Raw genomic sequence first — 115343 nt, forward strand, 5'->3', positions numbered from 1 at the left:
TTGGTGATCGCCGCCGTCAGCGAGGTCTTGCCGTGATCGACGTGCCCGATCGTGCCGATGTTGCAGTGCGGCTTGGTACGGGAGAACTTTTCCTTGCCCATCGTGCATTCCTATCGCGGACACGTCGGCCGATGCCGGACGTAAAGGCGCGGACCGCTTAGAGGGTCGCGCGGCGATGATCAAGCGGCAGGTTTGCCGGGAAGGAAGATTGCCGCCCGCGGCAGCGGACCGGCGGGAGGCGAAGCCTGCCGTCGGCCGGCGTCGCGCTCCGCCTTCGAATGCCCTGCCCGCTCCCCTTGCGCCTCACGAAGGGTCCTCGCCGACCGCCTCGTAGAGCCTCTGCGCCTCGGGAGCGCCGCCGCGCCGCTCGCCGAGATCGAGCACCCGCACCAGCATGGTCCCGTGGGGGGCGGCGACGGTGAGAACGTCGCCGCAATGGATCGCCTTGGCCGGTGCGTCGGCGCGGGTGCCGTTGATGCGGACATGCCCGTCGGTCACGAGCCGGGCCGCCATCGACCGGGTCCGGGCGAAGCGCGCGAACCACAGCCACTTGTCGAGGCGCTGGCGCCCCGCGCTCATTCCGCTCTCGGGGGTGGCGCCCTCATCGCTTGCCCCCGTCGGATTCGAGCTTCGCCTTCAGCGCGGCGAGCGCGGCGAAGGGCGAGTCGGGATCGGGCTGGCGCTCGCGGCGCGGCGGGCGCTGCTCGGTGTTCGGGCGGCGGTTCTCGTCGCGGCGGTCGGGCCGGTTGCGGTTGCCCGGATGGTCGCGGCGCGGACCCCCGTCTCCGGGTCCCTCCCCGCGTCCCTCGCCCCGCGCCTCGGGGCGCGGCGGACGACCGCCCTCCGGGCGATCCCCGCGGGGACGGCGCGGGCCGTCGTTCCGCCGCTCGCCGGGACGACCATCCTGGCGGCCTTCCTGCCGACCCTCTTGCCGGCCGCCGTCCTGCCGCCCGTCCTGCCGTCCCTGGCCGCGGCCCTGCCGCGGTCCGGTGTGGCGCTGAGGCCGGTGCAGGTGCCAGACCTCGACGGTCTCGGGAGCCGCCGGCTCGGCCGGCTCGGCGCCGGCTTCCTCGGAAGCCGTCTCGGGGGCGGGCTCATCGGCGGCAACGGCCGAATCGGCGGCGTCCACGGCCTCGACCTCTCCGGTCGCCGCAGCCGCCTGCGCGGCCTCCGCCGTCTCCGTCGGCATCGGGGCGGCGGCTTCGGGAGCCGCATCTTCCGTCGCAGCCTCGGCCGGCTCTGCGGCTTCGGCGGAGACGTCGGCGACCGGCTCGGCGGTTTCCACCGCGGCGGGCTCGGCCTCCGAAGCCGTCGCTTCGGCCGGCGCATCCGCATTGCCGTCCGGCGTCGCCTCGGCGGGACCCGCGTCCTCGGCGATCGGCTCGGCCTCGGCCGATTCCGGCGCGGTCTCCTGCGCCGCTTCGTCGGTCGCGCCGTCCGAAGGCGTCGCGTCCTGAACCGTGTCCTGCGGCGTGGCCTCGGTGGGTCGGGCGGCGGGCACGGTCGGGGCGGCCGCGACCAGCGGCACGGTGATGGCCGGGCCGGAGCGGGTCTGCGCCACGTAGCCGAGCGACTTCAGGATCGAGGCGAAATCCTCGCCCGAGCAGCCGACCAGCGAGGTCATGTTGACGGTGGCCACGAAGCCGTCGCCGTCGGCGCTGCCGGCCGGGGGCTCGCCCGGCGTGGTGCCGGGGCGGTAGGCGATGGCCGGGCGGATCAGGTCGGCGAGCCGCTCCAGGATGTCGACGCGCACCGCCCGCTCGCCGCAGACGCGGAAACCCGCTGCCCGGTAGAGGCCCTTGGCGATGGCCGGATCGACCTTGATCGAGGTGCGGCCGGAGCCGGCCAGATGCGCGATCTCGTCGAGGCCCGGCTGGTCGAGGCCGCCGCTCTTGAGCGCCCAGAGTTGGGCGGCGAGGGTGCGCGGCGCCGGCTTCAGGAGGGCCGGCAGGAAGATGTGGTAGGCACCGAAGCGGACGCCGTGACGGCGGAGATTCGCCCGGCCGTCCTGATCGAGGCTGCGCATCTCGTGCGCCACCTTGGCCCGCTCCAGCACGCCGAGCGCCTCGACCACCTGGTAGCCGATGCCCCGGGCGAGACCGGTGAGGTCGGCCGCCGACTCGATCTCCATCAGCGGCCCGAGCAGGCGCACCACGTGGGCGCGCAGCCACGCGGCCAGCCGCGTCTCGACCTTCTCGCGCGAGGGGCCGGCGAGGCTGTCGTCGGCGATGAGGCGGATGCCGGGCTCGAACAGCTTGTCGCCCGGCGTCAGCTTGGCGACCGGGTCGCCGGTCCAGCGGATGATGCCGTCATGCGAGAGCACCAAAGCGGCGTCGGCGGCCGAGGCGAAGCGGTCGGCCCGCGCCTCGATCTCGCCGGCCAGCGCCTTCTCGGCCGCCGAGCGCAGGGTCTTGGCTTCGTGGCCCTCGGCTTGCGGGTCGGGCACGAATTGGAAGCCGTGAAGTCGGCCCACATGTTGACCCTCGACGGTGACGTCACCGCCGGGGGTGATTTCGGCTTCCAGCATCGTCTTCTCTCTCAGGCGCCGCATCAGGACGCTGGTGCGCCTGTCGACGAAGCGGCTCGCGAGGCGCTCGTGCAGGGCGTCGGACAGTCTGTCCTCTACCCGACGCGTCTCGCCCTGCCAATGCAGAGGATCGAGCAACCAGTCCGGCCTGTTCGCCACGAAGGTCCAGGTCCTTCCCTGCGCGATGCGCTGGGACAGGGCGTCGATGTCGCCGTCGGTGCGGTCGATCATCGCCACGTGGCGGGCGAACCAGTCGTTGGGGATGCGCCCCGCCATGCCGCGCATCAGGAAACGGTAGAGCTGGGCCACGAGGTCGGCATGGGTCTGGGGATGGACCTTGCGGTAGTCCGGCACGCCGCAGGTGTCCCAGAGGCGCCGCACCGCCGCCGGGCCCTTGGCCATGTCGCGGATGTCCTCCTCGCGCATCAGGATTTCCAGCGCCTGCTGGTCCTCGCCCATCGGCGCGCGGGTGAGCCCCTGCTCGTGCGGGTGCTCGTCGAGGCTGGCCTGCAGCTTTTCCAGGGAGGCGAAATCGAGATCGGGATTGCGCCATTGCAGCATGCGCACGGGCTCGAAATCGTGCGTCTCAAGCGCCTCGACCATCTCCGCCTCGAAGGGCGGGCAGCGCCCCGTGGAGCCGAAGGTGCCGTCGGAGGTGTGGCGCCCGGCGCGTCCCGCGATCTGGCCCATCTCGGCGGGCGTCAGCTTGCGGAAGCGGGTGCCGTCGTATTTCCAGTTGGCGGCGAAGGCCACGTGATCGACGTCGAGGTTGAGCCCCATGCCGACCGCATCGGTGGCCACCAGGTAATCGACCTCGCCGGACTGGTAGAGTTCGACCTGGGCGTTGCGGGTGCGGGGCGAGAGCGCGCCGAGCACCACCGCCGCCCCACCGCGCTGGCGCCGGATCAACTCGGCGATGGCGTAGACCTCCTCCGCCGAGAAGGCGACGATGGCCGTGCGGTGCGGCAGGCGCGAGATCTTCTTCTCGCCCGCGAAGCTGAGCTGCGACAGGCGCGGGCGCGTCGTCGTCTGGACGCCGGGGATCAGCGCCTGCACCAGCGGCATCATGGTGGCGGAGCCGATCAGCAGCGTCTCCTCGCGCCCGCGCCGGTAGAGCAGGCGGTCGGTGAAGACGTGGCCGCGATCCATGTCGGCGGCGAGCTGGATCTCGTCGATCGCCACGAAAGCCACCTCGAGGTCTCGCGGCATCGCCTCGATGGTGCAGATCCAGTAGCGCGGCCGGTCCGGCTTGATCTTCTCCTCGCCCGTGACGAGGGCGACGTTCTCGGAGCCGACCTTGGCGACGACGCGCAGATACACCTCGCGGGCGAGGAGCCGCAGGGGCAGGCCGATCATACCGGTCGGGTGCAGGAGCATCCGCTCGATGGCCAGATGCGTCTTGCCCGTGTTGGTCGGGCCGAGCACCGCCATGACCCCGCGCGCGCGGGCCTCGCGGTGAAGGGTGCGGAGCGTCATGCGGGGGCGGCGATCCCTTCGGCGCTGCGGGCCGTCGGAGGGGAAAAGGCAGCCGGGCCTGCAGGCCCTGCATCGGGGAGAGCCGCTAGCGGGACGGGGCGATCCGCGGCGGCCTTCCCCCATATGGGTTGTCGGTAAGCGCTGTGCCAGCGGGCGCGCCCACGCTCGGATAGGCGTAGATGTCGATCCGGGGCTGGGGCTGCTGCGGCACGAGATCGGTGCAGAGGGTGTCGGGCATCGCCGTCAGCGGTCCGCGCCGGGGCGGGCGGCGCTCGATCACCTGCGCGGAGGAAAACGCGTCCCCGCCGCAATCCGGGCCCGTCTTGAGGGTTCCGTCGGCCCGCGCTCCGGCGGGGACGAGGAGGGCAAGGGCAAGGGCAAGGGCAAGGCCGAGGATCCGCGGATGAAGTCTCGAACGCGAAGAGGTTGAGAACGGGGACAAGGCCAACCTCCGGGTCGCCGTGGCGACAGTGTGATCGCGTATCCCAGCCGCTTCCCCATCCGGAGGTGCCCGCCTCGGCGGGCCTCGAAGGATGTTCCAGATCGCGCGCGATCCCTGGCCGATCCTTCGAGGCCTGCGCTTCGCTGCGTCACCTCGGGATGAGGTCGCGACCAGGGTTTGCGAGCCGAGCGGGTCCTTGGTCGGAGAGAACTACCGCTGCGACAGGCTCGCCTCGGCGACCGTCGCGGTGGCACCCGGCTGCGCTTCGCCGCTCGTGGCGGTCGCGGTGCCGGTCCGGGTCCAGCGGGTCGCCTCGATGATGTTGGTGCCCAAGGTCGTGCGCACGGCGATCCGCATCGGCACCAGAACCCGCGTGCCCTCGACGGGCGCGAGCCAGACCGACATGTCGCGGTTGTCTTCCATGAACTTCACCCCGGGCCGGTCGGGCCGGTGGCCGGCGATGGCGACGTAGCGGGCGTTGCAGACCAGAACCGGGCCGCTATAGCCGGGCTTCTCCACCTGCCGGGTCTCGCCGTAGCTCAGGACCACGTTGAAGCGGGTCGCGCCGTCGAAGACGGGGAGCGTGCGGTTGCAGTTCTCCGGGTCGGTGAGATCGGCCCGGCCGCGGGCCGGCATCATCAGGGCGCTGGCCGGATCGATCACGCCGCGCTTGGCCGCGGCCGTGACCGGCACCCGGTCGCCGGTGTCGAGGAGCGGCGGGGTGACTTCGGATTGGGTGACGTTGCCGCCCGCGAGCGCCATGCGCACGGCGATGCCGGAATTGCTGGTGCGGGTCGCGATGGCGAAGGCGCTCGGCACCGGGCTCGCGGCGAGGTTGCCCGAGGAGCGGGCCGAACCCTGTCCGCCGGTCACCGCGCCGACGAGGCCGGTCAGCACCGCCGAGACGTCCATGCGGTAGCGCGCACCCTCGAAGGCGCCGGTGAGCTGGGCGGTGCCGATCGGGATGCCGGCGAGATTGACGCTGTAATCGACCGCCACGCCCGCAGGCGCCGCCTTGGCCCTGTGGGCCCGCGGCCCGGCCTGAGCGGCTGTCAGAGCCAGGAGGCCGGCCAGGGTGCCGGCGGCGGTTCCGGCGAGGAGGGGGCGGGCGCGAAGAAGGGGCTTGGCGCGCATGGTCTGGACTCTGGGAGGCTCCACGCTCCCGCGCCGCTCGGGACGAGGCGGACGGGACGGGGAAGCTTAGCGCCTGCCATGGTTAACAGACCGTTCGGCCCGCGCCAGGGGGGGGCGTCGCCTCGGTCCGGCCCTCACGGCGTCCAGGTCTGCCCGTGATAGACGAAGCGCACGCCCTCGCTCGCCAGCGCCGCGAGGCCGCCGAAGGCCGGGTCCTTCACGGTGATGATGCTGGTGGGGATGTCGCGCATCTGCGCGGCGAAGGGGGCCTTGCGTTCGAAGGCCTCGCGGAACGTGCCCTCCCGCAGCACCGGCACGATGCGCGGGGCGATGCCGCCGCCGATATAGACGCCGCCGGTGGCCAGAAACGTCAGCGCCAGATCCCCGCAGACGCGGCCGAGCAGCTTGCCGAACAGGGTCAGCGCCGTCCGCGCGTGCGGATCGGCGCCGGACAGCCCGTTGCCGGTGATCTCGGCCGGGTCGTGCAACGCGCCGTCGCCGCCCGCTCCCCGCCGGATCGCCGCGTGCAGCCGCGCGAGCCCCGAGCCGGAGAGCAGCGTCTCCACCGTCACCCGCCCCTCCACGCGCTCCACGGCGGACCAGAAAGCGGCCTCCTCCGCGTCGATCGGGCCGAGATCGGTGTGCCCGGCCTCGGTCGAGACGATGGCGAGGCGGTCCTCGTAGGGGATCAGGGCGGCGGCGCCGAACCCGGTGCCGGGTCCGAGCACGAGGCGGGGGCCGCGGGCCTCGGCGATCTGCGGGCCGATCGGGGTGAGTTCGTCCGGATCGATGCTGGCCGCGCCCGCCGCGACCGGGACGTAATCGTTGACGAGGGCGACCCGGGCGAGCCCGAAATCCCGCCCGATCGCGGCGGCGTCCACCAGCCAGTCCGCGTTGGTGAGCTGGACGGCGGGCGCATCGACCCGTCCTGCGATCGCCAGGATCGCCGAGCGGGGGGCCGGCGCGCCGCTCTCCTCCAGGGAGGCGCGGATCGCCGCGCTCGGATCGGGATAGCCGCCGGTCGATTCGCGGGCGAGGAGGCGGGCCTGCTCGCCCTTCGCCTCGATCAGGCCGAAGCGGGCGTTCGTCCCGCCGATATCGCCGACCAGCACCGGGAATTCGAACATCCGCCTCGCCCTTCGTCGTCCTTTGCCGCGACCTTAACAGAGGGTCCGATGGCCGTACGGCAAGCGCCGCCCGTTCAGGCGGCGGGGATCGCGTCGGGGTCGATCGGCGCGCCCTCGGCCCAGGCGGCGATCAGGGCGCGCACCGCGGCCGGGTCGGCGAGGCGGCGGTCGGCGACCGTCTCGCCGTCGCCGATGCGCACGCTGACGCCGCCATCCTCGTTGACCGAGGCGAAGGCGATCTCGTCGGTGCGGTCGTCGCCCAGGAAGATCGCCCGCCGGCCGGCATAGGGCGCGGCTTCGAGGAAGGCGCGGATCGCGTGGCCCTTGGTGGCGTCGGCGGGCACGATCTCGCCCACCGCCTTGCCGAGCTGGAGCCGGTAGGCAGCGCCGAGATCGCGGGCGACCGCCTTGACGATGTCCTCCGCCGCCTGCGCATCGCCGGGTGCGGCGAGCCGCCAGTGCACGGCGACCGAGGCGCCCTTGTCCTCGATCAGCACCGCCTCGTAGCGGGCCGTCTCCGCGTGCAACCGCTCGACGCCCGCGCGCAGGGCCGGATGATCCTCGGCGCGTCCGCCGCCCAAGCGGCCGTCGACCCGGCGCTCGACCCCGTGCAGGCCCGCCACGTCGAAGCGGGCCGGCTCCAGAAAGTCGTCGATGACGGAGACGGGCCGGCCGGTCACGATCGCCAGCGCCCCGCCGAGCCGCTCGCGCAGGCGCTCCAGGGCGGGCACCAGGGCGGGATCGACCTGCACCGCGTCGGGGCGCGGGGCGATCTCGACCAGGGTGCCGTCGAAATCGAGGAACAGCGCATAGTCGGCGGTCTGGCGTGCCTCTTGGCTCACGGCATCGTCCTTCTCTCGGGCTTTCCCTGCGCTAGCATGAGGGGCGGTTGCGACAAACCCGTGATGTGACACCAACGGAGGAGCCCGTGCGGCCCATCCCCGTCCGCCCCGATCCGGGGCAGGAAAGCGTCTGGGACTATCCCCGCCCGCCCCGGCTGGAGCCGGTGCCGGAGCGGCTGACGGTCGTCCTCGGCGGCCGGACCATCGCCGCGACCACGGCCGGCTTCCGCGTGCTGGAGACGAGCCACCCGCCGACCTACTACTTCCCGCCCCAGGATATCGCCGAGGGCGTGCTCGGGCCGCCGCGCCGGGCCGGGATCTGCGAGTGGAAAGGCAGCGCCGTGCTGTTCGACGTGACGGGCGGCGGGGCACGGGCGCCGGGGGCGGCCTGGGCCTATCCCGACCCGACGCCGGGCTTCCGGCCCATCGCCGGCTACGTCGCCTTCTATGCCGGCCCGATGGATTCCTGTCTCGTCGGCGAGGTGCGGGCCGAGCCGCAGCCCGGCGGCTTCTACGGCGGCTGGATCACGCCGGGGCTCGTCGGCCCGTTCAAGGGCGGCCCCGGCACGATGGGCTGGTGACCGCTTTCGGGCTGGCGCCACGCCGTCCGAGGCCGCTACACGGGCCTCGGACACGAACGCGAGGAGCCGCGTATGCAGGTTGAGACCGATCCCCGAGACGTCGGCCTCTGCCCCGACCGCCTGGAGCGGATCGATGCCTGGATGCGGGGTTACGTGGAATCCGGACGGCTCGCGGGCCTCTCGGTCAGCGTGCTGCGGGGGGACAAGACCGCCTTCTTCCGCGCCCACGGTCATGCCGACCTCGCGCGGGAGAGGCCGTTCGCCGCCGACACCCTGACCCGCATCTACTCGATGACGAAGCCGCTGACCTCGCTCGCGGTGATGATGCTCTACGAGGAGGGGCGCTTCCAGCTCGACGACCCGGTGGCGCGCTTCCTGCCCGAATTCGGGCAGATGCGCGTGGCCACCGGCGGCAACCGGGCGCGGCTCGAGACCGAGCCGGCCCGCCGGCTCATCACGATCCACGACCTGCTGACCCACACGAGCGGCCTCACCTACGGCTTCATGGAGGCGACCCTCGTCGATGCCCTCTACCGGCAGAACGAGATCGACTTCCAGACCTCGACCCTGCCGCTCGGCGAGCTCGTGGCGCGACTCGCGCAGCAGCCGCTGCTGGCCCAGCCGGGCGCCGAGTGGAACTACTCGGTGGCCACCGACGTGCTCGGCCATCTCGTGGCGGTCGTCTCCGGCCTCGACTTCGCGGATTTCCTACGGAAGCGCATCCTGCGCCCGCTCGGCCTGCACGACACCGACTTCTTCGTGGCGCCGGACAAGCGCGAGCGCTTCGCCGCCAACTACGCCTTCGACCGGGCGGGAAGCCTGCGCCTCTACGACGACAGCGTCGGCAGCCGCTTCCTCGAACCCCCGCCCCTGGCCTCGGGCGGCGGCGGCCTCGTCTCGACGGCGGGCGACTACCTGCGCTTCTGCCGGCTGATCCTGAATCTCGGCGAACTCGACGGGGTGCGGCTCCTGGGCCGCAAGAGCGTCGAGCTGATGCTCATGAACCACCTGCCCGGCGACCTCGCGTCGATGGGCCAGCCGCGCTTCGCCGAATCCTCCTATGCCGGAATCGGCTTCGGCCTCGGCTTCTCGGTCATGCTCGACCCGGCCCGCGCCCAGATCCTCGGCACGCCGGGCGAGGTTTCCTGGGGCGGGGTGGCGAGCACTTCGTTCTGGATCGACCCGGACGAGGACATGGCGGTGCTTCTGCTCGCCCAGCTCGTGCCCTCCTCCGCGCTGCCGCTGCGCCGCGAGCTGCGGGTGCTCACCTACGCCGCGCTCGAAGCCTGAGCCGGCGACGGTCCCGCCGCGGGCTCGGGAACCGAAGCGCGGCTTTTAACATAGTGAAGGGTGCCCGACCGGCCCCGAGGCGGCTCTCCGCTTCGGGGCCGCGGCACGCCTGCATCCGCCGCAACCGGATCGTTCGAACACTGGAAGGAAAGCCGGGCCGGCATGAACGATCTCACCAAACCCGAAGGCCGGGGCCACAGACGCCCGAGGATGCAGGTCAACCCACCCGTCTTCTTCACCTCGGCCGGGCTGACGCTCGCCTTCGCCGGCCTCGCCGCCCTGTTTCCGGTGCAGGCCAAGTCGATCTTCGACACCGTCCAGGCGGAGATCGTGCGCGAGTTCGGCTGGTTCTACATCGCCTCCGTCGCGAGCTTTCTGGGCTTCGCGATCTTCCTGATGCTGAGCCGCTACGGCGACGTGCGGCTGGGGCCGGACGACAGCGAGCCCGACTACAGCTACCTGTCGTGGTTCGCCATGCTGTTCAGCGCCGGCATGGGCATCGGCCTGATCTTCTTCGGCGTGGCCGAACCGCTCCAGCACTACGCCACGCCCCCCGTCGGCGAGGGCAAGACCATCGAGGCCGCGCAGCGCGCGATGGTGCTGACCTTCTTCCACTGGGGCGTGCACGCCTGGGCGATCTACATCGTGGTCGGGCTGGCGCTCGCCTATTTCGCCTTCCGCCGCGGGCTGCCGCTCACCGTCCGCTCGGCCCTGCACCCGCTCATCGGCGACAGGATCAACGGGCCCATCGGGCACGCCATCGACATCTTCGCGGTGCTCGGCACGATCTTCGGCGTCGCCACCTCGCTGGGCCTCGGCGTGCTTCAGGTCAATGCCGGCTTCAGCCACCTGTTCGGCATCCCGACCAGCACGCCGGTCCAGATCCTCCTGATCACGCTCATCACCGCTTGCGCCACGCTGTCGGTGGTCTCCGGGCTCGACCGGGGGATCAAGATCCTGTCCGAGCTGAACATCGTCCTCGCCGTGCTGCTCCTCGCCTTCGTGCTGGCCACCGGCTCGACGGTGTTCCTGCTCCAGGCCTTCGTGCAGAACCTCGGCGCCTATCTCGGCGCCGTGGTCGAGCGCACGCTCCAGACCTACGCCTACCGGCCCAACGAATGGCTTGGCACCTGGACCCTGTTCTACTGGGGCTGGTGGATCGCGTGGTCGCCCTTCGTCGGCATGTTCATCGCCCGCATCTCCCGCGGGCGCACCATTCGCGAGTTCGTGACCGGCGTGCTGCTGGTGCCGGTGCTGTTCACCTTCTTCTGGATGACGGTGTTCGGCAACACGGCCATCGAGATGGACCGGGCCGGCACCGTGGCGCTCTCGGCCATCGTGAAGGACGACATGCCCGTCGCCCTGTTCGCCATGCTCGGGCACCTGCCCTTCGGCACGATCGCCTCCGGGCTGGCGACGCTGCTGGTGATCTTCTTTTTCGTCACCTCGGCGGATTCGGGCGCGCTGGTGATCGACATGATCACCTCGGGGGCGGCCGAGGACCCGCCGGTCTGGCAGCGGGTGTTCTGGGTCCTCGCCGGAGGCGCCATCGCCGCCGTGCTGCTGATGGCGGGCGGGCTGGAGGCGCTTCAGACCGCCGCCATCGTCAGCGCCCTGCCCTTCGCCCTGATCATGATCTTCATCTGCTACGGCCTGCTGCGGGCGCTGCAATCGGAGGGGCGCAGCGGCGGTCTCGACCTGTCCCGCAACGCCGGATCGCCGGGCGGCCTGTCCTGGCAGCAGAGGCTGGCGGCGATCACCCATTCCTACGGCAAGGAAGACCTGCAGGCCTTCCTCGACGGGACCGCCGCGCCCGCGCTCGAAGCGGTGGCGGAGCAGATGCGCGAGGGCGGCCTCTCTCCCGAGATCAGGCGATCGGTCGAGCGCGTCGATCTCATCGTGCCCTACGGCGACCGCGGCGCCTTCCGATACGGCATCCGCGTGCGCGGCCTGCGCAATCCGAGCTTCGCCTGGGCGGAGAACCCGTCGAAATCGTCGGACGAGCGCCATTACCGCGCCCTCGTGCAGACTTCGGAGGGAGACCGCGCGCACGACGTCACCGGCTACAGCCGCGACCGTGTGATCGACGATCTCCTGAAGCGCTACGCACAGTTCCGGGCTGTGAGGGGCGCCGCGTAGGGATCGCCGACCGGCCGGCGTCGCCTGCCGGATCTGCTCGCAACGAGCGGTGGATTCATCCGCCGGGCCGTCCCGTGCCCGGCGGCGTGCAAGCCCTTGTCCGCGCCTCTCCGACCGGATCCGGACCAACCCGCAGAGGTGGTATCTCGTTGAGACGAAAGAAAATTTGGAACGCCATCAAAAATAATTTTGAGCGCAGTTCGAGCGGTTGATGCAGTGCAAACAGCCCGTTTTGATCGAGAATTTTTGTCAAACCACGAGACAGCTTGATTGAACTTTAGTGCCATCCCTGTTTGGATCCAGCCTTAGAACAAAACCAAGTTGGGCAGGAAAACATGGCTGGTTCCGAGCCTTGGAACGCCTCGCGCGCCGCGGGGATCGTGGCCGAGCTGCAATCCCTGGAGGGCGCGACTCTCCCTATATTGCATGCTCTGCAGGAGACGTTCGGCTACGTCGACGCGCAGGCGGTGCCGATGATCGCCGATGCGCTGAACTTATCGCGCGCCGAGGTGCACGGCTGCCTGACCTTCTACCACGACTTCCGGCGCGAACCGCCGGCCGGGCATCACCACGTGAAGCTGTGCCGGGCCGAGGCCTGTCAGGCGATGGGTTCCGACCGGCTGCACGGCGAAATCCTCTCGCGGATGGGTTGCGACTGGCACGGAACCAGCGCCGACGGCGTTACCGTAGAGCCGGTCTACTGCCTTGGCCTCTGCGCCAACGCCCCCGCCGCCCTGGTCAATGACGAGCCGCTGGCCCGCCTGACGGCCGAATCCCTCGACGCCGCCCTCAAGGAGGCCCGCGCGTGAGCATCACCCTCTACGTCCCGCAGGACGCGGTCGCCCTGGGTCTCGGCGCCAATCGCGTCGCCCGCGCGATCTTTGCCGGCGCCGAACGGCGCGGTCTCGACGTGCGCATCGTCCGCACCGGCACCCGCGGCATGCTCTGGCTCGAGCCGATGGTCGAGGTCGGCACGCCGGAGGGCCGCATCGCCTACGGCCCGGTGACCCCGGCCGACGTCGAGGGCCTGCTCGACGCGAACTTCGTCGAGGGCGGCGAGCACGCACTCCGCCTCGGAAAGCCGGAAGAAATTCCGTTCCTGGCCAAGCAGCATCGCCTGACCTTCCACCGCTGCGGCGTGGTCGATCCGGTCTCGGTCGAGGATTACCGGGCCCATGGCGGCTATCGCGGCCTCGAAGCCGCGCTGAAGCTCGACGCCGAGGGCATTGTTGCCCAGGTGCGCGATTCGGGACTGCGCGGGCGCGGCGGCGCCGGCTTCCCGGCGGGCATCAAGTGGAACACGGTGATGCTGGCCAAGGCGGACCAGAAATACGTGGTCTGCAATGCCGACGAGGGCGATTCCGGCACCTTCGCCGACCGGATCATGATGGAGGGCGACCCCTTCAACCTGATCGAGGGCATGACCATCGCCGCCGTCGCCACCGGTGCGACCCGGGGCTACATCTACTGCCGCTCGGAATACCCGCAGAGCTTCAAGACCCTGCGTGACGCCATCGCCAACGGCGTGCGGGCCGGCGTGCTCGGCGACAACATCCTGGGAAGCGGCAAGAGCTTCCACCTGGAAGTGCGGCTGGGTGCCGGCGCCTATATCTGCGGCGAAGAGACCTCGCTGCTGGAAAGCCTCGAGGGCAAGCGCGGCATCGTCCGGGCCAAGCCGCCGATCCCGGCGCTGAAGGGCTTTCTCGGCAAGCCGACGCTGGTCAACAACGTCATGACCTTCACGGCCGTACCGTACATCCTGGAGCACGGCGCCAAGTCTTACGCCGAGTACGGTATGGGCCGCTCGCTCGGCACCCTGCCGATTCAGCTCGCCGGCAACATCGCCCAGGGCGGCCTGATCGAGTACGCCTTCGGCATCACCATCCGTCAGGTGATCGAGGAGTTCGGCGGCGGCACGGCCTCGGGCCGGCCGGTGCGCGCGGTGCAGGTCGGCGGCCCGCTCGGGGCCTACTTCCCCGACGAGCTGCTCGACACGCCGCTCGATTACGAGGCGATGGCGGCCAAGAAGGGCCTCGTCGGCCACGGCGGCATCGTCGTGTTCGACGACACGGTGGACATGGCCAAGCAGGCGCGTTTCGCCTTCGAGTTCTGCGCCACCGAATCCTGCGGCAAGTGCACCCCCTGCCGCGTCGGCGCCACCCGCGGCGTCGAGACCATGGACAAGGTCATCTCCGGCATCCGCCCGGAGGCGAATCTCAAGCTCGTCGCGGACCTCTGCGAGGTCATGACCGACGGCTCGCTCTGCGCCATGGGCGGCCTGACGCCCATGCCCGTGATGAGCGCCATCACCAACTTCCCCGAGGATTTTCGGCGCGCGGGCGATCTGCCCGTCGCGGCCGAGTGAGGAGGCGCTCGCATGACCCTCATCAAGGAAATCGACTACGGCACGCCGATCCGGCTCAACGAGCAGACGGTGACGCTGACCATCGACGGAGAGAGCGTGACGGTGCCCGCGGGCACCTCGGTCATGGCCGCCGCGATGCATATGGGCACCAAGATCCCGAAGCTCTGCGCCACGGATTCGCTGGAGCCGTTCGGCTCCTGCCGCATGTGCCTCGTGGAGATCGAGGGCCGCCGCGGCACGCCGGCCTCCTGCACCACGCCGGCCGAGAACGGCATGGTCGTGCATACCCAGAACGAAAAGCTGCATCGCCTCCGCAAGGGCGTGATGGAGCTCTACATCTCCGACCACCCGCTCGACTGCCTGACCTGCGCGGCCAACGGCGATTGTGAGCTGCAGGATACTGCAGGTCAGGTCGGCCTGCGCGACGTGCGTTACGGCTATGACGGCGACAACCACGTCAAGCCGACCTCCGAGCGCTACCTGCCCAAGGACGAGTCGAACCCCTACTTCACCTACGACCCGTCGAAGTGCATCGTTTGCAATCGCTGCGTCCGCGCCTGCGAGGAGACGCAGGGCACCTTCGCGCTGACCATCGAGGGCCGCGGCTTCGACAGCCGCGTGGCGGCCGGCCCGACCAACTTCATGCAGTCCGAATGCGTGTCCTGCGGCGCCTGCGTCCAGGCCTGCCCGACCGCGACGCTGCAGGAGAAGACGATCCACGAGTTCGGCCAGCCCGACCATGCGGCGGTGACGACCTGCGCCTATTGCGGCGTCGGCTGCGCCTTCAAGGCCGAGATGCAGGGCGACAAGGTCGTGCGCATGGTGCCCTACAAGGGCGGCAAGGCGAACGAGGGCCATTCCTGCGTCAAGGGCCGCTTCGCCTACGGCTACGCCACCCACAAGGACCGCATCACCAAGCCGATGATCCGCGCCAAGATCACGGATCCGTGGCGCGAGGTCTCCTGGGAGGAGGCGATCAATCACGCCGCCTCCGAGTTCAAGCGCATCCAGGCCAAGTACGGCCGCGATTCGGTTGGTGGCATCACCTCGTCGCGCTGCACCAACGAGGAAGCCTACCTCGTCCAGAAGCTGGTTCGCGCCGCCTTCGGCAACAATAACGTCGATACCTGCGCCCGCGTCTGCCACTCGCCGACCGGCTACGGCCTGATGTCCACGCTCGGCACCTCCGCCGGCACGCAGGACTTCAAGTCGGTCGAGGAATCCGACGTGATCCTCGTCATCGGCGCCAACCCGACCGACGGTCACCCCGTCTTCGGCTCGCGGATGAAGAAGCGGCTGCGTGAAGGCGCCCGCCTCATCGTCGCCGACCCGCGCAAGATCGACCTCGTGAAGTCGCCCCACATCCGGGCCGACCATCACCTGCCGCTCAAGCCCGGCTCCAACGTCGCTTTCATCAACGCGTTCGCCCACGTCATCGTCACGGAAGGGCTGATCGCCGAGGATTACGTCCGCGAGCGCTGCGATCTGGCCGAGTTCGAGTCCTGGGCCCGGTTCATCGCCGAGGAGCGCAACTCGCCCGAGGCCGCGCAGGCGATCACCGGCGTCGATCCGCAGGAGATCCGTGCCGCCGCCCGGCTCTACGCCACGGGAGGCAAGGCCGCGATCTACTACGGGTTGGGCGTGACCGAGCACAGCCAGGGCTCGACCATGGTGATGGGCATGGCCAACATCGCCATGGCCACCGGCAATATCGGCATGGTGGGCGCCGGCGTGAACCCGCTGCGCGGCCAGAACAACGTGCAGGGCTCCTGCGACATGGGCTCGTTCCCGCACGAGCTGCCGGGCTACCGCCACGTCTCGGACGACGCCACCCGCGAGAGCTTCGAGGCGATCTGGGGGGCCAAGCTCGACAACGCGCCGGGCCTGCGCATCACCAACATGCTGGACGAGGCCGTCGGCGGCACCTTCAAGGGCATGTACATCCAGGGCGAGGACATCGCGCAGTCCGACCCCGACACCCATCACGTCACCTCCGGCCTCAAGGCCATGGAGTGCATCGTGATCCAGGACCTGTTCCTGAACGAGACCGCCAAGTACGCCCACGTCTTCCTGCCGGGCGCCTCCTTCCTCGAGAAGGACGGCACCTTCACCAACGCCGAGCGCCGCATCTCCCGCGTGCGCAAGGTGATGTCCCCGATGGGCGGCTACGGCGACTGGGAGGGCACGGTGCTGCTCGCCAACGCGCTGGGCTACAAGATGGAGTACACCCACCCGTCCGAAATCATGGACGAGATCGCGGCGCTCACCCCGAGCTTCGCCGGCGTCTCCTACGACAAGCTGGAGGAGCTGGGCTCGATCCAGTGGCCCTGCAACGAGAAGGCGCCGCTCGGCACGCCGATGATGCACGTCGACCGGTTCGTGCGCGGCAAGGGCCGCTTCATGATCACGGAATACGTGCCCACCGACGAGCGGACCACGGGCAAGTTCCCGCTGATCCTCACCACGGGCCGTATCCTCTCGCAGTACAATGTCGGCGCGCAGACGCGGCGCACCGAGAACTCCCGCTGGCACGAGGAGGACGTGCTGGAGATCCACCCCTTCGACGCGGAGATGCGCGGCATCGTCGACGGCGACCTCGTCGCGCTGGAGAGCCGCTCGGGCGACATCGCGCTCAAGGCCAAGGTCACGGAGCGGATGCAGCCGGGGATCGTCTACACGACCTTCCACCACGCCAAGACCGGTGCCAACGTCATCACCACGGACTACTCGGACTGGGCCACCAACTGCCCCGAGTACAAGGTGACGGCGGTGCAGGTGCGGCGCACGAACCGGCCCTCCGACTGGCAGGCGAAGTTCTACGAAGAGGACTTCTCGCTGACCCGCATCGCGGAAGCCGCGGAGTGATCTTCTGAGACTTGGGGAGCGGGCCACGGCCCGCTCCCACACCGGCCCGCCGGTTCGGGCCGGAGACCTCCACCGTCATTGCGAGCGAATGCGAAGCAATCCAGCGGCGCCACCTCTCCGGATCGGGCGGCGTCCTGGATTGCTTCGGCTCCGCCTCGCAGGGACGGAGCGCAGAGCCGGTCCGGTCGGAGCGGTATCAGTTCGGCACATGGACACCCCGAGCAGGCAATGAGCGCAACGACCACCAACGATCGACTGGTGCGGATGGCCAACCAGATCGCCCTGTTCTTCCGCTCCTATCCGGAAGACGAGGCGGTGGCGGGCATCCACAACCACATCGTGGCGTTCTGGACGCCGAAGATGCGCCGCGACCTCGAAGGCTACGCCGACGAGGCCGGTGAGCGGCTCGACGCCCTGGTGCGCAAGGCGCTCGAAGGCGAGCCGACGACGGACAGCCCCGTGCGTCCGGCCACCCGCAACCCGCAGCTCGCGGGCGAGAGCGCCAGCGACGCGGGCTGAACCCCCGTCGTCCGGCCGGCGGCTTGAGCCGCCTCCCGCAATCGGCCTACCACGACGGGAGCCCGCCCTCCTCGCGGGCGTCGGGACGGCGCTCACGTGATCGACAAGCTCGAATTCCTTCTGGCACTCGCTCGCGAGCAGCATTTCGGGCGGGCGGCGGAAGCCTGCGGCGTCACCCAGCAGACCCTGTCGGCGGGGGTGAAGAGCCTGGAGGACCGCTTCGGCGTGCGCCTCGTCCAGCGGGGCTCCCGCTTCCAGGGCTTCACGCCCGAAGGCGACCGGGTGCTGGCCTGGGGCCGGCGCATCGTCGGCGATGCACGGGCCATGCAGGACGACGTAGCCGCCCTGCGCCGTGGCCTGACCGGCCACCTGCGCATCGCCGCGGTGCCGACCGCCCTGCCGATGGTGGCCGCGCTGACCACGCCCTACCGGGCGCGCTATCCGAACGTCCGCTTCAGCGTCCTCTCCACGACTTCGGAGGAGATTTTCTCGCTGATCGACAATCTCGAGGCGGATGCGGGGCTGACCTATCTCGACAACGAGCCTCTCGGCCGCGTCATCGCCGTGCCGCTCTACACCGAGCACTATCAGCTCCTCACCGCCGCCGGCGGCCCCTACGACGACCGGGCCAGCGTCACCTGGGCGGAACTGGCGACGATTCCGCTCTGCCTGCTGACGCCGAACATGCAGAACCGGCGCATCATCGACCAGCAGCTCCGCGCCGCCGGCGGCGAGCCGGCCCCGACGCTGGAATCCAATTCCATGGTCGTGCTGATGACCCATGTGCGGACGCTGCAATGGGCGAGCGTGATGCCGGCCATCCTCGCCGACGCGCTGGGACCGACCGAGGGCCTGCGGGCGATCCCGATCGTCGAGCCGGACCTGCGCCACGCCATCGGCCTCGTCGCCCCGCGCCGCGATCCGGCGACGCCGATGGTGACCGCCCTCGTCAACGTCGCCCGCACCGTGGCCCGAACCCTCGACGCGGACGATCCGGTGCCGGCGGGCCTGCACGGCGCGGGGAACGGATAGGATCGAAATCGGCCGCTCGCATCGCGTTCGGCAGTGCCGCTTCCATCCTGGCGAGGCGATGCCGAAGCGGCCCGGGGGGGCGCCTGATGCGGAGACGTCGCGGTGCCGGATCGCTTTGCCGACGGGCGCGATGACGGCCGAGCGGACGGATCAGGCGCCGGGGCGCTGAAGAACCGCGCATTGGGTGAGCGGGCCCTGCTCCCGGCGCATGAAGGCGCAGGTGACGCGGGCGCCGCCCACGTCGATGGTGCTGTGGCGCTTGGCCTGCGCGCCCTCTCGGGCCTGCCGGGCGGCTTCGCTCAGGCGGTCCGGGGCGATCCCCGTGACGGCGTGGCCGGCCTGCCCGAACAGCGTGTCGTAATCCGCCGGCACGGTCTCGCCCCGGTACTGCGCGCCGACGGAGGATTGCTCGCCCGCGCAGGAAAGCGTCAGCGCCGTCTGCGGGCCCGCATCGAAGCGGGCGAAGTCGGCGCTGCGCTCGGCGACCTCCGCCTTGGTCGCGGCCCGCACCCGCTCGATCAGGTCGGTGCAGGATTCCTCCGCCGACGCGGGAGAGGCGGCGAGGAGGAGGAGAAGGAGGAGGGCGCGGCGCATGGCCCGATGTTAGGACAAGGCGGCAAGGTCCGTCGCCGGGAGCGGGCTGAGGCGTAGCGCCGCTCCGCCCAAGGGTGTCGGGATCTCACGGGTGTCGGGATCTCACGGGTGTCGGGATCTCACGGATGCCAGGGCTCGACCGGTGCCTGCGCCTCTTCCGTGGCGTCCTGTCCGTCGAGCTGGGCCTGGATCGCGCGCAGCGCCTCCTGCACCCCCTGCCCCGAGGCCGCCGAAAGCACGAGCGGCTTAGCGCCCGCGGCCCGCTTCAGCCGGGCGACCTGCTGCTTGAGCGTCTCCGCGTCGAGGGCGTCCGCCTTGGAGAGCGCCACGATCTCCGGCTTGTCGACGAGGCCGCCGCCATAGGCTTCGAGTTCGCGCCGCACGAGCTTGTAGGCCTTGCCCGCGTGTTCGGTGGTGCCCTCCACGAGGTGGAGCAGCACCCGGCAGCGCTCGACATGGGCGAGGAACCGGTCGCCCAGGCCCACGCCCTCGTGCGCGCCCTCGATCAGGCCGGGAATGTCGGCGAGCACGAACTCGCGGGCATCCGAGCGCACCACGCCGAGGCCCGGATGAAGTGTGGTGAAGGGGTAGTCCGCGATCTTCGGCTTGGCGGCGGTGACGGTCGCCAGGAAGGTCGACTTGCCGGCGTTCGGCAGGCCGACGAGGCCGGCATCGGCGATGAGCTTGAGGCGCAGCACCACCCACATCTCCTGGCCCTCCAGGCCGGGATTGGCGTGGCGCGGGGCGCGGTTGGTGGAGGTGGTGAAATAGGCGTTGCCGAAGCCGCCGTTGCCGCCCTTGGCGAGCCGCACCCGCTGGCCGACCTCGGTCATGTCGGCGATCAGCGTCTCGCCGTCCTCGGCGAAGACCTGCGTCCCGGCGGGCACCTGGAGCACCGCGTCGTCGCCCTTGGCGCCGTGGCAGTTCGAGCCCATGCCGTGCTCGCCCTTCTTCGCCTTGAAGTGCTGGCGGTAGCGGTAGTCGATCAGGGTGTTGAGGCCCTGGACGCACTCGATCCAGACATCGCCGCCCCGCCCGCCGTCACCGCCGTTCGGGCCGCCGAACTCGATGAACTTTTCCCGCCGGAACGAGACGCAGCCGGGACCGCCGTCGCCGGAGCGGACGTAGACCTTGGCTTCGTCGAGGAATTTCACGGTGCTTCGCCTTGAATTGGGGACCGGAGGGTCCGGTCAGGTCTCGGTGCGACGGCACTGGCCGTCGAGATTGAGGTACTGGACGCTGCGCAGGCCGGCCTCGAACCACCCGCCGGCATCCGGCTGGCGCCCGTTGGCGCCGCCGTCGCCGTAGAGGTTGATCTGGATCGCGCCGTCCGGCGAGCGCAGGGTCGGCGCCTCGCCGCCGCGTTCGTAGTTCCAGGCCGGCCGCTGCTCGAACAGGGTCTGGGTCCCGTCCGCCTCCCGCTGGAAGAGCTGGCCGTAGGTGCCGCCGCCCTCCCGCGGGCCGGCGAAGTAGAATCCGACCCGGGGCGTGCGGCCCGAGAAATTGTAGAACTCGCAGTAGAGGCGGCTTTCTCCCGGCGGCCGCGGCGCGGGCGCCGCGGAGCGGATCGGCGGCACGGCCTCGTCGCGGGTGATCGCGACGATCAACGACACGAGCGCGGCCGCCGTGAGGGCGGCGCCGAGGCCGGCGAGCGTCCGTGTCCTCATCGCAGGCCCCCTGCCGCCACGGATTCCGCCGCCTCCGCGCGCCGGCCGAGCCACGTTTCCCGGTCGAGGCGGAAGCTGTGGCTCGGCACCGCGCCGCCCCGCGCCGCGAAGACCGGCGCCGCTTCCCCCGTGCAGCGGAAGCCGCACGCTTCCAGGACGCGCCGCGAGGCCGGGTTCGCGACCATCGCCGCCGAGGCCAGCGCCCGCCCGCCCGCATAGGCGAAGTAGGCGTCGATGATGGCGTCCGCCGCCTCCCGCATCAGTCCCTCGCCCCAGAACGGCCGTCCGAGCCAGTAGCCCAGATGCGGCTCGGGCGCCTCGGGCCGATCCTCGATCGAGACGATTCCGATCAGGCTGGCGGGGCTCGCCCGGCGGGTGATCGCCGTGACCAGCCCCGCCCCGGAGGCGTTGGTGGCGCGCGCCCGGATCACGAAGCCTTCGGCCTCGTGCGGGGGCAGCGGCGTCGGGATCCGCGCCGTCATCCCGGCGACCGCCGGATCGCCGGCGAGCCGGAGCACGGCCTCGGCGTCGCGGGCCGTGGGCCAGCGCAGCCAGAGCCGTCGCGTCTCGATGCGGAAGACGTCGTCGCGGGTGAGATCGGGAAACATCGTGAACCGGTCATGTGAGGGCGCTTTGCGGCGCCGTCCGGGACGACGAAGGGGGAGGATGGTGCCCCATCCTCCCCCGTGATCCGATCCGCCGGGCTTTCCTCGGGAAGCCTTCAGCGCTCGTCCGCCGGTTCGGTGTAGGACACCGGCGGGACGCTCGCTTCGTCGTCAGCGACAAACGTCCGCCGTTATTCCGCGGCCTGGGCCAGCGGTACGACCGCTACGAAAGCACGGCCGCGCTTCGTCTCGAAGCGGACCTTGCCCTCGACGAGCGCGAACAGGGTGTGATCCTTGCCCATGCCGACATTGGTGCCGGGATGCCACTTCGTGCCGCGCTGGCGCACGATGATGTTGCCCGGGATCACGGCCTCGGAGCCGAACTTCTTCACGCCGAGGCGCTGGCCGGCGGAGTCGCGGCCGTTGCGGGACGAGCCGCCTGCTTTTTTGTGTGCCATGGGATTGCTCCGGAATTCTGCTGGATCTGCGTTCGGACGGGCGGCCGATTACTCGGCAGCGGCCGGCTCGGCCTTCCGGGTCTTGCGCGGCTCGGCCTTCGAGGTCTTGCCGCCGGCGCTGATCTCGGTGATGCGCACGACCGTGAAGTCCTGGCGGTGACCGCGGCGGCGACGCGAGTTCTGGCGGCGGCGCTTCTTGAAGGCGATGACCTTGCGGGTGCGGCCGTGCTGGACGATCTCGCCGGTGACGCCGATGCCCGACAGGAGCGGGGTGCCGACCTGGGTGGCATCGCCGTCGGTGAACAGCAGCACGTCGCCGAAGGTGACGGCGGCGCCGGCCTCGCCCTCGAGCGTGGCCACGGTGATGACGTCGTTGGCGGCGACGCGATACTGCTTGCCGCCTGTCTTGATGACTGCGAACATCGTTGTCTCTCGTGTTCTCTGCCGGCCTCCGGCACCGCAAGGGGCCTGGGCCGTCTTCTTGTTCAGGTCATCCGCGCGGGTCGGGCCGGGTCGGTGGGACTTGGCCGTGAGTGCACGAACGCGAAACGCGCGGACTTCGTCGAGGAAGCCGCGCGGTGCCGGCCGGATAGTCGGGTGCGGGGATTCTGTCAAGAAGACCGAGATCGCGCTCTACCGCTTCGTCAGCCCGCCCAGCACATTACGAAGAATCGCGTCGCCCACCTCGGTGCCGACCTTGCGGGCCATCGAGCGGGCGGCGTTGCCGATGACCTGCTCGGCCAGACTCTGCGGCGGGCGCCGGGTGCGGCCGGTTCCCCTGCCTGCCCCTTTGCCCTTCTGGGCCGGCTCCTCGCCGCCGCCGAACAGGCCGCCGAGCAGCCCGCCCAGCATGCCGGACAACCCGCCCTCGCTCTGGCCCGCGGCTTCCGCCGGGGCAGAATCCAAATGCTTGCGTTTGGCCAGCATCTCGTAGGCGCTCTCGTTGTCGACCGCCTCGTCGTATTTTCCGCGCAGGGGGCTCTGCCGGACGATCTCGGCGCGCTCGGCCGGCGTCAGTGGCCCGACGCGGCCCTGCGGCGGGGCGATCAAGGCCCGCTCGACCATGGAGGGCGTGCCCTTGGCCTCGAGGAAACTCACCAGCGCCTCGCCCACCGCGAGTTCGGTGATGGCCTTGCCGACATCGAAGCCCGGATTCTGGCGGAAGGTCTCGGCGGCGGCGCGCACCGCCCGCTGGTCGCGGGGGGTGAAGGCGCGCAGCGCGTGCTGCACCCGGTTGCCGAGCTGACCGAGCACGGTCTCGGGCACGTCGAGCGGGTTCTGCGTCACGAAGTAGACGCCGACGCCCTTCGAGCGGATCAGCCGCACGACCTGCTCCACCGCGTCGAGGAGCGCCTTGGGGGCGTCGTTGAACAGCAGGTGCGCTTCGTCGAAGAAGAAGACGAGCTTGGGCTTGTCGAGGTCGCCCACTTCGGGAAGCTGCTCGAACAGCTCGGAGAGCATCCAGAGCAGGAACGAGGCGTAGAGGCGCGGCCGCTGCATCAGCTTGTCGGCGGCGAGGATGTTGACGAAGCCCCGCCCCTCGCGGTCCGTGCGCATGAAGTCGGTCAGCTCCAGCGCCGGCTCGCCCAGGAATTTGTCCGCGCCCTGGTTCTCGAGCACCAAGAGCGAACGCTGGATCGCCCCGATCGAGGCGCCCGAGACGTTGCCGTAGCTGGCCGAGAGTTCCTTGGCATTCTCGGACAGGAAGGTGAGGAGCGCGCGCAGGTCCTTCAGGTCGATGAGCGGCCACTGGTTCTCGTCGGCGACGCGGAAGGCGATGTTGAGCACGCCCTCCTGCGTGTCGTTGAGGTCGAGCAGGCGGGCCAGCAGCAGCGGGCCCATCTCCGTCACGGTGCAGCGGATCGGGTGGCCCTGTTCGCCGAACACGTCCCAGAACAGGGTGGGGAAGCGGTCGGGCTCGTAAGCGATCCCGAGTTCCTCGGCGCGCTTGACGAAATGCGGCTTGGCCTCGCCCGCGGCGGCCAGGCCGGACAGGTCGCCCTTGATGTCGGCGGCGAAGACCGGCACGCCGGCGTTCGAGAACCCCTCGGCCAGCACCTGCAGCGTCACGGTCTTGCCGGTGCCTGTGGCGCCCGCCACGAGGCCGTGGCGGTTGGCCAGCCGCAGGCTCAGCACCTCGGGCTTGGGATGCGGCCCCGTGCTCCGTCCCACCAGGATGGTCCCCTCGCCCGCCATCTCGCCGTCCTCGCCCGAACCGTGACCGTGTCGCGCGTCAGGGTATGGCGCCCGGACCGCCCGATCCAGGGGTTTGGCTCACGGGCGACCCTTGATTTCGCCGCCGCCGCATCGGACAGACGAGATCTGCTGAGGAGGAAGCGTTTTATGGAAGAGCTGATTGCCCGCGTCACCAACCGCACGGGGATCGACGCGGCGACCGCCAAGACCGCGATCGGCCACATCCTGGCCTTCCTGCAGAAGGAGGGGCCGGCGACCGAGGTGAGCCAGCTGATGGCCGCGCTGCCGGGCTCCGAGACCGCGATCGCGGAGTCGAACGCCGCGGAGGGCGGCGGCGGCCTGATGGGCATGCTGGGAGGCATGATGGGCGGGGGCGTGATGGCGCTCGGCCAGAAGCTGATCTCGGCGGGCGTGCCGATGAACCAGATGCAGCCGCTCGGCCAGGAGCTGTTCGCCTACGGCCGTGAGAAGGCGGGCGAGGATACGATGGGGCCGATCGTCGCCTCGATCCCGGGCCTGAACCAGTTCGTCTGAGCCGGGAGCGCCGTTCGCCAAGTCCCTCGGATCCTTAGCCAATTTCGTTCGTCGGCTACGGCGAAGCGCTTGCGCGAGGTGGATCAGCCACCCCGCGCAAGCCTCTGTCCCGAAATGGATTTCTCCGTCATAAAAGCGTGCGGCCTTCGTGATGATGTCGCCGCACACGAGGGGCGCCGCAGCCTCTCGGCCGCGACGGGACGGATCGACCATGCTGCCGAATTTTTCCCCGCGCGACGCGACGGCGGCGTGGAAGGCCGGCTGGGAAAGCAAGGTGCAGGCGCCGTTCGCCCGCTTCCGCCAGACCTTCGAGGGCGCCGACCTCGCGCTTCCCGGCGGCGCGCCGATCCTGCTCAAAACCCGCGTCAAGCGCCCCTTGCTCGATCCCGGTCTCGACCCCTGCCTCGGCCGCATCGGCTCGCTCGAAGTGCGGCTCGCGACCACCAAGTCCGAGATCCGCCGGGCCCAGCGCCTGCGCTTCGGCGTGTTCTACGAGGAGATGTCGGCCATCCCCTCGGGCCTGGCCGCGCTCAAGCGCCGGGACATCGACGCCTACGACGCCGTCTGCGACCACCTGCTGGTGATCGACCACGCGGCCACGGAGGCCAAACCGTTCCGGCAAGCCCGTCCGAAGGTCGTCGGCACCTACCGGCTGCTGCGCCAGGATCGGGCGGAGGCGCATTTCGGCTTCTACTCGGCTAGCGAGTACGATCTGGCGCCCCTGCTGGATCGCCATCCCGGCAAGCGCTTCCTCGAACTCGGCCGCTCCTGCGTGCTGAAGCCCTACCGCACCAAGCGGACGGTCGAGCTGCTCTGGCACGGCATCTGGACCTACGTGCTGCACCACCGCATCGACGCGATGCTGGGCTGCGCCAGCCTGGAGGGGACCGATCCGGATCGCCTCGCCTTGCCCTTGAGCTTCCTCCACCACCACGCCCGCGCGCCCGAAGCGTGGCGCGCCCGTGCCCTCCCCGAGCGCTACGTGGCGATGGACCGGCTCGCGAAGGAGGCGGTCGATCCGAAGGCGGCGCTGATGGCGCTGCCGCCGCTGGTGAAGGGCTACCTGCGGGTCGGGGCGACCTTCGGCGACGGCGCCGTGGTGGACCGCCAGTTCGGCACCACCGACGTGCTCGTGGTGCTGCCGGTCTCGGCCATCGCCGCCCGCTATATCGGCCATTTCGGCGCGGGTGCGGATCGGCACGCCGCCTGACGCGAGCGGGTTGCGCGGAGGCGGCGGGCGGGCTCAGGCAGGCGCCCCTGCCCGCTCTTCCGCCCCTCCGAAGGTCATGTCCGCGCTCTCCCAGCCCCTGTCCGACCGCGAGCGTCTCGGCGCGATGGCCGCCGCGATCGCCTGCGTCGCGGTGGTGGGTACGGGGCTCGGCCTGTCGATCCCGCTCCTGTCGCTGGAGATGGAGCGGATGGGAGCCTCCAGCGTCGTCATCGGCCTCAACACGGCGGTGGCGGGCTTGGCCGCGATCCTCACGGTGCCCTTCGTGCCGCGGCTTGCCGCGTCGGTCGGCGTGGTGCGCCTTCTGATCCTGGCGATCGCACTCGGCGGTCTCTGCCTCACCGCCTTCAAGGTCTTCCCCGACATCGTCCTGTGGTTCCCCCTGCGCTTCGTCTTCTCGACGACGATGGGGGTGCTGTTCGTGCTCTCCGAGTACTGGATCAACGACGCGGCGCCCAACGAGCGGCGCGGGCTGGTGATGGGCGTCTACGCGACGGTGCTGGCCATCGGCTTCGCCATCGGGCCGACGCTGCTGACGATCCTGGGCACGGAAGGATACGCGCCCTACCTCGCCGGCTCGGCCCTGTTCTTCGTCGCGCTGACGCCGCTGATCCTCGCCCGCAACCTCTCGCCCTCCCTCGGGCACGCGAAGGGCGACGGCATGATGACCTATCTGCGCCTCGCGCCGCTGGCGGTGCTGGCCGCTGCCCTCTACGGCGCGGTGGAGGCGGGCGCCTTCGCCATCCTGCCGCTCTACGGCCTGCGCATCGGCCTCGACGCGCAGGTCTCCGCCGCCCTGGTGAGCGCGGTGGCGCTCGGCAACGTGCTGTTCCAGATCCCCGTCGGGCTCCTGGCCGACCGGATCGACCGCCGCCTCGTCCTGCTCGGCGCGAGCCTCGCGGGGGCGCTCGGCGCGGCCCTGATCCCCGCCGCCTCCGGCTCGCTGCCGCTGCTGAGCGCCCTTCTCTTCGTCTGGGGCGGCATCGCCGGCACGCTCTACACCGTGGGCCTCGCCCATCTCGGCGCGACCCTGCGCGGCCCGGATCTCGCCGGCGCCAACGCCGCCTTCGTGATGCTCTACAATGCCGGGCTGATGCTCGGTCCGCCGCTCATCGGCGGCAGCATGGACCTGTTCGCGCCGCAGGGCTTCGCCCTCGCCCTCGCGCTGCTGTTCGCGGCCTACCTCGTGCCGGTGCTGCGCAGCCTCGCCCGAGGACGCCCGGGCTGACGGGCCGGCGCGGGAAACGGAACGGCACGGCGGGGCTGCCCGTTATCGGAGAAGCTGCACCGTTCCCTCCCGCCCACCCTCAAGGAGCCAGGTCTCATGAGCCTCATCGGACGCCTCGTCACCAAGATCCTCGGCACCGACGACCGCATGGTCGCGCGCGACGACCGCAACGCCGGATCGAGCAGCCCGATCGGCCGCCTCGTCACGAAGATCCTGCGCAAGTAGCAGCCCCACGTCACGGACTCTTCGAGCCGAAGCAGGCCGGATTGTCCGTGCGGTCGAGCGACGATCCCCCCTGTTGACCGAAGAAGAGGCCGGCGCTTCGATATCCATCGATGCCGGCCTCACTCCGTTGGAGCTATGCTCACACGACCGCACAGGATGACGCGCGACCGGCATGGCCGATCGGCATAACGTGCCAAGCCGGCCCTCACCCTGAACGGCGAGGCCTCGATGGGCTGGATATTTTGTACGTGAGGGCCGTCCGTATAGACGCAGTGCAATTCATTCAATATGACATGGCCTGAATTTTAATATCGATAAAACATATTCGCACTAGAGCCAAATACTACGTAATTTATATAACGACGAAATTTTTATCAAAAACTCGAATATTTTCTGGAGAAAAATTTTCTCGGTATGCAATTTTGAATGCGAATATTTGATTTCCTGAGCTGGGGTAGTCCGTTCGACGCGCGAACGACACGTTAGAGTCTGACCATCGGGCGGCCACTCCCAATTGGGCGCTTTACAACCGCAGGTAATGTCTTCAATCCTCCTGCCGTCGCGATTCAGGAGTGGGACGGCATGGCCGGTGATGTGGCGCTCGATGAAACCCTTCTGCCGCTGGTCTCGGCGCACGGAAGCCTTATGGCCGCGTCTGGCCCTGTCCTTCACGAGTACGGTTCGTCGGTGAGGATCGGCATCGGGGGAGGCGGTCGTCCCTTGGCGGCCCTCAACGAAGAGGCCTTGTCCGACGCCGAGAAGAGCGGGTTGCAGGCCTTCCGCCTGCGGCTCTCGGAGCCGTATCGGGCCAGGAAGGCGAGCCGGCCCTATGCGGACGTCCCCTGGGGCAGTTCGACCGCCGTTCCGCAACTGCACCGCGACCGCCAGGCCGTCATCCGCGGCGCACCCGTGGCGCAGGATCCGAGCGCTGCCCCGGCCGGGGCGCCGGAGGCGAAGCGGCTGGCGGGCCGCGTGGCTGTCGGCCTCGTCATCGTGTCGGGACCCGGCTCGCTTGCCATGACGGATGCGCAGACCCGCAAGATCGTCGCCGAGGTCCAGAACGGATTGAGTTATCTCGGGGGCCAGGCCCCGGCGCGAGACGTGACCTTCGTCTACGACATCCAAGTCGCCCAGATCGACGTTCCCGACACGCAATCAGCTCCGCCCGCCGGGACCAAGCTGGACGATCTCTACGAATACTACGAGCGCCCCTGGCGAGATGCGGCGCTGGCGGCGATCGGTCAGGCTCCCGGCGGCAGCGGCATCCGCAGCTACATTCGCTCGATCAAGGCGCAGAAGAGTGCGCAGGCCGCTTACTGTGCGTTTTTCACGCATTACACGCTTCACCACTTCGCCTATTGTAGCGGGTCGTACCTCACAATGCAGTATTCAAACGATGGTTGGGGGCCGGAAAATCTCGATCGGATCTTCGCTCACGAGACCGGTCATATCTTCGGCGCGCCGGACGAGTATGCCGAGAGTGGGTGCGATTGCGGCGGCGCCTGGGGATTCCACCGCCGGCCGAACCTGAATTGCGAGAGTTGTGCGGATAACAGCGTCGATTGCATCATGAAGCGCAACACTTGGGCAATGTGCGACGAGACACCCTACCACCTCGGATATACAATGACAGGTGTCTGAAGGAGGCTCCCGATGGAACAGCTGTTCATCGTCGAGGACGACCGATCCGACGAGCGCACGCGGCGGGCTCTCCGCAGCGTTCGGAAGAGTCAGGAATTCTCCGAACGCGTCTTCGTCGCGGAGGGGGATGCCCGGTCGATCGCGGCTCTCGGTCAGTCGCCGGGCGTCCGGACGCCGAGCCAGCTGACGGCCGATGCGGCGGACGCGCTCTCGCCTGCCGAACGGCTTTCGATCGATGCGTGGCAGAGCCGTGCGGAGCCCGAGGCGAAGGTGCGTCCCGGCGACGGCTTGAGTTGGGGGCACAAGGATTTTCGGGCGCCCCGGTGACGGGGCGTCCGCTCAGCGTCCTGCTACCGCCTCGCGCACCACGCTCTTGATCAGCGGGGCGGCCGGCACGCTGGGCTGCCAGAAGTTGCCGGAGCGGCCGGCCTCGTAGCCGTACTGATAGAGGCTGCGCATGTAGGCCGTGTCGAAGCCCCGCGCCGTCGTGGTCTGCGGCGCGCTCTCGTCGATATAGGTCAGGTTGAAGCCGAGCCCGTTGCGGCGGGCGAAGGCGTCGGTCGCCACCAGCGTGGCCCGCGAGCGGGCGCGGCTGGCCGTGGTGAAGGACTTCTCCACGATCGAGAGCGTGTTGTTCTTGGTCACCTCGAATTCCGGCTCGAGCCGGCCGTTGATGACGACGTAGATGTCGGCCTTGCCGGCGTTGCGGAAGCGTCCGTCCCGCACGAGGAAGCTCTGCGGCAGGGTGAAGACCGGCGTCACCACCGAGCCGTCCACGTGCATCTCCTGGAAGGCGCGGCCCTCCGCCTGCACGTCGAGGAATTGCGGCGGGAACACCGCCGGGATGCTCGCCGAGGCGGTCAGCACGTCCGTGAACAGCGCCACCGAATTGGGCGCGCCGCTGGCGGCGATGGCGCCCATGTTCCAGATCACCGCGCGCTGCGTGTCGAGGTTCGTGGTCACCACGAGGAGGCGGCGGCCCTTGGCATGCTCCTCGGCGACGGCCTGGAGCAGATCGGGCGTCACGTAGCGGGCGATCAGGCTGCGCAGGCGCCCGTCGCCGAACAGGCCGGAGCCGAACAGCACGTTGGACAGGCTCGGGCTCTGCACGAGCGATTCGGCGATGCCGCTGGTGTAGATATCGCTGAGGTAGCTGTCATAGGCCGGCCCGAGGAAGGCGAAGGGCGCGATCAGCGCGCCCGTCGAGACGCCGGAGACGATGGTGAAGTCCGGCCGCTTGCCGGAGGCGGTCCAGCCGTTGAGCACGCCCGCGCCGTAGGCCCCGTCCCCGCCGCCGCCCGAGAGGGCGAGGTAGCTGAAGGCCTGCCGCTTCTTCTGCGGGCCGACCGTCATCGACAGGAAGTCCTCGGCGCTGGCGTCGGCATAGGCCCGCACGCCGACCATGCCCGGGACCGTGGCGGCGTCCGCCTCGGCCTTGGTGTAGTTCGCCCGCGGGAGCGAGGAGCAGGCGGCGGCCTGCCCGGCGACCGCCGCGGCGAGGAGCAGGCGCGACCAGCGGAAACCGTGTGACATCGACATGACCTAGAAAGCCCGGACGCGAGGCTTGAGCATACACCAAACGAGCTTGGCCGTATTGCGTTCCCGCGGGGAGCCCGTCGTCCGGCACCACCTGATGCGGTGCGGCCACAACCGTGGGCTGGCTTCTCATGGCCGAACCGACCGTTCCGCGAAAGTCCGGCCGTCCCGCGAATCGGCTGCGGGAGAAGCGGGACCGTGCCCGATCTCTCGGACTTGTCAGATGTACGAGGCGCTTACGCGCACTAAGATGTGAACGGGACGACGCCGAAGGAGCACGGCCTCGGGTACGCCGCCGACGCATGGGCGGCTCTCCGAGGCCGGGCAGACGAACCCGAATCCGGCCGCCGGCCGAACTTCAACAAAGGGCGCATATGCTGAGCGGATCGGCGATCCTGCGGGTTCTCCTCCTGATCGTGGCGGCGGCGGGCATCGCCGGGATCATCCAGCATGTCTGGCTGGGCGGGCCGGCCTCGAATCCCGCTCCACCCGCGGCCGGCTCCGCGGAGACCGCACGGGCCAAGGCACCGGCGGCCCCACCGCAGACCGGGCCTGTGCGGGTCGTGACGCCGGCCGAGCCGCCGCGCTCCCAGGCGCCCCAGACCGCGACCCAATCCGCACCTCAAGCGGCGCCGCAACCGGCTCCCGCGCCGACGCCGCCGGCCGCGCCCCCTCTCCCGCAGCCGTCGGCCGTGCCGGCACCTGCGCCCGCCCCGCCCGCGCCGGATCCGGTCGCCGAGGCGGAGGAGAACGCGCCCGCTCCGGCCATCGCCCTGGTCGATCTCAACACCGGCACGCTCGCCGAATTGAATGGGCTGAAGGGCGGCGGCGCCATCGGCCGCACGGTCATCCAGCACCGTCCCTACGCGTCTGTCGACCAGTTGCTGTCGAAGCGCGTGCTCAACCGCGCCACCTACCAGCGCATCAAGGATCAGGTGACCGTCCGCTGACGGGGCGCCGCGGCCCGGCGGAAGTCCGTCGGCGACAACCGGGCGGAAGCGAAACGGGGAAACGGGTGCGAGACCGCCCGGCGCGCGCGCAGGGCGCTGGCACAGCGGGCACACAGGCCTTAAACAGGAGGTCACGTTCCCTCAACGAAGGCCGAGGCCGCTCCATGCAAACGACATCCGGCGCACCGATCCTCCGCCAGGATCTGGGCGTCGAGGAGACGACCGAGTCCGACAACATCGTCCGCTGGGACGGCGAGCGGCTCTACGTCGAGCAGGACATCTACCACAACGGGCAGCTCGTTCACCGCAAGTACCGGCGCACGATCACCGAGCCGGTCGCCCGCGCCCTGCAGGCGATCATCAAGCGCTCGCAGCAGTGAGGGCATCGGCGCTCGCGCTGCTGGCCTCCCTGGCCGCCCCGATCGCCCTCGCCGCTCCGGCGGCGGCGCAGGTGCGGGTCAGCTTCGTCGCGCCCGAGCGCTACACCGATGCCGAGAACCGCTACGGCTCCGGTCTGTCCAAGCGGGTCGTGCTGGCGGAGATGCGCCGCCTGTTCGAGATGCTCGGCGACCGGGCGCTGGCCCCGGGTCAGACGCTGGACATCGCGGTCCTCGACATCGACCTCGCCGGGTTCGACCAGCCGAGCTTCGGTCCGAGCCAGGGCGTGCGGGTGGTGAGCGACGTGACCCCGCCGCGCTTCCGCCTGCGCTACACCCTGAAGGAGCGCGGCCGCACCCTGCTCTCCGCCGAGGAGACCGTCACCGACCTCAACTTCCTGCTGCGCTACGCCCGCTCCTCCTCCGGGCAATCCTTCTACTACGAGCGCGAGTTGCTGCGGGACTGGTTCCAGGCACGCATCGCCGAGCGGCGCCCCCCGCGGAGCTGATCCGGCGGAACCGGGCCGCCGTCACACGCTCGACGCCCGCGCCTGCCATGTCCGCCCGATCACGGGCGGGTCACACGGCACTTCCGAACATGCGGATCGTCCTCGTCGCCAACGGCGCGTCGGGCGCCTTCGCGGCCGGTCCCTCCCCGGCCGAGATCCGCGCGCGGCTCGCGGCGGCGGGCTTCGACCTCGCGCCCGAGCCGGAGGAGAGCCTGCCGCTCGCCGAGCGGCTGCGGCAAGCCGCGGGCATGCAGGACGTCGAAGCGGTGGCGGTGGCGGGCGGGGACGGCACGCTCAACTGCGCGGCCTCCGTGCTCGCGGGCGGGCGCGTGGCGCTCGGCATCCTGCCGCTGGGCACCATGAACCTGCTGGCCAAGGATCTCGGTATCCCGCTCGATCTCGACGGGGCCGTGGACACGCTGCGCACGGGGCGGCCCCGCGCCGTCGATGTCGGCCGCGTCAACGGGCACGTCTTCCTCATCAATTCCGTGCTCGGCATGCCCGCCCGCATGGTCCGCCACCGGGAGGGCTTTCGCGGGCGGCGCATCGGCCTGCCGGGGCTCCTGCGCCTCGCGCTCGCCACCCTGCGCCATCTCGGCCCCTATCCGCGGCTGTCGGCGGTCCTTTCGGTGGGCGGGCGGCGGACGCGGATGCGGCTTCGCCTTCTTGCGGTGATCAACAACGACTACGCCGAGGGCCCGGGACAGATTCTGGAGCGGACCCGGGTCGATGGCGGCGGGTTGACGCTCTACATCGCCCGCCGGCTCCCGCCCTGGCGCCTCGCCCGCCTGGCCCTCGGCTTCGGCCTGGGCCGCTGGCGCGATCTGCCCGGGCTGGAACGCCGCGGCGCGACCCGCTTCGCCCTTTCGGCGGGGCGGCGCGCGCTGCGGGTGATGAACGATGGAGAGATCCGCTTGATCGCCTCGCCCCTGCGCTACCGGCTCGAGCCGCGCGCCCTCACCGTGATCGTTCCGGCCGCGCGGGAGCCCGGCCGGTGAGGCGGCTCGCCCACATCTCCGACCTGCATTTCGGGCGCACCGATCCGGAGGTGGTCGAAGGTCTCGTCGCCGAGCTGAATCGCGATGCACCCGACCTGATCATCGCCTCGGGCGACTTCACCATGCGGGCGCGGCGGAAGGAATATGCGGAGGCGCGCGCCTTCCTCGACCGGCTCACCGCGCCCTGGATCGCGGTGCCGGGCAATCACGACATCGCCTATTTCAAGCTGCTGACGCGCTTCTTCCACCCGTTCGGACGCTACCGGCGCTTCATCGCGCGGGACACCGAGCCGACCTTCCTCGACGACGAGGTCGCAGTGGTCTGCCTCAACACCGTGCGGACCTGGGCGCCGGAGACGGACTGGTCGCAGGGCAAGATCACCCGGGCGCAGATCGCCCGCACCGAGGAGCGGCTGGCGGCGTTGCCGGGCCACGTCTTCCGCATCGTGGTGGGCCACCACCCCTTCATGCCGCCGCCCTGGGACGCGGAGGCCCGCCTCGTCGGCCGCGCCGACGAAGCGCTCGACGCCTTCCGCCGCCACGGCGTCGGCCTGACGCTGGCGGGCCACCTCCATCGGCACTACGCCCGCTTCGCCGAGGCGCCCGAGACCGGTGCCGAGCCCGATACGGTCGCGGTCGATCGCGGCTCGATGCAGGGAAGCGGAAAGCGGCTGCTGGCCGTGCAGGCCGGCTCGGCCACCTCGACGCGGCTGCGCGGCAACGAGCCCAACGCCTATAACCGCATCGTGATCGAGGACGGCCGCGCCACCGTCACCGTGCGGATCTGGACCGGCAAGGCCTTCGAGGATGCCCGCTCGGAGGCCGAGGCGGGCGTGGCGGAGCCGGGCGCCGCCTGAGCGCCGCCCGGCCGGTGCCTCAGGTCCGGACCGTCCGCCGCGCCCCGCCGCCGGCGAGGCTGACGGCGAAGGCGACCGCGAGGTTGAGGGCGAGCGCCACCACGCCGATGTTGAGATCCTGGACCGGTCCCGGCAGCCCGGGGAACAGCTTGGCCAGCGTGTAGCCGCCGACCACCGTGACCGCCACCGCGGCCACGCCGGCCAGGATGCCCGCCATCGCCCCCGCACGGGTGAGCGGGTTGTTCGGCCACAGGCTGAAGAAGAAGGCCGGGAAGAGCTGCGTGACCACCGCGTAGCCGATCAGCAGGAGCTGCACGATGGTCTCGCCCCCGTAGAGGGTGAAGCCGACGCAGGCGAGCGCGAGCAGCGGTGCGATCCCCTTGGCGAGCCGGCCCGTCGAGGCGTCGGTCGCATTCTTCGCCAGCGGTCGGTAGAGGTTCTGCGCGATCAGCGTCGCCCCCGCGATCAGGATCATCGAGCCCGGCACCAGGGCGGTCAGCACACCGGTCGCGCCGACGATGCCGACGAACCACGGCGGGAAGGTCTGGAGCGCGATCTTGAACAGCGAGAGATCGACGTCCGGCCCCGTCAGGCCGGGCACCTGCAGCACGGCGGCGAAGCCCGCGAAGAACACGAACAGCAGCATGAGCTGGTAGAGCGGCAGGAACACCGCGTTGCGCCGGAAGGTGCGTTCGTCGCTCGCGGTGTAGATCGAGGCGAAGATGTGCGGGAACATCCAGCCGCCGAGTGCCGTGAGCAGCGTGGTCGAGGCGAACCACGTCGCGCTCTGGCCCCGGTCCGGCAGGGCCAGGAAGCCGGGCTTGGCCGTGTCGATGGCCTCGAACATCGGGCCGATGCCGCCGTAATAGTGATACGGGAGATAGATCCCTAGGAAGATCACCACGAACAGGATCATGAAGTCCTTGAGCACCGCGGTCCAGGCCGAGCCGCGCACGCCCGAGACCATGACGTAGACGGTGAGCGTGCCCGCCCCGATCCAGACGGCCAGAGTCGGCGAGATCACGCCGTAGGAGGCGGTGGCGACGATGATGCCGAGGCCCTTGAGCTGGAGCACCATGTAGGGGACGAGCGCCACCAGCCCGACCAGGGCCACGAGGATGCCGAGGCTTCTGCTGTCGTAGCGCGCGGCGAAGTAGTCCGGCTGCGAGAACAGCCCGCGCTCCTTGGCGAAGCGCCAGGCGGGCGGCAGGATCCAGTAGGAGATGACGTAGATCAGGGTGAGGTAGCAGAGGATGTAGTAGGTCGGCCCGCCCTTGCCGTAGGCCCAGCCCGAGCCGCCGAGGAAGGTGAAGGTGGTGTAGATCTCGCCCGCCATCAGCAGGAAGACGAGCAGCGTGCCGAAGCCGCGCTTGCCCACGCTCCACTGCTCCATGTCCATGGTATGCCCGGCCCGGGCCCAAAGGCCGAGGCCGAGCGCCACCACGACGGCGAGCGCGATGATCGGAAGCGCCGCGTTCATGCGTCTTCCTCCGGCTCGCGGTTGGCCGGATCGGTGAGGTAAATCAGCCCCATGATACCTGAGGTCGCCACCGTGCAGGCGACGAGCCACGCCAGCAGCAGGGGCATGCCGAGCACCATTGGCTCGACCCGGTTGAACACGAACGGTCCCACCAGCATGCCGAGGGCGGGCAGGGCCGCGAGCCATCGAAGCTGCTTCATGGCCGGACCCTCCCCGGCCGTTGCCCGATGGATCGTTCGTTCAGTCCCGTCATGCGCGTCCCGTCAGCTCGACGGGCGGACCATGAGGCAGAATCCGCGCCAGGGCGAGGGATGAGGGCCGCTTTTCGTGTTCACGCAGCCTCGGCGCGGCGCCCCAGAAGTCCCGGCAGAGCACGCAGATTGAGGGGCTTGGCGAGAAATCCGTCGAAGCCCGCCGCATGGGCGGCGGCCACGTCCTCGCGCCCGGTATTGGCGGTCAGCGCCACGAGATGCAGGGCGGCGGCACCGGCTTCGGCCTCGCGGGCGCGGATGCGGCGGGCGGTCTCCAGGCCATCGAGGCCCGGCATGCGGATGTCGATCAGGGCGAGGTCGAAGCGCGGCGCGTCCGCGATCAGCGCCAGCGCCTCCAGCCCGTCGCGAGCGAGCGTGACCTGCGCGCCGAGCCGCTCCAGCGCCTTGGTGGCCAAGAGCGCGTTGATCGGATTGTCCTCGGCCAGGAGCACGCGCCGGCCGGGTACCGCGACCTCGACCCGCGCCGGCGCCGGCTCGCTCGACGGCGCGGCCGAGCCGGCCGCGGCGGCGGGCCGCGGCTCCAGCAGGCGGTCGAACAGGGAGCGGGCGCGCACCGGCTTGATCAGGTAGCTGTCGAAGCCCGCCGCGTTGGGCGCTCCGAACTCGCGCCGGTCGAAGGGCGAGAGCAGGATCAGGCTGCAGCGCACGCCGCAGCGCTTGCCCTCCGCCGCGAGCGCCCGCACGGCGCCGTCGCCGAGGCTGCGGTCGGCGATCAAGGCGTCGAAGGAGGCGCCCGCCAGGGCGTCGAGGCCGGCCTCCGCGCTGTCGACGACGACGGCCGCCGCGCGGCAGCGCGCCAGCCGCCGGGCCAGGAAGGTGGCCTGGAAGGGCGACGCCGCCACGATCAGGATCTTTCGCGACGCGAGATGCGGCGCGGGCTGGGGCGCCTCCGCCCCGTCGGAGGCGGTCAGCGGCAGCACGACCCGGAAGGTCGAGCCGCGTCCCAGCGTCGAGCGCGCCTCGATCGTGCCGTTCATGCGCTCCACGAGGCGGCGGGTGATGGCGAGCCCGAGCCCGGTTCCCTCGTGGCGGCGGCTGGCGCTGTCGTCGCCCTGCTCGAATTCCTCGAACAGGATCGGGATGCGCTCCTCCGCCATGCCCGGCCCGGTATCCTCGATGGTGAGGCTGAAGCCCTCCCCCGCACGGGCGAGGCTCACGCCGACGCCGCCGCTCTGCGTGAACTTGATGGCGTTGCCCGCGAGGTTGAGCAGGATCTGCCGGACCCGGTCGGCGTCGCCGACGCGCAGGGCCACGAGGTCGTCGGCGATGTCGAGGGCGATCTCCAGGCCCTTGTCCTGCGCGCGCGGTGCCAACAGTTCGACCACGCCCTCGACCAGGGCGGCGACGTCGAAGGGTTCGGCGGCGAGGTCGAGGCGGCCCGCCTCGATGCGGGAGAAGTCGAGGATGCCGTCCACGAGGCCGAGCAGCGCCTTGCCGCTGGTGCGCAGGGACTCGACGTAGGTGCGCTGCTCCGGGTCGAGGCGGGTGTCGAGCAGGAGGTCGGCCATGCCGAGGATGCCGTTGAGCGGCGTGCGCAACTCGTGGCTGACGGTGGCGAGGAAGCGGGACTTGGCGACGTTGGCGGCTTCGGCCCGGCTCTTCGCCTCGTCGAGGGAGCGCACCGCCTCGACGCGCTCGGTCACGTCCTTGCCCGCCCGCAGCCAGTTCGGGCTGCCCTCGCTGCCCGCCGCCGGCATCTCGACGAAGGAGAACCAGCGCGGCACGCCGTCCACCGGCACCAGCCGCTCCTCGACCACCCGCACCCCGTCGGGCCGCTGCTCGACCGCGCCGCGCTCGACCACCTGCGGAGTCAGCGTCGAGCCGATCAGGTCGAGGGGCCGGAGGCCGAGCAGGGCGGCGAAGCCCTCGCTCGCGAAGGTGATGCGCCCCTGCCCGTCCCGCTGCACCACCGCCTGGGTGGTGGCCTCCACCAGCACCCGGTAGCGCTCCTCGCTCTCGGCGATCTGCCAGAGCCGGTCCTGGAGCGCTTCCGTCATGTCCGAATCCTGGACGACGGGTTCGTGGCGGCGGAGTGAGACCAGGATCAGCGCCAGCATGGCCACCGCCACGCTCAGGCCCATCACGGTCACCGCCAGGGTCATCGGCTGCATCACGCACTCCGCCCGCCGGGCATCCGGCGTCTCGAACGCGCAGAGTGACAGGGGCGCGTGAAGCGGCGCTTGAGAAAGAGCCTTAAGGGCGGATGACCGGAATCCCCGAAAAGCGCGGACTCGAACGACCTCCGGAGGATCCGTTCGGCCTCTTCCCGTCATTGCGCGGCGAAGCCGCTGGATTGCGTCGCTGACGCTGGCGAGGACGGAAAGAGGCGGAACCCGAGGCGATCGACCGGACGCCGGTTCACAGCTCCGGGAAGCGCGCGAGCAGCCCGGCCTTGTCGAGCGAGAGGGCGCCGGCCACCTCGGCCAGCGCCGCATCCTCCTCGCGGCCGATGCCCTCGTGGTCGGCGACGTCCGCGGCGAGGAGGAAGACGCTGCGGCGCTGCTCCTCGGGCCGCCCGGCGATGGCGGCGATCCGCACGAGGTTCTCCGCGCGGCCGGCGCGGGTGCGGGCGCGGCCGAGCCCCTCGTAGAAGGCGTGCTCCAGCATCAGGGCGTCGTAGCCCTTCTCCAGGATCGGGTTGGCCCGCATCCCCTCGAGCGCCGTCTCGAATTCCTCGGTCATCAGCTCGCCGTCGGCGACCGCGACGTTGGCGCAGGCCGAGACCGCCGCCTGCATCAGCGTCTCGTCGCCGGCATAGGCCTTGAGCGTCGTGCGGAACCGCTCGACCGTGTCGTTGAGAAAGCCCATCGTCTCGAAAATCCTGGCGTCGGCACCGACAACGGATGCGCCGCTCAAACGATCCGCGCGCTTTCGCGTACCCGCGCCTCGGCCGCGTCGATCGCCTCCGGCGTGCCGACATGGAGCCACTGCCCGTCGAGGCGCAGGCCCTGGAGGCGGCCGGCCCGCGCCGCCCGGTCGAACAGAAGGGTCAGGGAGAAGGAGCCGTCCGGCGTGTCGGCGAACAGCTCCGGCTTCAGGATCGCAACGCCTGCGTAGATGAAGGGCGCGACCTCGCGCTCCCCCCGCCAAGCGAGACGGCCGTCGGAATCCATGTCGAAATCGCCGGCGCCGTCGTAGCCGAGGCTCGTAGCGGTGGGGGCGACCAAGAGCAGGATGTCCGTCGTGTCCGGGTTCCAGGCCTCGATCAGCCGGTTGAGGTTGGGCCGCGGCCCCTCCAGCCAAAACGAGTCCGAGTTGAACACCACGAAGGGCTCGCCCTCGAAATGGGCCAGCGCCTTCTTCACCCCGCCGCCGGTCTCCAGCAACGCCGCGCGCTCGTCGGAGAGGACGATGCGCGGCGCAGCGGTGCGGCGGGCGAGATGGCCCTCCATCAGGTCGGCGAGCCAGTGGACGTTGACCACCGCCGTCTCGATGCCGCCCTCCGCCGCCCGGTCGAGGGCGTGGTCGATCAGCGCCTTGCCGGCGACCTCGACCAGGGGCTTGGGCAGCGTCGCCGTGACCGGGCGCATGCGCTTGCCCAAGCCCGCGGCGAGCACGAAGGCGCGGGTGATCGTCCTGGAGTTCGGTTCAGCGCTCATGCCGCGTCGAGGAATCCGGTTGGGAGGTGGGGCTCAAGGCGCGGCGGGCGCGGCGTCCGGCCGCTGTGCCACGAGGCTCGGGAGATGGGTCTCGTGCCACGCGCGCAGGGGCGCCAGCGCCGGATGGGCGAGGTTGCGGGCGAGATAGCCCTCGATCCGCGGCAGGTGGGCGAGGTAGCCCGGCTTGCCGTCGCGCCGATCGAGCCGGGCGAAGATGCCGAGGATCTTGGTGGCGCGCTGGGCCGCCAGCACCGCGTAGGCGCGGGCGAAGGCCTGCATGTCGAAGCCGATGTCGCGGGAGCGGCGCTCGCGGATGTAGAGGCCGAGCAGGCGCAGCTCGAAATCGGCGCTGGCATCGACGCGCGCGTCCTGAAGCAGCGAGGCCACGTCGTAGGCCGGGTGGCCCATCACCGCGTCCTGGAAGTCGATCACGCCGACCCGCTCCAGGCCCGTCCGCTCGGGCAGCCAGATCAGGTTGGGCGAGTGGTAGTCGCGCAGGGTCCAGGTCGGCGGCTCGGCCAGGAGTTCGCGCAGCGCCTCGGCCCAGAGATCGAGGAAGGCGCCGCGCGCCTCTGGCGGGAGGGTCGTTCCGCGGATGGCGGGCGCGTACCATTCCGGCATCAGCTCGGCCTCGAAGAGCAGGGCTTCGAGGTCGTAGGGCGGGATGACGTGGTCGATCCCCTCGCTCACCGGCACGGCGGCGGGCAAATCGGTGGCGTGCAGCTTGGCCAGCAGCCGAACGGCCTCGGCGTAGCGCTCGGGCCGCGGCGCGCCGTTCTCGGTGACCGGCTCGGCGCCGAGATCCTCGAGGATGAGCAGGCCCGCATCGAGGTTCTCGCCCAGGATCTTGGGGGCCGAAAGGCCGATCGCCCGCAGCGCCCGGTCCATGCCGACGAAGGCGTGGACGCTCTCGGCGAGCTTGACGATCGCGCTGTAGGGCTTGCCGTCCTTGACCGGGGGCCCGTCGGGACGGGGCGGCGCGATCATCAGCACGGCCTTCTCGCCGCTCGGCTTCACCAGCCGCTCGTAGGCGCGCGACGAGGCGTCGCCCTGCATGTGCAGGCGGTCCGCCTCGTCCCAGCCGCTGCGGGCCAGCAGGCTGCGGATGGCGCGGGCGCGGGCGAGGCGCTCGCGCATGTCCGGGCTGCCGTCGATCCGCACGAGTCGGGCTTGCTCGCCGTACTCCGCCCGCAGCGAGAGTTCGACGGTCAGCGTCGGCGCGTCGCGCACGCCCAGACGCTCAGGCCACTCGACCAGGGTGATCGCCGTCTCGGAGAGTTCGTCGAAGCCGAGTTCCACCAGCTCGTCCGGCCCGCGCAGCCGGTAGAGGTCGGCATGGAGCACGGTGCGGCCGGAGCGCGTCTCGTAGGGCTGCATCAGGGTGAAGGTCGGGCTCGGCACTTCGAGCGCGGGATCGCCCGCGAGTTCGCGGATCATGGCGCGGGCGAGCGTGGTCTTGCCGGCCCCCAGGCCGCCTGACAGGGCGACGATGTCCCCGGGGCGCAGGAAGCCCGCGAGGAAGGCGGCCATGTCCTCCGTGGCCCCCTCCTCCGGCAGCAGCACCTCCCAGGCCGTCCGCCGCGGCGCGGGCTGCGGCTGAGCCTCATTCGGCGATTGGCCGGGCTGCGGGTTCTCCGCCGTGCCGTCCCGATCGTCGCTCACCGCCTCAACCCTCCGCCAAGCCGCGATCCGGTCCCTCGGACCGGCACGCGGCGTCCCTCACGCCCGACCCGCCGCACCCGGCGGCGGGTTTCCCGATGAACGGGAGCCTGATGCGGTCCCCCAAACCGGGCCGATCGTAGCAGGGGATGTTTAACCGTTTCCGGCGCCCGGCGTGAGACCCCGGCGCCCGGCCGACGCGCGGCGCAGCCTATTCGGCGGCGTCGAGATTGGCGGCCGCGGAACGGGCGACCAGCTTCGCCCCGGCTCCGGGCGCACCCCGCGCCCCGTCATCCACATGGTCGAGATCGGCAAGCCGCCCGCTACCCGGGGCCGGCTCAACGGGGAAGAGACAGGCCACCCGGGTGCCGCTGCCGGGAACGGAGCGGATCTCGACGCGGCCGCCATGCAGCTCGACGAAGGAGCGCACGATGGAGAGGCCGAGGCCCACGCCGCGATGCTTGGTTCCCAGCGTGTTGCTCTCGAAGCGGTCGAACACCCGGTCGATCACCTCGGGCGGGATGCCCCGGCCGCGATCGGTCACGGTGAGCTTCAGCTCCGCCCCCTCGCGCCGCGCCTCGACGCGGACCTGCTGGCCGGGCTCGGAGAAGCCGACCGCGTTGGAGAGCAGGTTGAACAGGATCTGGCGCACGCGCTTGCCGTCGGCGAAGACGCTGCCGACGCCCTCCGGCACGTCGAGATCGAGGCGGATGTCGGATTCCGCCAGCCGGTCCTCGATGCCGCGCACGGCCGCCTCCACGGTGGCGCGCACATCGATGGTCTCGCGCTGGAGTTCGAGCGAGCCGGCATCGATCGAGGCGAGGTCGAGGATGTCGTTGATGATGACGAGCAGCGCCGCCGAGGAGCGCATGATGTGCTCGGAATACTCGCGCTGGCGCTCGTTGAGCGCGCCGACGGTCTCGTCGCCCAGCAACTGGGTGAAGCCGATGATGTTGGTGAGCGGCGAGCGCAGCTCGTAGGAAACGTGGTGGACGAAGGTGTCGCGCAGCTGCGAGGCGCGCTCCAGGGCGTCGTTCTTCTCGGTCAGCGCCCGCTCGACGTTGGCGCTGGCGGTGACGTCGATGAAGGTCAGCAGCGTGGCCCCGAGCGGCAGGGGCTGCGAGGAGCAGTCGAGCACGGTGCCGTCGCTGATGTCGAGGCGGCAGGCATGGCTGCTGCGGGTCTCGGAAAGGCCGGTGATCGACTGGCGGATGCCGGCCCAGGCGCCCTGGTCCGGCGTCAGCGCCCGGCAGGCGGCGATCACGGCATCGACGTGGGGCTTGCCCGCGAGCGTCGCGGGGTCGAGCCGCCAGGTCGCGGCGAAGGCGCGGTTGGCCACCGTCAGGCGCCCGTCGGCACCGAACACCGCCACCGGCTCCTTGAGGGCCTCCAGGGTCTCGGCCTGCTCCTTCATCAGCGCGTCGTAGCGCGAGGCGAGCTTCATGCTCTCCGAGACGTCGTGGTAGAGGTAGGTCAGGCCGCCCTGCGGATTGGGATCGGCGACGACGCGCAGCGTGCGCCCGTCCGGCAGGTACCAGGGCGTGTCGGTCGGCTCGACCGCGCGGTAGGCGGCCAGCACGTCGGCCTTCCACGAGCGGAAATCGGCCTGTTCCGGCAGCTTGCGGGCGCCGCGCAGGCGATCGAGGATCTCGCCGTCGAGCGGGCGGCCTTCGAGGAAGGCGGGGTCGAGGTCCCACAGGCGCTGGTAGGCGGCGTTGTGGAAGATCAGGCGCTGGCGCGCGTCGAACATCGCGACCGCGGTCGGCAGCTGGTCGAGGGTGCGCACGTTGGCGTCCATCTGCCGCTGCAGGTCGGCGCGCACGCTCTCCAGCTCCGAGACGTCGACGGCGATGCCGACCCGGCCGCTGTCGAGGGCGCTCTCGGTCACGTCGAGCGTGCGGCGGGCGCCGGCCACCACCGCGGAGAGGCGCAGGGGCTGACCGATCAGGCCCGGTCGTCCCGGCTGGCGGGCGATCTGCTCGCGGGCGGGCCGGTCGATCAGTTCGAGGCCCTGGCTCAGCGCCGCCTCGCGGTTCGGAGCCTCCACGGCGGCGGCGTAGGCGGCGTTGACGAAGGCGAGGCTCCCGTCCGTGCCCCGGTGCCAGACCGGCTGCGGCAGCGCGTCGAGCAATCCGGCGAGCGCCGAGAGGCCGCGCTTGGCCTCCTCCAGCGTGTGGCGCAGCTCGATCAGCTCGCGCCGCTCCTCCGTGGTCTCGCGCAGGCGCAGCAGCGCCCGACCGCTCACGGCCTGCCCTTGAGCCTCGATGAAGCGGCCGGCGAGACTGCGCAGGTTCATCCGGAAGCCGGTGCCGCGCTCGCGCAGGGCGGCGACGGCGGAATCGAGGAGCTGCGCGTCCTGGGCGGTGAGCCAGGTGCCGAAGGCGAGCAGGCGCCGCACGCCGCCCTCGTGGCCGCGCAAGGCGGCGTCCTGGCCCCGCGGATCCTGATTGCGGAGGTCCTGAGCGAAGCCCGCATCGCCGACGATCATCGGCTCGCCGCGCCCGGCCCAGGCGACGATGACCTGACGCTCGGCGTGGAGCAGCATCTCGGCCTGATCGTGCGCGCCGTCGAGGCGGGCGAGTTCGTCCTGCAGCGCGCGTTCCTTGCGCAGCCAGCCCACGCGCTCGCGCAGATAGACCAGCGACAGGATGGTCGCGAACAGGACGAGGCCGAGGATGACGGCGAGGCCGGCAACGTTGTGCGTCTGCATCGGTCCCAGCATCGGCCTCGCTTCGATGGACGGAAGGCCCCCGGCCAGCGCCGCGACCGGTGCCGCGGCGGCGAGGATGCCGAAGCGCGGCAGGGCGCGCGCCGCCCGCTCCAGACCCATGTTCCCGTCCCCCACCAACCCGAACCCGGCCGCCCGCGCCCTCGGTGCCAAACCGAGGGTCGAACCGGCCAAAGGATCGCCGTCGCGTCCGGCTTGGCGCCGACGCGCGGGTCACCCGCTCCGAGGATTCGTGCCACTGTAACGCGGGGTCGAATCCGGCTGGAAGCGCCTTTCTGCCCCTGAACGCCCTCGCTTCGCATTCCGGCGCCGTACAGCGCACAAAAGCCACACCACCGGAATGAGGACTTGACGATCTTTTCGGGCCGCCCAGCGCAATGGTGAGCCAATCGTCGCAGAATTCGCGCGACGAGCGCACGACGAGGGTTGCCGCTCGTCAGAGGATGCTGCGACCGCCGCGCCGTCGATAGTGCCCGGCATCAACGAAAGAAGCCCGGCCTGGGGCCGGGCTTCCTCGCGAATCTGCTCTGGTGATCGTTCGGGCTCCGGGCGACGCCCCGGCTGCCGGGGAGGCGGCCCGGGTGTCCGGAGGCCGGGATCGCTCAGTAGCGGTAGTGCTCGGGCTTGAACGGGCCGCTCTGGGACACGCCGATATAGGCGGCCTGATCGGGGCGGAGCTTCGAGAGCTTCACGCCGATCTTCTCGAGGTGCAGCGCCGCGACCTTCTCGTCGAGGGTCTTGGGCAGGGTGTAGACCTGACGCTCGTACTTGCCCGGGTTCGTCCAGAGCTCGATCTGGGCGAGTGTCTGATTGGTGAACGAGGCCGACATCACGAAGGACGGGTGGCCCGTCGCGTTGCCGAGGTTCACGAGGCGGCCCTCCGAGAGGAGGATGATGCGGTGGCCGTCGGCGAACTCGATCTCGTCGACCTGCGGCTTGATGTTCTGCCACTTGAGGTTCTTCAGGCCGGCGACCTGGATCTCGTTGTCGAAGTGGCCGATGTTGCAGACGATCGCGCGGTCCTTCATGGCCCGCATGTGCTCGATCGTGATGATGTCCTTGTTGCCCGTGGCGGTCACGAAGATGTCGGCGCGCGGAGCGGCCTCCTCCATGGTGACGACCTCGTAGCCCTCCATCGCCGCCTGCAGGGCGCAGATCGGGTCGATCTCGGAGACGAGCACGCGGCACCCGGCGTTGCGGAGCGAAGCGGCCGAGCCCTTGCCCACGTCGCCGAAGCCCGCGACCATGGCGACCTTGCCGGCCATCATGACGTCGGTGCCGCGGCGGATGCCGTCGACCAGCGACTCCTTGCAGCCGTAGAGGTTGTCGAACTTCGACTTGGTGACCGAGTCGTTCACGTTGATCGCCGGGAAGAGCAGCTTGCCCTCCTTGGCGAGGTTGTAGAGGCGGTGCACGCCCGTGGTGGTCTCCTCGGAGACGCCCTTGATCGCGTCGGCCAGGCCCGCGAACCAGCCCTTCGGCTTCTCGGCGAGCTTCTTCTTCAGGAGCGCGAAGAAGACCTCCTCCTCCTCGGATTCCGGCTTGTCGAGGAAGGCGGTGTCGCCGTTCTCGGCGCGGAGACCCAGGTGGACGAACATGGTGGCGTCGCCGCCGTCGTCGAGGATCATGTTCGGCATGCCGCCGTCATGCCAGTCGAACAGCTTGGAGGTGTAGTCCCAGTACTCGGTCAGGGTCTCGCCCTTGACGGCGAAGACCGGGATTCCGGCGGCGGCGATGGCGGCGGCGGCGTGGTCCTGGGTCGAGTAGATGTTGCAGGAGACCCAGCGGATGTCGGCGCCGAGGGCCTTCAGGGTCTCGATCAGCACCGCCGTCTGGATCGTCATGTGCAGCGAACCGGCGATCTTGGCGCCCTTGAGCGGCTGGCTGGCGCCGTACTCGGCGCGGGTCGCCATCAGGCCCGGCATCTCGGTCTCGGCGATCGAGATCTCCTTGCGGCCGTAATCGGCCAGCCCGATGTCGCGGACGATGTAATCGTTGGCAGCTGCCATCTCGGTATCCCTTTTCAGTCGTGGCCGGCGCGAAACGGCCAGTCGTTCCGGCGCGTCGGTCGGTTCACCCGGCCGGGTCGGCCATCCCTGTAGCAGGGCGTGGCCTAGGGAGCAATCAAGACATAAAGATGTCTTTATGCGTTTAATTCCAGGCTGGCGGCGCTCCCCGCGATGCGGGCCTCCGGCCCTACGCCGGCTCGTCCCGCAACTGCCGCCGGACGATCTTGCCGCTCGTCGTCATCGGCAGGCTGTCTCGAAAGACGAGCGTGCGCGGCACTTCGTGAGCCGACAGCCGGGCCTTGGCGAAGGCCAGGATCTCGGCGGCGAGCGCCTCGGAGGGTGAAAACCCCTCGCGCAGGGTCACGAAGGCCCGCACGACCTCGGTGCGCAGCGGGTCGGGCGCGCCCACGGCGGCGGCGAGCGCCACCGCCGGGTGGGCGCAGAGGCAGGCCTCGATCTCCGCCGGGCCGATCCGGTAGGCCGCCGAGGTGATGAGGTCGTCCTCGCGGCCGACGAAGCGGATGTATCCGTCCGCATCGCGGCGCGCCCGGTCGCCGGTCATCCACCAGCCGTCGCGGAATTTCTTCGCGGTCGCCTCCGGCTGACGCCAGTAGCCGAGGAACAGGACGGGATCGGGCGCGCGCACGGCGATCTCGCCGGTCTCGTCCGCATCCGCCTCGGTCCCGTCCTCGCGCAGGACCGCGACGCGGTGGCCCGGCACCGGTTTGCCCGTGGCCCCGGCCCGCGCCACGCCGACCCGCGCGCAGGAGGCCAGCACGAGGTTGCACTCGGTCTGGCCGTAGGCCTCGCCGATGGTGAGCCCGAGCGCGGCTCTCGCCCATTCGAAGGTCTCGGCCCCGAGCGCCTCGCCGGCCGAAGCAATGTTGCGCAGGCGCGGCAGGTCGAATTTTTCGCGCGGATCGGCGAGCCCGCGCAGCATCCGCAGCGCGGTGGGCGGCAGGAAGGCGTGGGTGACGCCGAGATCCGCCATCAGCCGGTAGGCCGCTTCCGGCTCGAACCGGCCGTGGGGCCGGGCCACCACCGGCATGCCGAGGCGTAAGGACGGCATCAGCACGTTGAGGAGCCCCCCGGCCCAGGCCCAGTCGGAGGGCGTCCACATCAGGCCCGTCCCCTCGGGCGGGAAGCCGTGCATCAGGGTCCAGCCCGGCAGGTGGCCGAGCAGGACCCGGTGCCCGTGCAGCGCGCCCTTGGCCAGTCCGGTCGTGCCGGAGGTGTAGATCATCAGGGCCGGGTCGTCGGGCCCGGTCGACCGCGTCTCGAAATCCTCCGCCGCGGAGGCGAGGACGGATAAGAAGTCTTCGGCCGCGCCGGACGCTCCATCGACGGACAGGATCGTGGCGAGGTCCGGCAGATCGGGCCGCAGCCGTTCCAGCTTGGCCAGCCCGGCCGCGTCGGTGACGACGGCTCGTGTGCCGGAATCGGTGAGCCGGTGCTGCAGGGCCGACTCGCCGAACAGGCCGGCGAGCGGGAGCGCGATCGCCCCGAGCCGGTAGGCGGCGAGGTGGGTCACCGCCACCGCGACCGATTGCGGCAACAGGACCGCCACCCGGTCGCCCGCTCCGACACCCCGCGCGGCGAGCGCCGCGGCGAGACGCAGCGAATCCGAGCGTAGCCGGCCGTAGCTCACCGGCTCGGGGCGGTCGTCTGCGTCGAGCACGAGGAGGGCGGTGCGGTCGGGCTCGGTCAGCGCCCAGCGGTCGCAGACATCGCTCGCGATGTTGTAGCGCTCCGGGATCTCCCAGCGGAAATCCGCGACGAGACGTTCGTCGGTGGGGGCCGGCTCCGGCACGGCAATGTCCTCGAACCTGCGGCGGCGGTGAGCCGGTCCCGCGTCTTCCTCACAGCCGCGCCGAATGCGAGCGCCCCTCGTCGGAATCGACGCGATCCGCCCTCAGCCTTCGCGCTGCGGAAAGCCGCCGCGGAAGGCGAAGTCGGTGATCGGGCGCCGGGCGTTCGGGCGCTCCTTGGCCTGCTGCTCCTCGGTCAGCTCCGCCCATGGCGTCGCCCGACCGACGCCGTAGGCCGCCTCGACCCGGTGATGCTCGGGCACGTTCAGCACCGTCACCGCCCGCTCCCGGTCGAAGCCGCCCATGCCGTGGACGTGCCAGCCCTGCCGGTTGGCCTGAAGCGCGAAAGCGAGCGAGGCGGCGCCGGCATCGAGGGAGTGGCTGGCGGAGGGCTTCAACTCGTCACCGACCTTCATCCGCTCGCTGGAGACGAGGAAGACGAGGGCGCCCGTGTCCTTGGCCCATTTCTGGTTGCCCGGAACCAGCAGGTCGAGGAAGGTCTGCCAGTCCGGCGTGTCGCGCAGCGCGTAGAGGAAGCGCCAGGGCTGCGAATTGTAGGAAGAGGGCGACCAGCGCGCCGCCTCGACCATCCGCAGCAGCTCGGCCTCCGGCACCGCCTCCCCGGTGAAGACGCGCGGCGACCAGCGCTCGGCGAAGATCGGATCGATGGCGTGGTCGGGGCTGCGGGTGGTCGGGCGAGCGGTCTCGGTCGTCAACGGGGGCTCCGGGCTGGCAGGGCTTTCGTGCGGCGCAACGTATGGCACTGCACAAGAGCGGGCTAGGGGGTTGGCGTTGCCGCACCCCGCATGGCGCGCGAGAACGGGGTGGATGACACAAGCGGCGCGAGGATGCCCATGAGCGAGACCGGGTCGGCCCCTTCCCTGCTGCGCGAGGATTGCGACGGTGTCGCCACCCTGACGCTCAACCGGCCGCAGGCGCGCAACGCGCTCTCGCTCCGTCTGCTCGAAGCCCTGCGCGAGGCGTTCGCGGCGCTGTCGGAGGACGACAGCGTGCGCGCCGTGGTTCTGGCGGCGGCGGGCCCCGCCTTCTGCGCCGGCCACGATCTCAAGGAAATGACCGGCTACCGGGCCGAGAGCGACCGCGGCGCGGAGAAGTTCGAAGCGCTGTTCGCGCTCTGCTCAGGCGTGATGACGGCGATCCCCGCCCTGCCCCAGCCGGTGATCGCCGCGGTGGAGGGCGTGGCCACCGCCGCCGGCTGCCAGCTCGTGGCCTCGTGCGACCTCGCGGTGGCGGGGGCCGAGGCGCGGTTCGCCACGCCGGGCGTGCAGATCGGCCTGTTCTGCTCGACGCCGATGGTGGCGCTCTCGCGCAACCTCTCGCGCAAGGCGGCGATGCGGATGCTGCTCACCGCCGAGATGGCGGATGCGGCGGAGGCCCGGCGCCTGGGCCTCGTCAACGACGTGGTGGAGGCCGGCGGTGCGCTTGCTGCCGCGCAGGCCCTGGCCGCGGGGATCGCGGCGCGCAGCCCTTACACCGTCCGGGTCGGCAAGCGGGCCTTCTACGAGCAGTTGGAAATGCCGCTGGCCGAGGCCTACGCCCATGCCGGCCGGGTGATGACGCAGAACATGCTGGCGCGCGTCGCGGAAGACGGGATCGCCGCCTTCCTCGATCGCAAGGGACGCTGAGAGCCGGAGCGGTCGAACCGATCCTCGCGCCGTGCATTGCCTCCCCGCCGCCCCGAAGCCGACACGAGATCGCGCGAACCAGCCTCATGCTCCTGAGACGCAACGCTCCCGCGCTCCCCTCGCCCGGTCCCGATGCCAAAAAGATCGTGAGCTGGAACCTGCTGCGCCGCACGGGCGCGGCGGTGGATTGCCTCGTCACGCTGATCGAGCAGGAGCGGCCCGACCTGCTGCTGATGCAGGAGGCCACGAAGGAGATCGCGGCCCTGAAGGACAGGGTCGGCGGCGCCTATGCCTGGGCGCAGCTGCCGGGGCGCATCCACGGGTTGGCGATGTGGAGCCCGACGCCCTGGCCGAACCCGCCGGAGATCGTCACCCTGCCCCCGGGCGTCCTGATCGACCGGGTCTGCCAGGTGCTCGATTGCGGCGATTTCGGCGTCGCCAACGTGCATCTCTCCCACGGTCAGGTGCTCAATCGGCGGCAGCTGCGGCGCATCGAGAGCCACCTGCCGGCCCGCGCGGCGGTGCTCGGCGACTACAACATCGTCGGCCCCGCCCTGCTGCCCGGCTTCCGCGACGTCGGCCCGCGGCGGCCGACCCACGCCATGGTCGACGTGCTGCCCCTGCGGCTCGACCGCTGCCTCGTGCGCGGCCTCGTCTGCCACGAGCGGGCCGTGCTGCCCCGCGGCCTGTCCGACCATCGTCCGATCGTGGTGCGGCTCTCCCCCGCGCCGGAGGGGGCGGCCTCGGTGGGACGGCTCAAAGGTATGGCAGAAGCAGTCGGACGGCTGCGTCGCGCAGGCGGATCGGGAGCGAGCGGGCGTCGAGATCCGCGAGCGTCAGCCGGGTCTGCCGCTTCCCCGAAATGAAGGCTTCGAGCGCCCGGGCCAGATCGGCGTCGTAGATCTCGACGTTCAGTTCGAAGTTCAGGCGGAAGCTGCGCGAATCCCAGTTCGCGCTGCCGACGAAGCACCATTGGCCGTCGATCACCATCGCCTTCGAATGGTCGAAGGGCGGCTCGTCGATCCAGACCCGCACGCCGCTCCTGAGGAGCGGATCGATATGCCCGCGCGTCGCCCAGTCGACGTAGCGGTGGTCGCTCTTGCGGGGAATCACCACGTCGACCTCGACGCCCCGCGTCGCCGCGAGGCAGAGCGCGTTCACGATGAGGTCGTTGGGCAGGAAGTACGGCGTCGTCAGCCGGATCGAGTCCTTCGCCAGGGTGATGGCGTGCAGGACGACGGTGGCGATCTTCTCGATGTCGGCATCGGGGCCGGAGGTGACGACCCGGGCGGTGACGTCGCCCGCGGGCGCCAGCGGCGGCAGCCACGCCTCGCCCTCGAGCTCCTCGCCGCTCACGAACAGCCAGTCCGCGATGAAGGCCTGGGTCAGGTGCTCTACCACCGGCCCCTCGATCCGAAAATGCGTGTCGCGGATCGGGAAGTCCGGCCCTTCCGCGACGCGGTTGTCGTCGGAGATGTTGACGCCGCCGGTGAAGGCGACCTGACCGTCGAGGATCAGGAGCTTCTTGTGGGTGCGCAGGTTCAGGAACGGCATCCGCCAGGGCAGCACGGAGTGCATGAACAGCCCGGCCGGCACGCCGAGCCGGTGCAGGCGGCGCCACGCGGCGGGGAAGAAGTAGCCGCTGCCGATCCCGTCGACGATCACGCGGATTTCGGCGCCTCGGTCCTGCGCCGCCTTCAGCGCCGCGCAGAAGGCTTGGCCGGTCCGGTCGTCGCGAAAGATGTAGCTTGACAGGGCCACGCTGCGCCGCGCCGCGCCGATGGCCGCCAGCATCGCCGGGTAGGCTTCGTCGCCGTTGCGGTAGCGCGCGATGCGGTTGCCCGCCACCGTCGGCAGGCCGGTGATCGTCTGCACCGCCCGGTCGAGCGGGCGGTAGGCCTCGGGCACGTGGGCGGAGGGTTGCGGCGTGTCGTCGAGCTGCTGCGAGGGCCGCCGCTTCAGCCGGCGGGCGCGCCGCTCGACCCGGTTGATGCCGAAGGTGAGGTAGAGCAGCGTGCCGAAGACGGGCGCGAGCCAGGCGAGTCCGATCCAGCCGATGGCCGCGCCCACCACGCGCTTGCGCAGCAGCACGTGGACGCTGACTCCGAGCGTGAGCACGAGGCCGATGGCCGCGACGATCTCGGTGCGAATGGCGCCCGTCGAGCCGAGCCATCGGATGAAGGCTTCTTCCACCGGTCCGCCTGCCGCCCCGCCTGTTGTCCCGGCCCGGCCGGAGCCGGGCGGGTCGAAGGGCGCAATAGGCCAAGCCGGCCCCGGCGAACAGGCGGCTCGCCACAATTCCACGGTCCGTGCTAGAACAAAGCTCGAACGGACCGCCCGCCGGACCGCCTCCTTCGCCGGAGCGGGCCTGCCGGCCTTTCGAAAACCTTCACCCTCTTGCCCTCAGATCGTCGGGCACGGCCAACGTCAGGTTTCCTCCTTCGAGAATGCCCGCGATCCCCTCCCCCCGCGTCTTCACGATCCCGCCCGGCGCGCCGTTCCTGACGACGCTCGCCGAGACGCTCGTTTCGGGCCGGCTCGTCGGCGGGGTGGCGGAGGAGAGCGGCGATCCCTTCGCGCTGGCCTCCGTCACGCTCTACCTGCCGACCCAGCGCGCCGTGCGGGCGCTCTCGACGGTGCTGGCGGCGCGCCTGGGCGGGGCGGCCCTGCTGCCGCGGATGATTCCGCTGGGCGAGGCTGACGAGGCGGAACTCGACCTCTCCGCCGAAACCCTGTTGGAGACGCCGGAAGAGCTGCTGCATCCTTCGATTCCCGCCCTGGAGCGCCGCCTGATCCTGGCCCGCCTCGTCCAGAAATGGGCGGAGACGGTGGACCGCGAGCTGCTTCCCATCGACGACGAGGTGCCCTTCCTCGTGCCCTCCTCCCCGGCCGACGCGGTGGCGCTCGCCGCCGACCTTGAAGGGCTGATGGACGCGCTCACCGTCGAGGGCCTGCCCTGGAGCGAGATCGCGTCGGCGGTCGAGGCCGAGCATTCCCGCTACTTCCGTCTCACCCTCGACTTCCTCAAGATCGCCGCCGAGCACTGGCCCGACATCCTCGCCGCCCGCTCGCTCGCCGATCCCACCGCCCGCGCCCGCCGCCTCGTGCTCGCCGAGGCCGAGCGGCTCGCCCGCGAGCGGCCGGGCGATCCCGTGATCGTGGCGGGCTCCACCGGCTCCGTGCCGGCCACCGCCCGTTTGATCGCGGCGGTGGCCCGCCTCCCCCGCGGCGCCGTGGTCCTGCCCGGGCTCGACCTGCACCTCGACGCGGAGGGCTGGGAGGCCATCGACGGCGCGGGCGGCGACCGCGACGAGATCGCCCACGGTCATCCGCAGGCGATTCTGCGGGCGCTGACCGGTCCGAGAGGGCTCGCCGTCGCGCGCGAGGCCGTCGAGACGCTGGGCGCACCGCCGCCGGACGCGCTGGCCCGGGAGCGGCTGCTGTCGCAGGCCCTGCGCCCGGCCGAGACCACCGACGCCTGGGCCCGCCTCGACGCAGGCGAGCGCCTCGCCCTGGCGCGGGCCGGCATGGCGGGGCTCGCCGTGGTCGAGGCGGCGGACGAGCGCGAGGAGGCGCTGGTCGCCGCGCTGGCGCTCCGCGAGACCCTGGAGACGCCCGGCGCCACCGCGGCGCTGGTGACGCCCGACCGGGGGCTCGCGCTGCGCGTCTCGGCGGAACTCGCCCGCTGGGGCATCGCGGCGGAGGATTCGGCGGGCCTGAGCCTCGCCCGCTCGCAGGGGGGGCGCTTCGCCCGCCTCGTGGCGGAGTTGGCCGCCGAGATGGCGCCGGCCCGGGTCATCGCGCTGCTCGCCCACCCTTACGTGCGGCTGGGGCTGCCCCGCAGCGACGTGGTGCGGGCCGCGGCCGCCCTGGAGATCGGCGGCCTGCGCGGTCCCGCCCCGATCCCGAAGAACAGCTTCGACGGGATGCGCGCGGCGCTCGCCCTTCAGCGTGGGGGAACGGGCCGCGTGCCCCGTGCCAAGAAGCGCCTGAAGCCGATCGACTGGGATCTGGCGGAGGAGATCCTCGACCGGCTGGAGATCGCGCTCGGCCCGTTCCGCACGGATCGCCACCCCGCCACCGGCAACCTCGTGAGGCTCGCCGCCGGGCACCGGGAGGCCTGCGAGCGGATGATGGGCGGGACGGAGGAGGACGCCGAGGAGACCGACGATCCCTCCCTCGACGCGCTCGACGCCCTGTTCGACGATCTGGAATCGGCCGCGCTCGAGGAATTGCCGGGCCGGTTCTCCGACTACGCCGCCTTCTTCACTACCCTCGCCCGCGACCGCAGCGTGGCCTGCGCGCAGGGCGCGGCGCATCCGCGCCTGCGCATCCTCGGTCCCCTGGAGGCGCGTCTCCTCTCCGTCGACCGGATCGTGCTCGGCGGCCTCGACGAGGCGGTGTGGCCCGTGCGGCAGACCACCGACGCCTTCCTCAACCGGCCGATGCGGGGCCAGGTGGGCCTGAGCCCGCCCGAGCGCCGGATCGGGCAGGCCGCCCACGACTTCGTGCAGGGCTTAGGGTGCCATGACGCCGTGCTGACCCGCGCGGCCAAGCGCGAGGGCTCGCCCACCGTGCCCTCGCGCTTCCTCCAGCGCCTGCGCGCCTTCGGCGGCGACGGCATCTGGGCCGAGGCGGTCACCCGCGGCCAGCGCCTGCGCGGGCTCGCGGCGATTCTCGACCGCGGTCTCGAGGCGCCGCCGCCGCGCCTGAAACGCCCCGCGCCCAAGCCCGACCCGGCCCTGTTCCCGGACCGGCTCAGCGTCACCGAGATCGAGACCCTGGTGCGCGACCCCTACTCGATCTTCGCCCGGCATATTTTGGGGTTGGAGGCGCTGGAGCCCATCGCCGTGGTGCCGGGCGCGGCCGAGCGCGGCAGCCTGATTCACAAGGTCCTCGGCGATTTCTCGCAGGCCCATCCCGGCCCGCTGCCGGCGGATGCGGAAACGCTGCTCTACGCCATCGCCCTGGACGCCTTCGGGCCGCTCCAGGACCAGTATCCCGAACTCTACGCCGAGTGGTTTCCCCGCTACGAGCGCATGGCCGCCGCCTTCCTCGAATGGGAGGCAGAGCAGCGCCGGGGCGTGAGCGCCATCCACGCGGAGCGCTCGGGCAAGCTGGTGATCCCGATGGGCGAGCGCAGCTTCACGCTCTCGGCCCGGGCGGACCGCATCGAGGCGCGGGCCGATGGCGGCTTCTGCATCGTCGACTTCAAGACCGGCGCGCCGCCGAGCAACCGCACCGTCTTCGCCGGCTTCTCGCCCCAGCTCACGCTGGAGGCGGCGATGCTGATGCAGGGCGCCTTCGAGGGGCTGAAGGCGCAAACGCCCCCCGACCTGCTCTACGTGCACGCCTCGGGCGGGCGCGAGCCGTTCCGGCCGATCCCCGTGAAGGCGCCGCCGGGCGACGCGCGCGCGGTCGAGGCCATCGTCGCAGAACATCTGGAGCGCTTGCGCGGCCTGATCGCCCGCTACATGACGGGCGAGGCGGCCTACCTGTCGCGGCCCTACGCCCAGTACGTGCGCGCCTACAGCGATTACGATCACCTCGCCCGCGTCCTCGAATGGTCGCTGGCCGGTGAAGGAGACCTCGCGTGAACGCCCCCCTGGCCGGCTTCACCGTCGACGACCTCACCAAGGCCGCCCAGCGCCGGGCCGCCGACCCGCGCCTCTCGGCCTGGGTCTCGGCCAATGCCGGCGCGGGCAAGACCAAGGTGCTCACCGACCGGGTGCTGCGCCTGCTCCTCGACGGGGCGCCGCCCGGCCGCATCCTCTGCCTCACCTTCACCAAGGCGGCCGCCGCCAACATGTCGATCCGCGTCTTCCAGCGGCTCGGCCGCTGGGTGACCCTGGCGGATGCGGATCTGGCCGCGGAACTGACCGAACTCACCGGCGAGCGGCCCTCCCGCGACACCCTGCGGCTGGCGCGCCGCCTGTTCGCCCGCGCCGTCGAGACGCCGGGGGGCCTCAAGATCGAGACCCTGCACGCGCTCTGCGAGCGGCTGCTGCACATGTTTCCGTTCGAGGCCAACGTGCCGGCCCGCTTCGTCGTGCTCGACGAGAACCAGTCGCGCGAGGCCTTCGAGATCGAGACCGACAACGTGCTGGCCGACGCCTTCCTCGGTGGCGACCAAGAGCTGTCGGACGCGTTCGCGGTGGTCGGGGCGGAAGCCTCCGGCGATACGCTGCGCGACGCGATCCGCACCGCCATGCGCACGCGCGCGCTGTTCTCCGATCACCGCGCCCTCGAACCGGCCTTGGCCCGCTTGCCCGGCGCGCTGGCGCTCGCCGACGGCGTCGGCGTCGAGACCGTCGAGGCCGAGATTCTAGGCGGGAGCATTCTCGGGAACTGGCTCGAGATCGCCGGCCGGCTGCGCACCGGCAAGAGCACCGACGAGCGGCTCGCCGACGGGCTCGTGGAGGCGCACGCGCTTCTGGACGCGGGCACGGGCAAGGCGCTCGCCCCCTACCGTTCGGTCTTCTTCACCGACAAGGACGAGCCCCGCGCGGCGAAGTCCTTCGGCACCAAGGCGGTCCCGGAGGAGATCAAGCAGGCGCTGCTCGACGAGCAGGCGCGGCTCGTCCCGCTCTTCGACAGCCTGCGCGCCGCCCGGGCGCTGGCGCGCACGCGCGGTCTGTTCCGGCTCGCCGCAGAGATCCACCGCCGCGTCGAGGCGCAGAAGACCCGGCTCGGCGCCCTCGATTTCGACGATCTGATCCATAAAACCCTCGACCTCCTCTCGCGGGTGGGCGCCTCCTGGGTCCTGTTCAAGCTCGATCGGGGCGTCGATCACGTCCTGGTCGACGAGGCGCAGGACACCAACCCGCAGCAATGGGAGATCCTGCGCACGCTCACCGCCGAGTTCGCCGCGGGCGAGGGCGCGCGGGGCCTGCGCCGCACCCGCTTCGCCGTCGGCGATCCCAAGCAGTCGATCTACAGCTTCCAGGGCGCCGACCCACGGGAATTCGAGCTGACCCGGCGCGCCTGGGAGCGGGCCGCGCGGGACGCCGAGGACGACTTCGCCGACGTGAGCCTGCGGCTCTCCTTCCGCACCGCCTCCCACGTGCTGGCGGCGGTCGATGCCGTCTTCCAGGTCCCCGAGCACTTCGCCGGCCTGTCCTTCGAGGCGGGCGCGCCGGGCACGGTCCACGCCTCCGCCCGGGCCGGCGTGCCCGGCGCGGTCGAACTCTGGTGCATCGAGGAGCCGGCCGAGGCCGAGGAGCCCGATGCCTGGGCCGCGCCCGTCGACGCGCCCGAGGCCAACGCCCCGGCCATCGTCGTCGCCCGCCGCATCGCCCGCGCGGTGAAGACCTGGACCACGACGGGCGACGCCTGCGGCCGGGTCTGGCGGCCCGGCGACGTGCTGATCCTCGTGCGCAAGCGCTCGGCCGCCTTCGAGGAGGTGATCCGGGCGCTGAAAGGTCTCGGCGTGCCGGTGGCCGGCCAGGACCGGCTGGAGGTGGCGGGCCACATCGCCGTGCTCGACCTCGTGGCGGTCGGCCGCGCCGGGCTGCTCCCCGCCGACGACCTGACGTTGGCTACTGCGCTCAAGACCCCGCTGGTCGGGCTGACCGACGACGATCTCACCCGCATCGCCGCACGCCGGCCCTTCGAAGAGACGCTGGAGGACGCCCTCGCCCGTCACGCCGAGGCCGGCGACGCCGCCGCGATCCGCGGCCGGGAGGCGCTGCGGCTCTGGATCCGGCTTGCGGCGCAGAACGGCCCGTTCGGCTTCTACGCCGCCCTGCTCGGGCCGCACGGGGGGCGCAGCCGCTTGGTCGCCCGGCTCGGCGGCGAGGCGGGTGACGCGATCGACGTGTTCCTGGCCCAGGCCGCGGAGGCCGAGACCGGCACCGACGCACCCTGCCTCGACGCCTTCCTCGCCGATTACGTGGTGCAGCCCGGCCGCGGCCGGTCCGGCCTCTCGGTCAAGCGCGACCTCGAATCCGGCCGGGACGAGGTGCGGGTGATGACGGTTCACGGCGCCAAGGGCCTGGAGGCCCCGGTCGTCGTCGTCATCGACGGCTGCGAGCCGCTCGGCCGCAACGACCCGCCGCTGCTCAGCCTCGACCACGCCGCCGACGGCCTGTTGCCGCCGGTCTGGACCGGCGGGCGTACGCAGGATTGCGCGGCCACGCTCCGGGCCCGGTCCACCCTCCAGGCGCGGGCGCGGGAAGAGCACAACCGTCTGCTCTACGTCGCCATGACCCGCGCGGCCGACCACCTCGTGATCGCGCCCTATCGTGGGGCGACGCGGGAAACGCCGGCCTCCTGGTGCGAGATGGTGCGTATCGGCCTGGAGCGGGGCCTGAGTGCCGGCGAGACCCTCGAGACCGACCACGGGGCGATCACCCTCTGGCGTGACGGCTCCGCCGCCTCGCTGGCCGCTGCGGCCCGGGATGCGGCGCCGCCCGAGGCGGAGGCGGTGCCGGCCTGGCTGTTCGCGCCGGCCGCCCCGGAGAGCGAGGCCGCGCCGCCGCTGAGCCCCTCCGGCGCCCTCGGCGCGGCGGACGGCCAGCGCCAGCCCCGACGCCGCCAGGGCGACGCCGAGGCAAGGCGCCGGGGCGCCCTGGTTCACTCCCTGCTCGAACACCTGCCGCGCATCGAGCCCGCCCGCCGTTCGGAGGCTGCGGAGCGCTTTGCCCGCGCCCGTGCGCCGACCCTGGACGAGGTCAAGCGCTGGGACCTCGTACGCTCCGTGCTGCAGCTGATCGAGGCGCCCGACCTCGCCGCGCTCTTCTCTGCGCAAGCCCGCGCCGAGGTGGCGCTCTCGGGCCGAATCAGCGTGGACGGCGTCGCGCGCGACGTGACCGGCCGCATCGACCGCCTCGTGGTGGAGGAGGGCCGGGTCACGCTGTGCGATTTCAAGACCGGCCGCCCACCCGCCGACGGCGCGCCCCTGCCGGAGCGCGAGGCGGCCCAAGTCGCGCTCTACGCGCGCCTCGCCGCCGCGATCTGGCCCGGCCACGCGATCACGGCCCTGCTGGTCTGGACCTCGGGGCCGGTGGTGCGGCGGGTGGAGGGCGTTTCCTAGGCGCCCTCGCCGTCATCGCGCGCGGCTGCGACCGATCCAGCGGCGCGACGTCTCCGGAGAGGTCGCGCCGCTGGATGGCTTGCGCCGAGCCGCGCAAGGACGTGCCGGGGAGCCGAAGCGAGGCGAGCCCGGCCTCAGCTGCTCTTCTTCGGCGTCAGCTTGACGATCTGGCCGTCATCCTCGGTCACCGCGTAGACGGCGCCGTCCGGCCCGACCTTCACGTCGCGGACGCGGTGCTCGAGCGGGATGCGCTCCTCGGTGACGACCTTGTCGCCGTCGAGCTTGAGCAGGACGAGACCGGTGCTGACGAGGCCGCCGATCAGGAACTGATCCTTCCAGGCCGGGAAGAGATCCTTGTTGTAGAGCGCCATGCCGGAAGGCCCGATCACCGGGTCCCAGTAATAGACCGGCTGCACCGTGCCGCCGGCCTGGGTCTGGCCGTCGCCGATCTTCTCGCCCGAATACTCGATGCCGTAGGTCACGACCGGCCAGCCGTAGTTGAGGCCGGGACGCGGGCGGTTCAGCTCGTCGCCGCCGCGGGGGCCGTGCTCCACCGTCCAGAGCCGGCCCTGGCTGTCGAGGGCGGCGGCCTGCACGTTGCGGTGCCCGTAGGACCAGATCTCCGGCCGCGCCTTCTCGCCGCCGGTGAAGGGGTTGTCCTTCGGCGCGCTGCCGTCCGTCTCGATCCGGAAGACCTTGCCGAGCCCGCTCGTCAGATCCTGGGCCTGTCCGCGGGTCTGCTTGTCGGAGCGCTCGCCGACCGTGACGAACAGCTTCCCGTCGGGCGCGAAGACGAGGCGCGAGCCGAAATGCTTGTCGCCGTCGTAGGCGGGCGTCTGGCGGAAGATGATCTTGAGATCGTCGAGCCGCGCCTTGCCGTCGCTCTCGACGAGTTTGGCCTTGGCCACGGTGGTGCCGTTGCCCTTGTCCCGCGGCTCGCTGAAGCTGAAGTAGATCGTGCGGTCGTTGGCGAAGCCCGGGCTGAGCGCGACGTCGAGCAGGCCGCCCTGCCCCCGTGCATCGACCTTCGGCACGCCCGCCACCGGCTGGCCCACCGTGCCGTCCTTGGCCACGAGGCGGATCTTGCCCGCCTTCTCGGTCACGATCATCCGCCCGTCGGGCAGGAACTCCATCGCCCACGGGCTGTCGAGCCCCTTCACCGCGACCGCGGTCTCGACCTCGGACTTCTGCGCGGGCTCCGGCGCCCGGGTCTGGTTGGGCAGGAGCGGCTTGTACTCGGTGTTCGGCGGATCCTTCTCGGCGACCGACGTGCCCGCGCTCGGCGCAGCCGGCGCCTGGAACGACTCGCCCTCGATCCGGGGAGACCGCGTGTCCTGACCGGCGGGCTGCTGGGCGAAGGCGGATGCATCGAGGCCGAGAGCCGCGACGGTGGCGAGCAGAAGCGAGAGGGTGCGCGTCACGTCGATTGATCCTTGTGCGGGTCGCCGATCCTGCCCGCCAAATGGGGCGCTGGGCGCGAACGGCGAGGGTCGCACCGGCTCCGAGACGCCGCGCCGCGCCGCGGACGCCCGGGCCGGACAAGGATTGCGGGGAGGATTCGGGCATGATCCATACCGCGCCAGCGCCTCAGACCCGTGGCGCGGACGAGGTGCCTTGACCGGGCGCCGGGGCGTCGCCAATTCTCGCTCGACCGATAGGCGCCGAACCCGCTCCCCGGTGTCTTCGGGGACCGCGTGTCGAAAGGACGTATGATGGCGACCGTGAAAGTGACCGATGCGAGCTTCGAGCAGGACGTTCTGCAGTCCTCCGAGCCCGTCGTGGTGGATTTCTGGGCGGAGTGGTGCGGCCCCTGCCGTCAGATCGGCCCGGCTCTCGAGGAGATCTCCGTCGATCTTCAGGGCAAGGTGAAGATCGTCAAGGTCAATGTCGACGAGAACCCCGGCATTGCCTCGACCTACGGCATCCGCTCGATCCCGACGCTGATGATCTTCAAGGACGGCAAGCTCGCCAGCCAGAAGGTCGGCGCCGCCCCGAAGGGCGACCTCTCCCGCTGGATCCAGGCCAGCGCCTGACGAACCCGAACCGGACGAAGCATCGTTCGGACAGCCCGGCCGAGAGGCCGGGCTTTTTCGTGCCCGGAGGCCGGCCCGGTCCCTCTTCTCGTGTCACGCCTAAACGCAAGAAGCCCGGCCTTTCGGCCGGGCTCCCTGGTTTCGAGACCCTTATTGAAGGTTCGGCTTAGTAGCTGCCGAACTTGTAGTTCAGACCGGCGCGGATGACCGCGAACTCGGTGTCGTTGCGGCGCTGGGCGCCGGAGACGACGACCACGCCCGGGGAAGCCGTGGTGATCACGGTGCCGGCGTTGTTCACCGCGAAGGCGCCGTTGAGGGCACCGCCGCCGCGATCGAGGTTCACGTACAGACCTTCGACCTTCAGCGTCACGGCCGAGGAGCGGAAGAAGTTCAGGAACGAGTCGGTCGGGAGAGCGTACTCGACACCACCACCCGCGGCGTAGCCGGTGCGGAAGTCGTCGGTGGAGCTGTTCGGCAGGCCGAACTGACGGCCGCCGCCGGCGCCGTAGGCGAAGCCGCCGGTGCCGTAGAACAGGACGCGATCGAAGGCGTAGCCGAGACGGCCGCGGACGGTGCCGAAGAAGTCGAGGCTGGAAACGCCGTTCGGGTTGAAGACCTGCTGGGCGGCGACGCCCGGGAAGGCCGGGTTGCTGTTCACGACCGAGAACTGGTTCCGGTTGCGGCCGAAGTCGACGTACTGAGCGTCAGCCTCGATACCGACGACGACGCCGGAGCCCGGGGTGAACTGATAGTTGTAGCCGATCTGGCCACCGCCGACGAAGCCGTCGCTGCGGTCGTTGCCGCCGAAGGCGATGACGGCGGTCTGGCCGGGACGCACGAGGCCGGTCAGCGAGTTGACGCCGACGACCGAACGGGCGCCGTTGTCCTCGACGCCGAAGCCGTAACCGGCGTTGAAACCGGCGTAGAAACCGGTCCAGGTGAACACCGGAACGGGGGTGAAGACCGGCGGAGCGGCGCGGCGCGGCAGGTCGGCGGCGGAGGCCGCGGCGGTCATCGCCGTGAACGCGGCGAGCGATGTCAGAAGCTTCTTCATTTTTTGATCCCCAGCAGAGAGCCCGATCGAGAAGAAGCTAGACCATTTCCGCCGTTGCCGATGTAGCGGCCAGGACACACCGGCGGCGCAGCAATCGACCTCGCGACCCTTCATGCGAGGTTCCATCCGGCTCCGACACTGGATCTCGTGTTCCGTGAACCGTGTTCTTGTAGACCTTGCGGCCCTGTCGCCGTCACCGGCCGCTAGCGGAGCCGGTTCCTCAAGTCGGCCGGAAGCGGAACACCAATCCAGAGGCGCGTTCGATTGACCGATCGGACATCGAAGCGGCTGGGCCGGCCCCGAAGCGGGTCGTTTCGCCAAGTGAGAGGGCGCCCGTCGATCTTCGCGAGCCCGTCTGCGGGCCGCGAGACTCGGCCGAACGATGATTCGCACGGATGCGGATGCATCCCGACCTTCGAATCGGTCGATCTCTTCGAGCGAGCCGGACCTCGTGTCGCTGAAGAACGCTCGGATGGCGCCGTGATCGGAACTTGCCCTTCAGAGCGGCACGCGTTCCCGCCTCTCCTTTTTCCTGAAACCCGCCCCGGCTTTCCGGCCGCGAATCTAGGTCGGGATCGTGCCGTTGGCCTCGAGCACCGCGCCGGCCAAATAGAGCGAGCCGCAGATCAGCACGCGCGGCGGGCGCTCGAATACCGTGTCGGACAGGCTCGCCAGGGCCGCCTCGACGCTCGGGGCGACAGTGGCCGAGAGGCCGACGGACCCGGCGATCCCGGCCACCTCCTCGGCGGGCCGGGCAGCCATCTGTCCGGTGATCGGCACCGCGATCAGCGAGCGTGCGAGGCCGACGAAGTTCTTGAGGAAGCCCTCGGCGTCCTTGGTGCCGAGGAGACCCACGACGAGGACGAGGGGCACGTCGCTGCGTTCGCCCAGATCGGCCATGGCGGCGGCCAGGATGCGCCCACCATCGGCGTTGTGGCCGCCGTCGAGCCAGAGTTCGGCATCCTTGGGCATCCGCTCGGCGAGCGCCCCGCGCACGAGCCGCTGCAACCGGCCCGGCCAGTCGACGTTGCGCAAGCCTGCCTCGACGGCCGCCGTGCCGATATCGCCGAAGCCCGCCGCGCGCAGCGCCGCGATGGCCGTGCCCGCATTGGTGAGCTGGTGGCGGCCGGCCAGCCGGGGACGGGGCAGGTCGAACAGGTCGGTCTCGTCCTGATAGACGAGCCGCCCGCTCTCCTCGTGGACGGAGAAATCCTGGTTCCCCACGCGCAGGGGCGAGACGCCGATCCGCTCCGCCTCGCGGCAGAGGACCGCGTCGGCTCCGGCATAGTCCTGGGCGGCGATCACCGCCGGGCAGCCGCGCTTGAAGATGCCGGCCTTCTCCACCGCCACCGCCTCGACGGTGTCGCCGAGATATTCCGCGTGGTCGCGCCCGATCGGGGTGACGACGGCGCAGGCCGGGTGCGTGATGACGTTGGTGGCGTCCACCCGTCCGCCGAGGCCGACCTCGAGGAGCAGGACGTCGGCGGGCGCCTCGGAGAACAGCAGGATCGCCGCGGCGGTGGTGATCTCGAAGACGGTGATCGGCTCGGAGCGGTTGGCCGCCTCGCAGCGGGCGAAGGCATCGGCGAGCCGGTCCTCGGCGACGTACTGGCCGCCGCCGATGGCACCGAGCCGGATGCGCTCATGGAAGCGCACCAGATGGGGCGAGGTGTAGACGTGGGCGGCCAGGCCCGCCGCCTCCAAGATCGCCCGCATGAAGGCGATGGTCGAGCCCTTGCCGTTGGTGCCCGCCACGTGGATCACCGGCGGCAGGCGCCGCTCGGGATGGTTGAGCGCGGCCAGCAGGCGCTCGATGCGCCCGAGCGACAGGTCGATCGTGCGCGGATGCAGGGCAAGGAAGCGCGCCATCAGCGCGTCGGAGGATTCCATCTCGCACCAAGACCTTCTGATGGGACGCTCAGGCCGCGTCCGGCAGCGGTTCGGGCGCCGTCGGCGCGGGCGGCTCGGCGGGCGTGGCGGGGGCGCGGCGCACGTCCATCAGCAGGCCGCAGAGCCGGCTGATCGTCTCCTTGAGCTGGTGGCGGTGCACGACCTGATCGACCATGCCGTGCTCGCGCAGATACTCCGCCCGCTGGAAGCCGTCGGGCAGCTTCTCGCGGATCGTCTGCTCGATGACGCGGGGGCCGGCAAAGCAGATCAGGGCTCCCGGCTCGGCCAGATGCACGTCGCCGAGCATGGCGTAGGAGGCGGTGACGCCGCCGGTGGTCGGGTTCGTCAGCACCACGATATAGGGCAGCCGCGCGGCCCGCAGCCGGCGCACGGCGACCGTGGTGCGGGGCATCTGCATCAGCGAAAGGATGCCCTCCTGCATGCGCGCGCCGCCGGAGGCTGCGAACAGCACGTAGGGGGTGCGCTTCTCGAGAGCGGTCTCCGCGCCGCGCACGAAGGCCTCGCCGCCGGCCATGCCGAGCGAGCCGGCCATGAAGGCGAATTCCTGGACCGCGATCGTCGTCGGCAGGCCGCCGACCCGGCCGAAGCCGATCTTGAAGGCGTCGGCCATGCCGGTCTTGGCGCGAGCCTCCTTCAGGCGGTCGACGTAGCGCTTCTCGTCGCGGAACTTGAGCGGATCGGCGGCGACCTCGGGGAGCGGCACGTCGATCCAGGTGCCCTCGTCGAACATCATCTTCAGGCGCGCGGACGCGCTCATCTTGAGATGGTGCTCGGAGCCGGGGATGACCCAGTGGTTCTGCTCGACTTCCTTATGGAAGACCATCTGGCCCGTATCGGGGCACTTGACCCAGAGGTTCTCCGGGGTCTCGCGCTTGAACAGCGTCTTGATCCGGGGCCGCACGACCTCCGAGATCCAGTTCATCGGCTCGACCATGGCGTCAGATTCCCTGTCCTGCCACGCTGATATCGGAACGCCGCCGCCTCGATGCCAAGGGCCTCTCCGGCTGGATCTCCAGTCGAATCATGCCACGGCCGGGCGGCGGCGGGATGAGAGGGGCGTTCAGGCCCCGGCCGGAGCCTCGGTCGGCACCTGGGCCGCGCTGCGCACGCCCTGCGCCAGCTCGCGCACGAGAGAGGCCACCGCCTCCACCGTGCCGTCCCCGGCCCGGTCCCCCTCGCCGAGGCTGCGGGCGAGCGCGTCGACCAGCGCCGAGCCGACCACCACGCCGTCGGCGCCGCGGGCGATCTCGGCGGCGTGCGCGCCGGTCTTCACCCCGAAGCCGACCACGACCGGCAGTTCGGTATGTGCGCGGATGCGGGCCACCGCCTGCGAGACCCGGCCGAAATCCGGCGTCGCCGTGCCGGTCACGCCGGTGATCGAGACGTAGTAGACGAAGCCGGCCGTGTTCGCGAGCACCGCCGGCAGGCGCTGCGCGTCGGTGGTGGGCGTGGCCAGGCGGATGAAGGCGAGCCCCTTCTCCAGGGCCGGAAGACAGAGCTCCTCGTCCTCCTCCGGCGGCAGGTCGACGACGATCAGGCCGTCGATCCCGGCGGCCTGGGCATCCTCCAGGAAGCGGGGCACGCCGTAGGTGTGGATCGGATTGTAGTAGCCCATCAGCACCACGGGCGTCCGCGCATCGCCCGCGCGGAAGCGGCGCACGAGGTCGAGGGTACCGCGCAGATCCTGTCCGGCCCCGAGCGCCCGCAGGCCCGCGGCCTGGATCGCCGGGCCGTCGGCCATGGGATCGGTGAAGGGCAGGCCGAACTCGACGATGTCGGCGCCCGCCTTCGGCAGCGCCTCCAGCACCTTCAGCGAGGTCTCCGGGTCGGGGTCGCCCGCCATCACGTAGGTGACGAGGGCGGCGCGCCCTTCCGCACGGCAGCGGGCGAACACGGCATCGATGCGGGCGGTCATGGGTCTCGCTCCCGGCGGCACGTCCGGTCTCGGGGTCCGGGATCGGGCGCCGCCGCACCGCTCCCGGCTTCCCCGGCCAGGGCGCGCGCCTACACCATCCGCACGCATCCGTGAAGCGCGGGGCCGTCCGGCCGCGCGCCGAGGGATGCGACTCAGGCGTTCGGCGCGGCAGCGGAATCGAGGGCACCCTCCACCCAGCCGCGCATCAGCAGGTGGGCGATGGCGGTGGCAGGCGGCACGGTCAGCCCCTCCGCATGGGCGCCGGCGATCATCGCGGCCACCTCCGCGCGTGTGAACCAACGCGCATCCTCCAGCTCGTCGGGATCGGTGCGGATCGCCTCGGACAGGGCGTCGGCCACGCAGCCGATCATCAGCGAGGCCGGAAAGGGCCAGGGCTGCGAGGCGTGATAGGCGACCGCGCCGACGGTGATCCCGGTCTCCTCCCGGGTCTCGCGGCGCACGGCGTCCTCGACCGTCTCGCCGGGCTCAATGAAGCCGGCGAGGCAGGAATACATCCCCGGCTTGAAGTGACGGCCGCGCCCGAGCAGGCAGCTCTCGCCGCGCCGGACCAGCATGATCGCCACCGGGTCGGTGCGGGGAAAGTGGTGCAGGCCGCAAGACCCGCATTCGCGGCGAAAACCCCCTGCCCCGATCACGGTCGGATGGCCGCAATTGGCGCAGAAGCCGTTCCGCGCGTGCCACGCCAGCAGGGACTTGGCGGTGGCGAGCAGGCCCTGCTCCTCGCGCTCGACCGCGCCCTCGGCCGCCAGCGCCCGCAGGTCGAGGGCGCGGTAGGCGGGCGCGGGGAACGCCTCGGCCGCCTCGGCGGCGACGGCGGCCGCGAAGACCGGCCGGCCCTCGACCCGGCCGAGGAAGATCTCGTGGGCGCGCTCGCCGGCGCTTCCGGCCTCGTCCGGCACGAGCAGGGCGGTCGCCGTCCCTCCGTCCGGCGCGGCGCGTACAATCATCGCCTCGCCCGCCATCAGGACGAGGCGGGCCTCCGGTCCCGCCGCCGCGAGCGAGGGGGCCGGGCCGAGTTCCGCGGAGTGCCGCACGAGGCGGCTCGCGGCGTAGGCCAGCGCCTCGCGGCCGGGGGAGGAAGCGGTCACGCAGAAATCCTCAGGCGGCCGCGAACAGGGCCGCGGCCCGTTCGAGCAGCGCGGCGCGGGCATGGGCCGGATAGGCCTTCCGCTCGCCGACGCCCCAGACCGGTCCGGGCCATGCCGGATCGGAGCGGAAGCGTGCCACCACGTGGACGTGGAGCTGCGGTACCACGTTGCCCAGCGCGGCGACGTTCACCTTGTCCGGGCGGGCCAGGGCCTGTACAACCTTGACCGTTATCCGAATCTCCTCGAAGGCGGTCGCCGCGTCCTCCGGCGACAGGTCGGTGAGTTCGCTCAAGGCCGGCCGCCGCGGCACGAGGATGAGCCAGGGAAAGCGCGCGTCGTCCATCAGCAGGACGGAGCTGAGGGCGAGGTCGCCGACCGGATGGGTGTCGGCGGCGAGCCGCGGATCGAGGGCGAAGGCGTCGGTCATGCGGGGGATCTAGAGCATCGGCCCGGAAAGTGGTGTCCGGTTTGCGGCGTGACCGATGCGGCGAAGGGACCGGCATCGGCCCGGAACGTGCTGTCCGGTTTTCGGCACCGCGCGAAAGCAAGGGATCGCACCCGTCGCGTTCGGGGAATCGTCGGCGTGATTTCAGTCTCGATTAACCATGTTCTGTCACGCTTCACCGCAGCGATCGAGAATCGGCGCGCGGCTGGCCGCGCCACGGTCGCGCTGGATGATGCGATGACGGACGGTGCGGCCGGGGAAAGCGGGAACGCGGTCGTCGCCATCGTGGCGGCGCGAACACCGGCCCCCCTCGTCCTCGCGCTGCACGGCCTGTCCTGCAGCGCCTGCATCGTGCCGGTTTCGGGGCAGACCGCCGACGAACTCGCCGCGCATGCCCCCGACGTGATCGTGGTCGAGGCCGAACCCGGCCGCTTCGACGCCGCGGCCCTGATCCGCGTCCTGCGGGCGCAGGAGACCCTGGCGCGCACGCCCATCCTTCTCGTCGCCGCGGGCGAGGCCCGGAGCCTGCGCCGGATCGGCCGCGAGGCCGGCGCCACCGACGTGCTCGCCAAGCCCTTCGACGCGCTGGAATTGCGCGAACGGGTCGGCGTGCTCGCCGAATTGTCGCTCGCGCGCCGGGAGAACGACCGTCAGGCGGTCGCCATGCAGCGCGACGCGGCCCGCGCGGTGGCCGATGCCGCCTCCCGCGAGCGCGAGATCATCCGCCGCCTGATGCTCGCGGCGGAATTCCGGGACGATCAGGCCGGCGACCACCTCACCCGCGTGGCCGGCTGCGTCATCGCGGTGGCCGAGGGGCTCGGCCTGACCTCGGCGGAGGCCGACGACGTGGCCTTGGCCTCGACCATGCACGACATCGGCAAGATCGGCGTGCCCGACCACATCCTGATGAAGGCGGGCCCGCTCACGCCGGAGGAGTGGGACGAGATGCGCCAGCACGCCCTGCGCGGCTACCACATGCTGCACGACAGCCCCTCGCGCCTCCTCCAGATCGCCGCCGAGATCGCCCTGACCCATCACGAGCGCTGGGACGGCACCGGCTATCCCCGCGGCCTCAAGGGCGAGGAGATCCCCCGCGCCGGCCGGATCGTGGCCGTGGCCGACGTGTTCGACGCGCTGATCTCACAGCGCAGCTACAAGCCGGCCTGGCCCCTGGAGAAGGCCCGCGCCCATCTCGAGTCCGAGGCGGGCCGGCATTTCGATCCGGCCTGCGTGGCTGCCTTCCTCTCCCGCTGGGACGACATCGTCGCCCTCGTTCAGGAGCGGGCGGCGTAAGGAGCCGCCCGGGGCGCCGTCTGACATTTCGCTGACAGCCGCCGTCAGGCGCCCGCAGCCCGCCGGGTGGGATCGAGAGCCCGTCGCCACCTGCAAGCGGGAGCCGCTCCATGAACACGCACAAGACTCTGATCGCCGCCCTGATGTCTGGCGCCCTGATCGCCGGCACCGCCGCACCGGCCCTGGCGGGCGGACCTGTCAAGGACGCGATGCCGATCGACCAAGTGCTGCAGAAACTGTCCGAGGCCGGCTACACGGACGTGCGCAGCATCGAGGCGGATGACGGCGTCTGGAAGGCCAAGGCCAGCCGCGACGGCCGCAGCGTCAAGGTCTCGGTCGATCCGCAGAGCGGCGCCGTCGCGGAGAAGGGCGCCCGCGCGCACGACGACGATTGAGGGCGAGGATGGAGGGAGCGGCGTTGCGCGAGGCCTGGACTCCGGGCCCCGGGCCTCGCGCAACGCCGCTGCGCGGTGCGGGTAGTGGTCGGGACGCCTTCCAGGCGCTAGAAGCGCTGCTTGATTCCGATCCGGCCGCTTGCCGGTCCGAAGGCGCGCCTCCCTTGCCATTTCCGACACTGCCCTCCCCCCTCGCCCGGGCGCTCACCGAGCGCAACTATGCCGAGCCGACCCCCGTCCAGCAGGCGGTGCTCGACGCCGCCCCCGAGCGCGACCTGCTCGTCTCGGCCCAGACCGGTTCGGGCAAGACCGTCGCTTTCGGTCTGGCCGTCGCCGGCACCCTGCTCGGGCCTGACGAGACCCTGCCGCCCCCGGGCGCCCCTCTGGCGCTGGTCATCGCGCCGACCCGCGAGCTGGCGCTGCAGGTGCAGCGGGAGCTGACCTGGCTCTACGCGCAGACGAATGCCCGCGTCGTGCCTTGCGTCGGCGGAATGGACCCGCGCCGCGAGGCCCGGGCGCTGGAGGCCGGCACGCACATCGTCGTCGGCACGCCGGGGCGCCTGCGCGACCATCTGGAGCGCGGCCGGCTCGTCACCGAGGGCCTGCGCGCCGTCGTCCTCGACGAGGCCGACGAGATGCTCGACATGGGGTTTCGCGAGGATCTCGAGTTCATCCTGGCGGCGACTCCGGCGGAGCGGCGCACGCTGCTGTTCTCGGCGACCCTGCCCAAGGCCATCGTGATGCTGGCCGAGCGCTACCAGCGCGACGCCCTGCGCCTGGCCGTGGTCGGCGAGACTCGCGGCCATGCCGACATCGTCTACCGTGCCGTGCGGGTGATGCCCCGCGAGATCGAGCACGCCGTCGTCAACGTGCTGCGCTACGTCGATGCCCCGGTCTCGATCGTGTTCTGCAACACCCGTGACGGGGTGCGCCATCTCCAGGCCTCGCTGACCGAGCGCGGCTTCTCGGCGGTCGCGCTCTCGGGCGAACTCGGCCAGGGCGAGCGCAACGCCGCGCTCCAGGCCCTGCGCGACGGGCGCGCCCGCGTCTGCGTCGCCACGGACGTGGCCGCCCGCGGCATCGACCTGCCGGGCCTCGATCTCGTCATCCACGCCGACCTGCCCCACGACGCCGAGGTGATGCAGCACCGCTCCGGCCGCACCGGCCGCGCCGGCCGCAAGGGCACCAGCGTCGTGCTGGTGCCGGCCTCCAAGCGGCGGCGGGCCGAGCAGATGTTCGCCATCGCCAAGGTGAGCCCCGATTGGAGCGGGCCGCCCAACGCCGACGAGATCCGCGTGCTCGACCGCGAGCGGATGATGTCCGATCCCCTGCTCTCCGAACCGGAGACGGAGGAGGAGCGCGAGTGGGAGCGGGACTGGGCCGAGGCGCTGATGGAGCGCTTTCCGCCCGAGCGCCTCGCCGCGGCCTTCGCCCGCCTCTACCGCTCGCGCATCCCCGTGCCCGAGGAGGTGACCGATCCGGCCTACGACGTGAGCCGGCGCCCGGAATCCCGCGGCAGCGTGCCGGTCGGAGCGCCGCGGGTCGGCGAGGACGAGCCGGCGACGTGGTTCCGGCTCAATCTCGGCCGGCGCGACCGGGTCGAGCCGCGCCGCCTGCTGCCGATGCTGACCCGGCGGGGGCAGATCGGCCGCGGCGATATCGGCGCGATCCGGATCTCCGACCGGGAGACGGCCTTCGAGGTGCGCACCAGCGCCGCGGAAGATTTTGCCGCCGCCTTCGCCCGGCGCGGTCCGCCCGATGTCCGCGTCGAGCGGATGCAGGGCGAGGGACCGGCGCAGAAGGTTCAGAAGAGCCCCCGCGCCCAGCGCCATCGCCGCGAGGCCGGCAAGGCGCAGCAGAACGGCTGATCCGAAGATCGTTTCAAAGGAGGCCCGGCGCATCGGCGCCGCGGCAGCGCGACCCATTCGAAGCCTCCGATCCCGCCGGACCGGAGGCTTTCGCCTGTCATACCGTTCTCCGATCGAACGCTTCGGATGTTGCGAGGCCCCGTCATCGCGAGCGTCAGCGAAGCGATCCAGGGCGCGACATCCCCGGAGGGGCTACGGCCTGGATTGCTTCGGCTTCGCCTCGCAAAGACGAAGGAAGATCCCGAAGCGACCATCCGGAAACGGTATCATGCGCTCCGGTTGATGAATTCGGCATCCCCCGCTTCCTGGCGAGGTGCAAGCCATGGTGGGGTTGGAAAGAACCCCAGGGCGATCGACCGGAACGCGCCGCGAGCCGCTACTTGTCGCCGAGCAGGCCGCTCACGGCCGCGTCCCAGCCCTCGCGGATCTGACGGCCGCCGGGAATCTTCACGCCGAGCAATTCCGGCTCGTCCGACGCCTCGCGTGCGGCGGGCGGGCTGGCGGCCGGAGCCTGAGCCGAGGCGGTCTGCGTCGGCTTCGCCTCGGGCGCGCGGGCGCGGGCCGGCGCCACGGTCTTGCGGGCAGCTTCGGCCTTGATGGCCTCGGACTTGATGGCTTCGGGCTTGCTCGCTTCGGCCTTCCCGCGCTCCGGCTTCGCCGCCTCGGTCCGGGCCGTCTCCGGCTTCGTCGCCGGCAGGGAGACGAATTTGGCGGGTTGCTCCGCCTTGGCGCGCACGGTCTCCGACCGGGTCGGCGGGAGTGGCACCGCAACCTTCGCCGGGGAGACGGAGGCCGTCGTCCGGGCGGCGGGCGGAACCGTCTGGACCGGCTCGATCGGCAGAGCCGCCGGGCCGGGCGGGACGGAGGCGGGTGCCGCCTGGACCGATGCCGCCTGGACCGGCGCAGGCGCCGCGATCGCTGCGGGCGGCGGCTCGGCCGCGGGCAGGCTCGCCCGGCGCAATTCCGGCGGCGGCTCGGCGGAAGCGGTGGCCAGGGCCGGGACGCCGTCCTTCAGGTCGGGCCATTGCGAGGCGACAGGGGCGACCGGCGCGCTCCGGACGGGCCGAGCCCGCGGATCGGCCAGATCGGAGAAGAACGAGAAGGCGCCCGCGGCGAAGGCGAGCACGGCGACGCCCCCGCCGCCGATGGCGGCGATGGTGCGCATCCGCGGTCGAGCGGAAGCCTTGCTCCCGCCTCGGCGGGCCTCTGACGGGTGGATTGCCACCGACATGCGGTCGGCCTCTTGCACGTTGTACCCCTGCAACAACACGGCCTCGGCATTGCGGCGGCAAGATGTCCGACGGTTACCCCACAGTGTTGGGCCGTCGGCTACGCTTGCGCATCTGTCTGAAAACCGGTCGCGACATCGCGTCGTTGATTCGCGGTATCCCGGTTCCAAGTGTCCCGCGGATCCAGATCAGACCAGCGATCTATAAGCCCCCGGCGTTTAACGGAGCGTTGAGGACGCAGCGGGCACGCCGCGACCCGGCCGGGCAATCATAAGAAAACATCAATCATAAGAAAAACATCAGTGTGCCCTGCGACCCCGTGCTGCGGTGGCGGCATGGACTTTCGTCCGGGGATCGGTCACGGTGATCATGTGCCGAATTCGTAGAAATCTGAGCGTTTTATCCGATGTCGGCTTGCCGAACAGTCCCGGATCGGGCCTGCCCGCGACGCCGCCGTCGGGCGGCGGCCTGACCGATCGCGAGGGCCCGTGCCGAACCCCGCCGCGACGCATTCCGCGCTTTCCCCCACGATGACGCGACCCGCACACGGATCGGCGCCCGAGGAGGCGGCTGCCCCCGCGCGGCCGCCCGTGCCGTTCTGGGCCGGCTGGCCGACGCGCACCCGCCTGATCCTGGCGGTGCTCGCCATCGACATCGTCGCGGCTCTGGTCTCATGCGGCGTCATCGTGGTCACCGCGCGCAACGCCGTGCAGGTCGAGATGGCGGCGAGCCTCGCCACGGTCGAACCGCTGGTGGCCGACACGATCCGCTCCCTGCGCAGCCCCAGCCCCGACAGCGTGCTCCACACCCTGGACCTCCGCTTCCAGGCCCTGCGCCACGTGCGCGTGACCATCCTCGATGCCGAGGGACGGCGGATCGGCTTCGGCCCGTCGGAGAGCGGGCGGGAGGCGCGGCGGGCCCCGCGCTGGTTCGTCCGCCTGATCGCCCCCGAGCCGCACCAGCACGACCTGCCGATCATGGTCCGGGGCGAGCGGATCGGGACCGCGGCGATCACGACCCAGCCGCTCGACGAGATCGAGGAGGTCTGGGGCTATGCCCGCTCCCTGGCTCTCGCGAGCCTGATCCTCAACCTCGCGGTCCTGGCCGCGCTTTTCCTGGCGCTCGGGCGCATCCTGCGGCCTCTGGAAAGCCTCGCCGACGGGCTGACCCGGCTGGAGCGCCACGACTATACCGCCCATCTCGACCCGCCGGCCTCCCGCGAACTGGCGGTGATCGCCGAGCGCTTCAACCGCGTGGCCGGCGCGCTCTCCGAGGCCCGAGCCGCCAAGAGCCGGCTCAACCGGCAGCTGCTCACCGCCCAGGACGACGAGCGCGCCCGCATCGCCCTCGAACTTCACGACGAGTTCGGCCCCTGCCTGTTCGCGCTGGAGGCCAACGCGGCTTCCGTCTCGCGGCTCGCCGCCAGTTCCGGCCCGGTCGACCGCGACCGTCTCGCCGCGCGGGCCGGCGACATCGGCGGCATCGTCGGCCAGCTCCAGGGCCTCAACCGCGACCTGTTGAACCGCCTGCGCCCCCACGCCCTGGGCGAGGTCCCGCTCCGGGATTGCCTCGCCCTGCTCCTGCGCGATTTCGGCCGGCGCCACCCCGACACCGCCTTCGAAGGACATTTCGAGGAGCTCGCCCGCGGCTACGGCGACATCGTCGATCTCACCGTGTTCCGCTGCATCCAAGAGAGCAGCACCAACGCCGTGCGTCACGGCGCGGCTCGGCACGTGCGGGTCGAGGCGGTCGAGGAAGACGGCGCGGCCGGGACGCTCCTGCGGGTGAGCATCCGCGACGACGGCAAGGGCATCACCCCCGGCCACCGGATCGGCCTCGGCCTGTCCGGGATGCGCGAGCGCGTCGAGGCCCTGGGCGGTCAGTTCAACCTGGAGAAGGGCTCTCTTGACAACGCTCCGTCGGGAACCGTTGTCCGGATCAGCATACCGATCGATCCCGAGCGCGACGAGGACGAGGCTTCGGCCCCGCCGCCCGCGCCGCAACTCAAGTGATGCGTGTACGATGAACGCGCCGATCAGCAATCCCATGTCCCGAGCCGCCGCGAGCAAGGGGGCCGCCGGCCCCGTCCTGGTCATCGACGACCACCCCATCGTCCTGCAGGGCTGCCGCCGCGTGCTGGAGGATGCCGGGATCGAGACCGTGGTGGAGGCGACCGGCGTCGTTTCCGGCTACCGCGCCTTCCACCGCCTGCGCCCGCCGGTCGTGATCTGCGACCTCACCTTCCAGGGCAGCGGCCTCGCGGGCCTCGCCCTGATCCGGCGCATGCGCGGGATCGAGCCCGAGACGCGCGTGCTCGTCTTCTCGATGCACAACGATCCCGTCATCGTCTCGCGGGCGCTGGAGGCCGGGGCTTTGGGCTACGTGCTCAAGGACCATGCCTCGAACGAGCTGTTCCAGGCCTTCGAGCGGGTGCGTGCGGGCGAGGTCTTCCTCGACCGGCGGCTTGCCACCGAGGTCGCGATGCTGCGCGCCGACCCGCGCCGCACGCCGGAGACGCAGCTCACGCCCCGCGAGCAGCAGATCCTCGCCCGCCTCGCCCAGGGCAAGTCCTACGGCGCCATCGCTGCCGACCTCTCGGTGAGCTACAAGACCGTGACCAACGCCTGCTCGCAGATGCGCCAGAAGCTCAGGGTGCGCACGCTGGCCGAGCTGATCCACGTGGCGGTGACGCAGGCGCAGCGGCAGGGCTGATTTCCCCTCAAACGACGGAGCGCTGTTCTTGGCCGATTTCCCCTCCGCCGGGCGCTTCTCTCGGGAGGCGTGGGCCCGCAACCTCGCGGCCTACGAGACGATCCGCACGATGCCCTTCAACGCGGAGCTCGCCGCGGGCACGCTCAGCCACGAGCGCTTCCGCCGCTACATCGTGCAGGACGCGCATTACCTCATCGGCTTCGGCCGGGCGCTCGCTCTCGCGGCGGCCAAGGCGCCCCATCCCGACCGGATCGTCCAGTTCGCCCGCGGCGCCGAGACCGCGATCGTAGTCGAGCGGGCGCTGCATGGCGGCTTCCTGCGCGACTTCGGCATCGATGCCGAGACCTTCGCGGCCACGCCGCTCTCGCCGGCCTGCGATCACTACGTCGCGTGGTTGATGGCGAGCGCCTACGCCGAGCCCTACGAAGTCGTGCTCGGCGCGCTCCTGCCCTGCTTCTGGATCTATGCCGAGGTCGGCCGCGACATTTTTTCCCGTGCGCGGCCGGACAACCCCTACCGCGCCTGGATCGACACCTATGCCGGCGAGGAGTTCGGCGCGGCGGTGGCGGCGATGATCGCGGCCACCGACGAGGCGGCGGATTCGGCTTCCCCCGCCCTGCTTGGGCGCATGCACGCCGCCTACGCCCACGCCACCCGCCTCGAATACGGCTTCTGGGACGGCGCCTACCGGGATCTGGCCTGGCCGATCTGACATTCCGGGCGACGCGCGTGACAGCTTGGCCGCGTCCTTGCACGGCGATGTTGCGATAGGCCGTTGCACCTGCGACGGTGAGGCGATTGAACGAGAACGAGCGAACAATCCAGTCGCCCTGTGAAGGGCGCAAGCTCGATAGAGGGGGGTGGGGCGGATATGGCGTCAGGCTTGGCGAGTGACCTCTTCCGGATCAAGACGCTCGAACGGCTCAACGCCGACGCCGAGTCCGGCGAGAACAAGCTGGAACGCCATCTCGGCCCCTGGAGCCTGATCGGCCTCGGCATCGGCGCGGTGATCGGGGCCGGCCTGTTCTCGCTGACCGGCATCGCCGCGGCGGAGCATGCGGGCCCGGCGGTGACGCTCTCCTTCGCCATCGCGGCGATCGGCTGCGCGCTCGCGGGCATGTGCTACAGCGAGCTCGCCGGCATGATCCCGGTCGCGGGTTCGGCCTACACCTACACCTACGCCACGATGGGCGAGTTCATCGCCTGGATCATCGGCTGGGATCTGGTGCTGGAATACGCCGTCGGCGCGGCCACCGTCTCGGTCAGCTGGTCGCGCTACGTCACGCGCTTCATGCGGGACACCCTGGGCATCAATCTGCCGGGATCGCTCGTCCACTCGCCCTTCGAGACCTACCAGCTCGCCGACGGCACGATGGCGCACGGCCTCGTCAACGTGCCGGCGATCCTGATCGTCGTGGCGGCCTCCAGCCTGCTCATCGTCGGCATTCGGGAATCGGCCCGGGTCAACGGCGCGGTTGTGATCCTCAAGCTCGCCGTCGTGGCCACCGTGATCGGTGTCGGCCTGTTCTACGTGAAGGCGCAGAACTACGACCCCTTCCTGCCGGCTAACACCGGCACCTTCGGCGAGTACGGCTGGAGCGGCGTGATGCGGGCGGCCGGCGTGGTGTTCTTCGCCTATGTCGGCTTCGACGCGGTCTCGACCGCGGCGCAGGAGGCCAAGAACCCCCAGCGCAACATGATGATCGGCATTCTCGGCTCGCTGGCGATCTGCACGGTGCTCTACATCGCGTTCGCGGGCGTGCTGACCGGCCTCGTCCACTACGACGCCATGCGCGGCGATGCCGCCCCCGTGAACACAGCGATCGCCGCCACACCCTTCCCGTGGCTGAAGAGCCTCGTCACCTTCGGCGTGATCTGCGGCTTCTCGACCGTGATCCTCGTGCTGCTGCTCGGCCAGAGCCGGGTGTTCTACTCCATGTCGAAGGACCGCCTGCTGCCGGCCTTCTTCTCGGCGATCCACCCGAAGTGGAAGACGCCCTACCGCTCGAACCTGTTCTTCATGGTGTTCACGAGCGCGCTCGGCGGCTTCCTGCCGATCTCCCAGCTCGGCCACATGACCAGCATCGGCACGCTGCTCGCCTTCATCCTCGTCTGCGCGGGCGTGGTCATCCTGCGCCGCACCCAGCCCGACGCGCCGCGCGCCTACCGCACGCCGCTGGTGCCCTTCGTGCCGATCCTCGGCGCCCTGTTCTGCCTCGGAATGATGCTTTCGCTCGACGGAGACACCTGGCTGCGTCTCATCATCTGGCTGGCGATCGGCCTCGTGATCTACTTCGCCTGGAGCCGCAAGCACAGCCGCGTCGGCCGCGAGGAGGGCGCGGGCGCGACGACGGCTTTGTGAGGTGACGATGGCGGCTGCCCGCTCCACCGCGGGTGGCCGCCTCATCGGCTATCTGAGAGAAGCGCGGACCTCCCGGATTCGCTTCGGTTCCGCCTTGCGATGACGGGAGGACCGCTCGCACCGTGGTTGCGAGCCGTCGGGCGATGCGGAGCGGGGACGGGAGCCGGTCGCGCGCTGCCGCTCCTCTCGAGGCGCCCTCAGGCCCGACGGGCGAGGGCCAGCACCGGCGGCTCGGCGAGGGGGACGATCGGGCGGCCCACCTCGATCGACTGGCGCTCGCGGGCGATGAAGGCGGTCGGCATCTCGGCCTGCATCTCCGCCTCGACCTTGCGCAGCTGCGCGTCCGAATGGGCGGGGTGCAGGTGGATGATGGCGAGCGCCTTGGCACCCGCGCCCTTGGCCAGTTCCACGCCCTTCTGCCAGGTCGAGTGGCCCCAGCCCTTGCAGCAGGGATACTCGCCTTCGGTGAACATGCCGTCGTAGACGAGCAGGTCGGCGCCCTCGACGAAGCGGCACAGCTCCGGGTCGGGCCAGTTCGCGCCGTGCTCGATGTCGCTGATGATGCAGAGCCGTTTGCCGGCATGGTCGAAGCGGTAGCCGGTCGAGCCCTGGGGATGGTCGAGCAGGATGGTGTCGACCCGGCTCCCGTCGGCGAAGGTCAGCGGCTCGCCGGCGCGGAAGCCGTGATGCTTGAAGGTGCAGGGCAGGACGTCGAGGGTCACGGGGAAGAGCGGCGGCGAGAACAGGCGGTCGAGGGCGCCCTCGGCGCTCGCCCCGTCCAAGTTGCCGCAATAGGTGTGGATCGTGCGCGCGCAATCCATCACCACGGGCTTGAAGAACGGCAGGCCCGCCGTGTGGTCGAGATGCAGGTGGCTGAACAGCAGGTCGATGTCCTGCGGAAGGCTGTCGCGGCAGCCGCGCCCGAGGGCGCCGAGGCCCGAGCCCGCATCGATCACGAAGAGGCGATCCCCGCAACGGATCTCCAGGCACGGCGTATTCCCGCCGAACTCGGCCGTCTCCGGGCCGCTGACCGGCGTCGAGCCGCGGACGCCCCAAAAACGAAGGACGAGGGAGTCGTCCTTGGCTGGATGTGGCAGGGTCATGGATCGGCACCAATGCCCGGCCTCACGCCGGGCGTTCTCGGGTGGCAGCGGCGCCGCCGCGCGCATGTGCGGCGGTCCTTCGGCCCCTCATCGGGCACGGAGTGTACCGCGTTGAGATGGGGGCCCGCCATTCGGGTGCGTGTGCGTGCCCGCACACGCCGTTTCGAACGACTCTCGATCAGCGCTGCGCCACCCGCTCGACCGGAGCCGGCGCGCCGGTGACGTCCGGCGGAGGCAGCGGTCCCTCGATCGCGGCCCGGACGAGGTTCGGCCAGGTCTGTGCGTAGCGCCGGACCGGCTCTGCCATGCGGGGCGCGCCGGCGTAGGGCGGCACGAAGTCGGCGGTGCGGACGGCGAGCGAGGGGCTGTCCGTCCCGATCCAGACGGCCCAGACCGCCTCCGGCACGGGCGGCGGGGGCGGAGCCTTGCGCCGGGCCGGAATCAGGACGACCTCCTGGCCGGCATAGGCCAGCGCCTCGGGCCGGCTGATCTCGCCGACGGGGACGCCCTGGCCGATCCGCGCCGCCCAGAAGGCGTGCTGGCCGCCATCCGAGTAGGTGGTGCGCACGGCGGCCGCGCCCTCGTCCACGAGGGCGGCGATGCGCTGTGTTTCGTCCCGGTGCAGCGAGGCGAAGGCCGCTTCCTTGGCCGGATCGGCTGACGGCGCGAACACGTAGCGCCCGCCCGCGACGTTTACCGTCGGCTCCTCGCCCGTTGCCTCGAAGCGGTCCGAACCTTCCTTGAGCTGGCGCCAGAACGGCATGTTCGGGTCGGTGCGGTGCCGGGCGAGGTTCGCGGCGGTCATCCGGAAGGGAAAGGACTGGAACTGGAATGCCCCTTGTCCGCCGGCAAAGGCCTCGCGGGCGATGGCGAAGAGTTCGCCCGCCACGGCATCCGTCATGGCAAAGCACCCCATGGAAGAGCAAACGCCGTGCACCATCACCGCCGAGCCGGTCGAGCCGTGCGCCCGGTCGTAGGTGTTGGGGTAGCCGATGTCGAAGGAGAGGTAGTAGCGCGAGTTCGGGTTCATCTGGCTCTTGGCCACGGTGTAGAACCCTTCCGGCGTCTGCCGGTCACCGGTCTTGGTCTTCGGGCCGAGTTGCCCCGACCAGCGGCAGATCGGGTAGGTCTTGATCGGCACGTAGCGCCCGGCGGCGTTGCGCTTCCAGAGCTCGATCTCCGATTCCTTCTTGTAGGCCCGCAATACGATCGGCGAGGCGGCGTTCGTGCCGCGCGCGGCCATCAGCGCCAGGGTCGCGGCGGGGATCGGCGCCCGCGCCTTGTCGGCCCGCGCGGCCGGAGCGAGGCCCGCGAGGAGGAGCAGGCCGAGGAGGACGAGCGGCAGGACGCGGAGCGGAGGCCCATTGGGAACGGGACAAGCGGAGGAAGGGAGCATGCATCGTCCCGGTGAGGCCGACGCGCGGCCGGCGACGCCTGCAGGCATCGGCGTGGAGCAGTGTCCGAGCAATAGGGCCGTTTTACGAAAGCGCCGAGACCGGATGGGCTCCCGCTCGCCCGTTATCCTCCCCCCGGCCGTGTCAGGCGGCCTTCTCCTTGCGCCGCCGGCCCGGCCGCGCGAAGACCTTCTTCCTCGGGGGTCGAGCCTCTTCCGGTTCCTGGTTCCGGCCGAGGCCGATCGACTTCGCGAGCGCCGCGCGCTCGGCCGAGTAGTTGGCGGCGACCGTCGGGTAGTCGGCCGGCAGCCCGTAGCGCCGGCGATACCCCTCGATGTCGAGGCCGTGTGCCGCCAAGTGCCGCTTCAGCGTCTTGTAGGGGCGGCCATCGATGAAGGAGATCAGCGCGTCCGGGGTGATCGACCGGCGAATCTGCGAGGGCGTCGCCCTTTCTCTCAGATCCTCGGCTTCGGGATCGGGTAACGCCGACAGGTCGGACAGAGCCGAGTGCACCCGAAGGATGAGGGCCGGCAGATCGACGGACGGCAGCGGATGGCTGGAGACATAGGACGAGACGACGTCGACCGTGAGCCCCTGCAGCGACGTGCCGTGGCCATGCTCGACCGGCGCCGAACCGTGGGCACGATGGTGGTGCAACGCCTCGTGCCCGGCATGGCCCCTGCCCTGGCCGCCCGGGAAGCGCCAAGCCCGGCGCCGCGACCGCTCTGACGGCTCCGGCGCCCGCTCGACGGGCTCGTCTGCCTTGTCACTCGGCCGAAGCCAATTCAGCCGCGGACGTGCCCGCTCCTCCTCCGTGAAGCGGTCTTCGGGTCGCAGGAACTCGTCCGAGACGTCCCGCATCTTGCCGGTCAGGTGGCCGGGAAATGCCTCAAGCGTGCTCAACTTCGCCGCCTCCTGCCGTGTTCGAACGCGCGTCATCATGCTCCGTCGCGAAATGCCGCGCGAGCCTCGCGCGGTGGCGAGGGTCCTTCAAGGTCGCATGACCATACCAGTCAGCCCCTCTCAGAAGGGACTTGCCGCATGAGTGGAGGCCTTCGATCTCCAGTCGGGCGAGGTTGTACATCAGGTCGTCGTCGCTGCTCTCGTTCGCCACGCGGTTCGCTTCCGCGAAGATCACGCAGCCGGGATTGTCCTTGAGCGCCTCGGCCAGCTCCGCCCGGATATGGGCGGGATCGGTGGCGGCAAAGCCCAGCTTCGCCCAGACATATCCGCCGACATCGATGTTCGCGTGGACCGTGATGCGCCCGATGCCGAGCCGATCGTAGATTTCGACGCTCGCGCGCATCATGCGTCGTGCCGCTCCGCCGCGGTGGCGATCCGCCATGGCGAAGTAGGTATGCTCGACGCTCCATGTGCGAGATCGGCCGCGCGTGAAGGTCCGGGCGATCTTGATGTCGTCCTCGCCCCTACGGTTGACGGCCCGCATCACGACGGTAGCTGGAGCCCTGGCTGTCTGCCCGGCCTTCGCCGCCCAGGTGATGATCAGGGGCACGTCCGAGGGAACGCCTGCTAGAAGGTATGTCGAAGCGAGACGCACAGCGGCTTCGTCGTGGAACAATCCTGTTCGCAAGACCGAAGGTTCGACAACGAAACGATCTGTCTTCTTTCTAAACATTCGAGGATGAACTGAACCCGGCCACGCCACAACATCGTCCGGCACGCTTGTACGCCTCGGGTCGGAGATCGAGTTGCGGATCTGCCTCGCGCAGGATTTGCGCATCCGCAGTCATGGTCCGCAGGCTTTCAGAAAAGTCCGGTTGTCTTCAAATGAAAGACTTGGACCATCTAATATTGCAATCGAAGATTGTCAATCGAAATGCCCAACGGTGAAGCCGCTGGATGCGGAACACATCGCAAGCTCCGAAGGGCCGGTCATGTCTGGATCTTCGGGCGACGGCACGAGCGATGCACGGTGCGGTCAGGACGCGCCCCGCTCCTCACGTTCGCCTGAGCCGAGGAGCCGCCCCCATCAGGCGCCGGACTCTGGCGCCGGATCCTAGTGCGGGAGCGGGACGAGCGTGGTCTCCGCCTCGCTCGGGTCCAGCACCGTGTTGCGCTCCACCCGCAGCACGGCGTCGAAGGGCGCCTGCCGAGCCAGCGTCGCCTCGTCGGGCAGGCAGACGATGAGACCGGCGCCGCGTCGCAGGGCGCGCAGCCGCTCCACCCGGGCGGTGATCTCGTCGGGCTTGCGGTCGTCGAGGGTCAGGCCGACCACGAGGATGTCGGGGCGGCGCACGAGGCAGCGCACGAACTCGATCGCGGTGCGTTCGCGCGGCCCGATCGCGCCCTCCCCCAGCACCGCGCGCTGGCCCTGGCCGGCGCCCGCCGCACCCGCCTCGATGCGCGTGGCAAGGCCGAGCCGGTAGACCGTCGGCTCCAGGCCCTGCTCGGCCAGCACCCGGCGCACCAGGCTGCGCACCCGCCCCTCGGCGCCCGCCTCGCCCTGGGTGATGCGCCCGAACAGCAGGTTCTCCTCCAGGCTCGCCGCGGCGGTGAGGTGGGTGGGATCGTAGAACTCGATCTTCTCGCGGTAGCGGGGCGGCAGCATCGCCGCGAAGGAGTGTCGGGCGGCGACCAGGCGCTCCTCGAGCGCGGCGTCGATCAGGCCGAAGCGGTGGCGCGTCTCGCTGTAGCGCAAAGCCAGCCCGATCAGCCGCTCGCGGTCGCGGTGCCCGGCGGGGCCGCGCCGGAAGCCGCGTGCATCCGGCTGGCGCGCGACGAGATCCTCGAAATAGCCCCGCTCCGCGGCCGGGAAGAGCGAGAAGGTCTCGAACAGGGGATGGTCGTCGGGCAGGTCGGAAAAGATTTCGACGGTCGAGCGGGCGACCTGGAGCCCGACATCGACCAGCGGGCGGGTCAGATCCTCCGCCTCCAGCACGGCGCGGAGATAGGGGTGCGCGGCGAGCCGCGCCTGCGAGAAGGCGGGCCCGACCGCCTCGCCGAACAGGATGTTCTCGCCGATATCGGCCTGATGGTTGTAGCGGGCGGGGTCGAACGGCTCGACGAGCCGGGCCATGCCCTCGCGGGCCAGGGCCTCGCGCACGGCCTGCCGCGCGGCCACCACCGCTTGCGCCGTGGCGGGATCGTCCTCCGGGTCGACAGAGGCTTCCAGCCCCCGCTCGTAGACGAAGGCGTCGAGCCCGGTGAGCTTGAGGATGCCGATGCGCTCGGCCAGCCCCGAAGCCTCGCGGTCGCCGCTGCGGGCGCCGTAGAGCAGGTTCTGGCGCAGCGTCCCCTCGATCAGGATCGCCTCGGAGCCGGCCAGCGCGAACCGCCGCGCCCGCTCGGCGGAGTCGAAGGCGCGCAGATCCGTGCCGCCATAGGTGACGGCGCCGGCAGTCGGCTCGATCTGTCCGGCGAGCAGGGCGGCGAGCGCCCGCGATCCGCTGCCGCGCGCCCCCACGATCGCCACGTGGGCCGGCATCGGCAGGTCGAGATCGACGCCGGTCAGCCGCTCGCCGCTGCCAGGATCGTAGGCGCCGACACCCCGAGCCGCGAGGCGGCCGGCCAGGGGGAAGGGCGCCGCCCGGCGCTGCCCGTCGCCCGGCAGGCGGGGACTCAGGGCGCCCAGCGTCTCGGCGATGGTGCGAAACAGCGGCGCCACTGCCCGGTGCTGGTTCCACAGGCGCAGGCTGATGCCGACGAGCACGGCGGCCAGCGTGAAGGCCCCGGCCGCGGCGGCCAATGCGCCGGGCAGGACGTTGTCGCCCTCCGTCGCGGATTCCCCCTGCCAGAGAGCGGTCGCCACGAGGAGCGCCGGAAGGAGGATGATGAGGGCGAAGGCGGGCGCGCGGGCATAGGCGAGCCGCGCCTCGGCCCGCACCAGGGCCGAGCGGGCCGCCCGCGCCCGCAGGCCCAGGCGGCGTCGCTCGAACGCCGCGGCCCCGTGGGCGCGCACCGCGGGCATCCGCCGGATCAGGTCGCGCAGGCCCGCCTCGGTCGCGGCGGTGTCGGAGCGGCGCAGGCTCCGGCGGGCGGCGGAGCGGCTGGCGAGCAGGGCGCGGGCGAGGCCGACGGCGGCGAGAAGCAGCGCGATCACCGGCACGAGGCGCGGCGCGGCGAGTTCCGCCATGACGAGGGCGAGCAGGATCGCCACGAGGGTGAGACCGGGCACCACGATCCCGACCGCGGTGAGCGGACCCATCTGTGCCAGCGCCTGCCCCACGAGACCGGGCAGCGCCCGCAGATCCTCGCGGGCGCCCGGCGGCGAGGCCAGGATCGCCTCCGTGGCCCGTGCCCGCAGCCGCGCCGTGGCCCGGGCCTGGACGGAGAAGCAGAGGAAGGCAACCACGCCGCCGAGGGCGGCGAGCAGCAGGGCCGCTGCGGCGAGCGCGCTGAGCGCGATCAGCGGCAGTTCCGAGGGCGGCAGGCTCCAGCCCTGGAACAGGATCGGCGCCTCGCTCTCGTGGTGGCCGGGCAGCGGCAGGGCGATCCGCAGGAAGGGCAGGAAATCCGGGCCGCTGCGGGTGAGCACGGCGATGAGGTCGCGCAGGCAGAGCAGCACGAACAGCGCCAGGGGACCGCCGAGGCCGACCGCCAGTCCCAGGGCCGCCGCGTGGCGCCGCGGCGACGAGGCCCAGGCGAACAGGACGGGATCACGCTCCATCGGCAGTCCGGACGCCCGGCGACGGGTTCGCTGCGGTGGGGTGCGGCATCTGAAGGTTCGCGGCGTGAGGAGAGGACGGTGCGGCTCTTGCCGGCTCCTGCCGGCTCCTGGAGTGTTGGTGCGGGCTCGTTCGGAGGTCGTGACGGACCGCTCTCTTCGCACGGAAACGGGGCGACGCAAGCCCGCGGCGCCGGACCGTCGCATTGCAATCCCGGCCCGGCGGCGTTCTTTAGTGCGGGAGAGCACACGGCGCGCCGGGGGGCGTGCGCTTCTCGTGCCGGGGGGCTGGCCGAGGGGGGCTCTCGCGCGTCATCCGGACAGGGTTCGGAGGCGCGGCCGGCCCCTGCCGCCCGCCCCTCGCGCCGCTCGGGTTGCGGATTTCTCTCTCGATCGACGACCTCGGATGGCCTCGCGCGACCCTTTCTCTCCCCTCGTCAGCATTCCGGCTGCCGCGAGGCCGCCGGCCCGATGAGCGCAACGGGCCTATCCCCCGCGGGCGAGGCGGATTCCCTCTACGGTGCGCCGGTCATCGGCGCGGACGAGACCGTCGCCTCGATCGGCGCGGCGCTCGCGGGCGTCGTGCTCACGCCTGCCCGACGGGAGTGGCGCCTCGCCGCCGCCGGCGCGCTCGCCCTGGCCGCGACCTGTGCCGCTCTGCGCTTCGTGCTGCCGGTCCCTGCCCTCGGCGCCGGCGGAGCGGGCTGGTGGATCGGGCTCGCCTCGGGTTGCCTGATGATCTGCGGGCTGCTGCTCCTGGCCGGTGTCGAGTGGCGCTGCGGCATCGGCCGGCTGGCACAGACGGCGGCCCTGTTCGGCGCCAGCCTCGCCACCCTGTTTCCCGCCTCGGTCCATCCGATGAGCCTCGCGGCGCTGCTGGCCGCGAGCGCGGGCCTGTGGGGCGCCGCGTTGTTGCCGGATCTGGCCCTGCTGTGCGACCGCCTCGCCGAAGGCGGCCCTGCCGGGGCCTCGAGCCGCCGCGGCCGGTTCTACCGGCTGGCCGCCTGCGGCTTCCGAGGCTCCGCCGGTCAGTGGCGCGTCTGGGACGGCGCCTGCCGCGGCCTCGCGCTGCTCGGCATCCTCGCGGCCGTGGCCGTGCTGACGGATCTGGCCGTCGCCACCGCCCTGCGCTCGGACCGGCACGACACGCTCCTGCCGGTCGCCCTGCTGGTCGAGGCGGTGCTGTCGGGGGCGGGGCTGACCGCCGCGCTGGCCGTGGCCCTGCGCCGGGTTCAAGGCCTCGACGGCCTCGTCACCGGGCGCCATCTCGACATCCTCGGCCGCCTGATCCTCGCCCTCGGACTCGCGGCCCTCTACTGCCACGTCACCGAGTGCGTGGCCGCGTTCCTCTATGGCGGTGCGGCGGAACGAACGCATCTGGCGCGCCGGGTCCTCGGCGATGGGGCCCCCGCCTTCTGGATGCTCATGCTCGTCGGCCTGCTCCCGTCGCAACTCTTCTGGATCGGCACCGTGCGGCGCAAGGCGACGGCCCTGGGCCTGATCGGCGCCCTGGTCGCCATCGGCCTCGGGGCGGATCATGGGCTGATTGCGCGATCCGCCGTTGCACCCGCCGACGCTGCCTTCTCGCAGGCCCTCTTGGCGGCCTTCGGCCCGGCCGCCGCCGCCCTGTGCGCGATCGGGGTCTTCGCTCTCGGCCTGTTCCTCGTCTTCCGCCTCGTGCCGCCGGTCTCGATCGTGGAGACGCGGCAGCTCGCCCTGGCCCGCAATTCCGGTGCGGCCTCGGACGCGGCCGGGAGCGAACCCAAGCCTCAGGGGGGACGGTTGGCCGCCACCTTCCGCTCGGAGGCCGGGCTTTCGGAGGCGGTGCGAAGCCTCACGGTCCTCGACCGGCCGCCGCGCCTCGACGCCTTCGGCCCCGTGCCGATGCCGGAGGCCGCCGAAGCGCTGCACCGGGTCGGATGGCGGCTGCGCTGGGCCGCTCTCGGCGGCGCCGGCCTCGGTGCCGCCGCCTATCTGGCCGTTCGGGCGGCGGAGGGCGTGCGGGCGTTCGACGGTGCCGGCGCCGCCGTCCTGTCCTGGGCCGTGCTGGCGGTGCCGGTCCTCTCGGCAGCGACCGCGGGCGGCACGCTCGGCCTCGTCGTGGCCCTCTGCTACGCCCTGCGCAGGGAGGCGGGCGCGGCCCCCTCCTCCGCCCTGGCCGGGCGTTTCGTCCTGACCGTCGTCCCCTCGGCCGATGGCTTCAACCCGGCCGCCCTGCTGCGCCGGCTGAACGGCCTGCCCGAGGGCGCCGGGCGGCCCCTCGCCGTCGACGGAATCGCTGCCGCAGGGCCGCGGCGGTGAGCGTGCAGGAGAAGGGCGGCGCCGCCCGCAAGGCGGCAGGGGCGAAATCCGCTGCGGCCTATTTCCGCGATCCCGCCCGGCGCCCGGCCGCCGTCTTCGCGGCGGGCGCGGGTTGCCTGCTCCTCGCTTGGCATCTCGCCGGCCTGCCCGAACTCGCACCCGCCTATCTCTTCGCCTGGACCTGCCTGCTGGCGCTGCCCGCGGGCGCCCTGCCCGTCGTCATCATGATCGAGCGGGCGGATGCCTGGCGCCCGCAGCCCGAGACCGCCCTGCTGGAGACCCTGCGGGGGTTCCTGGTGCTGATGCCCGTGGCGGCCCTGCTCAGCCTGCCTCTCCTGCCGGCCGCCGCCCGGCTCTATTCCGCGGCCGCTCCGCCGGAATCGGACGGTGCGCTGACCGCGCTCTGGTTCTCGGACGCACTCCTCGCCGGACGCCTCGGCCTCTACTTCGCCCTCTGGACCGGGCTCGCCCTGCTCTTCGCCCGCCGCGGCGGCGAGCCCTGGGCCAAGGCCGGGCGCATCGACGACGGCCGGGCGGTGCTCGGGCTGGGCCTCCACACCGTGGTCGGGACCCTGGCCGCCTGGGATCTCGTCATGGCGGTGGGCGCCGGAGCGGAGGGGCGCTTCCACGCCAGCGCCTTCGGCCTCCTCGTGATGGCCGCGTGGTCGAGCCTCGCGCTCGCCGCCGCGATCCTCGTGGCGCCCCCCGATATCGGACCCGCCCGGCGGCGCCACGACCGGCTCACCCCGCTCGCCGTGCTGCTCCTGGTCTGGGTCGGGCTGCACGCGGTGCAGTTCCTGATGCTCGATGCCGCCGCCGACCCGCAGGCCGCCGCATGGTACCGTCTGCGTTCCGGCCTGCCCGGCCGCGCCCTGGCGCTCGCGGGTCTCATGGTGACGGCGCTCGCGGCGATCCTGACGCTGCGCCCCGGCGAGAACCGGACCCGGCTCGTGGCCGCTCTGGCAGTCGCGGTCCATCTCGCGGAGCTGGCATGGTTCGTCACCCCCGCCTTTCGCGACGGTTTCGGGATCACGCTCACGGATGTCCTGGCGCTCGCGGGCGTCGCCGGGCTCGCGGCCGGCCTGACGCCCGCCCTGCGGCGCCTCGTGCCGGGGCTCGCCGTCACGCCCGCCTGGCCCGGGCGCGAGCGGGGCGGCAAGGGCGCCAAGAGCGGCAAGGGCGCGGGGAAAGACGCGGCGCCGGGGGACATGCGGCGCAAACCGGTTGTCCGCCCGCCCGAACCTTCCTAGGTTCGCCCTCCCCTGTGCATCCCGCGCGAAAATCCTCCGACGACCATGTGCGAATTGCTCGGAATGAGCGCGAACGTGCCGACCGACATCCGGTTCTCCTTCGCGGCGCTCGCCCGGCGCGGCGGCGAGACCGGCCCGCATGCCGACGGCTGGGGCATCGCCTTCTACGAGGGGCGCGGCTGCCGCTGCTTCCACGATCCCGAGCCGAGCGCCCGCTCCGAACTCGCCAAGCTGCTGCGGCGCTACCCCATCAAGAGCCGCATCGTCGTCGCCCACGTGCGCAAGGCCAATCGCGGACGCGTCAGCCTGGAGAACACCCACCCCTTCTCGCGGGAATTGTGGGGCCGCCGCTGGACCTTCGCCCATAACGGACAGCTCAAGGGCGTGAAGCGCCTGCCGCTGGGTCGGTTCGAGCCGGTCGGCACCACCGACAGCGAGCACGCCTTCTGCTGGATCCTGTCGCAGCTGCAGGAGCGCTTCCCCAAGCCGCCGCGATCCGCCACCCTCGAGGCGGCGATCGCGGAATACGCGCAGATCCTGTCGGAACGGGGCGTGTTCAACATGCTGCTCACCGACAGCCGCGCGCTCTACGCCCATTGCGGCAAGCGGCTCTGCTACCTCACCCGCCGCGCCCCCTTCGGGACGGCGACGCTGATCGACGAGGATTGGCGGGTCGACTTTGCGCAGGAGACCACCGAGACCGACATCGTCACCATGATCGCGACCCGCGCGCTGACCCGGGACGAGACCTGGACCGAACTGGAGCGCGGCGACACCCTGGTGCTCACCGACGGCGCGGTGCGCCTGCTCAAGGCGCGGCGGCGCCGGGCGCCCGAACTGCGCGGGGCGGCCTGAGCCCGCCGGGACGGTGCTGCGGATTTGCCGCATTTCCGGGCCAGCATCGAGCCAACATCTGATCAGAGCGGGTTGGCCCGATATCCCTGTGCGCAAGCGTGACAGTAATTCGCGCGGCGCGGGTGCGCTGGGGCGGGGGATGCGCTACAACTATGTTAAATGCCGCGCTATGCCACGCTCCGAGCGCCGTGCGGTGCCGATGAACGCTGAAACGCCCCGATCGCGAAGAGCCCGATGCGTAACGATACCGAAGCGACCCTGGATCGTCCCGCGATGACTGACGGCCGTCCCAAGCTTTCCGATACGATCCGCAGCCATCTCGGCGATCACCTGCGCAGCGTCTACGACACGCTCGGCGCGGGCGAGGACACTCCGGCCCGCTTCGCGGAGCTGATCGCCAAGCTCGAAGGCGCCCTGAAGGCGCAGGGCGAGCGGATCGACCCGGAATTCCGCAACGGGCTCCTGGCTGCGGTGCCGTCCCTGCGCGCCTTCGCCCTGTCGCTGACCTCGAACCCGGCCCGCTCCGACGACCTCGTGCAGGATACCCTGCTCAAGGGTTGGCAGCACCGCGCCCGCTTCCAGCCGGGCACCAACCTCAACGCGTGGCTCTTCACGATCCTGCGCAACATCTTCTACTCGGATCACCGCAAGCGCGTGCGTGAGGTCGAGGATCAGGACGGCTCCTACGCCGCCCGCCTCGCCACCGCCCCGCATCAGGGCGACCGGCTCGATGTCGAGGATCTGCAATCGGCGCTCGCCAAGCTGCCGCCGGATCAGCGCGAAGCGCTCGTTCTGGTCGGTGCCGAGGGCGTTTCCTACGAGGAGGCAGCGACGATCATGGGCTGCAAGGTCGGCACGGTGAAGAGCCGCGTCAGCCGCGCCCGTGGGCGTCTGGCGGAGCTTCTCGGCTACGACGAGGAAGATCTTGGCTCCGACCGCTTCATCCAGTCGGCGATGCCGGACGCCTGAAGCGCGCCGGCAAAGCGGATTCAAGGGATTCCAGCCGCCGAAGGCGGGGCGGTCGAGCGGAGAGCGCTCGGCCCGCCGCTGATTTCGAAGCGCCGTCCGTGAGACGGCAGCGAAAAGGCCGTCGACGCCCGCAGGACCCCATACGGCGTCCGTTCGATGGCCTTGGCTCGTCGCTTGAGCCGCCATCGCGAGCGATCCTGAAGCGCGACCTCACCGGATCGTTCGAAGGGAGGGACGGCTCCGCCTTGCCATGACGATCCGAGGCGATCGGATGGGGATGGTATCGGCGGTACCGGCACGCAGAGTTCCGGGACGCGTCCGACGCTTTCCAGAAACGCTTCGATTTCCGCCCAGTCGTCGCCGCTCGCGACAGGCGCATTGCAAAATCTGGCGCGACACGGCCGACCGCGTCGAGGATGTTCCGGACAGCGATCCCATCACCGCGTTATCCGGCTTTCGGGTCTCCCACAAAACTCCCGTCGCGCCGTCGGTGCGAGGGCGGTCGGTGGCCGGGCGTTCTGCGAGACACTTTCCGTCGGGCCGAGGTCGATCATCGGAAAGCTGCGATGAGACCAATCCGGCCGTAGGCCGAAGCGTTCGTGGATGGTGCGGATCGCGTCGGCGCAGGCTGAAAACTCTACGCTGACGCCCCGTCTCGGAACGCGAAGGACCGGCCGGCAGGACAAGCCCTGCCGGGCCGATATCCGCTCATGCGGCCTTGCGGCGTCCGCCCGTCTTGCGGCCCTCACCGGATCCGGCGCTCTTGCGGCGCGGCTCGGGCGGCGTCTCGGACACCACCTCGTCGGCCGGCTCGGCCGTCTTCGTCGACGGCTTGCGGCGCTGCTGGCCGAGGCCGAGATCCTTGGCCAGCGCCGAGCGGGCGGCCGAGTAGTTCGAGGCAACGGTCGGGTAATCCGTCGGCAGGCCGTAACGGCGGCGATAGCCCTCGATGTCGAGGCCGTGCGTCGTCAGGTGCCGCTTGAGCGTCTTGTAGGGTTTGCCGTCGATGAACGAGATCAGCGCGTCCGGCGTGATCGACTTCTTGACCTGAGCCGGGGTGGCGCGCTCGACTTCTTCTTCCTTCGGCGTCTGCGGGGCAGAGAGGCCGAGCAGGGCAGCATGGACCTGCGTGATCAGCGCCGGCAGCTCGGCCGAGGGAAGAGAATTGTTCGAGACATAGGCCGAGACGAGATCCGCCGCCAACTCGATCCGGTCGAGTTCTGGAACCTGACTGATATCCGACATTTCAAAAGATCCTGGTTTGCCCCTCGTTCTTTTGAACTAAAAGGATGGACGAAAGTTTCAAGACCGTTTTCGCCCGTTTTCCCGGAAAGCGATTGCAAAACTGAGGAAAAGATCCCGTTTGGGCGATATTTCCGCCGATCAGGCGCCGTCGGAACCGGCTAGATCGCTGCTTAAGGTGACTCATACAAGCTGAGGTTTGATCAATCAGCTCGCTGCGTCCACTTGATTCGGCTTCCTCAACAAATCGTGAGAATGGCGCGTGGACTAGCCTGCGTCCTTGGAAGGTCCCGCCGGGTCACTCTAAGCTGCGAAGCCTTCGGGGTGCGTAAAACGGTGATGCTACGGGGACGGCTGCAGCGTCGGTCCGTTCCCGTGCGCCGCCGCCGTCCGGCGCCGCGCCGCGCGTTTCGGTTCGTCCGGCAGGGAGCAGCGATAGACCACGGCGTCCGGCGGACCGAGGGCGGCGTTGAGCGGGATCGTCACGGTGTCGCCGGAGAAGCGCCAGTTGCGGGTGCCGCGATCCCAGTAGAGCCACACCGTCGTCTCGTGGCCCTGCACGTCGAACACGGCGGCCTTCTTCGACATCGCCCGGAGCGTGCGCGGCTCGTAGAGGCCCTTGCGGCGATAGGCGGCGCGCGAGGCCTCGTCCTGCCGGTCGACGAGGGTGTTCTGGACGATCTGCAGGGTCGCTCCGGGCTTGCGGAGGAACTTCTTGAAATCGCTCAGGGACCGCAAGACCACGGGCATGGCGGCTATCCAGTCTTCAAGTCACGGACGCATCCTGCGTTGACGTGGGGACTCTAGTTGTCCTGCGATGACGGTTGTGCCCCACCCCGAAGGAGGTCGGGCCCAGATATCCACCGGATTCCCGCGCCGTCCACAGGAGTCGCGCCGGCTCGGCCCCGCCCGCCGCGCGCCGATCCGTCCGCGGCCCCGGCTTGACCCGCCGGCCCGGCTCGGGCGTTTAGGGGCCATGCTGCTCCCCTTCTTCACGGGCCTGCGCGAGGCCCGCGTGCCGGTCTCCCTGCGCGAGTATCTGACGCTGTTGCAGGCGATGGAGCGCGACCTCGCCGGCAAGCGCGTCGAGGAATTCTACTTCCTCGCCCGCACCGTCCTGGTGAAGGACGAGGCGCATCTCGATCGCTTCGACCGGGTCTTCGCCTCCGTGTTCAAGGGGCTGGAAGTCATGGGGGAGGCGGTCGAGCCCGCGCCGATCCCCGAGGAATGGCTGAGCAAGCTCGCCGAGAAATACCTGACGGAAGAAGAGAAGGCCGAGCTGAAGGCGCTGGGCTGGGACAAGCTGTTCGAGACCTTGAAGCAGCGCCTGGCCGAGCAGAAGGAGCGCCACCAGGGCGGCTCGAAATGGATCGGCACCGGGGGCACCTCGCCCTTCGGCGCCTACGGCTACAACCCGGAAGGCATCCGCATCGGCCAGGACGGCAACCGCAACTTCCGCGCGGTGAAGGTCTGGGACCGGCGCGAGTTCAAGGATCTCGACGATTCCCGCGAACTCGGCACCCGCTCCATGCGGGTGGCGCTGCGCCGCCTGCGCCGCTTCGCCCGCACGGGGGCGGCCGACGAACTGGATCTCGACGGCACGATCCGCGAGAGCGCCCGCAAGGGCTTCATCGACGTGCGGCTACGGCCCGAGCGGCGCAACGCGGTGAAGGTGCTGCTCTTCCTCGATGTCGGCGGCTCGATGGACTGGCACGTGGAAATGGCAGAGGAACTGTTCTCGGCCGCGCGCTCCGAGTTCAAGCACTTCGCGCATTACTACTTCCACAACTGCCCCTACGAGGCGGTGTGGACGCAGAACCATCGCCGCCACGACGAGCGCATCCCGCTGCTCGACGTGATCCGCACCTATCCGTCGGATTACCGCGTGGTGTTCGTGGGCGACGCCTCCATGAGCCCCTACGAGATCGCCCATCCCGGGGGATCGGTGGAGCACTGGAACGAGGAAGCCGGCGAGGTCTGGCTCGGGCGCGTCCTCGATCACTTCCCGAAGGCCGTCTGGCTCAATCCCGTCCCGGCCGAGCACTGGGCCTATACGCAGTCGATCGGCATGGTGCGCCGGATCGTTTCGGATCGGATGTTCCCGCTGACGCTCGAAGGGCTCGACGGCGCGATGCGGGCGCTGCTGCGCTAGGACGCCCGTCGGCCCGTCGCGCTTGCCGATGGGGGCAAGGCCTGATCGCCGCCCGGCCGGGGGCCTCCTCAGCCCTGGCGGGCCGGGGTCGTCACGACGAGCCCGTCGAGTTCGGGCTTGACGCGGATCTGGCAGCACAGGCGCGAGGTCGCGCGCACGTCGGAGGCGAAGTCGAGCATGTCCTGCTCCATCGGCTCGGCCGGCCCGACCTTGTCGGCCCAGGCCTCGTCCACGTAGACGTGGCAGGTCGCGCAGGCGCAGGCCCCGCCGCACTCGGCGTCGATCCCCGGGACGTTGTTGCGCATCGCCGTCTCCATGACGGTCGAGCCGACCTCACCGTCGATCGTGCGGGCCGTGCCGGCGTGATCGACGAAGGTGATCTTGGGCATACTTGGCTCCGGGACGTGTCGGCGTCCGCCAGCGATCCTTCAGGGGCGGCGTGGCGTCTGCTTGCGGGCGGCGGCGCCAGAAAGCAAGCGGGAAGCCGGCGCTTTTCCGTCGCGCCCGTCGGCGTGCGGCCCGTCGCCTTCCTCGGCCGCGGCCGGCTCCGCGACGCTCTGGAAACCGGCCGAGTTCGCGGCCCGTCGGCGCGGAATGCGGCGAGCCCCTATGCTTCGAGCCCGAGGCCGCCGAGCACCGCCAGCGTCTCGGCGACCGCCATCCGCAGGCTCGCGAGCCCGGCCTTTGCGCCGCTGCGCGAGGCCGGTCCGCCGGTGCGCAGGTCCGTTTCGACCGCCGCGCTCGCCTGCGCCACCTGCATCGCCCCGACGCCGAGGGCCGCGCCCTTGAGGGTGTGGGCGAGATCGGCCCGCTCGCCGACGGGGCGGCCCTCGTCGAGGAGGGGCGGCAGCAGGCGGCGGCACTGATCCTCGAACAGGCTCAGCACCTCCCGGGCGAGATCGGCGTCGCCGAAGGTCTGCGCGTCGAGATGCGCGCGGTCGAGCAGGGGGGCGGGCTGGTCCTGTTCACTCACATCTCGTCTCGCGAGGATCTGCGGAAAGTCCTGAGTGCCGAAAGGTCCTGGGTGCCGGAAAGGGTGCCGGGCCCGCCGACGCGCGCCGTTCCCGCGATCGGCCTGTGGGCGGCGGACGCTATCCACAGGGCAGGCACGGCGCGCCCGTACCCGTTTAAGGCTTCCCGCGTCAGAACTTGAAGCGGGCGTCCGCGGTCGGAGCCCGGCGTGGTAACCATTCCGTTAAGGTTTCTTGGGTGCGCCGGCCCGATCGGGTATCGGGGGCGTGATCCAAGGGTCTAAAGTTCCCGAGGACTTCGGGTAAATCCGTCTCCACTGCGGAGGGCGCGTGCGACGGCGCATCCTCCCCCAGTGGACGGCGATGCGTACGAGGCGTTGCATGGCCACCGAGAAGAAGCTGAAAGATCCGGCGGAGGCGGCCCTCTCCGCGATCGAGCAGGCTTTGAATCTGGACATCCCGGCACCGGGCGAGAACGCCCGCGTCGAGCCGCGCCTGCCCGATGTCGGCGACGGCGATCCCCTGACCGATCCCTTCGCCGAGGCCGGGAACCGCCGCACCCCGAATCTCGACATCGACACGGGCGCCCCCGATCTGCCGCCGCCGGAGCGCGGGCGCTCGCGCCGCGAGGGCGGGCTCCTGCCGCCGGACCGCTCGCTGGTGGCCAACGACGACCGCCAGAACATCGGCATCCTGCAGCAGACGCTGCGGGTGCGCCCCTCGCGCAAGCCCTATCTCGTGGCCGGGATCGCCTCCTTCCTCTGGCTCAACGGCCTCGTGGCGCTCGCCTGGAACCAGTCCGGCGGCGACCTGAAAGCCTTCATCACGGGGCTCACCGCGCTCCAGGCGGCGGTGGTGGCCACGGCCATCGCCGGGCCGATCGTGCTCTTCCTCATCACGGCGATGCTGGCCGTGCGCGCCCACGAGATGCGCCTCGTCGCCCGCGCCGTCGGCGAGGTGGCGATCCGTCTGGCCGAGCCGGAAAGCTTCTCGACCGACGCCGTGCTGACCATGTCGCAGACGGTGCGCCGCGAGGTCGCCGCGGTCGGCGACGGCGTGGAGCGGGCGCTCGCCCGGGCGGGCGAACTCGAAACGCTGGTGCGCGGCGAGATCTCGACCCTGGAGCGGGCCTATTCCGACAACGAGATCCGCATCCGCACCCTCGTGGACGAGCTGATCGCCCAGCGCGAATCCATCGTCGCCAATGCCGACCGGGTGCGCGGGGCCATCACCGGCTCGCACGAGAACCTGTCGACCGAACTCGATGGCGCCGCCGAGCGCATCGTCGCGGCCATCAACGGCGCGGGCGAGCGCGTCACCGGCGCGCTCGACGCCCGCGGCACCGAGATCACCGCGGCGCTGAGCGAGGTCGGCGAGCGGGTCGTCGGCAACGTCTCGACGCGCGGCGACGACCTGATCCGCCAGCTCAACGCCACGAGCGAGGGCGTGCGCGGCGGCCTCGAAGAGATCGGCGGCACGCTGACCGCCACGCTCCAGCAGCGCGCCGACGAGGTCACCCAGGCCTTCGAACGCACCGGCGGCGCCCTGACCCGGACGCTGGCCGACAATGCCGGCTCCGTCGCAAAATCGCTCTCCGAGACCGGCGCGAGCCTGATCGAGGCCCTCGACCGCCACGGCGGCGCCGTGCGCGAGACCTTCGAGCGCTCGACCAAGGGCCTGGAGGACGCCTTCCTCTCGCGCGGCAACGAGCTGACCGAGCGCTTCGCCCAGACCGGCGGCACGATCACCGCCCGCTTCGCCGAGACCGGCGAGGGCCTGAGCCGCCACTTCGCCGCCACGGGCGCCGCGATCTCCGACGACATCGCCGCCCGCGGCGCCCTGCTGCGCACCGAGATCGAGGCCGCCGGCACCGGCGTCTCCGAGCTGATCGAGGGCCGCGGCCGCGACGCGCAGGCCGCCCTGGCGCTCGCCGCCGGCAGCGTGGCCGACAGCTTCTCGACCCGCCTGGACAGCGTCCGCGACGACTTCCTGGCCGCCGCCACCCGCGCCGCCGACACCATGGATGGCCGCGGCCTGGAGCTGGCCGGACGCATCGAGGCTGCGGCCTCGCGCGTCGACGACACCATCACCGTCCAGGGCGGCGCCCTCGCCGCGGGGCTCGACGCCGCGGGCGAGCGCGTGGCCGAACTCATGAGCGGACGGGCGGCGGGCGCCGCCGCGACGGTCGCGCAGGCGCTGGCCGGCCTCGAAAGCGCCTTTGCCGACCGCGCGAGCGGCACCGCCGAGAGCCTGCGCGAGACGATCGAGCGCCTCGGCCGCGATCTCGAAATCCAGGCCGGCACGGCCCATGACGGCATCCGCCGCAACGCCGAGACGGCGACCGCCGCCGTCGGCGCCAGCGTCGAGGAGGCCGAGCGCCGCCTGCGCGCAGCCTCCGAGACCCTGGGTGGGACGCTGACCGACCGGGCGACCGAATCCGCCGCGCTGCTGCTGCGAACCGCCGAGGACACCACCGGCACCGCCAAGGCGCAGGCCGACGCCATGGCGTCGCGCTTCGCCGATGCCGCCGCCGCCCTGCGCCGTGCGGCCGACGAGGCTGCCGCCGCCGTCGAGACCCGCTCGAACGACGTGGTGACCCGCTTCCGCAGCGCCGCCGAGCGCGTCGGGGGCGAGCTGGACGGGCGCACCGAGGCCGCCTCGCAGGCGCTGCACGCCGCGATCCAGCGCATGGCCGACGAACTCTCGGCCCGCAGCGCCGAGGCCACCGGCGCGCTGGCGCTCGCCGCCGCCCATGCCGGCGGCGAGGTCGGCACACGCACCGACCAGTCGATGCAATCGCTTCAGGACCTCCTGCGGCAGGTGGCCGACGAGATTGCGGTCCGCGGCGCCGAGGCGACCGTGGCCCTCTCCCTCGCGGCGGCCCAGGCCGGCGGCGAGATCGGCAGCCGGGCCGACCAGTCGGCGCAGGGCCTGCGCGACCTCCTGCGTCAGGTCTCCGAGGAGATCGACACCCGCAGCGCCGAGGCGACGGATGCGCTCGCCCGGACGGCGCAGCGGGTCGGCGGCGAAGTCGGCGGTCGTACGGAAGAGTCGCTGCGCGCCCTGCGCGACACGCTCGCCCGGGTCGGCGAGGAGCTGGCCACCCGCAGCACCGAGGCCACGGCGGCGCTCGCCCGCGCGGCCGAAGAGGCCGGCGGCACGGTCGGCGGCCGCACCGAGGACGCACTCGCGACCCTGCGCGAGACCTTGCGCCGCCTCGGCGAGGAGATCGCCGCCCGGGGCGCAGCCGTCACCGAAACCCTGTCGCGCACCGCGGAAGGGGTCGGCTCCGACCTGTCCGCCCGGCTCGGCGCCCTGGAGGAGGGCTTCGGCCAGCACGGCCGCGGCGCCGCCGCGCTGATCGCGGACCAGTCCGACGAGGCCCAGGCCCGGTTGGAGGGCACTGGCCGCGAGGTCATGCTCGCCATCGCCGGCCACGTCTCGCGCGTCGGCGACACGCTCCACCGCAGCCACGCCGCCTTCGTCGAGACCGCCGACAGCCGCGCCCGCGCGGTGGAGGATGCGCTGGGCAGCCGCCTGGCCGCGCTGCAGGAGACCATCGCCCGCGGCGACATCCTCGCCGACCGGATCGCCGGCAGCACGCAGGCGCTCGGCGACACCTTGGGATCGCGCCTCGCGGAGGTGGACCGCATCATCGCCGTGCAGGGCAACGCCCTGGCCGAGTCCCTCGCCGAGCGCGCCCGCCTCGCCGGCGAGACCGTCGGCGCGCGGCTGGCGGAAATGGAGACCTTGTCGACCCAGCGCGCCGCAGAGATCGACGAGCGTTTCGCCTCGCTGCTCGGCCATGTCGACACCCGGCTGGGTGCGCGCGCCACCGCGCTCAACGAGGCGCTGGTGCAGCGCGCGGCCGAGATCGCCCGGACTCTCGAGGAGGGCAACCGCACCCTGGCCGGCAGCCTCGACCGGCGCGCCGACGGCGCCGCGCAGGACATCGCCGAGCGCGGCCGTGCGGTGGGCGACGCCCTCGCCGCTCGCGCGGCGGACATCTCCGAGCGCCTCGACCGCAGCACGCAGGATCTCGCCCGCCGCCTCGACGAGGGCGCGCAGCGCCTGGACGACGGCGTGGTCGCCCGCCTCGACGGCCTGACCGGAACCCTGGAGGAGCGCGCCCGCCAGCTCGACGAGACCTTCGGCATCCAGGCCCTGGAGGCCGTGCGCCTGATCGAGAGCCGCACCCGCAGCATCGACGGCGAGCTGACCGGCCGCATCCGCGAGCTCGTCGCCTTGGTGGAGAACCGCAGCGGCGGGGCCGCCCAGGCGCTCGGCGGCCATGTCGAGGCGATCGCCCGCCTGTTCGACGAGCGGGCCGAGAGCCTCGCTCACCTGTTCGACGAGCGCGGCGGCGCCCTCTCCGCCGATCTCGACCAGCGCGGCCGCGCGGCCATGGACGGGCTCGATGCCCGCCTGTCGGAGATCGGGCAGGCCCTGGATCAGGGCGGCGCCTCGCTCGCCGCCCTGCTGGATCGCCGCGGCACCAGCCTACTCGCCGGCCTGCGCGACGTGATGGGCCAGCTCGACGCCCTGCTCGGCGACGGCGCCGGCCGCCTCGGCCAGGCGCTGGACGGCCACGCCCACGAGATCCGGACCACGCTCGACAGCCGCACGGACGACCTGCGCGGCCTGATCGAGGGCGGTGCCGGCCGGGTGCGCGGCGAACTCGATGCCGGCCTCGGCGCGCTCGACGCGGCGCTGGAGGAGCGCGCCCGCACGGTGCGGGACGTGCTCGACACCCGCACGAACGAGATCCGCGCCACGCTCGACAGCCGCACGGACGACCTGCGCGGCCTCGTCGACGGCAGCGCCGGACATGTGCGCGGCGAGTTCGATGCCGGGCTCGACGCCCTGCGCGCGGCGCTCGAGGAGCCGGCCCGCACGGTGCAGGACCTGCTCGATAGCCGTGCCGGCGAGCTCCGCACGATGCTCGACCACCGCACCGGCGAGATCCGCGGACTTCTCGAACATCGCACCGACGACCTGCGGACGACCCTGGAGGAGCGCACCCGCGCGGTGCAGGACGTGCTCGACCACCGGGCGGACGAGATCCGCGGGATGCTCGACCACCGCACTGACGACATGCGGGCGACCCTGGAGGAGCGCACCCGTGCGGTGCAGGACGTGCTCGACCGCCGCGCGGGCGAGATCCGCGGGCTGCTCCAGACCCATGCCGGCGCGCTCGACGAGAGCTTCCAGGGCCGCGTCCAGCCGCTTCAGGACGCGCTGCGCGAGGGTGCCCGCGCCTTCATCGAGACGCTGGAAGGCGGCATCGGCCGCGCGACGGGCGAGGTGGAGACCCGCACGAAGGCTCTGACCTCCCTGTTCGACGAGCGCCTGGGCGTGCTCGGGGACCTCGTGGACGGCCGCGGCCAGCAGATCGCGCGCACCGTCGAGACCCGGGCGCAGGAGCTGCGCACCCTGTTCGACGAGATCCTCGCCACCCTCGACACCCTGGTCGACGACCGCTCGACGGCCCTGACCGGCCGCCTCGACGCGCAGACCAAGGCGATGACGGCGGTGTTCGACGAGCGTATGCGCAGCCTCGACGGACTGGTCCAGAGCCGCGGCGGCGAGTTCGCCCGCCTCGTGGAGACCCAGGCCGCGACCCTGTCGCAATCGGTGGATGCCCGCAGCGAGGCCTTCACCAGCCGCATCGATGCGCGCCTGCGCGCCTTCGCCACCGTGGTCGCCAGCCGCGCCGACGCCCTCGCCGAGGCCTTCGACGAACGCCAGGACGCCTACGCGGCCCTGATCGACCAGGGCACGGCGCGGATGGGTGCTGCCCTGGAGGAGCGCGCCCGCAGCCACGTCGCCCAGATCGAGTCGGCCGAGGAGCGCCAGCGGGCGGTCGCGGCCCTGATCGAGGAGGGTACGGCCCGCATGGTCGCGGCCCTGGACGAGCGCGCCCGGCATCAGGCCGCCTTGGCCGAGGGCTTCGAGGGGCAGCGGGAGGCCTATACGAGCCTGATCGAGCAGGGCACCGCACGGATGGTGGCCGCGCTGGAGGAGCGCGCCCGCCGCCAAGCCGTCCTGGCCGAGGCCTTCGACCGTCAGAAGGAGGCCTACGCGGCCCTGGTCGACGGCGGCACGGCCCGGATGGTCGCCGCCCTCGACGCGCGCACCGAGCGGCAGGCGGAGCTCGCCGAGAGCTTCGACGAGCGCCAGAACGCCTACGGGGCCCTGGTCGAGGCGGGCATCACCCGGATGAACGGCATGCTCGACGAGCGCGCCCGACGCCACGCCGCCCAGGTCCAGGAGCATGCCGACGCGCTCGCCGAGGCGCTGGACCGGCGCAACGCCGAGCTGTCGCGCCTCATCGACGGGCCGGCGGCCGACCTGACCCGGGCGCTGGCGGAGCAGGAGCAGGCCCTCGACCGGCTGCTCAGCGACAAGGGCACGCCCCTGGTCGATGCCCTGCGCGAGCGCACCGACGCCATCGTCGCCCGCACCGTCGAGGCGGCCCAGGCCCTTCGCGCCGCGCTGGACGAGGGGGCCGCGGCCTCCGCCGGCACCCTCGGCGAGGCCCACGAGCGGGTGCGCCGCGACGTGGCCGGGTTCCTGGCGCGGATCGAGAGCGCCAATGCGGGCCTGAAGGAGCTCGTGGGCGGGGCTTCGACCCATCTCGGCGCCGTCGAGCAGGGACTCGCCGCCCGCGTCGAGGAGATCCAGTCGGCCGTCGAGCGGATCGCCGCCGAGACGGCCCAGGCCTCCGACCGGGTCTCCACGCAGGTGGCCGCCCTGCGCGACGCCTCGCAGGGCGCGCTGGCCCAGGCCTCCGACCTCGCGCGGACCTTGGACGCGAGCGGTCAGGCGCTGGTCGAGCGCACCGGCACCCATGTCGGCGCGCTGACCGAGGCCGCCGGCAACCTCGAGGCGGTGGAGAACCGCCTCGCCGAGAGCCTCTCCAGCCGGCAGGCCGTGGTGGACGCGGTCCTGGCCCGCATCGAGGAGCGCAGCCAGGTCATCGAGGCGCAGACCGGCCGCTTCGGTAGCGTGGTCGAGGAGACCCTGCGTGCGGCGGAAGCCCGGGCGCGGGAGCTGGGCGAGAGCCTCGCCCAGGCCGCCCGCGAGGCGGGCGCGGCGGTGGCGGGCGACTTCGAGCGCCTGCGCAGCGGCGCCGACGCGGAGAGCGCCCGCACGGCGGGGGCGGTGCGCGGCGCCATCGAGGAGGCTTCGGCCAAGATGATGGAGAGCTTCGCGGATGCCTCCGGACGCTTCGGCGAGTCGGCGACCCGGCTGAACGAGATGGCGGCCGAGATCCGCCGCGAACTCGACGCCACCCGCGCCGACCTCCAGCGCGGCGTGCTGGACCTGCCTCGCGAGACCCAGGACGCCACCGGCGAGATGCGCCGGGTGGTGGCCGAGCAGATCGACGCGCTCAACGAGCTGGCCGCCCTGGTCGCCCGCTCGAACCGCTCCGTCGACGTGGCCCAGCCGGTGGCCCAGGCCCGCACGGTCGAGCAGCGCCGCACGGCGGAGGCGGGCCGCGCGGCCCCCGCGCCCGCGGCGCAGCCCGCCCCCCAGGCGGCCCGCAGCCCGGCCCCGGCGGCGCCCCGGCCCCAGGCGGCGCAACCCCAGGCCGCACGGCCTCAAGGGGCGGCGAATCCGGCCCCGGTCCGTCCGGCCAATCCGGCTCCGGTCCAGGGGCGGCCCGGCACCCGCGACAACCGCGGCTGGCTGTCCGACCTGCTGACCCGCGCCTCCATCGACGACGAGGCCGGCGAGCCCGCTCCGACGCCGGCCCCCGCCGCGCCCGAGGCCCCGGCGACCGTGGAGCGGATCTCGCTCGACGCGATCTCGACCGACATCGCCCGGATGGTGGATCATCAGGCTTCGGTCGAGTTCTGGCAGCGCTACCGCCAGGGCGAGCCGAACCTGTTCGACGACCGGCTCTACACCACGCAGGGCCGCCGGACCTTCGAGCAGATCCAGCGCCGCTACCGGGCGGATGCCGAGTTCCGCCGCACGGTCGATCGCTACGTCGGCGAATTCGAGCGGCTGCTGGGCGAGGTGACCAAGAACGACCGCGACACCAAGCGGGCGGATGCCTACCTCACCTCCGAGACGGGCAAGGTCTACACCATGCTCGCGCATGCCAGCGGCCGGTTCGACGAGGTGTGAGGAAACGCCGACGCGGTGACGGGGCACGCTCCGTCACCGCGAGGCGAAGGCGAGACGATCGAGGGGCGCGGCAGTCTCGAATGGCTCGCGCCGGTGAGCGCATCCGGCGCTCAGATCAGCCCCAGAGCCACCAGTTCCCGGCGCAGGCTCTCGGGCATCTCGGCGACCTCGCCGGCGCTGGCCCGGTCGAGGTCGGCCGGCGCGTCGCGGGCCTCTAGGTAGCGCCAGCCCTGGAACGGACGGCAGGGGCGGGGCGAGACCGGCGTCACGAGAGGGTCGAGGACGAGGCGGCAGCGCTCGATGCCGTCGCTGCCGGTGACGGGTTCGAGTGCGCGGATCGGCTGGCGGCAGCTCAGCGTGCCCTTCATCACCCAATAGATCGAACCCTGGCCGGCAATGGCCTTCGACCGCTTGGGAAACATGCGGGTGACGTGCACGGTCGACGGGTCGGCGCCGAGTCGGGTCGCCTCCGCCCGGTTGTGCGCGATGCGCGCCTCCAGCTCCTCGATGGAGGAGGGGCCGACGCACAGCTTCAGGAGATGCAGGGCCATGACGCGGGCCCCTATAGCGCATCGGCGGGCGAAGTGGCGGCTCGATTTCGCGCCCGCGCCACCCTGCCCTCCCCGTCAGGCGAAGAGGGCGATCTTCTCCTCGATGCTCAGCCTGTCGAGATCGGGGAAGGCGGTGGCGAGGTCGTCGCCCGCCAGGGGCTTTGCCCCTTCGACCACATCTGCGACCACATCGGGAGCCGGCTCGGCCGCGACCGTCTCCGGCGCGTCGAGATCCGGCGTCGGCTCGGCCTCCTCGAACGCCGCCTCGATCTCGTCGGGCACGTCGAGGACGGCCGCGCTCTCGTCGACGAGGACGGGCGCATCCGCCACCGGCTCGGCGGACATCGACACCGGCTCGGGAGCCGGCGCGGCCGCTTCCGGCATCTCGGGCAGGAAGGCAAGGTCGTCGTCCAGGGCCACCGCCGAGAGGGGCGCGCGGGCGGACGGGGCCGGCGCAGGGGCGGCGCCCTCCATGTCGAGGAAGCGGTCGACATCGCTCTGGTCGAGGGCGGCGTCGAGGACCGAACCGGCCTCCGCGCGCACCCGGCCGCCCTCGTCGAGGCCGGCGACGGCATCGTCGGAGGTCCCCCAGATCCCGATCATCGAGGTGATGCGGTTCTCGAGGTAGCGCAGGGTGTGCACCACGCGGCTCGTGCGCTGCGCCGTCAGGTCCTGGAACGAGCAGGCCGTGTAGATCTGCGTGGCGTGCCGGTCGAGGTCGTCGCACAGGGCGGAGTCGGCGCCGGTCTCGCGCAGGGTCCAGGCCGCCTCCTGCACCGCCTCGGCGGCGCCCAGGATGTCGGAGGTCGCCCGCTCGGTGGCGCGCACGATGGCGTCGAGGGTCTCGGAGGCGACGGTGAGGCGGCTCTCGCCCTGGTCCGGCGTGGAGAGCGCGGCCACCTCCGCCCGGGTGCGGGCGATGGCGTCGGCCATCTCCATCAGATCGCCCCGGAAGCGGCCGACATCGTCGGGCCGCTCGGTGGTCACGGCATTCTCGATGCGCCGGATCGCGTCCAGCAGCACCTCGGTATCCGCGTTGCGGTTGCGCCGGGCATATTCCGACAGAAACCACCGGCCCCGTTCCGTTTCGCGGACGGCGTCCTCGATGGCATCGTATTGCGACGCGTCCAGCGGCGTCAGGGAACGGGAACTCGACATCACACCCCGCAAGACCCGGCGCCCGGCAAGGGAGCGCCGCGACAATCGACGGTTTGGGCGAGATTGACACGACCGCTTTAACGGCGGCTTACGCTTCGGCCGCGTCTCGCAGCTTCGCGAAGCGTCGACGATCAGACGGGCGGCCGACTTCGCCGCGACCTCGTGCCAGCGACATCCCCGCCAGCGACACCACCCTCCCCCGAGCCCGATCCCGTGCGGCTCGGCCTGCTCTACACCGTCGTCTTCGTCGAGATCGGCATCGCCATGCCGTTCATGCCGGTCTGGCTCGGCGGGCTCGGACTCGATGCCGGACTGATCGGACTGCTGCTGGCCCTGCCGATCGCCACGAAGGTTCTCGCGACACGGCCCCTGACCGGGCTGATCGATCGGGGTGTGCGCCCGCGCACCCTGCTCGTCGCCGGCAGCCTCGTGTTGGCCCTGACCTACGCCCTGATGCCGCTGGCCGCCGCCCTCGCGGTGACGATGCTGGGCCTCCTGATCGTCCTGAACGCGGTAGCTCAGGCGCCCCTGGTGCCGAGCATCGACTACCTGACGCTCGCCGCCGCCCGCCGCTCGCGCCGGATCGACTATGCCCGCATCCGGATGTGCGGCTCGGTCGGCTTCCTGGCGGCGAACCTCGCCGGGGGCGCCCTGCTCGGCCTGCTCGGCGACCGCGTGGCGGTGCCGCTGCTGCTGACCGGGCTCGCCCTCGTCGCCACCCTCGTCGCCGCGGCCGGACGCGATCCCGCGCCCGCCCTCGCCCCGCGCCCGGCCTCGGCGGCCGCCCCGCCCCTGCCCGCGGTGCTGCGGCTCTGCATCGGCGCGGCGGCGCTGATCCAGGCGAGCCACGCGGCGGTCTACGCCTTCGGCAGTCTCGACTGGGCCCGGCACGGCGTCTCGACCCCCTGGATCGGAACGCTCTGGGCCGTGGGCGTCGCCGCCGAGATCGCGCTGTTCGCCCTGGTCGGCCGCTGGCCCGCCCGCTGGCGCAGCCCGTTCCGGCTCCTGGCATTGGGCGGGGGCGCGGCCCTGGTGCGGGCCGTCGGGCTCTACTGGGCGGAGGGGGAGCTGGCTCTTCTCCTGCCGCTCCAGCTTCTGCACGGCCTCACCTTCGGCGCGACGCATCTCGGCGCCATGGCCGCGGTCTCCGGGTTCAGCCCGGAGGGAGCCCGCGGCCGGGCGCAGGGGACGGTCGGCGCCTCGACCGCCCTGGTCTCGGCTCTGGCCACCCTGGCCTGCGGTGCCGTCTACCGCTCGCTCGGCGGGCCCGCGACCTTCCTGATGATGGCGCCGCTGGCGCTCGCCGGCCTCGGCCTCGTGGTGCTGGCAAAGCGCGACCGTGAGGCCCGGCGGTTTGGCGCCGGCTCCCGCGATGCGGTATAGAAACGCTTGAGGAGAGATCCGCCCTCGGGCGGCAGCGGGAGCGGCTTCGTGCGGATCGCAGACGGCCAGAGCGCGATGGACGAAGCCGGCGCCGACCTCGACGGCGACGGCGGCCGCGTCGTGCTGCACGGGCGCTGGACGGCGGACCAGGGACCGGCGGTGGAGAGCGCCTCCGCCCGCATCGCCGCCCACGGCCGCAGCCGCGCCGTGCTGGTGGACCTCAGCGGGCTGACGCGCCTCGACACCCTGGGCGCCTGGGTGCTGGAGCGGACCCGGGCCGAGATCGAGGCGGCCGGCGGCCGGCTCGCCTATGCGGGGGCGCGGCCCGAGCACCGCATCCTGCTCGGCGAGATGGGCCTGCGCGAGCCCGAGCCAGCCCCGAAGGACGCACGCAACCCGCTGCTGCGCGCGCTGGACGGGACCGGACGCCGCGTCGTGCGCGGCGGCAACGAGATCCTGGCCGGCCTCGCCTTCCTCGGCGAGGTGGTCGCCGCGGCGGGCCGCGTCGCGCGCCGGCCGCAGACCTTCCGCACCGCGGCCCTGGTCAACCAGCTGGAGCAGGTCGCCTATCGCGGCGTGCCGATCATCGTCCTGATCTCGTTCCTCGTCGGCGGTATCGTCGCGCAGCAGGGCATCTTCCAGCTCCAGCGCTTCGGCGCGCAGAGCTTCGTCGTGAACCTGATCGGCCTGCTCATCCTGCGCGAACTCGGGGTGCTGCTCACCTCGATCATGGTGGCGGGCCGCTCCGGCTCGGCCTTCACCGCCGAGATCGGCTCCATGCGCATGCGCGAGGAGGTCGATGCCCTGCGGGTGATGGGGCTCGATCCGATCGAGATCCTGATCCTGCCGCGCATCCTCGCTCTGGTGATCGGCCTGCCGCTGCTCGCCTTTCTCGGCTCGCTCGCGGCGCTGGCCGGCGGTGGCCTCACCGCCGCGATCTACGGCGGCATGACCACCGACGCCTTCCTGGCGCGGCTCCAGGCGGCGGTCTCGTTCCACCACTTCGCCGTCGGACTGATCAAGGCGCCGTTCATGGCGCTGACCATCGGCATCATCGCGACGATCGAGGGCTTCGCGGTCGAGGGCTCGGCGGAGTCGCTCGGCCGCCACGTCACCGCCTCAGTCGTCAAGTCAATCTTCATGGTGATCGTGCTGGATGGCCTCTTCGCGGTCTTCTTCGCCGCGATCAATTTCTAGAGCCGCGCGGACGGACGACTTGGCAATCAGCCTCCCAGATGCTTCCCCGGCCCAGCCGGAGGTCGACGCGATCATCCGCGTGCGCGACCTCGTGGTCGGTTTCGGCCACCGCACGGTGATGAAGGGGCTCGATCTCGACATCCGCCGCGGCGAGATCCTGGGCTTCGTCGGCCCGTCCGGCCAGGGCAAGTCGGTGCTGACGCGGACCATCCTCGGCCTCGTGCCGAAGCGCTCCGGCACCATCGAGATCTTCGGCGAGGACGTGGACGGGCTTACCATCACCCGGCGGCGGCAGCTCGAGCAGCGCTGGGGCGTGCTGTTCCAGCAGGGGGCTCTGTTCTCCGGCCTCACCGTCAAGCAGAACATCCAGATGCCGATGCGCGAGCATCTGAAGCTCTCCGAACGCCTGCTCGACGAGTTCGCCCGGCTCAAGATCGAGATGGTCGGCCTCAAGCCCGACGCCGCCGACAAGTACCCCTCGGAGCTGTCGGGCGGCATGATTAAGCGCGCCGCGCTCGCCCGCTCCCTGGCGCTCGACCCCGAGATCCTGTTCCTCGACGAGCCGACCTCTGGCCTCGATCCCATCGGCGCGGGCGAGTTCGATGACCTCGTCTCGACCCTGAAGAAGACGCTTGGGCTCACCGTCTTCATGGTGACGCACGATCTCGACAGCCTCTACACCGCCTGCGACCGCATCGCGGCGCTCGGTGACGGCCGGATCATCGCGCAGGGCACGATCGAGGAGATGCTGGCGAGCGACCATCCCTGGCTGCGCTCGTATTTCCACGGCAAGCGCGCCCGTGCGCTCGCCGCCCCGGCCAAAGCCGCGCAGCCGGGTTACGCCCATGCTTGAACGCCGCGGGGCCGCGCAGACCCGGGGTGCGGTTTCGCACCGCCCCCGGACCACGGATCGGGATTAGAGCTGAGCCGATGGAGACTCGCGCAAACTACGTACTGATTGGCGCCTTCACCATCGGCGTCGTGCTGGCCGCCTTCGGCTTCGTGTTCTGGCTCCAGGGCGGCTCCCGGGGGCAGGCGACCCAGGCGCTCCGCATCGTGTTCTCCGGCTCGGTCGGGGGGCTCGCCAAGGGGTCGACCGTGTCGTTCAACGGCATCAAGGTCGGCGAGGCGCTCGACGTGCGCCTGCTGCCGCAGGATCCCCGCCGGGTCGTCGCGGTGGTGCAGGTCGATCCCTCCACGCCTCTGCGCGCCGACACCCGGGCGCGGCTCGATTCCGCGATGCTGACCGGCGTCTCGCAGATCGCGCTCTCCGGCGGCAGCGCCGACGCGCCCGCGCTGACCCCGGGCTCGGGCGACAAGATGCCGACGATCTTCGCCGATTCCAGCGACATCCAGGACATGATGGCGGCCGCCAAGCAGATCGCGCAGCGGGCCGACGACGTGCTTCAGCGCCTCGACAAGGTGGTGGCCGGCAACGAGGGCGCGATCAACCGCACGCTCGCCAACGTCGAGTCCTTCTCCAAGACGCTCGCCGAGGCCGGCCCCTCCATCGCCGGACTCGTCAAGGCCGTGGACGGGCAGCGCCTCAACCGGGTGATCGAGAACGCCGACACCTTCTCGACCGCGCTCGCCAAGTCCGGCCCCGACATCGAGGCGGGCCTGCACGACGCCCGTCTGCTTGCGGGCAAGCTCAGCGCCTCCGCCGACCGGATCGACGGCGTACTCAAGGGAGCCGAAGGCTTCCTCGGCTCGGCCTCGGGCCAGCAGGGGGCGGGCACCTTCGCCGAGATCCGCGAGGCGGCGATCTCCGTGCGCGACGCGGGCAGGGCCTTCCGCGCGCTCTCCGAGAACCTCGACAAGCGCACCGCCAACATCTCCACGAGCTTCAACCGCCTCTCGGGATCGAGCCGGCGCGAGGTCGAGGCTCTGTCGAGCGACGGCCAGCGCACGCTCAACAGCCTCAACCGGGCCGCCAAGAGCCTTGAGCGCGATCCCTCCCAGGTCATCTTCGGCGGCAAGCCATCGTTGCCGGAATACAACGGTGGCCGCTGAGCGGCCTCCGGCGGGGATGATGTGCCGGCACGCACTGCGCCGCTTGAGCGTTGCCGTAAGCTCGAGCTTGCTAGAGGAGGTGCTCGTCGCTTCTTCAGCGAATGGACGGTGCCCGCGCGTATGACGCCTTTCCTTCTCTCGCCTGCCCTGCCCGGCCGCGGCCTGCGCGCGGGGGCGCTCCTGGCCTCTCTCGCCCTGCTCGGCGGCTGCGGCGGCGGCGGCACGCCCCTGACCTTCGACCTCGCCGCCCTGCCGGGCCAGCCCCGGGCCGGGGGCACCGCGCGCTCCATCGTGGTGTCCGAGCCTGTCGGCCTGCAGCCGATGGAGGCCGACCGCATCATCGTGCGCGAGCCCGGCGGCTCCCTGTCCTTCCTCGGCGGCGGCCAGTGGGCCGACCGACTGCCGCGCCTGATTCAGGCACGGGTGATCCAGAGCCTGGAGAATAGCGGCCGCCTGCGCTCGGTCTCGCGGCCCGGCGACAAGGTGCCGTCCGACTACCAGCTCGTCAGCGAGATCCGGGAGTTCGACATCAATTCCGGCACCGGCGAAGCGGTGGTGGACCTCTCGGCCAAGCTCATCGCCGACGGCAGCGGCCGCGTGGTCAACGCCCGCGTCTTCACCGCCCGCGTGCCGGTCGGTAAGGTCGATCCGCAGAGCGCCGCCACCGGCCTGGATGCGGCCCTGAGCCAGGTGCTCGCCGACCTCGTGCGCTGGGTGAATGTGGGGCGCTAGGCGCCCCTCACTCCATCACCGCGGCCTTCATGATGACCACCATCGTGGCCCGGCCCGGCTCATCGCCGAGGCAGCGGATGCTGTGCGGGCGGTCGCAGCGGTAGCGCAGGGTCTCGCCCGCGTTGGCACGCTGCACGTCCCCCGCCACCTCGACCTCGAAGCTGCCCTCGAGCACCGAGAGCGACTCGACCGAACCGCGCTGGTGGGCGTCGGATTCGAGCACGCCGCCGGCATCGGCGGTGACGTCGTACCATTGCAGCCACTCGACGGTCTTGATCCAACCGATGATGGCGAGGCGCACCTTGCCGTCGTCGGAGACCAGCCGCGGCGTGTCGGCCCGCGAGAAGCGCTCGATGAACGGCTCCTCGTCCGAGGTCGCGAGCACCCGCTCGATCGAGACGTCGAGCGCCTGGCTCAAGCGCCAGATCGTGGCGAGCGTCGGGTTGGTCTCGTTGCGCTCGATCTGGCTGATGATCGATTTGGCCACCCCCGACTGCTCGGCGAGTTCGGAGAGGGAGAGGTTGTAGGCCTTGCGCAGCCGCTGGATCGTCTTGCCGAGCTGGCCCGAGAGCACCTGTGCGCCGCTGACGAGATCCTTGGGTCGACCCCGCTCGAGGCTTGCCGCTATGTCCACCATCACGCCGGTCCGCTGAGAATGCCCTGCCAAACGCTGCGCGCTCGGAGCGCCGCGGGGCGCATCCGGTTCGAGCGGATCGGGTCGGGCACCGAATTTCGTTCCTTTATTCGAACGAACGTTTGATCTGTCAAACGCATTTCGAGGATGGAAGCCGTTTCCGCGAGCCCGGGCGCTCAGGACCAGAGAGCGTGGAAGTGGTGCAGAGGACCGTGGCCCTGGCCGACGAGAACCGAATCCGCCGCACGGATCGCCGCCGTGACGTAGGCCTTGGCGCCGGCGACCGCCTCGGAGAGACCCTGCCCCTTGGCGAGACCCGCCGCGACCGCCGCCGAGAGGGTGCAGCCGGTGCCGTGGCTGTTGCGGGTCTCGATGCGCGGGGCCGCGAAGCGGCGCAGCGTCCCGTCCCCGCCGATGAGATGATCGACGCTCTCGCGGCCCTCGCCGTGCCCGCCCTTGATCAGCACCGCCCGCGCGCCCCGCTCCACCAGCCGGCGGCCCTGGCCGACCGCCTCGTTCTCGTGTCCCGCCTCCGCTTCCCCCAGGAGCGTCGCGGCCTCGGGCAGGTTGGGGGTGACGACGGTCGCCAGCGGCATCAGCTCGCCGCGGAGGATCTCGACCGCCTCCCCCGAGATCAGACGGTCGCCGCTCGTGGCCACCATCACCGGATCGAGCACGATCGGGATGCCGGAGGCGTGCCGCCGCAGGCCGTCGGCCACGGCGCGGATGGTCTCGGGCCGCGAGAGCATGCCGATCTTCACGGCGCGCACGGCGAGATCGGAGAAGACCGAGTCGATCTGCGCCGTCACGAAGTCGGCGGGCACGTCGTGGATCGCCTGCACGCCGAGGGTGTTCTGGGCCGTGAGCGCCGTGAGGACGCTGGCGCCGTAGACGCGCAGGGCCGCGAAAGTCTTGAGGTCGGCCTGGATACCGGCGCCCCCGCTCGAATCCGAGCCGGCGATGGTCACGGCGATGGCGGTCATGGCGCTCCTTCCCCTCACGTCTACGGCGTCCGGATCCTGCTCACGCACGGGCTAACGCGGCGGCGTGCCCGCGCGTGCCGCCAGCGCCTCGTCGATCCGGGCGCGCAGGTCGCGGGCCTTGGCCTCGGTCGACCCGCCCTTGAACAGCGCGCCGATCAGCGCCACCCCGTCCGCGCCGGCCCGGATCGCGGAGGCCGCGTTGCTGGCGTCGATCCCGGCGATGGCGCCGACGGGCAGCCCGCTGCCCCGGGCGAGGCGGGCGCGGAAGACGATCCGCTGCAGTCCGTCGAGGCCCACCGGCGGATCGGGATTGTCCTTGCTCGTGGTGGCGAACACGCCGCCGATGCAGGCATAGTCGATGGGCAGGCGGTAGAGTTCGTCCGCCTGCGCCCCGTTCTTCACGGTCAGCCCGATCACCGCGCGGGGGCCGAGCAGGCGGCGCGCCTCCTCCGGGTGCAGGTCGGACTGGCCGAGATGCACGCCCTCGACGCCGGCGGCCAGCGCGAGATCGACTCGGTCGTTGACGAGGAGCGGCGCGCGGCCCTTCAGCGCCGCGTGGATCGCCCGAATTCGGGTGAGCGCCGCACGGGCATCGTCGAGATCCTTCTCGCGGTACTGCAGCAGGGTGGCGCCCCCTGCTACGGCCTCCGCCGCCAGCTCGGCGAGCGCGGCGGGGTCGCCGCCCAGCACGCCGACATCGAGGATGCCGTAGAGCCGCAGATCCACCGCCACCGGCATCGCGGGACGGGACAGGCCGAGCCCGGTTCCGACGCTCATGCCCACTCTCCCCGCCGTCCCGCCACCATGCCACCCACCCCTGACCGCTCCGATCGATGTTCCGCTCCGATCTAGCAGCATCGGCGGGAGGCCGCGAGCGGCGGATCCGGGCGGATCGTGGAAGGGCCGCACCCGAAATGGCCTGCGGATGAGGCCCGGCCTCGCGTTGACGCTGCCGGGGCCGATCCGGCAAGAGCGAGGAGGGCAGGCCGAACCGATCCCGCCATCGGTGGGATGCCCCGGGGAGATGGGCTCGAGGCTGCGACGATCGCATGGGCACGGCCGAACCGGATAGAGCCGCCGCCGCGGCGGCGAGAGCGGGGACCCGCAGCGACAGCGCCTCGTCGGTGGGCCTCGTCGCCGTCATCGTCGCGGCGACGGACGGCGAGCCGCGCGCGCTGACCGTGCAGGTCTCCGGGCAGGCGAAGGGCCGCGAGACCGCCCTGCCCGCCGGGCCGCTCGTGCCCGAGCACGCCACCCTGGAGCGCGGCCTTCGGGCCTGGGTCGAGCAGCAGACCCATCAGCGGCTCGGCTATGTCGAGCAGCTCTACACCTTCGGCGACCGCGACCGCGAGGACGGGCCGCACGGCGTCCACCTGCTCTCGGTGGCCTATCTCGCCCTGGTTCGGGAGCTGCGCCCGGCGGGTCTGGCCGAGGCGGCGTGGCGCAACTGGTACCGCTACCTGCCGTGGGAGGATTTTCGCGAGGGCCGCCCCGCGGCGCTGACCGAGATCGAGCCGCGCCTGATGGCCTGGGTCGCTTCCGGTTCCGATGCAAAGCTCCGGCGCCTGCGCGAGGATAGGGTCGGGCTCAATTTCGGGGTCGGCGGAGCCTGGAACGAGGAGCGCGTTCTGGAGCGCTACGAACTGCTGTTCGAGGCCGGGCTGATCCCCGAGGCCAAGGGCCAGGCCGGGGCGACCGTGCCCGAGGACATCGCCGTGACCGGCCAGCCGATGGCGCACGACCACCGCCGGGTGCTGGCTACCGCGATCGGGCGCCTGCGCGGCAAGATCAAGTATCGCCCGGTGGTGTTCGAGTTGATGCCGCCCGCCTTCACCCTGCTTCAGCTGCAGCGCACCGTGGAAGCGCTCTCCGGCACGCGGCTGCACAAGCAGAACTTCCGCCGGCTCGTGGCGCAGCAGGGGCTCGTCGAGGAGACCGAGGCGCTGACCAGCGGCAATGCCGGGCGTCCGGCCCGGCTGGTGCGCTTCCGCCGCGAAGTGCTGCTGGAGCGCCCCGCGCCCGGCGTGCGGCTCACCCCGACCCGGCGTCCGGCCTGAGGCCGCTCAGGACTGGAACAGGCGTGCGAACTGCTCGGGACAGCCGGCCAGCAGAGCGGGCGCCAGGGGAAGCTCGGCGCGGGTGCAGAGGCTGAAGCCGTAATAGGACGCGAGCAGATCGAGATCCGGGACGCGGACCCACAGGTGCTGGCTCCGTCCGTCCTCCGCCACGGCGACGAGGAGCATCTGGCCGCTCGGATCGAACGAGACGGCCTGCTCGCGAAAGAGGAGCGTGATCGAGCGGACCTCGTCCTCGGACACGCGCTTGTGCGACCAGATCATCGGCGAACGCCTCCGAGGCGGGCGTTTGCCGGCTCAGTCCGCTTCGTTCAACCGCCCCCCGACGCAACGCCGGGCGGCGTCCCGACCCGGGATGACGCCCGGGAGCGAAACGTGGCGGGCCGCCCCGGTCCACCCGGGACGGCCGATCCGCCTTGATCTGCCCGAGGAAACGCCCGGACACGAACTGCCCTCGACCTCGTGGCGAGGGCGCGGCGGGCGTTTCGTGGAAGACGCCTAATCTTCCTTCTTGCGGCGCGGGGCGCGGCGCTTCTTCTCCGGGGCGGCCTCGGGCTCGGCCACCGCCGTGGGTTCCGGTGCCGCTTCGGCTTCGGGATCGGAGGCCCGGCGCCGCTGCTGGCCCAGGCCGAGCGCCCGCGCGAGTTCGGAGCGCTGCTCGGAATAGCTGGCCGAGGTCATCGGATAGTCGTTGGGCAGGCCCCATTTGGCACGGTACTGCTCCGGCGAGAGGCCGCGCAGGGTCAGGTGGCGTCGCAGCGTCTTGTAGGGCTTGCCGTCCTCGAAGCTGATCAGGAAGTCGTGGCTGATCGACTTGCGGATCTCCTGCGGCGTCGCCTTGGGCGGCCCCGTCTCGGCCGAGGGCCGGCCGCTGGTGCTCACGGCCCGGATCGCCTCGTGCACTTCTCCGAGAAGTTTCGGCAGCTCGGCGCTCTGAACATGGTTGTTGCTGACATAGGCGGAGACGACATCTGCCGTCAGGGTCACGAGGCGGGCTGTTTCCGCGTCTTGTTCGCTGGTGTCCATGGCGCAATCTTCTTCGACAGGGGATTAGCGCATCAACGGTAAGCTCAGGTTTTCAAAGGAGCAAGACATAGAGCTTGAATGCGAGGGGTTGCAGCTGGAAGAAAATGCAGCGAGGCCGGCAGTTCTATGCTCTTGGCCATGGAAATCATCGTTCCGGCCTTCGTTCGATAAATGACAAACCTCACATTTTCAGTGGTATCCTTGGTATGGAATGAAACTTACATATGTTGATATTTGAGCATCCATTGTACAAAAAATGACGCATCCTCAAGAGCTTGCCTTTTTTGCCCGAAGACCTGCGGTGACGCGATCGGCCTCACCGAGCGACCCGGGCACCGGATGGCAGACACGCTTTGCCCGCCCACGCCTCTGGGTGCGGCGTCCTGCCGCAGATCTCAGTATTTTCTGTGGATTCCCGAAATGCACCGGGATGTTTTCAGCTCGCCGACTCTCTTGTCGCATCGATCACGCCGACGTGATTCAATCGGTTTTCGATCGTGACGCGTCCTGAAGGCAGATTTCGGCGGCGGAAACCGTAGCGAAAGGTACGGCAAATCGCGTTGACGCGATGGCGCGCGGCGTGGGCGCGGCGTTTTCCAGTGATGGCGGGCCGAGACCGGCCAGCGGATCAATCTTGGCGACAGAAAGCGTCCGCGGGCCGGTTCCCGAGACGATCGGGACGTGAGTCGAGGCCGGCCCTATCCTTGCCGAGGGGTGAGTTGCGCTCCGCCGCATCTTGGCGCGACGGAGCGCGGGTCGGATCAATCGAGGCCGAGCATCAGTCCGAGGTTCTGCACGGCGGCGCCCGAGGCGCCCTTGCCGAGGTTGTCGAGCCGGCCGACCAGCACCGCCTGACCGTAGGTGTCGGAGCCGAACACACGCAGTTCGAGCTGATCGGTGTCGTTGAGGGCTTCCGGTTCGAGGCGCTCGCGGTGCGCGCCCTCCTCGGCGCCGCGCACGACCCGCACCAGCGGGCTTTCCGCGTACCACGCGGCCAGGGCTTCCTCGAGATCGCCCGGCGTCGGACGGCCCGGCAGCGCCGAGAGATGGACCGGAATGCTGACAAGCATGCCCTGGCGGAAGTTGCCGACTGAGGGGATGAAGATCGGCCGCCGGGTCAGGCGACTATAGGCTTCGATCTCGGGAAGATGCTTGTGGCCGAAGCCGAGTCCGTAGAGCTGGAACGGCGCCCCCTCCCCCCGCTCGTAGGCCTCGATCATGCTGCGGCCGCCGCCGCTGTAGCCGCTCACCGCGTTGATGCTGACGGGGTGGTCCGAGGGGATCAGCCCGCCCTCGACCAGCGGGCGCAGCAGCGCGATCGCCCCGGTCGGGTAGCAGCCGGGATTGGCGACCCGGCGCGCGGCGCGGATCGCATCGGCCTGCTCCGGAGCCATCTCGGCGAAGCCGTAGACCCAACCGGGGGCGATCCGGTGCGCGGTGGAGGCGTCGAGCAGCTTCGGGCCGCCGCCGGGCAGGCTGTCGGCGAGCGCGGCCGTCTCCCGGGAGGCCTCGTCGGGAAGGCAGAGCACGACGAGATCGACCTCTTCGAGGATGGCCCGCTTGGCCCCCGCATCCTTGCGGCTCTCGTGGGGGATGCTGACGACGCGGACCCGCCCCTCGCGTTCGAGGCGCTCGCGGATGCCGAGTCCGGTCGTGCCGGCCTCGCCGTCGATGAACACCTTCGGAGCGGTGGCGGTGACGCCTTCGGACATCGCGGATCCTCGTTCGTCCGGATCTGTCCGGCACTGGGTGTCGATGGGGGATCGATGGCGCGGAGGTGGAAGCTTCCCCTCCTCCTGTCAACGCCCGTCGCGGCCGGTCCTGCCTGGGCCGGCCGGAACCGAGGATGCCGCCTTCTGTTGACAGCCAAATGTCGCTCAGGAGGCGAAATCGATGTCTGGTACGGCGAAGAAGACGGACCCCAAGCTCTGGGACAAGGTCAAGGAGGAGGTGACGCAATCCTCCAAGGGCGGCAAGCCCGGTCAGTGGTCGGCCCGCAAGGCGCAGATGGCCACGAGCGAATACAAGAAGGAGGGCGGCGGTTACGCGGGCAAGAAGTCCGGCGACAACCACCTCAAGCAGTGGACCGAC

General features: G+C 71.3%; 95 protein-coding genes (1 of these 95 running past the window's edge). 44 read left to right on the forward strand and 51 right to left on the reverse strand.

The window, feature by feature from the left end; all coding sequences use genetic code 11:
- The 7 genes from BY998_RS07295 to otsB form a co-directional block, all read right to left on the reverse strand.
- Window positions 1-101, reverse strand: a 101-nt coding sequence (locus BY998_RS07295; protein WP_146221755.1) for a GTP-binding protein, incomplete at its 3' end; no start/stop codon positions are given.
- 202 nt (window positions 102-303) lie between these two features.
- On the reverse strand, window positions 304-579 hold the full coding sequence (locus BY998_RS07300) for an RNA-binding S4 domain-containing protein (protein ID WP_110350983.1): 276 nt from the start codon (window positions 577-579) through the stop codon (window positions 304-306).
- A gap of 22 nt (window positions 580-601) precedes the next feature.
- Window positions 602-4003: a helicase-related protein gene (locus BY998_RS07305; RefSeq protein WP_110350984.1), complete on the reverse strand. Its 3402-nt coding sequence runs from the start codon at window positions 4001-4003 to the stop codon at window positions 602-604.
- An 85-nt stretch (window positions 4004-4088) separates the two neighbouring features.
- Window positions 4089-4400, reverse strand: coding sequence for a hypothetical protein (locus BY998_RS07310; protein WP_110351251.1), 312 nt, complete (start codon window positions 4398-4400; stop codon window positions 4089-4091).
- Between the two features lie 255 nt (window positions 4401-4655).
- On the reverse strand, window positions 4656-5579 hold the full coding sequence (locus BY998_RS07315; RefSeq protein WP_110350985.1) for a DUF3108 domain-containing protein: 924 nt from the start codon (window positions 5577-5579) through the stop codon (window positions 4656-4658).
- A gap of 134 nt (window positions 5580-5713) precedes the next feature.
- Entirely contained in the window at window positions 5714-6706 is a 993-nt protein-coding gene (locus BY998_RS07320) for a glucokinase (protein ID WP_110350986.1), read from the reverse strand.
- Window positions 6707-6780: 74 nt separating this feature from the next.
- Complete coding sequence (gene otsB, locus BY998_RS07325) at window positions 6781-7548, reverse strand: trehalose-phosphatase (RefSeq protein ID WP_110350987.1); 768 nt, start codon at window positions 7546-7548, stop codon at window positions 6781-6783.
- A gap of 86 nt (window positions 7549-7634) precedes the next feature.
- Here otsB and BY998_RS07330 point away from each other — a divergent pair, with 86 nt between their 5' ends.
- The 8 genes from BY998_RS07330 (at window position 7635) to BY998_RS07365 (ending at window position 18339) form a co-directional block, all read left to right on the forward strand.
- Window positions 7635-8129 carry a DUF427 domain-containing protein gene (locus BY998_RS07330; RefSeq protein ID WP_110350988.1) on the forward strand — a complete coding sequence of 165 codons (495 nt, stop codon included), beginning with the start codon at window positions 7635-7637 and terminating at the stop codon, window positions 8127-8129.
- A gap of 72 nt (window positions 8130-8201) precedes the next feature.
- Window positions 8202-9419: a serine hydrolase domain-containing protein gene (locus tag BY998_RS07335; protein WP_110350989.1), complete on the forward strand. Its 1218-nt coding sequence runs from the start codon at window positions 8202-8204 to the stop codon at window positions 9417-9419.
- 210 nt (window positions 9420-9629) lie between these two features.
- Window positions 9630-11558: a BCCT family transporter gene (locus BY998_RS07340; protein ID WP_110350990.1), complete on the forward strand. Its 1929-nt coding sequence runs from the start codon at window positions 9630-9632 to the stop codon at window positions 11556-11558.
- A 335-nt stretch (window positions 11559-11893) separates the two neighbouring features.
- Window positions 11894-12367, forward strand: a complete 474-nt coding sequence (locus BY998_RS07345) for a formate dehydrogenase subunit gamma (RefSeq protein ID WP_110350991.1) — start codon at window positions 11894-11896, stop codon at window positions 12365-12367.
- Window positions 12364-13923: a formate dehydrogenase beta subunit gene (locus tag BY998_RS07350; protein WP_110350992.1), complete on the forward strand. Its 1560-nt coding sequence runs from the start codon at window positions 12364-12366 to the stop codon at window positions 13921-13923. Before BY998_RS07345 ends, BY998_RS07350 begins: the two co-directional genes overlap by 4 nt.
- Window positions 13924-13935: 12 nt before the next feature.
- Window positions 13936-16788, forward strand: coding sequence for a formate dehydrogenase subunit alpha (gene fdhF / locus BY998_RS07355; RefSeq protein WP_110350993.1), 2853 nt, complete (start codon window positions 13936-13938; stop codon window positions 16786-16788).
- Between the two features lie 228 nt (window positions 16789-17016).
- On the forward strand, window positions 17017-17307 hold the full coding sequence (locus tag BY998_RS07360) for a formate dehydrogenase subunit delta (protein ID WP_110350994.1): 291 nt from the start codon (window positions 17017-17019) through the stop codon (window positions 17305-17307).
- Window positions 17308-17403: 96 nt separating this feature from the next.
- On the forward strand, window positions 17404-18339 hold the full coding sequence (locus BY998_RS07365) for a LysR family transcriptional regulator (RefSeq protein WP_110350995.1): 936 nt from the start codon (window positions 17404-17406) through the stop codon (window positions 18337-18339).
- 150 nt (window positions 18340-18489) lie between these two features.
- Here BY998_RS07365 and BY998_RS07370 read toward each other — a convergent pair whose 3' ends face one another.
- The 7 genes from BY998_RS07370 to BY998_RS07400 all read right to left on the reverse strand — a co-directional run bounded on the left by BY998_RS07370 (window position 18490) and on the right by BY998_RS07400 (window position 23859).
- The gene (locus tag BY998_RS07370; protein ID WP_110350996.1) at window positions 18490-18933 is read right to left on the reverse strand and encodes a hypothetical protein; all 444 of its coding nucleotides are present in this window, start codon (window positions 18931-18933) and stop codon (window positions 18490-18492) included.
- A gap of 119 nt (window positions 18934-19052) precedes the next feature.
- On the reverse strand, window positions 19053-20087 hold the full coding sequence (gene obgE, locus BY998_RS07375) for a GTPase ObgE (RefSeq protein WP_110350997.1): 1035 nt from the start codon (window positions 20085-20087) through the stop codon (window positions 19053-19055).
- 36 nt (window positions 20088-20123) lie between these two features.
- Window positions 20124-20600, reverse strand: coding sequence for a hypothetical protein (locus BY998_RS07380; protein ID WP_110350998.1), 477 nt, complete (start codon window positions 20598-20600; stop codon window positions 20124-20126).
- Window positions 20597-21208 (reverse strand): GNAT family N-acetyltransferase, encoded by a 612-nt coding sequence (locus tag BY998_RS07385; RefSeq protein ID WP_110350999.1) that lies wholly within the window; start codon window positions 21206-21208, stop codon window positions 20597-20599. Before BY998_RS07385 ends, BY998_RS07380 begins: the two co-directional genes overlap by 4 nt.
- A 188-nt stretch (window positions 21209-21396) precedes the next feature.
- Complete coding sequence (gene rpmA, locus BY998_RS07390; RefSeq protein WP_110351000.1) at window positions 21397-21663, reverse strand: 50S ribosomal protein L27; 267 nt, start codon at window positions 21661-21663, stop codon at window positions 21397-21399.
- A 48-nt stretch (window positions 21664-21711) separates the two neighbouring features.
- Window positions 21712-22086 carry a 50S ribosomal protein L21 gene (gene rplU, locus BY998_RS07395; RefSeq protein WP_110351001.1) on the reverse strand — a complete coding sequence of 125 codons (375 nt, stop codon included), beginning with the start codon at window positions 22084-22086 and terminating at the stop codon, window positions 21712-21714.
- Between the two features lie 210 nt (window positions 22087-22296).
- Window positions 22297-23859 carry a helicase HerA-like domain-containing protein gene (locus tag BY998_RS07400; RefSeq protein ID WP_110351002.1) on the reverse strand — a complete coding sequence of 521 codons (1563 nt, stop codon included), beginning with the start codon at window positions 23857-23859 and terminating at the stop codon, window positions 22297-22299.
- A 147-nt stretch (window positions 23860-24006) separates the two neighbouring features.
- On the opposite strand from BY998_RS07400, the gene BY998_RS07405 reads away from it, so the two are divergent.
- The 6 genes from BY998_RS07405 (at window position 24007) to BY998_RS07430 (ending at window position 29042) form a co-directional block, all read left to right on the forward strand.
- Window positions 24007-24393: a DUF2267 domain-containing protein gene (locus BY998_RS07405; protein WP_110351003.1), complete on the forward strand. Its 387-nt coding sequence runs from the start codon at window positions 24007-24009 to the stop codon at window positions 24391-24393.
- 211 nt (window positions 24394-24604) lie between these two features.
- On the forward strand, window positions 24605-25603 hold the full coding sequence (locus tag BY998_RS07410) for a GNAT family N-acyltransferase (RefSeq protein ID WP_110351004.1): 999 nt from the start codon (window positions 24605-24607) through the stop codon (window positions 25601-25603).
- 76 nt (window positions 25604-25679) lie between these two features.
- Window positions 25680-26849, forward strand: coding sequence for an MFS transporter (locus tag BY998_RS07415; RefSeq protein ID WP_110351005.1), 1170 nt, complete (start codon window positions 25680-25682; stop codon window positions 26847-26849).
- 96 nt (window positions 26850-26945) lie between these two features.
- Window positions 26946-27074, forward strand: a complete 129-nt coding sequence (locus tag BY998_RS07420; protein WP_110351006.1) for a TFIIS helical bundle-like domain containing protein — start codon at window positions 26946-26948, stop codon at window positions 27072-27074.
- 582 nt (window positions 27075-27656) lie between these two features.
- Complete coding sequence (locus BY998_RS07425) at window positions 27657-28715, forward strand: hypothetical protein (protein WP_245421515.1); 1059 nt, start codon at window positions 27657-27659, stop codon at window positions 28713-28715.
- Window positions 28716-28727: 12 nt separating this feature from the next.
- Window positions 28728-29042 (forward strand): hypothetical protein, encoded by a 315-nt coding sequence (locus BY998_RS07430; RefSeq protein WP_110351008.1) that lies wholly within the window; start codon window positions 28728-28730, stop codon window positions 29040-29042.
- 12 nt (window positions 29043-29054) lie between these two features.
- Here the strand turns inward: BY998_RS07430 and BY998_RS07435 are convergent, their stop codons facing one another.
- The gene (locus BY998_RS07435; RefSeq protein WP_110351252.1) at window positions 29055-30248 is read right to left on the reverse strand and encodes a patatin-like phospholipase family protein; all 1194 of its coding nucleotides are present in this window, start codon (window positions 30246-30248) and stop codon (window positions 29055-29057) included.
- A gap of 377 nt (window positions 30249-30625) precedes the next feature.
- Here BY998_RS07435 and BY998_RS07440 point away from each other — a divergent pair, with 377 nt between their 5' ends.
- The 5 genes from BY998_RS07440 to BY998_RS07460 all read left to right on the forward strand — a co-directional run bounded on the left by BY998_RS07440 (window position 30626) and on the right by BY998_RS07460 (window position 33942).
- Window positions 30626-31201 carry a helix-hairpin-helix domain-containing protein gene (locus BY998_RS07440; RefSeq protein WP_110351009.1) on the forward strand — a complete coding sequence of 192 codons (576 nt, stop codon included), beginning with the start codon at window positions 30626-30628 and terminating at the stop codon, window positions 31199-31201.
- A gap of 164 nt (window positions 31202-31365) precedes the next feature.
- On the forward strand, window positions 31366-31581 hold the full coding sequence (locus BY998_RS07445; RefSeq protein ID WP_110351010.1) for a hypothetical protein: 216 nt from the start codon (window positions 31366-31368) through the stop codon (window positions 31579-31581).
- Window positions 31578-32087, forward strand: coding sequence for a DUF3016 domain-containing protein (locus BY998_RS07450; protein ID WP_110351011.1), 510 nt, complete (start codon window positions 31578-31580; stop codon window positions 32085-32087). Before BY998_RS07445 ends, BY998_RS07450 begins: the two co-directional genes overlap by 4 nt.
- A gap of 89 nt (window positions 32088-32176) precedes the next feature.
- Window positions 32177-33085, forward strand: a complete 909-nt coding sequence (locus BY998_RS07455) for a diacylglycerol kinase family protein (protein WP_110351012.1) — start codon at window positions 32177-32179, stop codon at window positions 33083-33085.
- Complete coding sequence (locus BY998_RS07460; RefSeq protein WP_110351013.1) at window positions 33082-33942, forward strand: metallophosphoesterase; 861 nt, start codon at window positions 33082-33084, stop codon at window positions 33940-33942. Before BY998_RS07455 ends, BY998_RS07460 begins: the two co-directional genes overlap by 4 nt.
- Before the next feature lie 19 nt (window positions 33943-33961).
- On the opposite strand, the gene BY998_RS07465 is transcribed toward BY998_RS07460, so the two are convergent.
- From BY998_RS07465 to BY998_RS07510, 10 genes are all read right to left on the reverse strand, one after another.
- Window positions 33962-35422, reverse strand: coding sequence for a sodium:solute symporter (locus BY998_RS07465; protein WP_110351014.1), 1461 nt, complete (start codon window positions 35420-35422; stop codon window positions 33962-33964).
- A complete protein-coding gene (locus BY998_RS07470; RefSeq protein ID WP_110351015.1) occupies window positions 35419-35622 on the reverse strand; it encodes a DUF3311 domain-containing protein in 204 nt (67 codons plus the stop codon). Before BY998_RS07470 ends, BY998_RS07465 begins: the two co-directional genes overlap by 4 nt.
- Window positions 35623-35753: 131 nt before the next feature.
- Complete coding sequence (locus BY998_RS07475) at window positions 35754-37805, reverse strand: ATP-binding protein (protein WP_181425455.1); 2052 nt, start codon at window positions 37803-37805, stop codon at window positions 35754-35756.
- Between the two features lie 247 nt (window positions 37806-38052).
- On the reverse strand, window positions 38053-38502 hold the full coding sequence (locus BY998_RS07480) for a tellurite resistance TerB family protein (protein WP_110351016.1): 450 nt from the start codon (window positions 38500-38502) through the stop codon (window positions 38053-38055).
- A gap of 44 nt (window positions 38503-38546) precedes the next feature.
- Complete coding sequence (locus BY998_RS07485) at window positions 38547-39293, reverse strand: nucleotidyltransferase family protein (RefSeq protein WP_110351017.1); 747 nt, start codon at window positions 39291-39293, stop codon at window positions 38547-38549.
- 33 nt (window positions 39294-39326) lie between these two features.
- Window positions 39327-40955: a tRNA (adenosine(37)-N6)-threonylcarbamoyltransferase complex ATPase subunit type 1 TsaE gene (gene tsaE, locus BY998_RS07490; RefSeq protein ID WP_110351018.1), complete on the reverse strand. Its 1629-nt coding sequence runs from the start codon at window positions 40953-40955 to the stop codon at window positions 39327-39329.
- 208 nt (window positions 40956-41163) lie between these two features.
- Window positions 41164-43782: a PAS domain-containing sensor histidine kinase gene (locus tag BY998_RS07495; RefSeq protein WP_245421516.1), complete on the reverse strand. Its 2619-nt coding sequence runs from the start codon at window positions 43780-43782 to the stop codon at window positions 41164-41166.
- A gap of 500 nt (window positions 43783-44282) precedes the next feature.
- Window positions 44283-45689 (reverse strand): adenosylhomocysteinase, encoded by a 1407-nt coding sequence (ahcY, locus tag BY998_RS07500; protein WP_110351019.1) that lies wholly within the window; start codon window positions 45687-45689, stop codon window positions 44283-44285.
- A 187-nt stretch (window positions 45690-45876) separates the two neighbouring features.
- Complete coding sequence (locus BY998_RS07505) at window positions 45877-47565, reverse strand: AMP-binding protein (protein ID WP_110351020.1); 1689 nt, start codon at window positions 47563-47565, stop codon at window positions 45877-45879.
- Window positions 47566-47601: 36 nt separating this feature from the next.
- Complete coding sequence (locus BY998_RS07510) at window positions 47602-48213, reverse strand: nitroreductase family protein (RefSeq protein ID WP_110351021.1); 612 nt, start codon at window positions 48211-48213, stop codon at window positions 47602-47604.
- Window positions 48214-48351: 138 nt separating this feature from the next.
- On the opposite strand from BY998_RS07510, the gene BY998_RS07515 reads away from it, so the two are divergent.
- Complete coding sequence (locus tag BY998_RS07515) at window positions 48352-49143, forward strand: enoyl-CoA hydratase (RefSeq protein ID WP_110351022.1); 792 nt, start codon at window positions 48352-48354, stop codon at window positions 49141-49143.
- An 86-nt stretch (window positions 49144-49229) separates the two neighbouring features.
- Window positions 49230-50009: an endonuclease/exonuclease/phosphatase family protein gene (locus BY998_RS07520; protein ID WP_110351023.1), complete on the forward strand. Its 780-nt coding sequence runs from the start codon at window positions 49230-49232 to the stop codon at window positions 50007-50009.
- Here BY998_RS07520 and cls read toward each other — a convergent pair.
- A complete protein-coding gene (cls, locus tag BY998_RS07525) occupies window positions 49900-51336 on the reverse strand; it encodes a cardiolipin synthase (RefSeq protein WP_110351024.1) in 1437 nt (478 codons plus the stop codon). The genes BY998_RS07520 and cls overlap by 110 nt on opposite strands.
- 254 nt (window positions 51337-51590) lie before the next feature.
- Here cls and addB point away from each other — a divergent pair, with 254 nt between their 5' ends.
- Both addB and addA read left to right on the forward strand, forming a co-directional pair.
- Window positions 51591-54740, forward strand: coding sequence for a double-strand break repair protein AddB (addB, locus tag BY998_RS07530; RefSeq protein WP_110351025.1), 3150 nt, complete (start codon window positions 51591-51593; stop codon window positions 54738-54740).
- Window positions 54737-58177, forward strand: coding sequence for a double-strand break repair helicase AddA (gene addA / locus BY998_RS07535; protein ID WP_110351026.1), 3441 nt, complete (start codon window positions 54737-54739; stop codon window positions 58175-58177). The genes addB and addA overlap by 4 nt, the downstream gene beginning before the upstream one ends.
- Before the next feature lie 134 nt (window positions 58178-58311).
- On the opposite strand, the gene BY998_RS07540 is transcribed toward addA, so the two are convergent.
- Window positions 58312-59598, reverse strand: a complete 1287-nt coding sequence (locus BY998_RS07540; RefSeq protein ID WP_110351027.1) for a PQQ-dependent sugar dehydrogenase — start codon at window positions 59596-59598, stop codon at window positions 58312-58314.
- 291 nt (window positions 59599-59889) lie between these two features.
- Here BY998_RS07540 and trxA point away from each other — a divergent pair, with 291 nt between their 5' ends.
- On the forward strand, window positions 59890-60210 hold the full coding sequence (gene trxA, locus BY998_RS07545; protein WP_110351028.1) for a thioredoxin: 321 nt from the start codon (window positions 59890-59892) through the stop codon (window positions 60208-60210).
- Window positions 60211-60376: 166 nt separating this feature from the next.
- Here trxA and BY998_RS07550 read toward each other — a convergent pair whose 3' ends face one another.
- From BY998_RS07550 to BY998_RS07575, 6 genes are all read right to left on the reverse strand, one after another.
- Window positions 60377-61264 (reverse strand): porin family protein, encoded by an 888-nt coding sequence (locus BY998_RS07550; protein WP_110351029.1) that lies wholly within the window; start codon window positions 61262-61264, stop codon window positions 60377-60379.
- 564 nt (window positions 61265-61828) lie between these two features.
- A complete protein-coding gene (locus BY998_RS07555; RefSeq protein ID WP_110351030.1) occupies window positions 61829-63154 on the reverse strand; it encodes a folylpolyglutamate synthase/dihydrofolate synthase family protein in 1326 nt (441 codons plus the stop codon).
- 28 nt (window positions 63155-63182) lie between these two features.
- Window positions 63183-64109: an acetyl-CoA carboxylase, carboxyltransferase subunit beta gene (gene accD, locus BY998_RS07560; protein WP_110351031.1), complete on the reverse strand. Its 927-nt coding sequence runs from the start codon at window positions 64107-64109 to the stop codon at window positions 63183-63185.
- A gap of 126 nt (window positions 64110-64235) precedes the next feature.
- On the reverse strand, window positions 64236-65090 hold the full coding sequence (gene trpA, locus BY998_RS07565) for a tryptophan synthase subunit alpha (RefSeq protein ID WP_110351032.1): 855 nt from the start codon (window positions 65088-65090) through the stop codon (window positions 64236-64238).
- Between the two features lie 152 nt (window positions 65091-65242).
- Window positions 65243-66199, reverse strand: a complete 957-nt coding sequence (gene nudC / locus BY998_RS07570) for an NAD(+) diphosphatase (RefSeq protein ID WP_245421517.1) — start codon at window positions 66197-66199, stop codon at window positions 65243-65245.
- Window positions 66200-66209: 10 nt separating this feature from the next.
- On the reverse strand, window positions 66210-66626 hold the full coding sequence (locus tag BY998_RS07575) for an HIT domain-containing protein (RefSeq protein WP_110351034.1): 417 nt from the start codon (window positions 66624-66626) through the stop codon (window positions 66210-66212).
- A 255-nt stretch (window positions 66627-66881) separates the two neighbouring features.
- On the opposite strand from BY998_RS07575, the gene BY998_RS07580 reads away from it, so the two are divergent.
- The 3 genes from BY998_RS07580 (at window position 66882) to BY998_RS07590 (ending at window position 70200) form a co-directional block, all read left to right on the forward strand.
- On the forward strand, window positions 66882-67937 hold the full coding sequence (locus tag BY998_RS07580; protein ID WP_110351035.1) for an HD domain-containing phosphohydrolase: 1056 nt from the start codon (window positions 66882-66884) through the stop codon (window positions 67935-67937).
- Window positions 67938-68047: 110 nt separating this feature from the next.
- On the forward strand, window positions 68048-68332 hold the full coding sequence (locus BY998_RS07585) for a PepSY domain-containing protein (protein WP_110351036.1): 285 nt from the start codon (window positions 68048-68050) through the stop codon (window positions 68330-68332).
- 164 nt (window positions 68333-68496) lie between these two features.
- Window positions 68497-70200 carry a DEAD/DEAH box helicase gene (locus BY998_RS07590; RefSeq protein WP_110351037.1) on the forward strand — a complete coding sequence of 568 codons (1704 nt, stop codon included), beginning with the start codon at window positions 68497-68499 and terminating at the stop codon, window positions 70198-70200.
- A gap of 376 nt (window positions 70201-70576) precedes the next feature.
- Here BY998_RS07590 and BY998_RS07595 read toward each other — a convergent pair whose 3' ends face one another.
- The gene (locus tag BY998_RS07595) at window positions 70577-71365 is read right to left on the reverse strand and encodes a hypothetical protein (protein WP_348629203.1); all 789 of its coding nucleotides are present in this window, start codon (window positions 71363-71365) and stop codon (window positions 70577-70579) included.
- Between the two features lie 552 nt (window positions 71366-71917).
- On the opposite strand from BY998_RS07595, the gene BY998_RS07600 reads away from it, so the two are divergent.
- From BY998_RS07600 to BY998_RS07615, 4 genes are all read left to right on the forward strand, one after another.
- On the forward strand, window positions 71918-73441 hold the full coding sequence (locus tag BY998_RS07600) for an ATP-binding protein (RefSeq protein ID WP_110351038.1): 1524 nt from the start codon (window positions 71918-71920) through the stop codon (window positions 73439-73441).
- 10 nt (window positions 73442-73451) lie between these two features.
- Entirely contained in the window at window positions 73452-74141 is a 690-nt protein-coding gene (locus BY998_RS07605; protein WP_110351039.1) for a response regulator transcription factor, read from the forward strand.
- A gap of 28 nt (window positions 74142-74169) precedes the next feature.
- On the forward strand, window positions 74170-74853 hold the full coding sequence (locus BY998_RS07610) for a TenA family protein (RefSeq protein WP_110351040.1): 684 nt from the start codon (window positions 74170-74172) through the stop codon (window positions 74851-74853).
- A gap of 159 nt (window positions 74854-75012) precedes the next feature.
- Window positions 75013-76503 carry an amino acid permease gene (locus tag BY998_RS07615; protein WP_110351041.1) on the forward strand — a complete coding sequence of 497 codons (1491 nt, stop codon included), beginning with the start codon at window positions 75013-75015 and terminating at the stop codon, window positions 76501-76503.
- 197 nt (window positions 76504-76700) lie between these two features.
- Here the strand turns inward: BY998_RS07615 and BY998_RS07620 are convergent, their stop codons facing one another.
- From BY998_RS07620 to BY998_RS07640, 5 genes are all read right to left on the reverse strand, one after another.
- Entirely contained in the window at window positions 76701-77606 is a 906-nt protein-coding gene (locus BY998_RS07620) for an MBL fold metallo-hydrolase (RefSeq protein ID WP_110351042.1), read from the reverse strand.
- Between the two features lie 178 nt (window positions 77607-77784).
- Window positions 77785-79002 carry a murein L,D-transpeptidase family protein gene (locus BY998_RS07625; RefSeq protein ID WP_110351043.1) on the reverse strand — a complete coding sequence of 406 codons (1218 nt, stop codon included), beginning with the start codon at window positions 79000-79002 and terminating at the stop codon, window positions 77785-77787.
- 142 nt (window positions 79003-79144) lie between these two features.
- Window positions 79145-79600 (reverse strand): MucR family transcriptional regulator, encoded by a 456-nt coding sequence (locus tag BY998_RS24705; protein ID WP_245421531.1) that lies wholly within the window; start codon window positions 79598-79600, stop codon window positions 79145-79147.
- A gap of 289 nt (window positions 79601-79889) precedes the next feature.
- Window positions 79890-80513, reverse strand: a complete 624-nt coding sequence (locus BY998_RS07635) for a hypothetical protein (protein WP_146221756.1) — start codon at window positions 80511-80513, stop codon at window positions 79890-79892.
- Window positions 80514-81017: 504 nt separating this feature from the next.
- A complete protein-coding gene (locus BY998_RS07640; RefSeq protein ID WP_110351045.1) occupies window positions 81018-83627 on the reverse strand; it encodes an ATP-binding cassette domain-containing protein in 2610 nt (869 codons plus the stop codon).
- A gap of 468 nt (window positions 83628-84095) precedes the next feature.
- Here BY998_RS07640 and BY998_RS07645 point away from each other — a divergent pair, with 468 nt between their 5' ends.
- The 4 genes from BY998_RS07645 to BY998_RS07660 all read left to right on the forward strand — a co-directional run bounded on the left by BY998_RS07645 (window position 84096) and on the right by BY998_RS07660 (window position 88999).
- Window positions 84096-85925, forward strand: coding sequence for a DUF3341 domain-containing protein (locus BY998_RS07645; RefSeq protein ID WP_110351046.1), 1830 nt, complete (start codon window positions 84096-84098; stop codon window positions 85923-85925).
- Window positions 85922-87175, forward strand: coding sequence for a hypothetical protein (locus tag BY998_RS07650; protein WP_110351047.1), 1254 nt, complete (start codon window positions 85922-85924; stop codon window positions 87173-87175). The genes BY998_RS07645 and BY998_RS07650 overlap by 4 nt, the downstream gene beginning before the upstream one ends.
- Before the next feature lie 45 nt (window positions 87176-87220).
- Window positions 87221-88030 (forward strand): class II glutamine amidotransferase, encoded by an 810-nt coding sequence (locus BY998_RS07655; protein ID WP_110351048.1) that lies wholly within the window; start codon window positions 87221-87223, stop codon window positions 88028-88030.
- Between the two features lie 234 nt (window positions 88031-88264).
- Window positions 88265-88999: a sigma-70 family RNA polymerase sigma factor gene (locus BY998_RS07660; RefSeq protein WP_110351049.1), complete on the forward strand. Its 735-nt coding sequence runs from the start codon at window positions 88265-88267 to the stop codon at window positions 88997-88999.
- A 708-nt stretch (window positions 89000-89707) separates the two neighbouring features.
- On the opposite strand, the gene BY998_RS07665 is transcribed toward BY998_RS07660, so the two are convergent.
- Both BY998_RS07665 and BY998_RS07670 read right to left on the reverse strand, forming a co-directional pair.
- Complete coding sequence (locus tag BY998_RS07665; RefSeq protein WP_110351050.1) at window positions 89708-90244, reverse strand: MucR family transcriptional regulator; 537 nt, start codon at window positions 90242-90244, stop codon at window positions 89708-89710.
- Window positions 90245-90583: 339 nt separating this feature from the next.
- On the reverse strand, window positions 90584-90991 hold the full coding sequence (locus BY998_RS07670) for a hypothetical protein (protein ID WP_110351051.1): 408 nt from the start codon (window positions 90989-90991) through the stop codon (window positions 90584-90586).
- Between the two features lie 226 nt (window positions 90992-91217).
- Here BY998_RS07670 and BY998_RS07675 point away from each other — a divergent pair, with 226 nt between their 5' ends.
- On the forward strand, window positions 91218-92393 hold the full coding sequence (locus tag BY998_RS07675; RefSeq protein ID WP_110351052.1) for a VWA domain-containing protein: 1176 nt from the start codon (window positions 91218-91220) through the stop codon (window positions 92391-92393).
- Between the two features lie 68 nt (window positions 92394-92461).
- Here BY998_RS07675 and BY998_RS07680 read toward each other — a convergent pair whose 3' ends face one another.
- Together BY998_RS07680 and BY998_RS07685 are read right to left on the reverse strand one after the other, a co-directional pair.
- Window positions 92462-92782: a 2Fe-2S iron-sulfur cluster-binding protein gene (locus BY998_RS07680; protein WP_110351053.1), complete on the reverse strand. Its 321-nt coding sequence runs from the start codon at window positions 92780-92782 to the stop codon at window positions 92462-92464.
- Between the two features lie 218 nt (window positions 92783-93000).
- The gene (locus BY998_RS07685; protein WP_110351054.1) at window positions 93001-93366 is read right to left on the reverse strand and encodes an Hpt domain-containing protein; all 366 of its coding nucleotides are present in this window, start codon (window positions 93364-93366) and stop codon (window positions 93001-93003) included.
- A 379-nt stretch (window positions 93367-93745) separates the two neighbouring features.
- On the opposite strand from BY998_RS07685, the gene BY998_RS07690 reads away from it, so the two are divergent.
- Complete coding sequence (locus BY998_RS07690) at window positions 93746-101500, forward strand: hypothetical protein (protein ID WP_110351055.1); 7755 nt, start codon at window positions 93746-93748, stop codon at window positions 101498-101500.
- Between the two features lie 110 nt (window positions 101501-101610).
- On the opposite strand, the gene BY998_RS07695 is transcribed toward BY998_RS07690, so the two are convergent.
- Together BY998_RS07695 and BY998_RS07700 are read right to left on the reverse strand one after the other, a co-directional pair.
- Window positions 101611-102051: a DUF1489 domain-containing protein gene (locus BY998_RS07695; RefSeq protein ID WP_110351056.1), complete on the reverse strand. Its 441-nt coding sequence runs from the start codon at window positions 102049-102051 to the stop codon at window positions 101611-101613.
- 75 nt (window positions 102052-102126) lie between these two features.
- Window positions 102127-103209, reverse strand: coding sequence for a hypothetical protein (locus tag BY998_RS07700; RefSeq protein ID WP_110351057.1), 1083 nt, complete (start codon window positions 103207-103209; stop codon window positions 102127-102129).
- 213 nt (window positions 103210-103422) lie between these two features.
- On the opposite strand from BY998_RS07700, the gene BY998_RS07705 reads away from it, so the two are divergent.
- The 5 genes from BY998_RS07705 to BY998_RS07725 all read left to right on the forward strand — a co-directional run bounded on the left by BY998_RS07705 (window position 103423) and on the right by BY998_RS07725 (window position 108534).
- Entirely contained in the window at window positions 103423-104592 is a 1170-nt protein-coding gene (locus BY998_RS07705; protein WP_245421518.1) for an MFS transporter, read from the forward strand.
- 48 nt (window positions 104593-104640) lie between these two features.
- The gene (locus BY998_RS07710) at window positions 104641-105789 is read left to right on the forward strand and encodes an MlaE family lipid ABC transporter permease subunit (protein ID WP_110351059.1); all 1149 of its coding nucleotides are present in this window, start codon (window positions 104641-104643) and stop codon (window positions 105787-105789) included.
- Between the two features lie 118 nt (window positions 105790-105907).
- Window positions 105908-106642, forward strand: coding sequence for an ABC transporter ATP-binding protein (locus tag BY998_RS07715; protein WP_245421532.1), 735 nt, complete (start codon window positions 105908-105910; stop codon window positions 106640-106642).
- A gap of 77 nt (window positions 106643-106719) precedes the next feature.
- Window positions 106720-107802 (forward strand): MlaD family protein, encoded by a 1083-nt coding sequence (locus BY998_RS07720; RefSeq protein ID WP_110351060.1) that lies wholly within the window; start codon window positions 106720-106722, stop codon window positions 107800-107802.
- 120 nt (window positions 107803-107922) lie between these two features.
- Window positions 107923-108534: an ABC-type transport auxiliary lipoprotein family protein gene (locus BY998_RS07725; RefSeq protein ID WP_110351061.1), complete on the forward strand. Its 612-nt coding sequence runs from the start codon at window positions 107923-107925 to the stop codon at window positions 108532-108534.
- Window positions 108535-108541: 7 nt separating this feature from the next.
- Here the strand turns inward: BY998_RS07725 and BY998_RS07730 are convergent, their stop codons facing one another.
- From BY998_RS07730 to BY998_RS07740, 3 genes are all read right to left on the reverse strand, one after another.
- Window positions 108542-109171: an XRE family transcriptional regulator gene (locus BY998_RS07730; protein ID WP_110351062.1), complete on the reverse strand. Its 630-nt coding sequence runs from the start codon at window positions 109169-109171 to the stop codon at window positions 108542-108544.
- A gap of 173 nt (window positions 109172-109344) precedes the next feature.
- Window positions 109345-110151 (reverse strand): bifunctional hydroxymethylpyrimidine kinase/phosphomethylpyrimidine kinase, encoded by an 807-nt coding sequence (gene thiD / locus BY998_RS07735; RefSeq protein WP_110351063.1) that lies wholly within the window; start codon window positions 110149-110151, stop codon window positions 109345-109347.
- A 51-nt stretch (window positions 110152-110202) separates the two neighbouring features.
- A complete protein-coding gene (locus BY998_RS07740; RefSeq protein ID WP_110351064.1) occupies window positions 110203-110928 on the reverse strand; it encodes a thiamine phosphate synthase in 726 nt (241 codons plus the stop codon).
- 272 nt (window positions 110929-111200) lie between these two features.
- Here BY998_RS07740 and BY998_RS07745 point away from each other — a divergent pair, with 272 nt between their 5' ends.
- On the forward strand, window positions 111201-112208 hold the full coding sequence (locus BY998_RS07745) for a hypothetical protein (protein ID WP_110351065.1): 1008 nt from the start codon (window positions 111201-111203) through the stop codon (window positions 112206-112208).
- Window positions 112209-112214: 6 nt separating this feature from the next.
- Here the strand turns inward: BY998_RS07745 and BY998_RS07750 are convergent, their stop codons facing one another.
- The 3 genes from BY998_RS07750 to argC all read right to left on the reverse strand — a co-directional run bounded on the left by BY998_RS07750 (window position 112215) and on the right by argC (window position 114964).
- Window positions 112215-112490, reverse strand: coding sequence for a hypothetical protein (locus BY998_RS07750; RefSeq protein WP_110351066.1), 276 nt, complete (start codon window positions 112488-112490; stop codon window positions 112215-112217).
- A gap of 234 nt (window positions 112491-112724) precedes the next feature.
- Complete coding sequence (locus BY998_RS07755; protein WP_110351067.1) at window positions 112725-113252, reverse strand: MucR family transcriptional regulator; 528 nt, start codon at window positions 113250-113252, stop codon at window positions 112725-112727.
- Between the two features lie 761 nt (window positions 113253-114013).
- Window positions 114014-114964 carry an N-acetyl-gamma-glutamyl-phosphate reductase gene (gene argC / locus BY998_RS07760; protein WP_110351068.1) on the reverse strand — a complete coding sequence of 317 codons (951 nt, stop codon included), beginning with the start codon at window positions 114962-114964 and terminating at the stop codon, window positions 114014-114016.
- A gap of 181 nt (window positions 114965-115145) precedes the next feature.
- On the opposite strand from argC, the gene BY998_RS07765 reads away from it, so the two are divergent.
- On the forward strand, window positions 115146-115343 hold the 5' end (the start) of the coding sequence (locus BY998_RS07765) for a hypothetical protein (RefSeq protein ID WP_110351069.1). It continues 360 nt past the right edge of the window; 198 of the gene's 558 nt are visible here — the first part of the coding sequence; it begins with the start codon at window positions 115146-115148; its stop codon lies off the right edge, out of view.

This window comes from Methylobacterium sp. B4, assembly GCF_003201865.1.
GTDB lineage: Bacteria > Pseudomonadota > Alphaproteobacteria > Rhizobiales > Beijerinckiaceae > Methylobacterium.

What these genes read in the sequence shown, in the direction of transcription:
- BY998_RS07725 (WP_110351061.1), top strand. Translation starts at nt 107,923, where the DNA reads ATGACGCCTTTCCTTCTCTCGCCTGCCCTGCCCGGCCGCGGCCTGCGC.
- BY998_RS07550 (WP_110351029.1), bottom strand. Translation starts at nt 61,264, where the DNA reads ATGAAGAAGCTTCTGACATCGCTCGCCGCGTTCACGGCGATGACCGCC.
- BY998_RS07715 (WP_245421532.1), top strand. Translation starts at nt 105,908, where the DNA reads ATGAAGGGGCTCGATCTCGACATCCGCCGCGGCGAGATCCTGGGCTTC.
- BY998_RS07360 (WP_110350994.1), top strand. Translation starts at nt 17,017, where the DNA reads ATGAGCGCAACGACCACCAACGATCGACTGGTGCGGATGGCCAACCAG.
- BY998_RS07385 (WP_110350999.1), bottom strand. Translation starts at nt 21,208, where the DNA reads ATGTTTCCCGATCTCACCCGCGACGACGTCTTCCGCATCGAGACGCGA.
- BY998_RS07445 (WP_110351010.1), top strand. Translation starts at nt 31,366, where the DNA reads ATGCAAACGACATCCGGCGCACCGATCCTCCGCCAGGATCTGGGCGTC.
- ahcY (WP_110351019.1), bottom strand. Translation starts at nt 45,689, where the DNA reads ATGGCAGCTGCCAACGATTACATCGTCCGCGACATCGGGCTGGCCGAT.
- BY998_RS07320 (WP_110350986.1), bottom strand. Translation starts at nt 6,706, where the DNA reads ATGTTCGAATTCCCGGTGCTGGTCGGCGATATCGGCGGGACGAACGCC.
- BY998_RS07750 (WP_110351066.1), bottom strand. Translation starts at nt 112,490, where the DNA reads ATGATCTGGTCGCACAAGCGCGTGTCCGAGGACGAGGTCCGCTCGATC.
- BY998_RS07670 (WP_110351051.1), bottom strand. Translation starts at nt 90,991, where the DNA reads ATGCCCGTGGTCTTGCGGTCCCTGAGCGATTTCAAGAAGTTCCTCCGC.
- BY998_RS07475 (WP_181425455.1), bottom strand. Translation starts at nt 37,805, where the DNA reads ATGCAGCCGATGACCCTGGCGGTGACCGTGATGGGCCTGAGCGTGGCG.
- trxA (WP_110351028.1), top strand. Translation starts at nt 59,890, where the DNA reads ATGGCGACCGTGAAAGTGACCGATGCGAGCTTCGAGCAGGACGTTCTG.
- BY998_RS07465 (WP_110351014.1), bottom strand. Translation starts at nt 35,422, where the DNA reads ATGAACGCGGCGCTTCCGATCATCGCGCTCGCCGTCGTGGTGGCGCTC.
- BY998_RS07700 (WP_110351057.1), bottom strand. Translation starts at nt 103,209, where the DNA reads ATGTCGAGTTCCCGTTCCCTGACGCCGCTGGACGCGTCGCAATACGAT.
- BY998_RS07305 (WP_110350984.1), bottom strand. Translation starts at nt 4,003, where the DNA reads ATGACGCTCCGCACCCTTCACCGCGAGGCCCGCGCGCGCGGGGTCATG.
- BY998_RS07615 (WP_110351041.1), top strand. Translation starts at nt 75,013, where the DNA reads ATGGCGTCAGGCTTGGCGAGTGACCTCTTCCGGATCAAGACGCTCGAA.
- BY998_RS07605 (WP_110351039.1), top strand. Translation starts at nt 73,452, where the DNA reads ATGAACGCGCCGATCAGCAATCCCATGTCCCGAGCCGCCGCGAGCAAG.
- BY998_RS07580 (WP_110351035.1), top strand. Translation starts at nt 66,882, where the DNA reads ATGACGGACGGTGCGGCCGGGGAAAGCGGGAACGCGGTCGTCGCCATC.
- trpA (WP_110351032.1), bottom strand. Translation starts at nt 65,090, where the DNA reads ATGACCGCCCGCATCGATGCCGTGTTCGCCCGCTGCCGTGCGGAAGGG.
- BY998_RS07730 (WP_110351062.1), bottom strand. Translation starts at nt 109,171, where the DNA reads ATGGTGGACATAGCGGCAAGCCTCGAGCGGGGTCGACCCAAGGATCTC.
- BY998_RS07435 (WP_110351252.1), bottom strand. Translation starts at nt 30,248, where the DNA reads ATGTCACACGGTTTCCGCTGGTCGCGCCTGCTCCTCGCCGCGGCGGTC.
- BY998_RS07595 (WP_348629203.1), bottom strand. Translation starts at nt 71,365, where the DNA reads ATGCGCACCATCGCCGCCATCGGCGGCGGGGGCGTCGCCGTGCTCGCC.
- BY998_RS07645 (WP_110351046.1), top strand. Translation starts at nt 84,096, where the DNA reads ATGAGCGCAACGGGCCTATCCCCCGCGGGCGAGGCGGATTCCCTCTAC.
- BY998_RS07410 (WP_110351004.1), top strand. Translation starts at nt 24,605, where the DNA reads ATGCTGCCGAATTTTTCCCCGCGCGACGCGACGGCGGCGTGGAAGGCC.
- BY998_RS07680 (WP_110351053.1), bottom strand. Translation starts at nt 92,782, where the DNA reads ATGCCCAAGATCACCTTCGTCGATCACGCCGGCACGGCCCGCACGATC.
- BY998_RS07425 (WP_245421515.1), top strand. Translation starts at nt 27,657, where the DNA reads ATGGCCGGTGATGTGGCGCTCGATGAAACCCTTCTGCCGCTGGTCTCG.
- BY998_RS07300 (WP_110350983.1), bottom strand. Translation starts at nt 579, where the DNA reads ATGAGCGCGGGGCGCCAGCGCCTCGACAAGTGGCTGTGGTTCGCGCGC.
- BY998_RS07695 (WP_110351056.1), bottom strand. Translation starts at nt 102,051, where the DNA reads ATGGCCCTGCATCTCCTGAAGCTGTGCGTCGGCCCCTCCTCCATCGAG.
- BY998_RS07400 (WP_110351002.1), bottom strand. Translation starts at nt 23,859, where the DNA reads ATGGCGGGCGAGGGGACCATCCTGGTGGGACGGAGCACGGGGCCGCAT.
- BY998_RS07405 (WP_110351003.1), top strand. Translation starts at nt 24,007, where the DNA reads ATGGAAGAGCTGATTGCCCGCGTCACCAACCGCACGGGGATCGACGCG.
- rplU (WP_110351001.1), bottom strand. Translation starts at nt 22,086, where the DNA reads ATGTTCGCAGTCATCAAGACAGGCGGCAAGCAGTATCGCGTCGCCGCC.
- BY998_RS07415 (WP_110351005.1), top strand. Translation starts at nt 25,680, where the DNA reads ATGTCCGCGCTCTCCCAGCCCCTGTCCGACCGCGAGCGTCTCGGCGCG.
- BY998_RS07740 (WP_110351064.1), bottom strand. Translation starts at nt 110,928, where the DNA reads ATGAGCGTCGGAACCGGGCTCGGCCTGTCCCGTCCCGCGATGCCGGTG.
- thiD (WP_110351063.1), bottom strand. Translation starts at nt 110,151, where the DNA reads ATGACCGCCATCGCCGTGACCATCGCCGGCTCGGATTCGAGCGGGGGC.
- BY998_RS07720 (WP_110351060.1), top strand. Translation starts at nt 106,720, where the DNA reads ATGGAGACTCGCGCAAACTACGTACTGATTGGCGCCTTCACCATCGGC.
- BY998_RS07575 (WP_110351034.1), bottom strand. Translation starts at nt 66,626, where the DNA reads ATGACCGACGCCTTCGCCCTCGATCCGCGGCTCGCCGCCGACACCCAT.
- BY998_RS07745 (WP_110351065.1), top strand. Translation starts at nt 111,201, where the DNA reads ATGGGCACGGCCGAACCGGATAGAGCCGCCGCCGCGGCGGCGAGAGCG.
- BY998_RS07480 (WP_110351016.1), bottom strand. Translation starts at nt 38,502, where the DNA reads ATGGGCTTTCTCAACGACACGGTCGAGCGGTTCCGCACGACGCTCAAG.
- BY998_RS07585 (WP_110351036.1), top strand. Translation starts at nt 68,048, where the DNA reads ATGAACACGCACAAGACTCTGATCGCCGCCCTGATGTCTGGCGCCCTG.
- BY998_RS07515 (WP_110351022.1), top strand. Translation starts at nt 48,352, where the DNA reads ATGAGCGAGACCGGGTCGGCCCCTTCCCTGCTGCGCGAGGATTGCGAC.
- BY998_RS07690 (WP_110351055.1), top strand. Translation starts at nt 93,746, where the DNA reads ATGGCCACCGAGAAGAAGCTGAAAGATCCGGCGGAGGCGGCCCTCTCC.
- BY998_RS07620 (WP_110351042.1), bottom strand. Translation starts at nt 77,606, where the DNA reads ATGACCCTGCCACATCCAGCCAAGGACGACTCCCTCGTCCTTCGTTTT.
- fdhF (WP_110350993.1), top strand. Translation starts at nt 13,936, where the DNA reads ATGACCCTCATCAAGGAAATCGACTACGGCACGCCGATCCGGCTCAAC.
- BY998_RS07640 (WP_110351045.1), bottom strand. Translation starts at nt 83,627, where the DNA reads ATGGAGCGTGATCCCGTCCTGTTCGCCTGGGCCTCGTCGCCGCGGCGC.
- BY998_RS07470 (WP_110351015.1), bottom strand. Translation starts at nt 35,622, where the DNA reads ATGAAGCAGCTTCGATGGCTCGCGGCCCTGCCCGCCCTCGGCATGCTG.
- BY998_RS07440 (WP_110351009.1), top strand. Translation starts at nt 30,626, where the DNA reads ATGCTGAGCGGATCGGCGATCCTGCGGGTTCTCCTCCTGATCGTGGCG.
- addB (WP_110351025.1), top strand. Translation starts at nt 51,591, where the DNA reads ATGCCCGCGATCCCCTCCCCCCGCGTCTTCACGATCCCGCCCGGCGCG.
- BY998_RS07665 (WP_110351050.1), bottom strand. Translation starts at nt 90,244, where the DNA reads ATGTCGGATATCAGTCAGGTTCCAGAACTCGACCGGATCGAGTTGGCG.
- rpmA (WP_110351000.1), bottom strand. Translation starts at nt 21,663, where the DNA reads ATGGCACACAAAAAAGCAGGCGGCTCGTCCCGCAACGGCCGCGACTCC.
- BY998_RS07370 (WP_110350996.1), bottom strand. Translation starts at nt 18,933, where the DNA reads ATGCGCCGCGCCCTCCTCCTTCTCCTCCTCCTCGCCGCCTCTCCCGCG.
- BY998_RS07380 (WP_110350998.1), bottom strand. Translation starts at nt 20,600, where the DNA reads ATGAGGACACGGACGCTCGCCGGCCTCGGCGCCGCCCTCACGGCGGCC.
- BY998_RS07555 (WP_110351030.1), bottom strand. Translation starts at nt 63,154, where the DNA reads ATGGAATCCTCCGACGCGCTGATGGCGCGCTTCCTTGCCCTGCATCCG.
- BY998_RS07660 (WP_110351049.1), top strand. Translation starts at nt 88,265, where the DNA reads ATGCGTAACGATACCGAAGCGACCCTGGATCGTCCCGCGATGACTGAC.
- accD (WP_110351031.1), bottom strand. Translation starts at nt 64,109, where the DNA reads ATGGTCGAGCCGATGAACTGGATCTCGGAGGTCGTGCGGCCCCGGATC.
- BY998_RS07345 (WP_110350991.1), top strand. Translation starts at nt 11,894, where the DNA reads ATGGCTGGTTCCGAGCCTTGGAACGCCTCGCGCGCCGCGGGGATCGTG.
- argC (WP_110351068.1), bottom strand. Translation starts at nt 114,964, where the DNA reads ATGTCCGAAGGCGTCACCGCCACCGCTCCGAAGGTGTTCATCGACGGC.
- BY998_RS07420 (WP_110351006.1), top strand. Translation starts at nt 26,946, where the DNA reads ATGAGCCTCATCGGACGCCTCGTCACCAAGATCCTCGGCACCGACGAC.
- BY998_RS07655 (WP_110351048.1), top strand. Translation starts at nt 87,221, where the DNA reads ATGTGCGAATTGCTCGGAATGAGCGCGAACGTGCCGACCGACATCCGG.
- BY998_RS07520 (WP_110351023.1), top strand. Translation starts at nt 49,230, where the DNA reads ATGCTCCTGAGACGCAACGCTCCCGCGCTCCCCTCGCCCGGTCCCGAT.
- BY998_RS07625 (WP_110351043.1), bottom strand. Translation starts at nt 79,002, where the DNA reads ATGCTCCCTTCCTCCGCTTGTCCCGTTCCCAATGGGCCTCCGCTCCGC.
- BY998_RS07755 (WP_110351067.1), bottom strand. Translation starts at nt 113,252, where the DNA reads ATGGACACCAGCGAACAAGACGCGGAAACAGCCCGCCTCGTGACCCTG.
- BY998_RS07495 (WP_245421516.1), bottom strand. Translation starts at nt 43,782, where the DNA reads ATGGGTCTGGAGCGGGCGGCGCGCGCCCTGCCGCGCTTCGGCATCCTC.
- BY998_RS07675 (WP_110351052.1), top strand. Translation starts at nt 91,218, where the DNA reads ATGCTGCTCCCCTTCTTCACGGGCCTGCGCGAGGCCCGCGTGCCGGTC.
- BY998_RS07340 (WP_110350990.1), top strand. Translation starts at nt 9,630, where the DNA reads ATGCAGGTCAACCCACCCGTCTTCTTCACCTCGGCCGGGCTGACGCTC.
- BY998_RS07335 (WP_110350989.1), top strand. Translation starts at nt 8,202, where the DNA reads ATGCAGGTTGAGACCGATCCCCGAGACGTCGGCCTCTGCCCCGACCGC.
- BY998_RS07430 (WP_110351008.1), top strand. Translation starts at nt 28,728, where the DNA reads ATGGAACAGCTGTTCATCGTCGAGGACGACCGATCCGACGAGCGCACG.
- BY998_RS07455 (WP_110351012.1), top strand. Translation starts at nt 32,177, where the DNA reads ATGCGGATCGTCCTCGTCGCCAACGGCGCGTCGGGCGCCTTCGCGGCC.
- BY998_RS07485 (WP_110351017.1), bottom strand. Translation starts at nt 39,293, where the DNA reads ATGAGCGCTGAACCGAACTCCAGGACGATCACCCGCGCCTTCGTGCTC.
- BY998_RS07315 (WP_110350985.1), bottom strand. Translation starts at nt 5,579, where the DNA reads ATGCGCGCCAAGCCCCTTCTTCGCGCCCGCCCCCTCCTCGCCGGAACC.